Raw genomic sequence first — 104384 nt, 5'->3', positions numbered from 1 at the left:
GCCTACTGGAGCACCCGCTTCAATTTTATGTAGACCTTGTGCTACGCCTACTGGAGCACCCGCTTCAATTTTATGTAGACCTTGTGCTACGCCTACTGGAGCACCCGCTTCAATTTTATGTAGACCTTGTGCTACGCCTACTGGAGCACCCGCTTCGATTTTGTGTAGACCTTGTGCTACACCTACTGGAAAATCTTCCAAATCAATAGGACGATCAATAATTGCTGCTGCTGCTCCAATACCTTCATGATTCAAATCCTTACCAGCACACGCTGAAATCTCTCTTTTTAGTTCTTTAATTTCCTCAGCAGAAAATACATTTTTAATTAACAAATACCCATTTTTTTTGAATTCTTCAATATTTTTTTTATAACCAGTCATAATTTTGCCCCCCTTTTTTTATATTGGTAATTTTCTCACTATTAAATCTTTTTTTCAAGACAAAATTATACAAAATTCTATTTTTTTCTTAAATTAGAAATTTTTTAAATTATATCTTTCTATATAAAATGATATTGTTTTTATCAGGAAATTCCCTATCTCCAATGTACTTCTACAAGGGAAGAAATCAAAAAAACAAAGTAAAATACATGGATATCCATTATGAATCTTACATATATTTATTTTTTTAACTTATTATTGTAATTTAAAAAACACCTAAAAATCCATGTAAGGTAATTTTACGAATTAAAACACTTTATCAATTCTCAAACCCTAATAACACAAAAAGTTGGGTATATGATAAAATGAATCTTCTCAGGATATTTTATCGACCTTTTTTCTAAGCCAACAACACAACCAAAAATGTATTTGTTAATTACCCGTAAAGAAAACAAAAAAACAGGTAATTTCATATATTTATGGAATTACCTGTTTTTATAGCTTTTATCTACTATTCATTCTTTAAAATTTTATGGACTTCTTCCATACTTATTTCAGTAGCCTCTGCAACCTTTTCTATAGGTACACCTACTTTAATCAAGTTTTGAATTAGTTGTATTTTGGTTTCTTTTGCTGCTTTTTCTTCTGCCGTCTCTATTTCTGATATTCTATCTTTTATTGCCTTCTCTCTCGCTTCATATAAGCGTAAAAAGTCCTTATCACTACTTAAACGCTCCCAATCCTCTATTGCCTTTTTCAAAACTGGATCTTTTTCCATCGCGATTCCCTCCAGGATTGTAGTTAATTTCTCATCTTCATATGCAGGAAATAATAATAGCCAGCGTGCTAATATATCCTCCCATGGATCCATTCGATCTTCTTGCCATTCTCGAATTACTTTTGGAATCTCAAGAAAGTGCAATTGCATATTCTCTGAAATTATGTGCTCCGATTTTTTGTTCATGACTACACCGACATTATGAAAGTCTTCTTCTCCTGGAAACAGAATGAAATCCACTATATTAATGCAAATGGTTGGTCTTAATTCTGTATACTTCATCCCCTGAGTCATTTGGGAATAATACATGCCAGCCCAGTAGAACAAAGATCGCTCGATCATGTCTTTTTTGTCGCGAACCTGTATCTCTATATTTAATTTTATACCATTATTCAGAGTAGCTCGCAAATCTAAAATAGACAATTTATCATCCTTTTGCTCCCTTGGAAGATGCGGATCATCTAAATGCAAAGAAATGATTTCCTCATCTAAAGAGGATTGTAATACCGCATTAAGAAAACCAATGAGTATCTCCTCGTTTCCTTCTACTCCAAACAAACGCTTGAAAGCAAAATCAACTCGTAAATTTACTAGATTTTTTTTCATAGATGTATTCATATTCTCTTCTACCCTTCTTTTAGTTAATTGAATATAAGAAAAAGATAGAATTAAAAACTCTATCTTTTTCAATCTATCTATTTATAAAAATATCAACCTACTTTATAACTTTCACAGTCTCTGAAATACAGGTTTAAATCCCGCTTGCATTGTATCATCCAGCCCCTTACCTTGCGTTGGGTTCCATGCAGCTATGATTACGTTATAGCCCACTCGCTTTAACTCTGTCGCAAAGTCTATAAGAGCTTTCCTTACTTTTTGATTCTCTACTAAATCGGCATCAAACGCTAAATAGACATTTTCTATACCCATATCCTTTAATACAGGCATAGTAATTCGCCAAGCATTTACACCAGGAATCGCAAGAACCGTTGTTCCTATTTCAGAAATCTCCTCTTTATTAAATCTCTCTGGAATCAAATCAGCAATCAAATCGGCTTTCATAGGTCCTTCTGTGATTATTACTGATTTCGTTTGATGCAATGTACCAGAATTCCAGTGTTTTAAATGAGAACTTGGTACCGCTACATGTACAGGAAGTGGATTTTCACTACCACCTGCACCAGTCCCTTGATTTTTGTTTGCTGATGAGAGCCATAGATATTTTTGCCCTTTATGGATCTTTACAACAATTTGTCCCTCTTGAAATGGAATCTCTACCTTTTTGCTCACTTCTAGTTCGCCTTCAAAGATACAATCACCATCTTTAGTTACCTTTACAACATTAGGCTGCTCGATTAATTCCGCTTGAACTCCAGTAGGTGCCGATTTCACATGAACGGAGTTTTTCACTTCATCCACACGAACCTGCCATCCAACAATTTGATTGTACTGGTTTCGAAAAGGAATCAATATACCAGGAGAGCCTGACATTAAACGAAGAGACAGTTGACCTTTTTTCATCTCATAAAAACCCGGAATGCCCTGCCAGCAATGTTTATTCCCAATCTGTTTAAATAGCTTTTCCCAAACAGTTGTATACGTATTATCCTCCTCTAACACAATTTGTTGTTTTAAGAAAGAACGATATTGACGTACTTGTATTTGTTCTTCAGTCATTTTTCTATCTCGTAATAAATGTGTATGATGATGCTCCTGCAATGGTATGAAATCCATTAACTTCCGATTAAACACATCTAATTCTTCATTACTTTTCTTATCATGAATCTGAACTTCATCCGCCTCAGGCAATTGATACTTATCTTTTCCATTTATGTAATGAATGTAGCTTGGATTACCCGTGTTTTTCCCATAAATCCATTTACTTTCTACACGTGTACATGCTACCTTCTCTTGCGAAATATGCAGCATGCAATTACCTGTATCATGACAAATCGGACACGTAACACGGTAAAATTCCCACCAGCTACCTCTTGGATAAGCACTCGTTAAACGAAATTGACCTTTTTGAATGTTATAATTCATTATTCCCAACTCCTTGTATACTGTTTATTGTTTTCCGACAGAAGACTCCTTCCTCAAAAATGTGAAGGTGTAAAACATCAATTTTAGGTGGGAGATGAATGTCGGTTGGCATTAGCCAACATGTTTGCTACTATATACTTGTACAGATTGCTCTTTGAAAACTGAAGATATGAGGTTGGTTGCAGAAAAACGTTGCAACCGTAAAATCTTCAACGTTCTTTCGCCCCACGTTTGCTGAAGTTGCGAAAACCAAGCTAAAGTAGGAAGCGTGGTGAGTCAACGTACAAGATACTTATGTTTTCACCGTAGGGACTACGGGCAGAGCCTGCTAAGATAACTGTTGGATACATCGGTGTTCGCAGGAATCTCCCACTTCAAAAAGTCCGTAAGGACGTTAAGTGGTGAGTAGTTCAACTGCAATATAATCTTCTGTATCACGGAAAATGCTAGAATCACGCTCTCGAATTGGTTGAGTAACTTCATTCCACTGAAAGATTTTTATTATCTCCTCTAATGATAGTAATGGTTTATCTAGTGTAATTGCATGTTCGTATTTCATTATAAAGATCCCCTTCCAAAGCAAAAAAACACAAATCTTGTGTTTTTTCTCACAGTGTTTTTTATTTGTATACCTAAATCTAAATACCTTTTACAAGTGATTCCTAACTTGAAAACAACACAAAAAGGGCTCCTTCAAGTCGATTAAAAATGTGCATAGCAAAATAAGCTATATATACACTAATCGGCTCAAAGAAGCCCTTTCATAAATGAAACAAGACGCAACTTGCTTCTACAACTCAACCACAACACAATAAAGTGTGGGAATAAACGGAATCAATTAAACAATAACTACACTTCCATATTAATGAATTCATAGCAGAATTTCAACGATTTTATGTGCGATTGAAATAAACCTCAAAATCTAGATAGCAGGGCCAAAAAAACGAAATACTATCTAGAATATATACTTATTCTATAGATTGTCATACCCATGTATTTCAAATAGATTATTTAGTTTCTTTATTAAATAGTCCTTTGCAATATCTGTTATTTGGATATGTGACTTTTGATGATGTCTTTTCTTTATATTTTCAATTCTTAAATTTGGTTGATTGACTGTAGCAGGATAGACCTTATGGTTTAATTCCCTATATAATTCATTTAAAGAAATACCATACATAATGCTATCATTTAAAAACTTTCCATTTGTATATTCGATATAATATGGAAATCTTTTATTCCATTTGAGATACCTACTGTCAGTTTCATCAACTTTGTTGCTTTCGGTAAAACCTTGGGCTTCTGCATAGCCAATAATAATAGGAACTTCATTTTCATCCTTATCCTTGCTAACAACAGTTAAGAAAATTGTATCGCCTGACTTAATACCAGTAGGTTTTTTTGGAAAAAATGTTCTGTTAACATATTCATTAATTCTTCTTTTTCTTTTAAGATAAATTTCATCGTTACGAATTCTTTCTTTACTTGTTCCCTCAAACTTAAGCCATATCCCTGTTCTTCCATTATTAACAGTGACGATATCACTTATAGCATCTTCTAGAATGTCAATTTCTGTCCCATTTAGTGGTGTTGACTGAGAAACATCATTTATTACTGCCCCCCACTTAGCAATATTATATTCATTCATGTCCCTTTTGCCTTTTAAATTCTTAATAATTTTATTCACATACTGTCTTTCCTTTAGAATTCTATCAAGTGAAATTTCCCAATCTCCATTTGATTTCAGTTTATCAAGTATACCGTCAAAATAATCTTGACATTGCTTGGTAAACTCTTTTTCATTTTCCATATATAGACCAAACTCATGATTTTTATAGAACCCATTAAAAGTAAAATTTGCTGATCCCATAATTACTGACTGATTATCAAAAACATATAATTTTGTATGTAAATCCTGTAAAGCATAAAGTTTAGCACCTGCTCTTACAAGATATTCTAATCCCTCTATACTACTTGCACCTCTTATAAATTCCTCCCTGTTGAATCGGGTGATTATACAACACTTAATATTTTCTAAACCTTCTATCCATTCAGCCAAACCAAAAGCTGTTTTAAGCCCTATAAAAGGTGAAATTATATTGACTTGCATTTCAGTAGAATCTAGCAAGCTATAAAACTTTTCCCCGAAATCTTTATTTATAAGATTGATTGACATGTGGCCACCCCGATTTTATTGAGAATTTGTTATTTCTATAATATTTAATCTAATAGAATTTCCCCTCAAGGAACAAGGAGTTAATATATAAAGTCTTTAAAACAAAGAAGGAAAAGCTACATTTATTTCTCCATAAAGAGTAATTCGATATATAGCCTTTCCTCTCAATTATTTTTATTAAGATTTTAATAAATTATCTCTATTTTTTAATATCTACTTGGCAATTAATTATGTTGTATATGTAATTTACCTACCAAAAACTAGTACTATCAGGATGGAATTATGCCTTACAACTAAGTAATTCCTTCATACTCCTATAAAACGTTATAAGCAAAAAACACTGATTAATCTATCTCCATTTCTTTATTTTTTTCCTTTTAACAATCTATTACATAACTTTTTAAAGAAGCAAATTTTCTGTACATTGATTTGCTTGTGTGAATTAATATAGTCTTCAAAAAAACTTATAGTTCTTTCATTTGGGCTTAACTTTAAAATCTGTTCTATTACCTGATACATACTTTTAGAAAACACAATTTTGAAATCATTAAGTAACTTCGTATTTGGGCCACTTGAAAAATCGCTATTAAAATCTTTAAAAGTAGAAGTACCCCCATGAACAAATTCTGAACGTAATTTATACATTTTATCCACTATTTCTTTTACTTGATCACTTGAAAAATCTGTACCTTCATAAATTGAAGAAAATATAGCTTTTAGACTTTCCCTCTTTGCGTCATTATGGTTCAAAAACAGGGCCTCACTTGCTGTTGTTAATAATACTATTGTCATACTTATACCTGTAAATAAATCTTTCTCTTCATAAGAAAGAGCTGCTTTAAAAATTTTTAAGGAATTTAAAAATTTAATACTTAATTTATCTTGGTTGGGGTTTATATTAAGTAAATAACTGATCATTTCTATAAAATTAGTAAGATGTTCATCATTTTCAAAAAAACTTAAATCTAGTTGACAATCAGTTTCATGCCTAGCTAATTGATGATTAGGATTGCGCTGGGAGAATAAAATTATACGCTTAGTATCCACAAAATCTCTTAAAGGTAATCTGTACGTATTATCCAAATTATAACTCATTTTATTAGTATTATAGTCATAATTAGGGTATATATTAGCATAATAATATAAATGTAACATTGAGTTTAAATAAAATGAAAAGATATTATAGTATGTCTCTATGTATTCGTATTGACATTTAATTTTATAACCTATTAAAACATCTTTATAATCTGTTTTGAATCTTTTCTCAGTAACATAATTATAATACTCCTCTCCAATTAGGTTTTTCAAATATTGTTGAGCCTCTTCTTTGTTACCTGCTAATAAGAATAAATTCTCGCTCACAATACTATATTTAGATAGTAAAGCACCTGTTAAAGGAGCAATTAACCAATATTCTTCTAAATTAGCTTGTAAATAATTTTCTAATTCTTCTAAAAGACTTTCAACGTCACTTTTCTCTACCTTTTCTTTTGAAAACCCTAACATATAATCGCAAATAAAATGCTCAATTAACTCAAAAGAATACACTCCATGAAATCTTTCATCCCATTGAATTACTTCCAAAAAATTATCAGTTACTTTATGATTAATTAGTGGCTGAGGAAACTGATTTTCCTGTTTTAATTTCAAACAAAAATGCATCAAAGCTTTAGTTAAATCATTTAGACTCTGTTTTCTTTTTCTCACTTTACATCCCCCTATACATTTTATATTCATTATATTAAAAATCATTAATTTTTGTTTATATTCCAGCAACTATTGGTTTCCTGAATATTGTAAAAGATCTTATTTTTAGTACTTAATGTATTAACATTTTGTAAATTCATATAATACAAATTGACCTAAAATAACTAGTATGCCTTCAGGAGCAGTTTTCCATGTCCCCTCATTACCTGTATAAGATGTAAAATATGCCTCAATATAACCTAAAGTAAATTGCATAACACATAAACAAACAAATAAACATAAACAAACTCAAAGAATCTTCTTATTTCCATTCTTTTGAGAAACAAACGGCTTGATCCCTTATTCCATTCCAACTTAGCATTGCCATCTACATCTCTCCTAACTACTTGTTCAATATATATTTTCACTTCTATTTATGGAAACTATTGTATAATTGATTATATAGTAAATAGTACTAGAAAAACATTTACATGTTACTTCACCTTTCATCTAAATTATCACAAAATTAAATATTCCAGTTATCCATTAAATGAGGAGAAAAAAATATGATTAATATATCGTTAACAAAGGAAGATTTTTTAGAGACTAGTTGGCAAGAAATCATAAACTCAGAAGATATAAAAGAAAACCATGTCTATAGTCAAAGTTTTTATAAAGCAATGCAGGAAGCCAAAGATAGTGGAGACGAAAAAAAAGAATATATTTTTAAATTATTAGGGGATGTTACATCTTATTATTCAGATTTGGACTCAAAGGATAATCATTATACGCCCTTTTTGATAATGGATGGAAAAAGATCAGCAAGTATAGAAGACCTGAAGAAATCGGAACTTTCCTTTTTAGAAGAAATTATTGAGGAAATTAACAATCCAGAAATTAAGTCAAGAATAGCTGATGTTTTATGGATAAGACAAAGAAATTTTAAAAGAGCCATTCTTGCAATAGAAAGTTATGTTGAAGTATATGATAAAGCAGATTCTGTGAATTCTTGGTATATTGGCGGAGCCAAACTAGAAAGAGCTGTTCAATTAGCAGGTTTATTCAGAAAAAGTCAGGTTAGGGAATCATTAATTGAGAAACTAGAAGAAGAAATTGAGAAACATAAAACTGATAAAGAATCATTTATTGTTAAGTCCCTTATTGAGTTACTTTTAAAATTAAAAAGGTTCGATTTAGAAAAACACATTGAAATTTTGAAGGAACGAGCAGTATTTGAAGAAGATAGAGAAGATTGGAGTAAAGCAAGAGAATATTGGAATCTTTGTATTAAATGCTTAACATATGAAAAAAGGTTTAATGAACGTGAAGAAGCAAAGTTATCAAGTGCCAATACATACGTAATGGAAGCTGAAATGGCTTTAAGAGATAATCCTACTTACTTCATAGTCATTTCTCACTTACAAAGCGCTATTGAAGCATACAGAAGAATTGAGGGCACAACCGAGACAGTAAATAACCTTCACAGAAGAATGTTAGAATATCAGAAAAAATCAGTTTCGCAAATGCAAGAATTTGAAACCGAAGGGATTGACATTAGTGAATTGATAGAAATTTCAATCGATGAGGTTAAAGGGAAATCTTTTAATGATAAGCTTGTTACTTTAGCCTTAATGTATAAAAGTCTTAGGACTAACGAGCTAAGAGAAACAGCTAAAGCTGTAATAAGAAAGTCTCCTTTAAGAGATTTTATGACCTCAGCCAAAGTTAACTCAGAGGGGACGATAATTGGCAAATCTCCTTCTGTTTTATCAGACAGCACCGAAGATTATGAAGAAGAAATAAAAATTGAAATGTATAATAATGCGGGGTACCGTCGCCAAGCTATAGTAGAAGCTATTATAGAACCAGTACGTAAACAAATCTTGTTAGAACACTTTATAATGTTAAGACATCTTGCGCCATTAGTAATTAATAATCCTTTTATTCCAGAAGGACGAGAAGAAATTTTTGCAAAGGGCTTATATTATGGATTACATGGAGATTTTTTAATCAGCACTAATTTATTAATACCTCAAATTGAAAACTCTATTCGTTATATACTTAGCAAAGAAGGAGAAATAGTTTCAAATCTAGGCAACGATGGAATCCAAGAAGAAAAAAATTTAAATACCCTACTTTATTTACCAAAATTAAAAGAGCTATGGGGGGATGATTTAGTATTCGATCTTCAAAGCTTATTGGTAGAAAAACACGGAGATAACTTAAGAAATAATGCTTCCCATGGATTAATTGGCAATCATGAATTTTACTCCGTTTCAACAATTTATCTTTGGTGGTTAACTCTTAAGCTTTGTATCATGTATAAACTAGAGTAGATATTTTTGAGCTTGTGCACTAAATGCATAAGCTTTATTTAAGTTTGGGAGTTTTCTTTAATGTCAGAGACCTAACGTCTACTAGATAATAAAGTAGGTATAAGCTTTCATAAAAGAGAAATAATATCGGTGAGGCTATTAAAATTGAACTAAGAGGGTGAAAATGAATATGTCTGATAAGAAGCAAAATGATTCAAAAGAAGAATTAGCCCTTCCAGAAATCCCAAGTCTAGATGAGCCGAGCAATCGAGAGGAATTTGGCGAAGGTGTTACAGTTCACATAAGACCTTATCCAGGCATGGTCGCCGGAGATAAAGTCACACTTGAATGGCGTGGCACTCAATCGTCTGGAGAAGACGAAAAGAAAGATAAAGAATAAAAATAATTCGAAGGGTTATTCGTACAGAATAATCTTTTTTTATTTCAACGGAGCTTGAGCCAATTGGTATCCTGGGTGTGAGTGACACTTCCTCAGTTATTACATGGTTTATTAGCTTTTTTTCGCATCACTTTGGTTTTTGATTTCGCATCACTCTTGTATTACAAACTCTTTATCCTACTACAAAGACTAACCCATCTACATCACATCAATGCAACTACTTCGTCTACATCTTCAACTACATCATCAAAGGAACTTACGGATAAACCCATAACTTACAGAAGGTAGCTTCATCGAGCGTAACTGTAGATTAGTACGATCTAATACCGCTGTTCTCTTAACCTTAAAGTCTCTCTCTTGAATATTCTCTGCTAAGTCTTTAGCAATGATAAAAGCAGCTGCTTCTCTATACTGTGTTGAGTTTAGATACTCTCGTACTTGTATTAAGTAATATAGCTTGTTATGAACACTCATTAATTTTTCTCCTTTCTACCATTATGCTGTGCTACCGCAATCAGCCTAATATTAGCTTTATCTGTATTACTGTCTGTGAAAAAACAACATATTCACAAAATTCTTTTCATAAAGAAAAGAATTTCTCAAGAAATGCTTTTTTGAACACAATTTAATTAGTGATTATCCACACGAATGTGTTGTCGTAACTAGTCTAGCTTTTGTTGTACATTCTTTTCTAATTTATTGAAGTAATGTATAATTAAAGTGTCCTACATGAGATATTGAGTCATATCTCATCGTCATTTTAAAAAGAGAACTCCATTTTTATATGGAGTTCTCTTTTTAACGAAATGAAACTACTAATTTGACATAATAGAAAATGAGCTTGATCCCCCTCTATTAATATCCTCCCACCTTAATTAATAACATAGTCATAAACATACTAAACAATAGGCTTTTTAAATACTTATTTTCATCTTTTGCTACAAAAAGAGCTAAACAGCAGAATAATGCCCATCCTAACCAAAATAGCATTCCAAAAATCATAGGTAAATTAGTCAATTAAATCTACTCCTTCGAATGTTTTATCTATTACACTGTTTAATATATTCATTTTCCCTTCATATTTTAAGAACTAAATAAAAAAAGACAGAAGTTTTACATTCTGTCTTTTCTATTTACCTTAAAGTAATCCATTCATAGCTAGCCCACTCTTTTGGTTTTTTATCGTACTTAATACGACCAGTCGTACAGAATGAAGCAATCATCCATTGAATTAGGTTCATCTTGGCATATGGATCAACACAATCCTCTATTTTTTTTAATTGATAGCCTGTACTATTTTTCTGCCAAATTGTATATAAACGAAAATGCGTTGTCGTAACTAGTCTAGCTCTTGTTGTAACTTGCCATTTTGCAATTTTCGTTAAATCCTCTTTGACTTTTCTATCATACTCTTGTTTTATGATTTTATAACTCTTATCTTTATTAATTAATCCATTAGAAAATGAAAAAGGCATTTGATGCACTTCATATACAGTTCCTTCTTCATCTCCTAAAATGTTTGATTCTACTAGAAACATATTTTTTAGTTTTAACTGTTCCGTTAATTCTTTTCCACTCCGATAAAACGGTTTTTTTATCTTCTGAAGCAAGACGACCTGTACAATTAATCCGATAAGTAACGGATATGCTAGTATAAATACCATGTTAATAAACATATTTGTAATCAGTACTCCTACTAGTGCGAATATCGTAAAATAAATATACGTTTCTCTTTGATGAATGATTCTACTATTCAAGCTAATATACCTCCATTTTGATAAATAGTGAAAGTAATATACACAATTGCTCCTAATAAAATAGAACAAGCCCCTGGAAAGCTCTGTATCAGCTTTATTTCCTTCTTTGGTAGTTTTGCTCCAAATATAGAAACAGCATGCTCCAATTGGTCTTTAATCGCTCCTACAAACCCTAAAATTTTAATTAATCGATACACACTAGCAATCCAAAAGAATAGCAAATGGAAAGCTGTTAATGTAATGGCGGTAAGCATAGCCGATTCTTCTACTACATTGCTAATATATAAAGCTACCACCACAAGCATCTTGGTATCACCAGGTGAAGAGAATTTAAATGTCTCTAGCAATAAACCACACGCTAAGGCCATGACTAGTACAATTACAATCTCTTTTCCTGTTCTTATTCCTGCAAAATACGTCATTCCTATACCTACAATTAAGAATAGTAAATGCCATATATTTTTCGTTTTTCTATATTTCAAGTCAGTAAATACATTCAGGGTCATATATCCTAGTAGTATTCCTATTACATATATACTCATAATTTTTTCTCCTTATTTTTTCCTGTTTTGATGTATTATTACGGTCCACTCACTACAGACCAAGTGACCGTAGAAGTATAAGTGGCTTGCCTATCCTTCCCTACATAAGTTGTCCCTGGATCTAACTGCAGTTGTAATCCATTTTGTCCAAAATCGACTTGATATTCTCCAATTGCTACATCTTTCGAAGCCCGGATAATAGTGTGTGCTGCCTCATTATCAATAGGTGTATTTGGGATCTGTACAATAGGTTTCCCTGTCTCTGGACCTTTTACTTTTGTTACACTCACTTGATTTTTTAAGGATAGAGAACCCTTTGGCAATTGTTTTGCTATGTTCGACTCAGTAAATTGCGAAATGGTCATATTCAATCTCCATCCATCCGCTTGATTTCGACTATCATGTATCATGAGTTTCCCTAATGTGCCAAATGAATTTTGTTTTTCTCCATTTAATTGAATCGGGCTGAACTCTACACTTTTTGGCACAGTAAGCATGTCTATCCGTCCTTTTTGTGTGGTAGAAATATGCTTTGTTGCACTTTTATTTCCAGCTTTATCTATCGTTCGGATATGTACATATTGTGGTTTCGCATAATCAGTCGGAAACTGAATGCTAGTCTGATTTGTAAACTGAACACCACTTACTTTATCAATTGATGTGTCGGATTTATCATTCACTACATATTCATATCCTTTTACGCCACTTGTTACAGTTGCAGAAACTTCCTTAGAAAATTCCGAAACGCCATTCCTACCAACTCCACGGATTTTATAATGATAGGTACTCCCATCATCTTTTGCAGGGGCAAACGTTACTTTAGTTTCTTTCAGTTCTCTATTTTCAATTTGAAAGCTTTCTGGTGTTGTTGGTACTGCTTGATCTTTTGCTTCTTTATCTACATAGTCAGAGAGTCTGCCCTTATATATTTGCTGATTCCCTCTGTATACTTCTGCTTCAGATGCATACCCCACTTTTAACTCATCCACATAGGTAATTCCTGCTGAATACGCAAGCATATAAAAAGTTACGCCTCGTTGCTCAGTAATATAAAACGGATTATTAGCAACTTGAGTATTCATACTAAATGTAGACCATCCATTTACATCTTTGTTCGTATCATTCTTTGTGACTGTACGATTATTCGGTAATTGGATAGGCGCTGCCCATTTTCTTGTTTTCAGACGATCCCCTTGTTTTATTGGAGTCACAATAGGACTATTTAATATTAATTTGCCCTTTCCAGAACCATCCTGGTAAGGTATCACCTTATCTATCATGGGAGAATCTTGGTACACATCTTTGTTTATATCCGAAGTTATATGTCTTCTATCCCTTGGTATGTTGGTACCGAGTTCCCTCTCCGGAAACAAAGAGATATTACTAATTTCTAATTCTTTTGAACCGCTTGGAACATCCTTTAAAACAGTAGCGTTATAATAGTCAAATTCCCTCCCTGTTTCCCAGCTTCCATCACCATAGAAACTAATTCTCCCTAATCCTTGTGACTTCGCTTTAAATGTTGCTGAAATATAAGCATTATTAGGTACGTTTAATCGCTTAAAAACAGCAATGGAACTCTCTCTTACTGTATAAGGATATAAGACTCGATTCCCACCCAATTTTGTATCAAATACCTTGTATCCGCTAGTATCTGTACCACTTGGATAAAAGACTTCAGATTGTAAACTTTGATTCCCATTTCCGTAAAACTCTCCCCAACCACTCATCAAATTGACGTCTTTTGGGTTATTAAAATCAATTTTCCATAATACGTCCTGCTCTAAGATATCAATCGCCCATTCTAGCTTCACTTCATTTTCTTTTCCATTTGCAGTGAGTGTTGGAATACCATTTTGCTGTTTTACTATTTGATCAGCTAATATAGAATTATCTTTTGAATCAATAAATAAGCACGATACACCTAAAAGTATGATTGAAGTAAGAACCTTCCCCCATTTCACTGTTTCCTCCCCCATTCCATTCTTATGCTACCGAAGATGCCTTATTTTGCTCCTTCTGATTTGCATGTTTCTTTCTCCACCATACAAATACAAACATTGAAACAATTAATATGAAAACACCAGCCGCTATTATATATATTTGATTAGAATATCCAGGTAACACTTTTACTGCACCTGTTTGTTCCGCATACTCTGTCACATTCGAAGCAGTTATACGTATTTGTTCCGTATATATTTTTGGTATACCATTCTGCTTTATAGTGATTTTCAGTGTATACTTTCCATCTTTGTATTCTTTCGCTTTCCATGGGATCGCTAAACCTACCTTGGATTTTGGCGCTACATTGAATGCTGGAATATTACCATGAAATAGAACGTTATCCTGGGATAAAATTTCATAGTAAACTGCTACATCCCTTACAATATTTGCATTTGTATTTTGAATAAGTGCATGGACTTGTGGTTGTGTTGGATAAGATTCAACAGTTGTGCCATTTAGTTTAAGAGGCATTCCGTTGATTGAATTTTCAGTCTCCTTGTTATTCAATTGTATCGCTACCGCATATTCAATGCGATTTTGTACAGAAAAGTTCAATCCGTCTTTTTCAAGATTCTGCGCTTTTGTACCTTGCGCTAACTCAAATAATAATCCGCCCAAAAATACTCCCTCTTGACTTGGTGTGGTTAAATGTACCTCTATAGTTTTCGTTTGATTCCCCTCTAAGGTAACAGCGTCAGGAGCTTGTACATACTGATCCATATAGAAATCTGCATCTATTAATATGCTTTGTGAGACTTCACGATTTGGTACATACATAATGCCTCCGTTTGCAGAGGTGAGAGCGTTGGCAACTCTTACATTGACTTTGATTGGATTATTAGATTTATTGTGTACATCCATTTTTACTGTTTGATTCTGTTTCTTTTTTACCTGTAAATTAAAATAATTTTTTATATCACCTAGTTGATTATCCGGGACATGAATACTTACATCAAACGGTAAACTATCTTGTTTCTCTTCTGCATAAACAACTTTAAAAGGTTTTAGGCTTACACTTAAAATGAATATAATTGCGATCAAAATACTAATTAAAATTTTATATACATAGCTTTTCATTCTGCCCCTACTTTCTATGTACAGAAGAGAATCATACATACGTGATTCCCTTCTATATAATAAATTTCTTTTAAGGTCCTGTTACAATAGAATATGTCAGTTTTGACTCATATGAGGTAGCACCAGCCTTATTCTCAACATACGTACTATGCGGATTTAAAGTTAAAGCTAGGGACTTATCATTGAAACTAACATTATATTTACCCATACCCTCATCTTTTTTCGCACTTAAAATCGTAACTTGATTATCTGTATCTATAATATAGTTACTCGTTTTAAACTCCGGATTTGGTGAACTTGTCCCTCCTACTTTTGTAATAGCAGCACCACCACTATTCAAAACTAAGGAACCCTTCGGAAGTGTTCGATTTGTTTTAGCATCTCCACTTATTTTAAATTGATCTGCTTTTACATTGATTCTCCAACCATTCCCTGAACCAGTTGCATCTGTCACTGTTAGCACACCAGGATTTGCATGTGTCACTTGCGTTTCTCCACTTAACGTTACGGCGTTAAAGTTACTAATTGGTGTAACGGCAATATTATGTTCGCCACCTGTTATACTTTGATTTAGTTTTGTATCAGCTGTTGTTGCTGCACTTGTAGGTGTACCCATTAGTGATATACCGAGGGCTACTGTTGCTAATGAGGGAATCATTACTTTACTGAATCTCATCATAATACCTCCTTATGTTTTAAAAGGAGGGAGCTATATGAAACACTCCCCCTCTTATTTTCAATCCAAAACTTATTTTTTGTTCCAAGAATCTACATCTGCATTGCTTGATGCTTTTGTGAATCTTGCCAGGATCGTATCATAACCACCTTGAATTGCTTTCCATACGAACGGGCCAATTACTAATACGATGATCACCGCTAACGCGATTAACATACCGTTTTCTGATGATAATTGTGAGTCTTCATTTTTTAACCAACTTTTCATTTTTGCTAACATTTCATTTCGTCTCCTTTATATATCGATTTTAAGAATCTACTAAAATTAGAACTTATCTATTTAAATCTTTAATTACTTATTCCAAGAATTTACGTCTGCATTGCTTGATGCTTTTGTGAATCTTGCCAGGATCGTATCATAACCACCTTGGATTGCTTTCCATACAAACGGGCCAATCACTAATACGATAATCACCGCCAAGGCAATTAACATACCGTTTTCTGATGATAGTTGCGAATCCTCATTTTTTAACCAATTTTTCATTTTTGCTAACATGATTGAATCTCCCTTATCCATTTATTTGAGCTATACGTAATAAACATCATTCATCTAAATCTTCTATTACTTGTTCCAAGAATTCACATCTGCATTATTTGATGCTTTTGTGAATCTTGCCAGGATCGTATCATAGCCACCTTGGATTGCTTTCCATACAAACGGGCCAATCACTAATACGATAATGACCGCCAAGGCGATTAACATACCATTTTCTGATGATAATTGTGAGTCTTCATTTTTTAACCAATTCTTCATTTTCGTTAACATATATCTTGCTCCTTTACCTATTCCATTTTTGATAATGTCTTCTATAAGCTTGCAAATCCTTGCATTAAAGATTGAATAACAATCACCATTGGATAAATCACAATACATCCAATAACTGCGACGTTAAATTTATTCATTTCCATTGGTTTATTTTGAATGAGACGGTTATAGTTCTCATGTTTTAACTCACGCATCATTTTAATCTGTGCATCCATAATACGAAGACTCTGTACCTTGTCCGTTTTTTGCGCTTGTTGCAATGCAATCGTAAAGGTATTTACTTCTGGACTATTTAAGGCTGCTGCAAAGTTTCGAAATGGTTGATCCGATCCTGCATACATTTCTAATTCCGCAGTAAGTGTAGATACATACGGACGAAGATGTCTTCCAGCATATATTTGCGCCTTTTTTACTGCTTCTAATGTTGTATGTGTTTTTAACAACTGCAACATAGGAATTAGATACTCTGGTAATTCGAACTTCCTAGCTTCTATCGCCTGCTTGATTCTTCTCTTTAATAGATAATCAGGATAGAAATAAAGTAGCGGTGAAATCAACACACCCACTTTAAATAAGTAGTAATCATGGAACACCGTACATATCAAGAAAACAGAGGTGAAAATGATGGGATATGCTACCTTCATTTTTAAATATTCTTCTGGTTTCGTATCCAGGCCAGCTTCTTCTAATTTTTTCTGAACCTGCTCTTTCTTTTCTTCTGTCAGATACTTATGTGCTAACGACTGGAAGGGCGCGAGCATCATTTGATTTAAATTCTTCTTTTCAATTCGTTTTGCATTTTCTACATAATTCGTAAGTAAGCTACCGCTGTCTTTTTTACTTTGTAGAAAGGTAGAGAATACCCAGTACATGACAACGAATACCACTACAGCTAAAATCGTAGCCACCTTATTCCCCTCTTTCTGTTGGATTATAATTTGCAATCTTTTCTACACGGGTTGCTAAGAAAAAGACAATGAACATATTTACTACTAACGCGATTTTCCCCATCATAGAACCTGCTAAAAATCCATATGCTTCTTTTGACATCAACATAATAACAATTGGCATGGCGATAACGATTAAGCAGTTCTGTACAAAAGCACGTTGTGCTTGCGACAAACTAGAACGCAATCTTGCCAGGTATAGTTTTTGTTTTTCAAAATCTTCTGCAATATCTAGTAGGACTTGTACTGAATTTGTTCCACCTTCTCGACTGCACACTTCCAACATTTCATGGAAGAAAACCAATTCTCTAAAGTTAAACGTTTCATTGAATCCTCTAAATGCACGATGCATGGTGGTTCCACCTTCTAATAAAAGAGAAACTTTTTCTATTTCTTCTTGAATGCTTTCATGCATCATTGGCTTCACCTGAACTAACACCCGTTTTGCATTGTTACTAATTTGAAGTGCATTTGCTACTGCTTTCATATAGATAGAAAGACGGTCAATGACAACCAAGTAGTAACGTTTTTTTCTTCGATAAAGAAGAAACCTTGGAACTAAAAATCCAGATAAAACGGTAATCAGTGTAAAAGGATCTCTACCAAAAGAAAAATAGAATACTGCTGCAATACTCATCCCAGAAAGAATCGTATATACCCAGTACATACTTTTCGTCAATTTCCATTCGTACTTTTGGGCTTCTTGGATAACGGATTGTGGTAGATACATTCGTATCCCTTTAATATTCCTTAATTCCAAGCGCCTTTCTTCTTTTTCGTTTTCTTGTACAAATTGAGAGAGAGCAGAACCTTTAGATTTCGAAAAAAGTAAAACAAGCAATCCTACACTAATAAAGATTAAAAATATACATCCATAAGCCAATAAACTATGCATATTGCACCTCCTGTTTTGAAAGGAATGGTGCATAAAGAGCTGGATTTACAGTAGAAGAACGGAATTTCTTCTCCATTTCAGCTGACATCTTGGCTGTAATGATATGATCTCCATGAATCTTTCCTACTCTTTCATTCATTTCATCATATTCCTCACCCGAAGGGATAAATTGAGAAAGCTGATTGAACTGTATATCATCTTGATAATCCAATAACTCAATCATCTCTGTAATATAGCGATTTCCATCATCTTTCTTTTCTAAAAAGACAATCACATCAAATGTCTGTGAGATTAATTCATATAAATACTGAGCATCGATATTCGCACCACTTTGCAGACACATGAGCATTAAACGTCTAACTGCTTCTTTTGCACTTCTTGCATGGACAGAGGTGAAACCAGGATGTCCTGTTTGGAAGAAGTTAATCATTTTTAACGCTTCTTTCCCCCTCGATTCCCCTACAATTAATCGCTTTGGTCCTTGACGTAAAGCATTTGTTAACAATCTATCAAAGTCGATTGCATTTTCTTCTACTTCCGATGCCCTACATTGCATCGGAACAAAATGATGTTCCGGAAAAATGCGATGCAAATATAATTCAGGGTTATCTTCTACTACAAGAGTACGTTCTTTTTTCTTTCCTTTCGGAATGTGAGAAGCAAGATATTTCATAAACTCTGATTTCCCGGTACCTGTAGCTCCAGCAACTAGAATATTCATTTTGGCTTTCACGGCGGCAGCCAAAAAGTCCAACATCTCTTTTGACGCTTGATTGGTAGATAACATACGCTCTTCAGAAGCACGAAGGTGATCCGCATTCTTACGAATCGTTATTGTTGTTCCGAGCCCCCCAAGTTCATCTAAAGCAATATTGATGCGGATATATGGAAACACGCAGTCCACATACGGCTTTGCTGTATTTAATGACTCTGATGTACTGTTTACCATCTTATAAGCTAGAGCTTTTACTTCTTCTTCCGTCTCAAATCGGTAAGAAAATGTACATTCTCCCTCTCCAATTTTTTCGTAAATGATTTCTTTTGTGCCATTGATATAAATATCCGTTACATCCTTATCTTCTTTTAAAGGTTCTATAATTCCAAACCCCACAATTTCGTCACACACCATATTTAGTAATTGTTCAGAAGGTACCTCTGAAATGACGACCTGATTACTCAATAAAAAGCTTTTAATGATTTGTTCTACAGCTGCTCTCTTTTCTTTATTCATAAAGGATTCACTTAGGATATCACGATGATCTTTTACTAAAAATGCACGAATTTCATCTGTTATATCTTTAATTTGTTGAGCTGTAGTTGTTCCTAACTTTCGAGCTGATTTGGAACGAATCATATAACCAAAGTGATATAAATCAACTCGATTTCGCTTTAAGGCGATTTGTTTTTCCTGTAAATAGCCCCACATACTCCTTGTCCCCCTTTTAATTTCGTAAACCAAAGAGACCCTTTTTCATAGAGGATTGCTGGGATGGAATACCAAGACCAGCTGCTTCCATAATGTGATGGACCTTTGTATTAATTTGTGGGGAACCAAATTGCATCCCCCATTCGTAACTCGTACGATCTCTGTCATACGGAATTGTCACCGCAATTTTTTGAGAAGAAAGCTTTTCAATATCTTCTACATAATTCTCATCTGCCATATTTAGCACATGAATCATTCGAGGTAATGTTAGCTTTGCATTTTCTATTAGTTGTAATTCTCTCTTAATCGCTATTGCACCACGAGGGTTGCCATTTAGCACATGAACAACAAGGTCTGATTGATATAGGATCGGATAACTTAGCACCTCGGATAATTCAGTTGGTACCGATAGAATGATGTAGTCATATTCTGTATCTACAAGTGATTCGATAAATGTCGTTACAAACAATTCTTTGTTTTGAATCTCTGGGAATTGAGCCAAACTATAACCTGATGGAAATACCAGAAAATCCATCTTATCGTGCAATTTTTGCATCAATCTTGGATTCACTTTTTTCTCTAACAAATCTTGCTTGGTACAAATATACTGCGAAAGATTATATTCATTTTCTTTTCTTACAAGCTCTAGCATATTTTTACTCTCATGGCTAAGACCAGTTCCAACCGCAAAACTTGGTCTTACTTGGTCCGCTTCTACATAAAGCACCTTTTTCCCTAGATGAGCTAACTCATTTGCCATCGTAATACTTAACGTACTTTTTCCTACGTTCTCATTTGTGGCATAAAAAGCAATGATTTTTACTTGCCGATCCATCTAAAAAACTCCTTTCTTACTTAGATTCGTTCAGATACTGCGCTACATACTCTTTTACATTTTTAGAAATTGGATTGGTCGAATGCTTCTCTACATAGTCTAAAATGTTCTTTTGATCCGATATTTGCGAGAATCCTTCAGCTGGTTCTAGTTCTTTCCCTGTTTGTTCTACTTTTTGTCCGACTGCAACAGGAATTACATCTCCAAGCGTTTTTGCACGATTTAAATATTGAAGCTGTTCAGGTGAAACAGCCAGTGTATATAATCGTGTTACCTTTGGCTTTTGTTTTCCTTCTTGTTCCTCTTTTGATTCTTTCTTTTCTAGCACGAAGGCATCTTCTGTATTGCTATCCTTTGCAGCAGTCACACGTACACGTTGGAAAAGACCACCGAATACTACCTTTTCATTGTCTCCTTCTTTTACAACCTGTTTGAAATATAAGTCCACATACGTGTTCGGAATGATACTATTACCTGAACTTGTTTCCAAATCAACGAGTAACGGGAATGCAACTTCTCCATCTTTTAAATTTAAAATGGCAGAGTCAGGTAACTCTTCTTTCTTTACTACTTTGTTTTTAAAGAGATAGCTATTTTCTGTAATGGGCTGCCCATCATTTGTCCACTTACCTACTACTTCTTTTTTATTTGCACGTAATGCATTGGGGGGAATCGCATCACCAGGTAATGTTCGTTCCACTAGCATGTCTTCTTTAATCTCTGTATGCGCAGGTATATCCTTTGCGGCTACAACAATCTTTGTTGGTTTTACTGCATTTTCGACTGCGAAATGATTGTACCCATAGATACCTGCTACAGTTGCAGCAGCTAAACCTACCGCAGCAATCTGCTTCTTTTGAAACTTAGATGGCTTCAATGTTTGTATTCCTCCTTATGTAGCCTTTAAACGCAAAAAAAGGACACACCTATGGCATAATGCGCCTTAGGTGTGTCCTTTTAGCTAATCTAAAGTCTATATGAAAATGTTGGATTTGATTTCTTTAATATTACAATTTCAATATTATGATATATAGAGTTTCATGTCAATCATTTCTAAAAAAAATATTATTTTTACCATTTCAAATCTCTGATCCCAAAACTTAAAAAACCTTAAAAACGTTGTCATATCAAGGTTTTTAAGCTATTAACCCAACTATAAATATGGTATAATGAATATAATGTAACTGAATATTTCAGGGTGGTCGGTTGCTTTCCTTTCTCTTTTATTTTATGGAGAAAGGAGGTGACAATATGGACATTCTTTTCATGATAGCAATTGAACTTCTGAAAGTAATTGCTAGAGAAGTCGCTGTGTTTTTTGCAAAACATATAGGAAAATACCTATCAACGTTTTGGAAAAAAAGACAAAAAAAGCGACGAAAAACGAAAAGAACCACCCAACGCCGCAAACGTACTTGGTGGTTCAATAAAAAATAACTAAATTTTTAGTAACCAACCACCTTGCGGTAGCAGTTACATATGGCGAAGTGTTACCAGCACTTCGTCTTCTTTAGTTTATGCAAAAACTATTATTATAATACTTCTACACATATTATAACATCAACTATAGTACATGTCATGCAGATTTGTTCACGATAGTTGGTAAAAGAGACCAAATTATTATCAAAACGAAATCAATTTTGTTCCTGTTTCAAAATACTTTGCAGGAGCATAACTCTTCCCATTCCGATCCTGAAATTCGCTTCCAATGTATAGCGATACAATTATTGCGACACCCCCCATAATAATCACACGTCTAACACGTTGTTTTTTCTTTTTATCCACTCTAATTTCCCCTTTCTATGAAAAAAAGGCACATCCCATTAAGGGATGTGCCTTTGGTTTATCCATTCAGCTACTAGTTTATGATGGATATATTATTGTGTCGATTCAACCTATTATACAATACTACTTAACTATTTTCTATTCTTCATATAGTACCAGTTTGATAAATCAGTAATAATATGTTCCTTTCCAACCCAGTTCCATCCTGGTGTTTGCACAGGAAATGGAAGATCTGCAAGCACCCTTCTCTTTTTAAAGTCATCGTATGCGACTCCTTTAATTTCTACCTCACTTGTCAGGCACAAGCTCATTTCATTTACACCCGCTGGTTTTGTTTCAACATTGAATGCATATTTCCCATCTTTCGTTTTTAATGGAGCATACCATTTACGTTGGCCATCAATAATTTTTTCTTGACCATCCCAATATAGAGACTTAGTTGGTCTTTTGCTATCGAAAACATGTCCTGTTATTTCAGACATATACATATTTTTAGGTTGGAATCTTGATGCTAATCCAGTATTAGAAATTGCCTCTAAATCTTGTGTTGTTTTTAGCCCTTCATCTGCAAATGGATATTGTGCCGTTGCTGCTGTAAAAACACCAGGATAATTTTCATTCCACTGATTTTTATATGTTCCATTTACTTGATAGGAAAAACCATAGCCACTATGAAGCTTAGAAGGTGATAGATTATCAATACTTCCACTTAATGTTTCATAGAACATTTCTCCCGCTGTATCTTCTTCCGACACACGTCCGCTTACTGTTTCTACTACACCTTTTACACTCGTTACTCCACACATTGCCTTTTCTCTTGAAGGTTCATAAATTGCTGTTTTAATAGGATTATTTTTGTATGTGGTTTCTTCTATATCTAGACGATTACCAGCAGGGTTAATTTCCGCCTGAATGGTTCCCTTCCCTTTATGTTGCCAATCCAAGTTTAGTGTTTTCTTTTCTCCCTCAGTTAATCTTACCTTTTGTAAAGCTACTTGTTGTCCGTTATGTTTTAACACAACTACTGTTTCAGGATTCGTATATTTTTCTTCTAATACATCTAACTTTTTAATTTTATTCTTCTCTTTTTCTAACTTCTGTCTTGCATTATCTAGCTTACTTGCCGCATTATCTAGTTTATTTTCTTCCCAAGAGCAGTCTCTATCATAATAGTGATCCTTTCCCTCAGCATCTACTTCATGAATTGGATTACGGCGACAATAACTTAGGCTGGACTGTGCACTATCTCTATCAGATTCAGAACTATTTACTTCTTGCTGGGACTTATTAATATTGTTATTTACCTTTTCTCTATATTGGTCACGTTCTGGTTTAAAATTATCACGTGATACATCTATTCTTGTTTTTATATTCTTTCCTTCTCTTGCTGTTTCTCCTTCGATTCTGTCACTAGAAAAGTCAATTTTATATTTAAAGTCATCTTCGTCACCTGGATCTGGGTTAGGTGTTACTTCTGTACCGCAGTTGCCATCAACATTAAAGTTTACAGTCTTTTCATTTGAATCCCTTTGAACAGCATCTGTTACTTTAATTTTCGCAGTATATCGCCCACACAATTGCGGCTGCCAGGTTATATCTTCTTTTTTAAATTGCCCTGCATCTCCTTCATTTGGTTTTTGGTTATCTTTTTGTGGAGTTGAACGTAAGTAATTTTCTTGATGATGAACAGTTTCGCCATCTTTTATAATATCAAGAATCCACTTGACTCGATTACGTTCACCTGCAGCTCTTTGATAAGGATTTACTGTTGTTCCATTGGGATCTCGATCGTTATATCCTTTATTTTTACTTACATATTCAAAACCGTTAAATATAAATTTAACAGGTACATCTTTTTTGCTACTAGACACTTTAATCTCTTTTATTTCAGGCTTACTTGTACGTACAAACCACAAATTATATTTATTAGCGTTTCCTCCAGATCCAGCATACCCTCCGGATAAATAGGCAATATCACGAATCCAGTAAAAATCGCCATATACTTTACTTCCTTGATACTGCGAAAGTCTATACTTCAGTATTTCTGCTAAAACAAAATCAGGATTCCCCCAATACTTACTAGCTATTACGTCATCATTAATTCTTTGTACTTCGGTTACCATACGATCTCCTGCAGGAACTGAAGTGTTTAGGTATCCTTCATTAGCAATACGAACAAAAGGTTCTGAGAGTTCTTCATTTTGTACTTTGTTTTCATTTGAATTATCCCAACTAAAAGAACCATTATATACAGCTGGATAATGTAAGTCACTTAAATATAGTGATTCCTTTGCGGCATACCCACTTCCTGGACGATAAAACCTTCCTGGCATTTGCAGTTCTTTTGCTTTCATAAATTTTTCTTCATTCCCATCAAAGAAGGGTACATCACTATTCTTTGCATGTGCCAATGTAGGTAATAACAACAATGCAGACGTACAACTAATTAATAATTTCGTTTTTAATTTCATATCTTATCCCCCTATAAAACAAAAAAGGACACACCTGTACCTTTGGTAGGTACGTAAGGTGTGTCCTTTACGTAATTATCGTAAAATTATTTTATTGTTATATTACGTGTATAATGATATCAAATTTCTCTAATAATAACAACTTTATTTCTTTTCCACTTCAACATACATCATATGTTCCGCAGTTGAGTGTGCAATACGGATTTTAAAATTGTCTTTCTCAAATACTTTTGTTTTTTGTGTATCAATTGCTTCCTGTAACTCATTATCTAAGTTCAAACCACTTAATAATTTCGTCCACTCTTTAGTTAAAGATACTGTAGCTTTGTTGTTATCTAAAAATATAATTTTATAATTTCCTTCATTATCAGATTGCACAACAAATTGCGCTCCAATAGTACCTGCAGGAAGATACATATTTTTATCGAGTAATGATACATCGTTACTAATTTCACTATACTTTAAATTTGTACCGAATCTCCCATTAACCTCTTTTATTATTCTTTGTGCTTCATTCGAAACTTGTTGCTTTACAACTGGCATTTTTTCTACTGCTTCAGGGTAATATTCAATATTCTCTGTGACTAGATTAGAATCCATGCCTGCAGGCAATTGAACATCAGGTTTCGGGTCTGGCTTCACTTCTGGTTTTTCCTCTGGTTTTGTTTCAGGTTTTGGATCTGGCTTCACTTCTGGTTTTTCCTCTGGTTTTGTTTCAGGTTTTGGATCTGGTTTCACTTCTGGTTTTTCCTCTGGTTTTGTTTCAGGTTTCGGATCTGGCTTCACTTCTGGTTTTGTTTCTTTTTCAACTGCATTAATAGAGTTATATAAGAACTGACTATACGCTTCACGTGTTACAAACATTTTTGGGGAATACATATTATCTCCTGTACCAATTGTAACTCCATTTTCCTCTAATGCACTAATTGCACCATAAGACCAAGAATTTTTATCAACATCTGCAAATTTTGATGTTTTCGTTGCCTTAAATTTAAAGGCATTTGTAAGTACTTGTGCCATTTGTTCACGAGTTAAAATATCATCTGGACCGTACTTCCCATCACCAAATCCATTCACAAGTCCTGCTTTAGCAAGTGCCAAGATTTCTTTTTCAAACAAATGTCCTTTAATATCAGTAAAAGGATTTTTGAAGCTAGCATCTGCATCTGCCGGCTTTACGTACATATAAATCATACGAGCAACTTGCCCACGAGTTACATTGTCACCAAAGCCAAAGATATTATTTCCGTACCCTTGCACTACTTTACGATTTGTCAAATTATAAATTGCTTTTGTTGACCAGTGATTTGCTGGAACATCATTGAATTTTAATGAGTCTGTGTTATCAGCTGCTTTCGCTGTAAATGCTCCTGCTCCTAATAAAGATGTACCCATAATTGTTAGTGCTGTTGCTGTTTTTAAAAATTTGTTTGCCATTGTTTGTTCCTCCAAATATATTAGTTTTTTCATAGATTCCTTTATTGTACCGAATTTAAATATAAAATCCAGATAATTTAACATATAAATTTATGAATTAACGTTTTTTTATAACCACTGTTCTATATGGTAAATATTACCATATAGAAATAGGCTTGTAAAGTATTTTTATATATTTATTTTTAAATATATTTTTCTAGCAAAAAAACTACACTTTTCAGTATAGTTTTTTACCTCTTTTTAAACACATTGATATCTTCAACGGAAATAGATTTGTCCCATTCCATCTTTGTTAGCCCATATAGGTGCTTTCACACTATCTATCCCTATCATTTTAAAAATAAAGAAGTGATGTTCAGCTTTTATCTTAAAATTCAATGGCTGATTATGATCTACGCGCCCTTTTGTATATTCATATTTCCATCCATCCATATTCTGCTCTTTCATTTTCTTCTCTATATCAGGAATTAGATTTACGTTTTTCCCTTCATACGTGTACTGAAAACCACCTGTTTTTTCTGCTAATTCTACTGTACTAGAAGCAAAATCATGTGCCTTTATTAACTGCATTCCATACAGTACACCTTCTGGTATAAGAGTTATCAATAGTAAAGAAAGCGTTAGAAAAAGCGCTGTTGTTACTGTATTTTGCATTTCTTACACACCTACTTTTTCTTATTTATTTCACGTTTCCTCCAGCTTTCTTGTTGTCAGAATCTGCTTCATAAATAAATATATGTTTTGCGTTACTCTTAATGCTGCCTTGCTTTTCATCAAATTGTTTAGTATAACTAGCAGCTTCAGCTTCTCCTTCAACCGCAATCATTGCAGGTTGCTCTTGTACAGCATGTACAGAAAACTCTCGTTTTGATGCCGGATCCTTAAATGTTGCATTTTGGTTATAAGACTTTTCAAATTCTTTCTTTGCGATTTCTGGTTCAATAGCAATTTCTTCTTGTGCTCGTAAAACACCTACTTTTACGGATTTATCCATTGCCGTACTTCCAGCACGTTCAAGTGCAGACTTATTATCGGTATGTGTTGTATCTCCAATAATCATATCTGTCATTAAGAATAAACAGCCAACAAATAATAATAATGAGGCGGCACCTATAATAAATTTTTGCATTCCTCTTCATCCCCCTTAACTTTCAGACTTTCGAAATCGAAATCCACTTAAAATGGAACTTTTTTTTGGATTCAACAATTGATTTGGTAGCAGTAGCTCAACTATTTCCTTCAGTATTCCTTCTAGCTCTTTATAATAATTCCGACTAGATAGTAACGTACTGCTATTCAGTTGAGATTCAAACACATCCTCAACATCATATGGTGGTAAAGCAGTTAATAACTTATCTCCAAAACATTCCTCTACTACTTCATGCCTTAAAAGTGCAGGAGAAAACTTATTCCCAATGATCCTCACTTTCTCTAAAGCTAAGTAAGAAACGAGCTTTCTCTCTTTTGGTGTAAGAGGATGCGCTATCTTTAGCAATTGATGCAGATCTGGTTCCGCTACAAAGAATATGTAATCCGCCATTTCACATATCTCACGGTATAAATCTTTATCCCAATCGCTCCCTGCATCAATAATAGATATAGGTGCTTCTTGGTTGGCCAATAAAACCTTAATAAAATGATCAAAGTCTTGCTCTGTCTCGTTTTTCAGCTCTTGGTCCACTATAGGATTCTTTACGATATAATTTATTCTTCCTTGCTTCCATTTTGGAATTGATAATATATCAGATTCCTTCTGTAGCATCTCTTTATACCGCTGCAACATAAATTCACTTCGATAATTTTCTGGTGCTTCTGTATATCCCTTTAATAAAGGATACGTATATCCATCATCATATAGATTCTCTATATAATTCACATCAATCTGTAGTTCATTTAAGTAAGCTGCTAAAAGATGTGAAACAAAAGTTGCACCACTTCTCCTGTTCATGCTGGCCACAACAATTGTTCTTCTCGGAATAGCAATACCGATTTGTTTTTCATATACCGGCTCAAAAGCAAATTTATACTGTTTTTTTATAATAGGTGCTTTTGGCATCTCATCTGGAACAGACTTACGCTTTTGTTTGTTTTTAAATAGTTTGTTGGAATTAGAGGCAGGTTCACTGTTGCCGCCTTCCCCTAATTCACTTGATGCTTCCTCTTCTTCCTCATCAACAGGAACCTCAGGCAACTTTGTTTGTTGTGGTGCCTGACTTGCTCCTACAATTTCCGCTACATTTTTAATATCCGATTCCTGTAACAGCTGCGGGATTACTTTATTATCAATATCAATTTTACGAGAGTTAAAAATGTCATAAATACCTAAATAAATCAGTTTCGCCAAAAACTCATCATCATTTTCACGCTCTGTAAATACCACAATACGAATATCCCGATTAAAGCGAATATCCCTTAATTTCTGTAAGATAATCAATTCACGTTTCTCTTCATGTCCCGCATCAATATTTAATCGTTTGTCATTAATACATAGAATATTGGGCTGTTCCGTATCTAGAATTTCATCTAGATACTTGATGTGCATCACATCACTATCAGCTACTTCAAATCCCGCACCAATAAAATCCTCACGTAAATATGCCGTATATACAGTATCGCTAATAGCTAAAACGATTTTTTTTACCATAGTGAACCTCCTACAAACTCTAACGTTGGATTAAAATCATGTTTTCGATTGGAATTTGCGTCTGAAGATGAACCTTCCCAATAATCTCATTCAGAATATACTCCATTTCGACTTGTTCCATTGAACGTGGAGCCCCAAAATCAGAATTTAGTTTTAGTCGTATTTCTAATCGATCTTGTATCTCATGTAAAGGTGTATCAAGATAAAGAAAGCTGTGGTATAGAACACCATCTTCAATATTTTTTTGAATCATATCCTTTGTTTGATGAATAAATGTAACCTCAGCAACCTCAATAAAAGGATTATCAATGGTTACTTTGCTATTCCAATTTAAAGTCCAAATCTCACAATGCTCTTCCGCATGCACAACAACTCCGTTTACAGAAGGCGTAATTGAGAAGAAACGATCTACAGGAACTTTGGTTAATAAAGTGGTATCACCTTTCACTAATTCAAATCCTCTTTCTAATCGTTCATGTTCAAAAGCATATTCAGCACCACTATATGCAACTTCACAAAATACTTGTTCTAATAATGGACGAATTCCCTCATATGTTCGTATAGCAAACACACTAAATTCCTGTGTTTCATCTGTTCGAATGATTTCGTACAATTCATATTCGGATGCATTTGCTAGGGCAAAAGGAATGTCCTTTATAAAATTCGGATCAGTATATAAATTCTCAGGTATTTGTGTTTCAGGATGATGTATAAACTCTAGACATAATTGATACCCTTTTAAAAATGCATTCTTAACAGCTGCAGGGAATAGAGTTTCAAAACGCTTTACATTATTTTTAAACGTTTTTTCTTTAATTTCGTTATTAAATTCTCTTTCTTGTAATATATTTGCTTTATTTCCTAGTAATAAAAAGTAGTGATTAATAATGCAACTAATATTCTCCTCAAATGCTGCATTGCCCTCACAATACTTTGTAAATCTCTCTTTACTCATGTTTACAATTTCATTCATAGTTCAAATTCTCCCTTTTTTGATATTTATACAAAAAAAAGACACACCGATGGCAGGTTATGTGCCTTCGGTGTGTCCGTTTAGCTAGAAATTAAATCTATTAATTTGTATATTTCTCTTAGTTAATTGTTGTTCACGTATAAGAATACCTCTATGAATTTTAAAAGTCAATAGATTAATTACCCCCTTGGAAACTTATATTTATTCCTTCTTTCTATTTTTCTATGTATCTAATCTAAGAAAATACAAGTAATTAAATATAAATAATGACAAGTATTTTATATACAAACAACAAGAAATATATATAACTAAACTCAATTATTAATTATAAAGGGATTTAGCAAATACCTCTAAAGCCTTGTATTACATACGTTCCTTGCTATTAAGATAAATTCCCTATCGTAATATCCCCAATACAAACAAGCCTCCCATCATATAATTCACAAGTCTATAATAAAATAATTAAGATATTCACAAGTATTGAATTGAATTATAAACACACTGAATCGTATTTAAACGTAGCGTTAGCAGCTTATATACTTGCGTAAAAATGATCGTAGAAATATTTTCCTAAATAAAAAAGCATGTCTTCAAAATAAAGAACATGCCAAATAACCCTTGCTTTTAAGTGATTTTTTAACAAGGGCTGCTGTATTTATTTTTTTAAATTACATAAAGTCAGGATAAACACCATTTTGCTTATAATAATTTATCCTTGCATCGTGTCTTTCTTCTACAGATAAGCTTTTTTCTTTAAAATCCGTCCATGAATCTCTAAACTGTACACGCATAAATGCTGGAATGAACACTCCCCCACTTAGCAAAGCTTGAAGTGGGGGTTTCTAACGTTTCGACCTAACGGACGATTAACGTCAGGGGAGTTAACACATTAGCGAGCTGTTTCACGCCTAACCCCTCTATCCCATTTGTCCATGCATTTGGGATTACTTTTCGTAAAATGTTAGCCGCAGCATTTACATCTGCATTAATTAAAGTTTTATTTGCTGAACGATATATGCCGCGCTTTATTCGTTTTCCTGAAAAAGTTGTATTTTGGTCATTTTCTCCATACGTTGGAATGAAGTCGTTATCCAGAAAACTTGCTTTCGATGTATATGATTCTTCAGTTACAACAACGTGAATGCCTACAGCATTTGCTTTGTATGTAATCATTTGAATCAGTAAATTATGCGGGATATGACAAAACGATTGGTTATTTCTTTTTCCCATATTCGTTTCTTGTTTCCAACTTTTGTTTTGACCAATAACGATTTTACAAACGTCTTCTTCTTGAGCTAGTTTTACGATGTGGTGACTAACTTTATGGAAGACGTCTTTTATTTTCAAGTAACGTTTTTGATGAAGTTTTTCTATCCTTTTAGAAGTAAAAGGTCCTTCATTAGTTTGTTTTCCATTTCTAAGAATACTTGTAAAATGACTCCTCATTTTATTGTAATATTGATTTATGTTTTTGACATGTTTGCCCTTAACAAGGACAGGTTTCATACCTGTGTTTGTTACGATGGTTGCAAGGTTATCAATACCTAAATCAATACTCATATAACGAGCGTTCTCTTCAATCATTTGTTGTTCAGAAGGAACATCAATTACCAATTCCACTACATATTCATTGTATTTTGGAATCACACGAACTTGTTTCAGTTTACCTTCAGTGAAACCTAGTTTCCCAATATTTAATTGCAATTTCGTCTTTGGAAACTTTAAAAATCTACCGTTTTTAATGATGCAATCTTGGTTTGTATACAGAATCTCTTTTTCAAAAGAACGAATATACTTTGGAATCCTAGGCATTCCAGCATATTTGTTTGGATTCTTTTTATAGTCTTTTAAACTAGCAAAAAAAGATTTCCAATTTTGGAACAAACCTTTCATGATGGACTGGCTACATTGCGTAGGCAAAGCTCGATAATCATTTTGAATCATAGCCTTAAATAGTGCATCTAGAAGGTTGTAATCTACATAAGGTTTTTCAAAATTAGGTTCTGAAAACAAATTACATTTAATCTCTTTCTGTTCTTCTTTAGGCTTTAATTTCTCTTTTTCCAATTTCTTCTGATAGGCAAGACGTTGTGTGTCATTCATCTTACCAATATTTTTATGAATATTATCCAGAACTTCTTTTTGCAAAGGCTGCAACTCTTTTTCTTGTGTTAATCCAGTGTACACCTGGCGTATATAAAAGTTTGTGGTGTTGTACATATTCTTAGCGTTATGACAACATTCTTGAAAATAAGAATACATACGATGCCCTTTTTTAATCCAGATTTGAAGAGTTTTATAGTTTGATGGATTTTCCTTTGTCATTTTATTCACCTCCTTGTTAAGGATATTATAGCAAAAACGGAACGTACGTTTCTGTTTTTCTTGAAAATAAAATATTTCTTTCAATTCACCTCACCACCTTCACTTACGTTTAGAGGTGGGAGTCCTCTCGAAAGGCATGATAGATTGCGTGAAAAACAATTTCTTGTCTAAATGCAGTCATTATATTTTCTTTATCTTTTTTTCGTAACGCTTGTCCCATATGCTTTAAACGAGACACTGCTTCTTTTCTGCACTTTGCTATTGGTCTATGTAATTCTTTTTTATCATCCTCTATTACGCAGTTTGAAGAAAACACAACATTAAACTTCTCAATGATGATTTGTTTTACTTGTTTTCTTACACTTGTAATTCGTGATTCATTAGAATTTTTCTCTTTAGAGTCAATTGCAGTAAATTGCACAATAGGTTTTATAATTTCTATGTATTGTCGTACTTTTTTTGCATTACGCTTTAATCTTTCTTTTAAGAAAGCCATTCTTCTTGTGATCTGGAACTCATCAATATTATGTTTATAATGTTCCATACCCACTTTTCTTGAAAAAGTGTTGATTAAATTTAGAAGGAACATAATTCCCCTATTATCACGAGCCTTTACTAGACTACTCAGTATCATTGTTTGGATAAGGTGAAATGGAATACGGAAATACGAAAGAGTTATACCTGACATGTTTGAAGTTTCCGAAGCAGTATGGTTATACAATGCATAATCTACAATTTCATATACAGTACGATTTCCAACAGGTGCTTCTTTTACAAGCTCACGCTCCAAACAAACCTGAAAACCTGTATAAATTGTTGTGTAGGGAATCCCGCTTTTCTTAGCAAGATCCATTATTTGAAATTCACGTGGAATCATTCCTATATCATTGCATTCAAAGTGAAGCAAGATGTAAGTAGCTAAAGCTGAAGATGGTAACTCTTTTCTTTCATTTTCTAGTTTTATGGTGTTTAATAGTCCATCAAAAAACTTACCCCCATGAACTTTAAAGTTCTGTTGGGAAAAAGCCATTTGCGTATGCATAATGTTGCTAACTCCTTTCAAAAGAGCGGAAAAAGGCACTGTCATACCACGGATACAAAATATTACTAATAAAAAAAGTAATATATGTATTATCACGGTAAACAATGCCTAAAAATACGCAAGAAATCCCCTTTTTAATTTGCACAAATACATAAGATACAGTAAAATTATCTTATAATTTCATGCAAAATAAAAAGGTTTATTGGCTTTGTTTACCGCTGTCGATCGGAAATTTCTTTTGGGATTTTTGTGCGGTGTACCACAATGAAGTAGTTGGCGCTACTTCATTGGGCTGATGAACCTTTTTTTGCTTTATTATATTTTATTTTTTTATTATATAAATATTTTATCGTTAATAAATCTGTATCTAAAAAAATACAAAATTATTAAAGTAACTACATCATATATAGTTTTTTCATCGTTGCAAGGTGATTTTCTAAAAGTATGACCTTTGTTAAATAAATATAAATGAAAACTACCACTCAAACACCCCATTGAGCGACGCTCAATCAAAAGTCAATCCAACACAAGTAAGAACAACCTAAATATCCATCGATCAGCTTCCTGATTAACGCTCAATCAACTAAATATTGCTGCAAAAGTGCATACATGGTGCTTTTATAATCACCCCTATAAACAATCGCCCGATTAATCACCAGTCACTTACGCCAGAAAACCAATATTATTTCCAGTAAATCGAGTGGTGATTGAGCGGTTGATTTTATTTTATTAAATGGAGTCTCAATCAGTCAATTAATCACCAGTCAATCGGTTCATCATTTCAAGGTGGCTGATCAGCGAATGATTGAGTGGTTGTTTGTATATGAAAGTTTTAGAGGAAACGAAGTATGCATTTCTAATAAAGCTGATTGATTGGTAAACTATTTTTTAAGGATTAATGTAAAAAGTTCGCATAATAATAGTTTGATTCTACTAATTAAATAGAATGAAACTATTATTAAATAGGAGGATATAAATGGAGAAAATTAATTCGATACCAAAACCTTTTTTCGAAACTTTGGGAGAGCATGGTACAACTTATTTGGTATATGGGTACAGAGTTGCGCAACCTAAGTTATATTTAGGTGAGTTTAATTCATTAAAAGAAGCTAGACGATTCATCTATAAATATGCTTATAATAATCCTCAATGGCTAAATGCAGACGGAGACATTAATGAATATAATAATAAACCATCTAGACCTGAAAGTGATAATAAAAGGTATAAGGGCGTAATTGAAAAAGAATATAAAAAGTATGCCGATTTTAAAGGTTGGAAGAAATAAAATTAGCAAACTCTTTATATTGTAAAATAACAAAGTAAACTATACTTGAGTGCCATGATTATTACAGTTTAAAACAATAGTTGTGAATGAATCATACTTTTTATCGTTTTCCGACAGAAGACTCCTTCCTCAAAAATGTGAAGGTGTGAAACACCAATTTGAGGTGGGCGATGAATGTCAGTTGGCATAAGCCAACATATTTGCTATCATTTACTTGTACAGATTGATCTTCGAAAGCTGAAGAGATGAGGTTGGTTGCAGAAAAACGTTACAACCGTAAAATCTTCAGCGTTCTATCGTCCCATGCTTGCCGAAGTTGCGAAAACCAAGCTAAAGTAGGTAGTGTGGTGCGCCAACGTACAAGATACTTATGTTCTCACCGTAGGGACTACGGGTAGAGCCTGCTAAGATAACTAGTGGATACATTGGTGTTCGCAGGAATCTCCCACTTCAAACAGCCCGTAAGGACGTTAAGTGGTGAGTAGTTCAAAAATGATATTAAATATAATCAAAATAAAAAGACTATCAAAAGATAGTCTTTTTATTTTTTTCCAAAAAGCTTTGAGAAAAACCCGCCTTTTTGTTCAGTATTTTCTTGTCTCTGAGCATTAGCGCTTTTTTGTTCTTGAATTAATCGTATAGTACTCATTAACTTTTCGTCACGTTCCTCTAAACGCTTATTGATTCTATCGAAATTATCCTGACTTTGTTTAGCCACCGCAGCGAAGAATTCCATATTTTGTTTTGTTAATTCTTCAGTTACTTTAGCTGTAACTTCCTCAGTAATTTTTTCAGTCAAAGCTTCTATAAAGTCTAGATTGACCTGCTGTGCTTTAACTAATGAAGTTTCTTTTGGTTCACCATCACCGTCAACATCTTCAGCATAAACATTTCGAATAACCGTCGGATCCATATCTAAAAGCCCAACAATTTCGTGCTTTTTCTTTGACTCAGAATAATAATGTTTAATCTTTTTTACTGTATCAATACTATCCTCATGAACATATTTAAGTTGGCGTTCTTTTTTTATGTTCAAGTACTCATCAAAATCGTTCAACCATCTACGAAGAGTACTTTCAGGAATATCAAGCATGGTTGCTACTTCAGATACGCGATAATAACCATCGCTTAACTGTTCATCAATCATTTGCTCACCACCTAACTATATGATGCTTGTCCTATATACATTATATAAAAATTCTGTAGAAACTAAAAGAACACCTTTGTAGATTGCACAAAATATCATGGTTTTTAACGCTTGATCACTCGATCATTCATTGCTCATTCATTGGATTTTATATCTAAATTCCTATGTTATTGAGCAGTGATTAGTTGAGCGAGCGTGTTTTATTGCTCAATATTTACAAAATCAGCACATCATAGAAGCAATTAATCTACTCTTATGCCAATTAATTTTGCATATTTCTAATTACAAATAAGAGTTATTAGGTAAAAACAAAGGGATATATTATCGTAATTATTACGTTAATTTAACCCGTTATTATTCAGGGTGATATTACGGTTAATATTTCGGAAGTATTTAAAGTATTGATACCAAAAGGTTCTTGATAAAAACGTAGAGATATATTATAGTTAATACATACGATACTTCGGAAGTATATTCCGAAGTATCTACGGTGATTATATCGGGACTAAATCCCTTAATATTTTTATTGCTTTTTGTGTCTATACATAAATTTTGCTTTTTATTAAAGGTGGTGTGAAATTAGTGTCTAATATATCAATGAGCAGCAATGAAATTATTGATGTACTCTGTGAGAATTTAAATGACGGTATTTGGGCTCTACGTGTCCTATATGCTGAGGGAGCAATGCACAAGGAAAAACTTTGGGATTGTATCAATCAGTATCATAAAGAATATCAAATTGAAAATGAGAAAGATTATGAGGGTAAAAAAATACTTCCATCGCGATATGCTTTGGATATTATGACTGCACGACTTGAAGGGGCAGGGTTGATATCTTTTAAACCATTTGGACGCGTTCGAGTTTACGAAGTGACAGATCTAGGTAATGTTTTGATCAAAGAACTAGAAAAAAGAAAAAAGAGTTGAGAAAAACAACTAAAATATATACTTGAGGGAGGATATACATATGGCAGGCAATTTTTCAGAGATCGAAAGCCAAGGAAATATTAGTTTAAAATTTGGATTCTTAGGACTAGGTATGGGTGGATGCGCAATCGCAGCGGAGTGTGCAAATAAAGAAACTCAAATTAAAAATAACAAATACCCATATCGTGCGATTCTTGTTAATACAAATAGTCAAGATTTTAACAAAATTGAGATTAAAAATGGGGGAAATGTACGTAAAATACAGTTAGAAGGATATGAGCAGGGTGCAGCTCGTAATCCACAAGTTGGTGAGGAAGCATTTGTAAAGCATGAATCAAAGATTTTCGAAGCAGTTAAGCAGGAATTTGAAGATCGTGATTTCATTTGGATTACTTGTGGCCTTGGTGGAGGAACAGGAACTGGAGCTCTATTAAAGGCAATTGAAATGCTATATGAACATGATTACAATTTTGGATTATTACTAACTTTACCACGTGATGCAGAGGCTTTAAAAGTATTAGAAAATGCAACTTCACGCATTCGTAGTATTGCAATGAACCAAGAAGCTTTTGGCTCAATTGTATTAATAGATAACGCTAAACTATATAGAAAATTTGAAGAGGAAAATCCAAGTGCTTTAGCAAACGAATATACTAGTTATAGTAACAAATATATTGCTGATGCATTACATGAGATTAATCTAGTTACTTCATCATTTACACCGTTTTCAGATACACACTTTGATGCGAGTGAATTTGCTCAAGTAATTAATACACCAGGCGTTTTATCATTAGCAAAACTAGAACTAAAATCAAATCAATTAGACACTGAAAACCCGCTAGGTTATTTGACTCAATTAGGGAACGCACTAGAAAAAGGTGTTTTATACGATACAGAAAGAGAAGAGCTAGAAAGCGCTAAAAAGAGTGCACTATCTATCGTTACATCACCGCTACGAGCAGGTCGATTATATAACTTCTCTTTCCTTAACCAAATGGAAAACTTCTTAAAAGATAGAACTCCATATGTAGACGAACGTCCTATAGCTCCATATGTTAATAAACATACAACGAAAAAAGAAGAGGATATAGTAAAATTCTATTCAGTTGTTGCAGGACTACCATTGCCAAAACGTGTGAGTGATATTATTGATGAGATTACGAGAATTAAAGAAGAACGTGAGCAAGCTAATTCTAAGAAATCAAATGCTGTTTTAAATAAACTTTTTGCATTTGATGATTCAGTACAAGAAGAAAAGCCTAAAAAGAAAAAATTGAATTTTGGTGCTGAACCTGAAGTAGAAGTTGCTGACGATTCACAACCAGTAAAAAAGAAATTATCATTCTAAACAAAAGACCGACAAATATAATTTTTGTCGGTCTTTTTCTATTTCAATAGCAATAAAAAAATACAATTAACAAATAAGATATCTATTATATTTTCTGCATGTTTAACACAGCTTTATATAATGAGATAGTTTAAATAAATTGTTAGGCCGTCCTAACAATTGTATTCGTATACTTTATCCTTTAATAAATTGTTCGGTTAAAACATGTCTTCCGTCCGAACAATTTTAAAAGAACTCTAAGACTATATAAATCAATGTTTCTAGCAGATTTTCCGGAAGAGAAGTAATCCAAACTTCAGCGTACGAGTTTTAGTATCTAGATTAGCGCAAATTCAGTTTAAACTTTTAATAATTTACAACTAAATTTTGCTGTAATAAGATATATAGAAATGGTGGTTATTTATTGAAAATAAATTCGAATTATGGAGTTGCATATAATGAAAAGTAAAACGTATAAATATACAAGTAAAGGCACACAGAAATCTTTTCGTTTAAAAGAGGCTGATATATTTGTATTCACATTTTTATATTACAAAAGGCATCTTACTACACGACAAATTACTCAGCTTTATAGTGCATTTGAAGGTAGGGATTTTTCTGAGGATAGTGTGTTTACAAAGCTTAATCGTTTTTCAAAATACGGTGCTATCTTAACTAAAAAAATTGATAAAAGAGATGATAGTATAACCAGACGTGCGACATTCTCCTTAAAAGATAGAATGGTCGATTACCTTCAAGAAATAGGACGGATTCCTACAGGATCTTCAAAACGTAGATATTCTTCTTCAATCTCGTTACATACACTCTGCTCACGAGAAACATTAGTACGTACACTTTTAGAAGTGTCGAAAAAAACCAATACAAATAAGTTATTATGTGAGCTAGATATTCGCTCATATCATCAAAAACAAAAGAAAACAGAAATTGAAGATGCAGGTTTACTCTTAATTCCCGATGAACACATTTCATATCAAGACAAAAATATTTACATTGAAATGGATATGTGCAAAGAAACGAATGCTACCTTAATTGAAAAGGTGGGAAAGTATATTGAATATGCTCAAAAAAACAATGAGAATATAACTGTTGTTTTTGTTATGTATGACAAATCGATGTTCCTTGTGGAAGATGCTGACCCACCATACGTACGTATGAAAAATCTCTTATTTTCTATGCGAGAGTATCATGAACTTTTAATGAATCTACCAAATCTAAATATACACATCTGCTCTTTGAAAGAAGCTGGAGATGTTATTTCAGATATCATTCTAGGAATAGATGATAATCAAAACTTTGAACAAGATATTCTTCAGCCTTTATCTCAACGTACAGTAGGAGATGCTGACTGGCGCTACGCATATGTTGAAAAAGTCCAAACATTTAAGGAAACAATAGATGGCGGTCTTAGACGAACGTATAGAAGAGATAAAGATGCTATGCAAGATTTCTTCTTTATTTTTGGGAATGAAAATGATTACCGAATGATTGCTAGATTAGACGACGTTGTGTTTTCAAGAAGAGAAGGCGATGAAGGGGTGCCACTTGTTGTGATTTATCCAAAGCGAAACAAGGCTAGAGATATACTTTTAATGGACACTTATGACAACGTATTACTGCTATCCCTCCAAAATGAAGGTGTTACTATCGACGCAGATGAACAGATCATGGCACGTACTGCAAATAACATACATCCGAAAAGACGCAAGCTTGTTGAATTATATTAATCATTAATTTTTTATATACTTTTATACAATTTTATTGATTTTTATTATTTAAGATGATAGAATTACGTTTGAACTAAACACAAAAAACTACAATCAAATCAGAACATATGAAATTAAGGCAAGCGACACACGCTGTTTTTACAGTGGGTGTCGCTTGCCTTTTTTTATATGGAGAAAGGTGGAAAATTAAAATGGATTTACAATATGCAACTACTACAACTGAGGGAGTGCTCTCTGCTAGAGAAGCGTTTAAAAACCCTGAACTAGTCCTCAAACATATGACAGAAGAGGGCGCAACGTTTAGCGTTTCTCTACAAGATATCCAAATCCCAGGAAAACCGAATTACTATTGGTATGATGTAATTATTGAAACGGCATCGAATAAAAAAATAGAAGTAAATATTGCAGTACTTTCCCAAGAAGAATATAACCAACTCTGTGACAGAGATAGTATTGATTTATATTTAAAGCAAACTGAAGACGCTGCAAAATTCTTTTTTGAAAAATCAAAGGGATTATTCAAAAAAGAATTCAATAAGCGATTCAAGTTTAAACATAAAGCTCAATTATATCTGTAAGAGGTAGGTGAGCCTATATGCAGACATTTAAACAACGATTACCGTTATTTACTACAATCGGCTTAATTAGCGGATTTATTCTTTCATTTGTGTTCGGTTTAGTAAACTACATCAAGTTACTCTACTATGCATTTGAATCACCGTCTTATCCTATAGAAATTACATATGTACCGCTTATTTTAATGTTCTTTTCTTTGATATTAGGAGAATTCAGCTTTAGGTTTTATAGCCGTATTCCTGCTTTGCATGTAAAAAATGGGAAATTAATAATTTTGATTGCTTCTCATGTTGCAGTTGATATTCAATTTTTATGGTTTGCAACTGCTCCAATCCATGCAAAGGTTATCCCTTATCTTACGGATAAATCAAAACATGTTAACTTTGGTGAGTATGAAGCCATAGGTCATGTCTTAACAGGGAATTTCCACACACTCACTATGATTTTTGTCTTTTTACCTACAGTCTTTATGATCTTGTTTACACTTTGGTATAGTGGCCATATTGTTCGTTACAGAGAAGAAATATTAAAGTGGGTACAAAAATACGAATATAAAAATCACAAGTTACAAAAATGGTTTAATAGCCAAGAAGAGCAAATCTATCCTGATGTAGAAATTGGACCTCATATTGAGCATAAAGAGATGGTTCGTATTAAGGGGAAGGATAGAACGCTAAATGGAATTATTATTGGTCCAATCGGTTCTGGTAAAACATCAAGTTTAATTATTCCCATGATTAATCAAGACTTGCACTGGATGGTACGTTTTATAAATAAGTTTGAAACAGCGTATAAAAAGAATGATTATGATACAGAAGAAGTAAAAGGAACCTTTTTAAATGGTGTGACTGTTATTGAACCGAGTAATGATTTATGTCAAAAAGTATTTAAATTGGTACAAGCACATAAGATCCCAGCAAGCTCGGTTTACTACATTGATCCAACCAATCCCGATACCAAAAATATAAATATTCTTCGTGGACCGGTTGATAAAGTAGCAGAAGTTTTTGCAATGGTTATTCAAGGTTTGTCTGAATCTAACAATGCATTCTTTGAACAAGCGCAACGTAACCACCTTAAGCAACATATCTACTTATTAAAACTGCATAATCCACAAAAAGATGTCACCTTTGATGATTTAATAAGCATGTATGACGATGTAGAGCGTGTCCACCGTATGCACAAACTATTAAAAATACAGGTAGAAAAGTTATATGATTTTGTTCAAAGTGGAGCAGCTTCACGTGACCAAAAAAACGAATATCAAATTATAAAAGGTATTGATGAATGGTTTAATAATACAATCTGTGAAAAAACAGATTTCCAAGGAGAACCGGCCGTTTATAAATCAGGAAAATATCGCGGACAACCGATGCATTATGATAGAGAAGAAGAATATGTAAAGGGCTTGCGTAATATCTTAAAAGATTTAGCTTCAAACGTTTTAATACGACGTGTTTTATTTGGGAAATCCGATTTTGATTTCGATATCCATTTAGAGCAGGGTGGTATTCTACTAGTTAATACTGCGAAAGGGGAGTTAGCAGACCTTTCAAACGTATTAGGAAAATTTGTATTGCTGAGTATGCAGAATGCGGTATTCCGTAGGGAACCAAACGTCTCACCTTACCATCACATTATTGTGGATGAATTCCCGGATTATGTTGTTCGGCCGTTTAAAGAATTCCCTGCACAATCTCGTAAATATAAAGTAATTCTAACAATCGCTAGCCAAACACTATCTCAATTAGCTCTCGACTTTACGGAGCAATATATGTTTACCTTACTAGGCTCATTCCGTAACAAAATGATATTTGGAGATGTAACGCCATATGATGCAAAAATTTTCTCTGACATGTTCGGTGAGAAGGAGGAATTTAAAGAAGCAGAATCCGAACAAGGTATTTCACCTATGCAAGACAACCCTGTTAGTCGATTAGGATCAACTTATCAGAAAGCAAAAGAAGTTGTTATGTCACCAGGAGATATTATGGGACAAGGTGCATTCATCTGTGCTGCTCGTATAGTACAAGATAATCATGTGCAACCTGTACAACAAATTACAAGTAACTTTGTACCAAAAGAAGAATTCGCCCAAGCAATCATTCAAGTAGATATAGAAACAGGGCAATATTGGGAAAATGAACGTCTTCGTCTTATTAATGAATCTATTGCAAAAGCAAATCCTATGAAGCATGTAGACGCAGAGAACATGAAAAAAATACAACCTTTGCCGCCTATACAAGAGGATGAGATGAAACAAAATAGCTCTGTAGAAACAACCGAAGAGCAACAGCACATTGTATCATTGGAAGATTATAAGGTACACAAGTCTCATAATGAAACCTTATCTAATGAACCTGCAACTATGGATCAGCAGGGAGATGTTGATGATGAAGCTGAAAATAAGTTGTATGAAGATATTAAGGAATTCATTGTTGAATCCCAGCAAGTCTCGCCATCTATTCTGCAAAGAAAATTCAAGATCGGCTATATGAAAGCTATGCAATGTATTGAGAAGTTAGAACAAAATCTAGTTGTAAGTTCTTACACAGGGGATGGTCCTCGTAAAGTATTAATTTCAAATAGTAGTAGTATGCCAGAAGCAACAAGTGTTAATACTACTCATTCATCTGATAATACTATTTCACAGGAAGTAGCGATTCGAAGCGAAGACCAAGAAACTGTACAAGAGGAGACTAGCGTCTTTAAGGATATTCTATACGACGATGTTTTAAGTTTTGTGAAAGAAGCGGGAAGTGCCTCTATACCGGTACTACAAGACACGTTTGAAATTAGTTATACACGTACATCAAGATTAATAGAAGCCCTACAAAGAAATGGTGAACTGCCTGTTATAACAGAAGAAACACATCTAGAAAGTATAAGCACTGAAATAAAAGAACCAGTCGTGAAAAAAGATAATGAAGAAACCATAGATATAGAATTACCTCCTATGGACGAATGCTATGAAATAAATATGGAGGTAGCAGAACTAAACAAAGAATTATCTATTACTATGTTAAAGCAAGATTGGAATAAAGATTCCATTATTCATTCCGTGATTCCTGATGAGACCGAAACACTGTTTGAAGAATTCCCATCTGATGGACCTCCCGTTACAATAACAGAGCCAGAAGAAAAACATGTAGAAATCAACACGGTTTCAATTGGAGAAACGCTTAATCCTACCGAAGAAAACAAGCTAGATGAAGATGTAGCAAAAGTTTACGAATCTATTAGTATTACGGTTCAAGAAAACTTAGAAAAAAATAGAGAAGATCATTCGAAAAATGATGAGAAGAAACAAGAATATAAACCTATGAGTTACAAAGAACGCCAAGAGCACTTAAAAACTCAGCAAAAAAATACGAAAAACACTTCGCAGTCTCTGCTTAATAAAATTGAGAAACCAAAGCAAAAAACATCGAACGTTATGAGTAAAGAGTTGAATAATTTCTTTGATTAATAGAATGTAAACCTCAAATTAAATCTAGTAGGAATATCGCCAGTATTTCGAAAAAAATCACGCTAAGCCAAAAATACAATAAGCTGCCCATATTGGCAGCTTATTTATATAATTATCGTTGTAGGAAGTAAAAATAAAGCGGAAATTGCATGATAAAACATTTTTACTCCTTAAAATTACGTTATTATAAAGAAGTTTGGTAGTTTTTAATTAACCTTTAATTTAATCTCAAATTTAAGGGAGATGTATAAATGAACATTGGTAAACAGATACATTATTTTCGTAAACGGGATAATATGTCCCAAGAGGAGTTAGCAGCAAAAATTCATGTTTCCAGACAATCTATTTCTAACTGGGAAAATGAAAGGAACTATCCAGATATTCATAATTTACTAATGATGAGTATTCTCTTTAATGTCTCCCTGGATAATTTAGTTAAAGGAGATGTAAAGATCATGAAAGAAGAACTTCAAAAATCAACTTTCTTTAAGTGGAGTTACATCATGTTAGCATCAATGATTATACTTCCTATTTCTATTGCACCTGTATTTTACTTTTTTGGTTATTATGGTCTTATAATACCTTTGGTACTTACGATTTTGCTTATGTTTTCATTACAGCAAGTTGAAAACATAAAAAAAGAGCACAATTTAAAAACGTATCGTCAAATAGTTGATTTTATAGAGGGAAAACCTGTAAGTGAAGTAAAGCCTAATATAAAAGATAAATTATTAAAAATAGGTTTGATGCTTGTAAGTGGTTTAATTAGTTATAGTTTGATTTATTTAGGATTGAGTGTATTTGGAAGATAACTTAGAAAACTATTAAAAGTTCTCCAGATTGTTTAACTGGAGGACTTTTGTGTTTACATAATTATCGTTATCTGTTTAAAAGAAGTGAAAAAACTAGCAAGTTAGCTAGTTTTTTTGTCGAGAAATTTAAAATTGGTTTAACTTTTAGATTCGAGTTTAGAAAGACGTGCTTCAAGATTAGCTAAACTTATATGTAGTTGAGCATTTTCAATCTTAAGTTCTTCATTTTTTTTGTTTAAACCTTGAATAGCAGCCAAAGATATACCATGTAAATCTGTGCTCGAGATGTATTTTTCATCATCTGCATTTAATCCGAAGGCGGATTGGAAATCTTGAGCAGTCGGGCCAATGTGACGCTTACTGGATGTGTCATCTATATAGCTCCAAGACTGAATAGGCAAGCTTGATAATTTCTCCAGCATCTCAAAAGGGTCGACGTTGGAGAAATTCTTCTTAGCCTTCTTATCACTAGTTAGCTTAACTCCTCGTGCCCAGACGTCACCCGATGCTGCGATATTTCCACTTGCTTCGATGTCACTTCTTGAGACGATATAACCTTTTGTTTCAATTGAACCATCAGAATGTACAGAGAATGGGGCGACGTTACCTGCTTGATTCAGGCTAGAGATAAGAAGCCCTGATGAATTATTCTTGAGAAATAAAACTGGCCATCCACCACCTCCTTCAGCGACAAGAGGGATCTGTTTGTTGGACATTGCCCGTATACCAATACCACCATTGGTATTATTACCTAAAACTGCAGCAACATTTGGGTCATCAGATTGAGCAGTTATTGGCGGTTGTCTATACATTTACACCACTCCCCGTGGAAAAATTTCCTACCTAAATTTGGAATTATAATTACAAATATACTGTTAAAATGGTTTTTTAAGAACTGAATTCAAATGTATACCAATAAATAGGAAAAAACATAAACTACCAATTTATTTTAGATGTCAATATATATATATGTTTTTCATTTTATAGGTGTTAAAAAAATTAACACCTCATGTCTTATGAACCCTTGCTATTACTGACTTTTTATATTTTCTTTATCACATTCTTATATAATAGGGCTAAAAGTTCCGTAAGGAACGGGTCGTATTTTTGAGAAAACCTTTCAAAAATCTTCATCCTCATCTAAAGGCTACTGCCTTTTCTTTTTGATGTTGTCCTTGCAAAACTTTTTTTCGGTTCGTGTGTTTTTCTCGCCAAGCCGACAGACAAAAAGCAAGCAGCGTATCAAAATCAAATTGAAAAAGTTATCAAGGAATAAAAAAGATATACCATTGAAATTTGTATGAGTATGGAAATCACCCAATTATGTATAGACAATCATCCAAAAAGTATACAGTTAAATAAAATAATAGGGGAAAATTAGTTGCAATAGAAAAGATTTAATTTATAAAAAATTAATTGAAAAACTTTAATAATACTATTTAATCTAATATTACGTTTTATGGAACATATTTCGAAACAATAACGAAAAGGGAGAGTGAAAATTATGCCATTTAAATTTAGGAACGAGACCAATTTAACCGTGTGGTTAGCAGCCGCCTTTTATGATCCAACATGTAGTAGTAAATGGAGAAAACAAGGGTGGTTTCGTATGGCCCCTGGACAGATAATAACGTTATGGCCTGGACCGGCCACGTATAGTGATGTTTACTTCTTTGCTAGGGATACAAATGAAACTAGGAAGTGGGAAGGAAATGAATATAATGTTGTCCTCCCTTTAGGATATATGGGATTTTCTAATGGATTAGAATATTATTTCGATCGATGTTGGGGCGATCCGAATACTGAGCCAAATAAGATACGTCGTGGGTTGATTGGAATTAGGGCTACAGCTGATGATTTCACATATCCCATTCGTTAGACGTGATGAAAGATAAAATGCTATCCGTTTATTATTATTCGGTCTATTGTATCAAAGTAAACGTCAAATAACTTATATATATGTAAGTTAATATAATGTCCTGTTATTGGTATGAAAAAAGGATCTTTGATTGGAAGATCCTTTTTGTTGTTTATTAAACTCAATTTTCTTTAAGTTGAATTAAAATGTCTATAGTTTTTAAGTAGACATTTTCAAAATAAATTCTACAATTAACCACAAATATTAGTAGCTCTACTAATTAAGCTCCAAATTCTTGGAATAATTTTGTTTGTTATCTTATCATAGTCTGGACCAGCAACAACTACAATTTCGTAAAATCGATATTGATCAATTTTCAAATGCATAATAACCACTGTATGATCATCATTGGTTGTGCAGACAACTGCGCCGCTTTGATTACTTACATTTGAATAGTAATACCTCAACTCATTTGCTATACACTCCTTGTGACGTTCAATGTCTGAATAATTGTTTATCAATGCTCTATAATTGATCGATGGATGAGCCAATAATTTTCCTCCTCAAAAATATTTTTTAAATTACTAAGATTGTATTGAATTGTTTATGTTCGTGTATATTGTCTATACATATAAAAAATGAATTTACAGAGTGCTTATGATAGGATTACATAATTTGTAAAAGTATGTGTTTTAAAAAAATTAATAAAATAAATATCTTAATTAGCTCTTCTTATTAGGAGAAAGCATGTATAATTTATGAAAATGACTGGTCAAAAGAAGGTTTATTTAAGTAATGTTTGGGGGAACTATTATTAGTGAAGTTAATAATATCTAGGTTGATATAATGGAAGGGCTCTTCTAAATGTTGCATATTGATGGTCCGGGTATTGATTTATGGGTTCAGTATAGAGATGAAAATCTCGGTGACGAATGTAACGATTGGGGTAATTAGACGAACGAAATGAATACTGATTTGGGTCTATAAGTCCAGGTTCTAAGATGAAGGTAGAGTCTGCGCGTACTTTTGGTTCCGCTTCTGGATCCAAGGCAGGTCCGTAATAACTAAAATGGATACGAAAGTTATCTTCAGGTAAGTGTCGTAAAACAATTAATGGGTTGATCATTAAACGAATCTGTCCACTTTCTCCATATCTCCAAGCACCTGTCCATTCAAATGAGGCATACATTTGGTCACTTTCGGTTTGAATCGTAGTAAGTTCTCCTAAACCAGTTACTTCACGAATATACATGTTTGGATAGTTATTAGAATATAAAGAAAGATAAGCCATATTTCCACTCCTTAATATAATGAAGTTTTATCAAGGTACCTTTCCTTTTTTTATTTTAAGAAATTAGAGTTAAAAAGTTTAGTTTATATACTTAAAATTTGTTGGAAATATACATTATTATTATATGGATGAGATATATATTAAGAACTAATAATTTAATGTATATTGTATACATATAAGGTTAACATAACGTCTCATTATAGGTAGAGAGGAAAAAGAAGGAATCCTACTTTCACAAGGAAATCTCCTTTTTCCGTTCTATGGAGCAATGCATTTTTTTATACAATCCTATTATGTCGCGTTTTTAGGTTTCTCGTTTGTTACTGGATTACCCGAAAAATTGTATAAAATTATGCATACTCTTAGCGTGTTATCTTTCTGAAATGTTGGCAGTAGAGCCCTAGTAAGACTGTGTTCTAGATTTTGATTCAACCTATAGCAAACTTATGATTTTAAAATTATTCTTGCATTTGAGTAAAAATACCATTATATTTGTATTAACAACTATATAAATAAAACATAATTTACGTGAAGGACACACCTTACGTACCATCCCAACGGTACAGGTGTGTCCTTTTTGCGTTCTAGGAGGAAAATGTAATGGCAGAAGACAAAACAAACACTCAAACTGTAGAAGAACTTGGAATGGTTTTTGAATCAGAGAATTCACAAGGTGACACATTGTCAGCAACAAACTTTAATCAATTCGAGCGAGTACGTGAACATGAATTAGAAGAATTAGCACGTATGAAACGTGAACGCACTGTAGGGAAAGGTTTAATTACAGTCGTATCTGAAAAACTATTCCCGACTAAAAACGGAAAGTCTGAGCGTATACAAGTACTTACAATGCAAATTGGTTCTCATACAACAGCATATTGTCCAATTACAGAGGCAGGTATAAACATTCCTAAAAATCCTCAATGGTTAGTGGGTAGAACAAAGCCTGTTATTATTGAACACTTCCAGAAAACAGAAGAAGGGAACTTTGCTGTTGTATCTATCACTGCAGGGGAAATAGCACTTCAAAAAAGACTATATGAAGAAGTAGAAACACAAGACGGAAATAAGGTATATACAGGAAACGTTTCTGGACATATTCCATCTGCACAAACTGTATTGGTTGAAGTTCATGGTGTGACAGTAGGAGTAAGATACTCGCAATGGTCCCATTCATTCGTTCGCTCAGAGGATATTATTATTGGTGATGTTGTAGAGCTTATCATTGATAAAGTAGTAGAAAAGAATGGGCGCTATGAGTTTAGGGGAAATAAAAAAATATTAGAAACAGATCCAATGGAGAAACTATTAGAATTAAACAAACGCCGTGACCGCTTTGTAGGTAAAATTGTAGGTGTTGATGCTATTGCTGGGATTTTCGTTGAGGTTGCACCAGGTATTCAATTTAAAGGACTAAAGAGCCGTAACCTTGCTAATCCAACTCCAGAAGATGCAATTAACCAAACAATCGTTACATGTGAGCTGCTTAATATTGATGCTAAAAATAGAAGAGGAACCGTACGTATCCTAAATTATCCGCAAGGCCAGAGTAAAAAATCTAATTCGTCAATTTACCAATTTTAATGAATGATTATGCGTACAATAGAGAAACAAATGTCTACTTATATCCCTTCTATTCCTCATTTATCAAGTGAGGATGTACAAGGACTTCAAATATATCGGATACATGATTTGGATAAAACCTATGTATTCCACTCTTATGAAGAATTAGTTAAGTTTAAGCAGCGTTTAACAGAAGAACAATATGCATTACTCACTTTCATTGGTTTGCATATGTCCGTTAGATTCAATCATTTATTATATTTATTCAAAAGTAAATATTCACGTAAGAAAATAAATGATGCACTTCAAGGATTACTTTATTATCGTCTAATTGAGAAATGGCAAGTAGATATTTTTGATATGGAGATCTTTGAAGAAACATATACGTTATCCGATAATGGCTATAAACTCTTAAAATACTGGCAAGGAAATATGTTCTTCTTTGCTCCAGAACGAATTGATAATCATGGTAAATATGTTCACCTACGTTATTGGCATGATATAGACCTACTTTGCCACCTGCGTTATGCTTCATCCTTTTTAGGACATATTATGCATCCATCCATTAATAAAGGGGTTTTTACCCCTCCTTTAAGTTTTATAGTAAACGGCGGGGAAGAACGTAAATTAAATTTCGTTGTATACTCTACCTTGTTATCTGATAAAAAAGACCGATTAAAACGAATAATTGCTAGATGGAAAACTTTTGTAGAATCAGGAAAAGATATTATTATGCGGGGTTTTGGAAATAATCCTACTATCTTAGTTATTTATGTTTCTACTGAAAAACAAGCAAAGCAAATTAATAATGAACTATTACTCGACCTGCTCCCTGGTAAAGTATTGTTGTGTATAGGAGAAACCTTACATATGCAAGGATTACAACATGCATTTTACCAGCCCCTTGCAGAAGGGGAGATTAAACAATTAAATACAAAGCTATTCGCAACACACTAGGCCACCCTTACAAGCTATTAATTTCTTTTAAGGGTGGCTTGTTTACTGCTTTGTATTCGCTGTTTAAACTCCTTTGGTAAACAGTTATTCTCTTTTTTAAACAACTTATAAAACTGTGACATGTTTGCAATTCCAACTTCACATCCGACATTTGAAATACTAAGGTCACTTGTTATTAATAAACTTTCTGCTTGTTTGATGCGCTTATAATTCACATAATCCAAAAAGGAAATACCCATAATTCTTTTAAAGTATTTTATGAAATAATGATAGCTTAAATTTATTAATGCACATGCTTTGGTTACGGTTATCTTTTCTCCTATATGATCTTCTACATAATCAAGTACGGGTTTTAAACGAGCCAAGTCGTCTTGTTCACTATAATTTAAAATGTTATGTGTATCATTTCTTACTAGTATTAAAAGTAATTTCTTAATGGCAGCACTAATTGCGATTTCATATCCGTTTATTTTCTTTTTTGATTCTGTAAAGATTTCTATAATAAGAGCATAAGCCTCATGTTTTACCACTTTATTTTGTTCAAAAATATAGTTTAACTCATTTAGAGATTTTGTTTGTTCTGAAAAGCAATGTAAATATTGTATAATGCTTCGGTCAAAGTGTTGTTTTAAATTTACTTGAAACACAATGTAGTGTAACGAATCTGCAGAAGCTTTATGTGACCGATGCAACTCAGATTTCCCCAAAATAAAAACATCTCCAGGACCAAGAACAATATATTTATCTTTATTTTGTATACCTAAATATCCTTCTATAATTGCTAAAAACTCAATCTCTTCATGATAATGCCAAGGGGCACTCTCAATTTGATCATAATAAGAAGTTTCCATAACAATGTCCCATACCTTTAAAAATAGTAATGGATTTTGATAAGTGACCTTTTCTTCAATTGCTTCAGTAAGTTTATTATAAATCCCTTCTGTCATAGACGTTTACACCTCCTTGTTAGCAATATAACACCTTTATCAAAATACGATAAGTAAGTTGCCTTATTTCTAATAGAAAAAGGCAACTTATGATATAAACATAACGATATATGGCATATTTTTTAATTGAATAAATTTCTATAATAATTTCAAATCGAGCAAAAGGGGGATATGATAGTGAATATTTTAAAAGTAGGTGTTATTGGCTGCGGAAGCATCGCGCAGTATCGTCATTTACCAGAATACCAAGCAAACCCATATGTGCAGATTGTAGCTGTTTGTGACAGTAATAAACAACGCGCAAAAGAAATTGCCAATAAATATGGTGTAAATATGTACACTGACTTTAACGAGCTTATCAATTGTGAAGAGTTAGATGCAGTGAGTGTCTGTACACCAAATGATTTACATGCATCAATCTCTATCGCTGCTTTACAATCAGGCATTCATGTACTATGTGAAAAGCCAATGGCGACGTCAAAAAAAGACGCCCAAAAGATGATTGATGCTGCTGAAAAAAACGGTAAAAAGTTAATGATTGGTCATAACCAGCGCTTTGTCGCTTCTCACCAAAAGGCAAAACAGTTGATTGAAAATGGAGAAATCGGAAAAATATATAGCTTCCGTACAGCATTTGGTCATAGTGGTCCTGAAAATTGGAGTGTAGACGGAAAAGAGAGCTGGTTCTTTAAAAAAGATGAAGCGTTTCTTGGTGCAATGGGTGATTTAGGTGTACATAAAGCCGATTTAATTCGGTATGTCCTGAATGAAGAAATTACAGAAGTTGGCGCCCTTGTTGAGACGAGCGCAAAAACATTTTCGAATGTAGATGATTGTGCAGTATGTGTGTTGAAAAGCGAAAGTGGTATTATCGGATCACTTGCAGCAAGTTGGTCTTACGTTAGCAAAGAAGATAATTCAACAATTATTTATGGTGAAAAGGCCACTCTTCGCCTGGAAGATGATCCAACTTACTCACTCATTCTTCAATATAAAAATGGTGAAGTTGTAAAATATGAGCTTGATAAAATTCAATCGAATGCTGCAGTTAGTCAAAGTAATTCACATGTGATTGAGCGGTTTGTAGAGTCCATTCTTTCTGATAAAGAGCCGTTAATTAATGGCGTAGAAGGAATGAAATCGTTAGAAGTCATTTTAGCAGCCATACAATCAAGTGAAACAAAACAAATTGTTACAATTCCATTATGAGAAAAGGTGAAGACATGAAGAAACTACGCATTGGAATAATAGGGACCGGAGGAATTGCAAAAGGTCGCCATATCCCTGCATTTGTAAAGTTACATGAATATTGTACGATTACGGCTATACATGATAGAAACATAGAACGCGCAAAACAAACCGCTGAAACATATAACATTCCTTATGTATTTGAAACATATGAAGAAGTCTTTAAAGAAGTTGACGCTGTTTGTATTTGTACACCAAATAAGTTTCATTCTGAGATTTCTATCGCAGCATTACAAGCAGGGAAACATGTATTATGTGAAAAACCGATGGCTTTAACAGCGACAGAATGTGAACAAATGATAGAATCTGCAAAAAACAGCGGTAAAAAACTTGCTATCGCTTATCATTATCGCTACATGAAGGAGTCACAAGTTGCAAAAAAAATGATGATAGATGAGATTGGAACGCCTCTTGTTGTTCGTGTAAAGGCACTCCGTCGCCGAAAAGTGCCAGGATGGGGCGTTTTCACAAATAAAGAATTACAAGGTGGAGGAAGTTTAATAGATTACGGCTGTCATCTTCTTGATTTAGCACTATGGTTAATTGGAAATCCAAAACAAACAGAAGTCATTGGTAGTGTCTATAATGCAGTTAGTAAGCTACCAAATCAAATAAACATGTGGGGGAAATATGATTATAGAACATTTGAAGTTGATGATCATGTTACCGCATACATAAAGTTTGAAAATGGAGCATCATTAATATTTGAAACTTCTTGGGCAGCAAATATTAAAAATGATGAAGAACAAGTAAGTATCTCCGGAGTAAACGGTGGAATGAATGTTTTTCCAATTGAATTATATACAACAAAACATAATATGCTATTAAATAGTGAACCTATTTGGATAGGATCTAACAGTGATCCTGGAATTTTGCAAGCTGAAAACTTTATAAAAGCTTGCTTATACGACGAGGAATTAATTGTAAAACCTGAGGAATCGCTGCAAGTATCACAAATTATTGATGCAATTTACGAGAGTAGTAACACACATGTAGAAAGGACGGGAAGATAAATGAAATTAGGAGTATTTACAACACTTTTTTCTCATATGGAGTTTGAAGAAATGCTAGATTATGTACAAGCAGCCGGTTTGCATGCTGTAGAAATTGGTACAGGATGTTATCCTGGAGGATCGCACTGTAACTTAGATTTATTATTAGAAAGCGAACAAGCCAGAAGCACATATATAGAACATGTACAAAAAAGAGATTTAATCATTAGCGCTTTTAGTTGTCACGGAAATCCTTTATCCCCGGATACTGCTTTTGCAAAAGAATCCCATGAAACATTGTTAAAAACCATTCAACTCGCTTCACTACTAGACGTACCTGTTGTGAATTGTTTTTCAGGCGTAGCAGGTGACCATGAAAACGCAAAATACCCGAATTGGCCTGTTGCACCATGGCCAAATGAATACAACGATATTTTAAAATGGCAATGGGAAGAAAAACTCATTCCTTATTGGAAACAAGTTGGTGAATTTGCAAAAGAACATGGTATGAAAATTGGTTTAGAACTTCACGGTGGTTTCTTAGTACATACGCCATATACATTACTAAAACTACGTGAAGAGACATGCAATGCAATAGGTGCTAACTTAGACCCTAGCCATTTATGGTGGCAAGGAATTGACCCTATCGCTGCTATTAGGTTATTAATGAAAGAAAATGCAATTTATCACTTTCATGCAAAAGACACTTACATTGATCAAGAAAATGTGAATATGTATGGTTTAACAGACATGCAGCCTTACGGTAAAGTGAAAACAAGAGCTTGGACGTTCCGTTCTGTTGGTTGTGGCCATAGCTTAGATGAATGGTCGCAAATGATGAGTGCACTTCGTACATATGGATATGATTATGTTGTAAGTATTGAACACGAAGATCCACTCATGTCTATTCAAGAAGGATTTAAACGTGCCACAAAGAATCTTCAATCTATTTTAATTGAGGAAAATCCTTCACAGATATGGTGGGTGTAACTTTGTTTAAAAAGAAAGGAGTAACATTTTTTCGGAGAAGCCATTCGTAAAAGAATATGAGCTTCTCTTTTTTTAAGAAATGTTTAAAAAAGGACGCAATATTCCAAAAAAAAAATAAGAAAACTAATAATCCTGTATCTACCTCTATACAAAGTACGGATTTTACGAAATAATATTCTTTGACACCTTTATACAGAAAAAAACAATATATACAAATATATTTATTTCATGTGAAGGAATATATAAGAAAGGGGTAACACATTGCTACGTATACAAAGAGGCTACATGTACGATCCAGATGATAATGAGGTCATTGTGAACGAAATTTTCTACAACACTGCATCCGAACAAAAGCTAGGAAGTAAAATGAGTGTGTTTGCTGCAGACAAGCTACCTACTTCCATTTTTGAAAAGATCCAAGAAAACGAAAGTATGTCTTATATGGAAAGTATGGAAGTAGAAGAAGAAACTATTCAAGAAATACTTTATTATTTAGACCAAAATCAAAAACCAGAAAAGCTATATTTCGAACTGCAGTACATGAAGTAACACCAAGAATTGAAAATAAGAAGGGATTTTTAGTAGGGGAAATAGGGGCACTATTCTTCAATACATATAACAGCTGCATAGAAAGTCCCTTCTTATCTTCGTTTCATTAAAAACGTTTGAATATGACATAAAATTAGTTTAATATAAACGTATATTTATTGTTTAATTGATTCCGTTTATTCCCACACCTTATTGTGTTGTGGTTGAGTTGTAGAAGCAAGTTTTGTGTCTTGTTTCAATTGTGAAAGGGCTTCTTTGGGCCGATTAGTGTATATATAGCTTATTTTGCTATGCACGTTTTTAATCGACTTAAAGAAGCCCTTTTTGTGTTGTCTTTAAGTTAGGAATCACTTGTACGTAGACCTTCGGGGCTAATAATATGCGAAATAAAAAGTACACCTATTGTGTTTTTTGTTTCAGTTAGAGGAGAGATTATATGGAATTTTACAAAGTATGGCATAAGAAAAAGAATATGAAAGTCATTAATACTCATAATAACCATGAAACAATGGGCCTTTATTTAACAGAAACATATCCTATCTTCGATTGTATAAGGTACCGAAATGTTTAAAAGTTAAGCACACAGGTAATAACCATTAAAAAATAATGTGAATAACAGCACTAGGTTTACAGCGTTTCTTATTATTGTTAAAGATTTTTGAATTTGACATAAAAGAAAGAGAATAATTTCTAATTCATAGTAAACTAGATAAAGATTGGAATATAAAAATTAAAAACTAGAGAATATATATAGAAGTAGGGTACTTGTTGCAATGCTAAAAACACTAGAGATTAGGATTTGTAAACCAGAGAGGAGTCATATAATATGATTACAGTTAACCGAGGGTATATGTACGATCCAGATGATAATGAAGTTCTAATTACTGAGATTTATTATGAAGCTGCTACAGAAACTAAATTAGGGAGTAAGATGAATAGCTTATCTTATTCAGTTCTTCCTAATAACATTAAAGAAAAAATAGAAGCAGTTACTTCATTATCCTATATGGAGAGCATTGAAATGTCACAGCAATTAGCTGCTATATATCAGAATGAAATTAATAAGTATGGAGAACCGGAAAAATTGTACTTCGAGTACACAAATATGTAAGAAGAGAGAAGGCATTGAACGACCTAGTTCAATGTCTTTTTTTGAATAAATTCACAGAGATAGGAAAAATAGAAATACGGTAAGTAACTTTTACTGTATTCATCTTAAGTTCATATTTGCAGGTGAGTATTCAATAACAGGGGTTTGCTTAGATTTCTAAAATAAATATACAAGGGGGCGTAAAGGAGGCATATTTTTTTGTCTCCTTCTTTTATTATGAGGACATTTAAAACTATCCAATTCGCAATGTTTACAAATATTAAACATTATATGTTTCTGCTTATAAAGATTGAGCCAATATTAGAGGAACCACATCATGACTATAAGCTATTTCAATTTATGTGCAAGCTAGAGATAAATCAAATATATGAAGCACTTGAAGGCCAGAGGAAGGGTACTTATATAGATTCAAATGCCCATCCAGTATATATACATACACTTATTAAGCAGGCGAATTTACTTCAATATGTTATTTCCATTGTGCAGGAGGAAGGAGTTATTCATGCTGCATCGATACTATTGATGCACTCATTTGACTTGTACACCGTACATAGGATTACAAATTTATCAATTTCATATCTAAGAAACTTACGGAATACACTTTCAAAATAAATTTCGGGGGATATCTATAATGAGCATTATTATCAATATTGCAAAAGGAAAAAAGCTTGTACCATATATTGTTTTAATAAGTAAAAGAGGGAATAGTAGTGCAGACGGTAGCCCCTTATAAGAATTCAAGCAGGGATACGAATGTTATCAAGCATTGCAAAACGTTGGAAAACAAGAAAACAAGAAAACAATAAAAAAAATATATAATAGCAGGGAGAAGAGAAACGCATGTATAATATACTTAAACGTCAATTTAATTACATTATCCGAGGGGTGATTCGGATTAACGAAGAGGTACAAAGGGAATTGGACCTATTGGTGCAAAAGATTCGTGAAACTGTATCTTCTGTCCAAAAAATCATCCTTTTTGGCTCTCATGCATATGGCACACCAAATGAAGACAGTGATTTTGATCTCTGTATTGTTGTGGAAGGTGTAGGAGAAAGAAAAAGGGAAGTCATTAATCGTATCAATTGGGGGATTTACGATGTAATGGAAACGCCAGTTGATATTTTAGTGTATGGACCAGAAGAGTTTCAAGAACGTGCTAGCCGTACTGTAACTATGGAACATAAGATTGCTCTAGAAGGGACGATCTTATATGAGAAATATTGAGGATCTAAAAGAGTGGGTATTCATTGCAAAATCCGATTTAGATTCTGCTAGCTACTTATCTCATATGAAACCTTTCCCCACTGCAATTATTTGTTATCATAGTCAACAATGTGTGGAGAAACTCCTAAAAGGATTTCTTGCACTAAACGGTAGGCCAGTCCCTAAAACTCATAACCTTTTAATGCTGCATAAATTTTGTTGTAGATTAGATGAGGAGTTCTCATTGATTTTAGAACAATGCGTGCAGCTAAATGGTTATGCTACTGACATTCGTTATCCGTATTTTGAAGCCCTTACCGTTCAAGATGGGTTACTTGCTATACAGCATGCTCAAAAAGTAATGCGTTTTTATAAAAAGATCTTAAACAAGCTAAATATAAATGAAATCGAAATCGATTAAAAATAGAGGAAATATATAAAAGGGAGTGCCTATGATAAGGGACTCTCTTTTTCTATTTAAAAAAAGAGGAGGAATGCCCCATACATAACAAAATAAAATCTTATTTTGCTAGGGGCTAACAATATAATTATGGACATTTACACACAAATTAAAGAGAAAATGAAAAAAGTCTATTTATCTCGCGATTGTTGTTTTGTAGGTTATAGCGGGGGGAAAGATAGTTCTGCTATGTTGACATTGCTATGGGATGCGATTTCCGAGCTGTCGCTAGAAGCTCGTACAAAACCTATTCATATATTAACTTCCGAGGTTGGGATAGAAACACCTGTTATGACTGCGTATATCTCACGTACATTAAAGAAAATCCAAAAGAGTGCGGATAAGTATAATCTTCCGTTTATAGTACATAGTGTGAGACCATTAATGAAAGATTCATATTGGTACAAACTACTAGGTAGAGGTGTTCTTCCACCAACAGGAAATAGTAGACTACGATGGTGTACTGATTCCCTTAAAGTTAAACCCATGCAACGTAAGATGAAGGAAATACTAATAGATTCCCAAACTAAAAAAGTAGTAGACTGCTTTGAAGAGTATGATGGCGTCCTTGCGTTGGCCGTTCGTAACGAAGAAAGCGCACGTAGAAGACATAGTATTCAAAAATATGCAGTAAGTAATGAATCTTTATTTTCACGTCACAATGACATGAAAAATATACTCTGCTTTAATCCAGTCAAATTCTTAACCGGTGATGAAGTATGGATGTTGCTTTTAGATAGAGGGATACTGCCTTTTGGTGTGGACGTTGAAGAAATGAGTATACAATACGGACAAGCTATGTTTGAATGCGGCATAAAAACAGGCGGAAAACAACAAGGAAATGCTTGTGGAGCTGCAAATTCGCGTAGTGGCTGTTGGACTTGCCTTATGATGAATGGTGAGGATAAAATGCTAACCCAACTAATAAGCGAAGGATATACAGATTATGCTTATCTACAATCATGGAAAAGCTTCTTACGCTCCATTAGAAACGATATTCGTTATCGGAATGTAATGAATAGGCGAAGTCTGCAAACACTCCTTAAAAACGAAAATAAAGGGGATTCGGACTTGTTTTCAATTCAAAATCATGCTGAATATGATTATATTATGTTTGATCGCACAGAAAAAGGAGACTATGCACCAGGAGGGCTTACGGTAGAAGGTAGAAGAATGCTTTTAGAGTATCTACTTTTTACACAACAAATGATGAATACGAGTCTTATTTCTGAAGAAGAAATTGAAGCAGTACTGCAAGCCTGGTATGAAACGGATGGAATTAGAGTATACCGAGATGAATTGGAGCCTATACACCACGCATATCTAGGTGAATTAGTGTTCAAACCCGATTGTACTATAAATGAGGAAAAAACAACGTCTCCATTTCCCGTATTTTTTGTAGAAATAGATATTCATCTAGGGAAGCAGGAACTATTTCGTTGGATTAAAGAGCGGCAAAGAATTACACAACAAAGCTTTTTCTTTTTTCCATCAAATTATTCCAATGAAGTTGCAAAATTAACATGGAACAAGCTAACCTTTGTTGTATCTAGAGTAGATGTAACAGAAGCAAGAGACGCTGAACGAATTGTTCGTCATTGGTTAGGAATGGATATGTACCATGGAAAGAAGAACGAACAACATAAACAAATGCTAATTCAGCTATTAATTCAATCCATGAAGAATGAACAATTATTTAAAGAAGATGAAAAAGCTAGTACGAAGCTTTTGTATGCTGCAGAGTTTACAAATAGACTGTCTAGATTAATAGAAACAGAGGAAATACTATCCGAAGAGACAAACCATCTCTTTGCAAAAGTACTTAAGGAATTAGGAAACGAGGCATTTCTAATAGCTTAATAAATATAAGAAAAATACATTAATAAAAGACGTGTTCTATAAATAGAATACGTCTTTTTATTTTAGTGTGATTAATACATTTAAGGTAAGATCATTTTTGATATATTATGTGTTATGTATTGTATTAGGAATCTTTTTCTTCATTCTCATTTTCAATATTTTTTAATGCTACATGTTTGGATTTATTTTTGAAATCTAAATAACCAATATAAGAGAGTAGTTCCTCTTCGAATGTTAGAATATCTTCGCATTTTCCGTACAATTTATGAGCCAACTGTGTAACAACTGCTTTTTCATGTTCCACGTTATCTAAAACCTGATGATTAAACAAGTAATCTGTACTAACCAAAAAATAGATTGCAATTTTTTTTACCATATCAAAGTTTGGTTCTTTATTTCCTAGCTCCCAGGAAGATATCGCACTTCCTGTTACTCCTAACTCGATACCTAATTTGTGTAGACTAATTCCTTTTAATGTTCTTAAATTCCTAAGGTTCTGCCCAAAAATATTTCCTTTCAATCAAATCAACCTTTCAATTTTTTAATTAACAAATAGTATAGAGTTGAAATAAAGTTACTATATTTTAAAAAAAGTATTCATCAAAATTTATTCTAAGTCTACTTACAGGTCACTGTAAATATTGATAATATCTTTTTAAAGATATTTTAGTTTTGAACCCCATCCTACTTACCAAATCTTTTTCAGTTACTCCTTGCTTAATAAGACGGAGAATAAAAGTGTTTCTCATCTGCTGCGCAGAAATACGCCTTTTTAGTCCCGCTCGTTTCACTTCAAGTCGTATCATCTTTTGTATAGCAACTTCAGACAAAGCTTTTGGCATATCCTTTTCGTATACCCAACGATACGTACCTCGATTAAAATCAAATGCCACAAATAGAGGATTATCTGTGTGTTGTCTAGGTCTTACGGGTTCTGGAATAGTCGTGTAATATTTATAAAGCTGCTGCATATCTTCCATAGTTAAAAAGACAGACCTAGTTGCTCCATTTTCCCCAGGTATCATTAATATATTTCTAGCAAACTGTATATGGGTCATATTAAGCGATACAAGCTCTTGTAAAGACAAACCATAGTTTACTATTAAATTAATTATACAAGCGTTTCTATCCATGATTAAAGGCCGATATTGGGCTTGTCTTTCCGTTAATCCCTTTATTGATAGAACAGTTTGCTTTAAAAGCTTTTCTTCCATTTCGGTAATAAAATCATTATCATTTAGTGATTGATCCGGAATTAAAGAGAGATTAATACCATCCAACGGACTAACTATACCTAAAAACATGTGTAACTTCTTTAAAACAACCCATATTCTGTGTCTTGTTTTCTGAGAATATTTACGTTTGTCTTCTAACTCAGAGAAATACATCTGATAGTCTGCTTCAGAAAGTTCATTCCATGATTTGATATGAAAAATTATTTCATTTACTTCTAACCACTTAAAAAAATCCTTAATATCGTATGCATAACGTTGAATTGTAGAATGTTTTCGTCCTTTTTCATTTAAATACGTTGAAAAATCCTCTAATGTTTTCTCTAAGCAAATTGTTTCGTTCATAATAATCACCTAATTTCTTAGGATATATTATAACAGAAAATAAGTGAAAGACCTGCTACCGCCCTTTGCTACGCACGGTTGCTGGCATATCAAAAAAGCAAACGGACAAACAACCCTTTGCTTTTTTGATATGTTGATTATTATTTACAAAGCCAAATGAATGTGGCTATCATAATACTCCAAAAGGGAACTACAAAGATTAGTCCCCAAAATATCCCTTTGAAAAATCTAATCTCGTTATAGGTATACATTTCTATGTAAGTCGTATCTTTAAGTACAGTCATGTTTAATCCTCCAAATATGAATTGTTTACTAAAATGAAAAAAGGACAAACCTCGCCCTGGTAGGGATACGTAGGTTTGTCCTTTTGTATGTGGGTAATGATATGTTTATTTACCATTATTATAACGTAATTTACAAATATTTTCAATTAGGTTGGACATCTTATTAACAATCAGACTAGCTGTATTAAAAATCTATTATAAATATATATCTTATATATTAAAAAAAAATAAAGATAAAACTATTATAGGTTATCAAAAATAGGGGAAAGATCTACTCCCACAAGGGAAAATTTGATGTTAGAACGTAAAAAATCATAAATAGTAGAAAATGTATACGGAAATTCAATGATTATTAGACTATCAATTCTACAAAAAAGCATAAAGAGAATTATATATTTCTACATGAAATCGGAAAGAAATTGATACAAATCACTTTATATTTATCCAACTATGGAAATAGGCTTTATTTTCTTTATTTTGTTAAATACAGCAGTATCTAGCGTTCAATTATCCACATTTTGTTCAGAAAATGTAGTTATTTGTTAACATTACACAGTATTTGCACATAACTCACATTATTATTGATGATTTTTATTAGATAAATACAACAACATTAGTAATTACAATGATTATAGAAAGATTATATTCACATTGAACCATATTTGTCCGCATATCCACTATTTTTATAATTTTCCTTTTGATTTTTTGTAGGTATTATAAGATAGGTTTTAATAGATTAGAAGAATAATCCCTGGTGTTATGTGGAGAGTTATATATTGCTAGAATTGAATTTGTATAGAATTGCATAAAAAAAGACTCCATTTTATATGAAGTCCTGTCGATTTGGTATTTATAAGTAGAGTAGTAGAAAAGGGGTGTTAATGAAACAAACACGAATAGCCCTCCACTTTCGATTTTTTCAAAAATAGAGAGCTCATTACTATTATTTTATTTCCATTTCGTGTAGCACCTGATCTGGAGCTGTTATTGTTACTCCAGCACGTACTAAACGTTCGAAGGTACGCATAAACTCTAGTAAATTAAACTGCTTTGGTAGTTCAATAACACGAAGTTTTTCTTGTGGCAGCTTATCAATTGCCTCGATAAACCATTCACGTACATCACTTGGAATCGTGCGTTCTTTATGACCACGAACTTTTAGTTTTTCACGCATTTCAATTTCTAAAGCGATATATGCATGGAGATTAACACCCTGATCATATGCATATTTTCTAAATAACGTTTCTTCCTGGTATTTTAGATAATTACGGTGATAAGACTCTTCCGTCACTGGTACCGCAAACTTCTGCTTCAGTAGTGCATGCACATTCTTAAACATCTTCTTAATGTTGTGAAGAGAGTACATAGAATAATGTAAACCGAAATTAAAGACAGCTTGCTCACGGTCACTATTTCTCTCTTTTGGTATATGCTGCGCAATAAGAGGGTAGATACCTTCTTTTGCTGCTGTATCGAGAATTTGATATTGAGATGTTTGATGCAATAATTTCTTCAATGTATATACAATTTTCGTTGGATATCCTTCTTTTCGATCAACCATGTCACGTAGTCCGCGGATTACACTGCGAATTTGACGATGACAAGTATGCTTTAATACATGAATGAATTTATTCATGTCTGCAGACAATTCACCGATATTCATCTCTTGTAGGACTGCTTCGATAAATTTCGCTTTTCGAGCATAGGTAGCTCTTGGTGTAAATGGATCCCTATGTTGTTCTTCTCCAGCTTCTTTCGAACATAAGAAGTCTGAATGGATAGACAGATATAACGTCGTATATCGTTTTGTATGCTTTACACCTTTTTGCATTTTACAAATTTTGAATAGGGGATTCCCCGTACATGGTAATGCAGTTGTTAATTCCTCGATAACCGCACGGATCTGATGCGGATATTTTTTATGTAAGAAACGATACATCCCACCGAAGTGAGTTTTGTTTCCTCTTTCGTCCTGCTTGTCTAAAGAACGCTTTAATGTTGTTTCCGTATGTTGTTGCATCGCAATGTCTAAGAATAGTTTCTTAGCTGCTACAGATAGCTTAAAGAAAGCCTTTGTAAATACAACAGGACTAATATATACGTATGGATTTGCTTTTTCTGTTTCCTCATTCATAAAATGAGTGAGTTTAATTGTATAACGGCCATCTAGTCCGTTTTCAATGGAGATAATGTTATGTAAGTTTAATTTCTTTAATGCAATATAGAATTGAGAGTGTTGGATATAAGCAAATTCTTCTTTATATTGCTTGTAATCTTCCCACATCATATGTATTGTTACATTTGGAATGACACCATTAGTAAAACATTTCTTATGTAGATATAAGAACACTTCGAGATCAGCATTTGTAATGCCGTATAATTTATGCTTTCTTCCCGCTTTTTCTGCAAGTGCAGACATCGTGCGACGTGAAAAAGATGGCTTGGCTTTTTCGACAAAGCCTTCTACGTCAGCAATACGTTCTTCGTATGTCATGTGCTGCAGAATATCTTCTAAATATGTATCTTTATAGCTATAGTATTTCTCTTCAAATGTTTCCACAAATTTTTGCCAAGATTTTATTGTTACTAACACAGCATTGGTTGTTTCCCCATTTAAGCTACGTTGATTTCGTATTACAAATGATTTCCCCATCTTTTTCACCTCCGTTCTACAAATTCAGAAATATATGCCAAAATACTATAAAATATACCAATTTTGATTATAGCAAATCGAAAAAAGTAAAAATGTCCCCCTTTAAGACGAAATATGAAAAGATGAAAAGTCCCATGAAGCTTAGAGCCATAAGGGATTTCATGAATATGCTAAAAAAAATAAAGGACATGATACCGCTGTGAATTTTCATCTTTCTAGAAATTGAAAGAATAGGAATGAAAACCTTTGTAAAGCTTGATTTAATAATGATTTTAGTAAATTTAGATTATCTCGAAACGGACATGATACCGCTGTAGATTTTCATCTTATTATGTTCGATGGATTTTAGGGGGATAGCTTTAAATCATTGATGTAATAGGCGTCATATCAAATTTTAGAGTTTTCAAAAGGGACACCATATAGCTATTTTGTATTTCATGTTTTTGAAATAAGAGGACATGATACCGCTATAAGTTTTCATGTAGGGAAAGAGCTTTTAAAATGAAAATTAGTAGTATAAACATTGATATATAGGCAGTTTTAAGCCTTTTAAGATAAATTCAAAAGGGACATGATATAGCTATATGTTTTCACGTTGAATATTAAGAGGATTGGACAAATCCTTTTATATCAGGGATATAGGGGGGTAAGAAAAAAATTTTTCATTTATTATTTTTAATAAAGATTTTGATACGATTTTCATCTTTATCTCGAAACGGACATGATACCGCTATAGATTTTCATGTTTATATGAAGATAATCTTATTTTATGGTGTTAATGTTATTAGAAATTAGGTTTTACACTAGCTATGTTTTACAAATTGTTGTCGTTCTATATAATAAATAAAAGAAGTAACTTGAATGATATGTGATGAAACGTCATTAATATTGAAGTTTATTTGATAGAAATTTCTGATAATTTTTCATGTTTTTATATAAGGGAATTCATATAGCTATATTATTTCAACTTGAAATAACAATAGTTAAAAATTTAACGAAGAAGGAGGGGGCGTATGGATAATGTTATTCAATTGTTTCGTGATGCATTATTAATATCGAAACCACTTTATAAAGATAACGAGGCATTGTGGCATAAATGGAATGCTTATTATAAGGATGTGAAAGAAGATAACAGCAAGATAGTAACTTCTTCATATCTTTCTCCTTCCTTTTCAATGCTCGTACAATGGCTTGAAAAGCAGCAAAAAAAAGGGATTTCTTCATTACAAATATTCACAGAGATCGATCAATATAAAGAAGAAATACAAGAAGCAATAGATTTATTTATTCATCAGGAGTTTTTAAAGCCTATAAAGACTAATAATGAAATGGAATCTATTCCGTTAGAGAATAACAATCAGGTAAAACCAAATGATTATTATGAGGTTAATAACTCTGCTGTTTATTATAAATTAAGGGATGGAATTGCGAAGAATCAATTTGAAGAGGATGAAGATACGAAAATAAAGTCATACCCCATTGAAACAAAGGATAGTAATGGACTAGCTCAACTTTCTTCTCATAAAGATGAGGATTTAAGGTTAACAAATATAGAGGAAGCAGCTCGATGGAATACACTTGTGGATGGTGTTATGAGTAATATGGATGACTTAACAGCAGATTGTCTTGATTCTATCACTATTCAATGGTTGAATGAAGCCAAATCACCAGATGAGTTCATAGATTTTTCATATGAACAAGTTTTAGAAATGTGTAGTATTCCAAAGGCAAAAGCTAATGGAGTTGAATATTATCGAGCTGAAGATAAGATTAAAGTTGCTAAAAGAATTGCTGCTTTAGCAAGTATTTTTATATACCTTAATGATGAAAATGAGGTTGTAGTATTAAATGATCGTGCAGAGCCCGGTAAACATTACGAAGTAAAACGTGAAATCATAAAAAGACTTTTTGTACTAGATTCAGTAGTTCTCTGGAGAGATAAAAATACAAATGAATATATGGGAATAGAGTCATGCCGAATTAAACCAGGTAGTTTCTTGTCAAGTTACTTATACGGTTCGAGTAGTACAACTGCATTACTTTCCAAAAAGGCACTTGAATACAATAGTTATCGACATAAGTACCATAAAAGATTAATTCGATATTTGACATGGCAGTGGAGAATTCGACAAATGTTTTCTAGTTTAAGCAGACCTTATTCTATAGGTGGAGATAAAGGACTTTTAGCAGTAATGGATATTAAACAGAATCAAAAACCTAATAGAATTAGAGACCAATTAGAAAATGTCTTAATGGATTTAGAACGTGAAAAGGTTATTTCTCATTGGGAGTATGAAAATGGCTTAGATGAAGAGCAATTAACAAAGAAGAATTGGTTTAAAAATTATTACTCGCAGTTAGGTATTAGGATATTACCACCTAAAGAGTTAATGAATTCAATGGAGAGTTTGGTCAAAAAGAAAAATACTAATGTAATACAAGCAGAAACAATTATTGCCAAGAAAGAAAGTAAACCTATAAGTGTGGATGAAAGTGAACATTTGATTCGTGAAAAGATTGTATTTTTGCATACGAAGAAGAGTATTACAATGAGGGAGCTTTCAGAAGAGATAGGCATATCCCAACCTACTCTTTCAAGATTCTACAATCAAAAGACTAAGCGTCTTTCAGGTGTTGCTAAGGAGAAGCTGAACCGGTGGTATAAAAGGCAGGTTATAATTGATAAGATGTGATAAATAGTCTGTATAAATGTGTCTTATATATTAATGTGGTTAATGACCGTCCCAATTTTGGACGGTTATTTTTTGTATGAGAAATAAAATGTTGAACAGAGTAAGTCTTATTTTCTATCACATTTTTCTTGAGCTAAGGAATAATTTAAGAACAATCATGGATGTTAATTGATGTCTAAGAATGGTTTCTTAGCTGTTACATGTATTATAAAGAAATACAATAGGGTTAATATACGCTTGAATTAGTAGCTGACTTTGTTAGTAGGATAGGTATACGACTCGGGAAAGGCGTTGCAAATTTAATTTTTATTTTAGTATAAAAGAAAGTCTCTATTTGTTTTTATGGTGGAGATAAGGGGTATGGAATAACAGGGAATAAGTTGATTATTTAGAAAGTTAAGGCATAACCAATGTGAGTTTTGTATAATGGTGGTAAGTTAAATGCATAATTTATATACTTTTTTAGAATATTGGAGGTATCTTATGATTCAATTTGTAATGGTAAAGCCGAAGAAAGAATTGCCGATGAATTATCTAAAAAATAAAAATAGAAGTATTTCTGAGGTTCCGTTAGTGAAAAATTATTATATTTATGAAGAGGCTGAGAGAGCAGCGAAGATAAAGATAGAGACAGAGACTAAAAATAGTACTGCTCTGTATTTTACGGAAATGACGTTGGAAACATATAAAGGGATTCAACATTTGTTCATAAAAATAGAACCACAAAAAATACATGCAAACGATTTTGACTATAACTTGCATGAATTGAAACTTCATATCAAAAATCAGTTAAGGAAAGATTGGGCGGAATGCGTATGGTTAGAAGATGAACAATCTACAAGTATTTCAGAAGAACTGTATGGAAAAATTTATCGTGTTGAAAACAAGTTAAGGCAATTTATTAATATGAAAATGATTAGGAGGAAAGGAGTGGACTGGTGGGAAAATTATAGTCCATCATATTTAAAAGAAAAATATAAAAAAAGACAAAACGATTATAAGATGGCTGCAGAGTCATTTAAAAATGTAAATGATATATTATTGTCAATTGATACAGATGATTTACTAAAAATAATGAGATATCAAGTCAAAAAACTTAAGATACAAGATTTCACTAAATTAGAAGTAATGCTTGAAGGTATAAAGGAGAATGGAGAAGCAGTAAATCTCGTTCAAAATTATAAAGCAATAGTTAATGAAATGAAAAAAAATATGGATGTAAAGGAAGATTTATGGGAGGGAATTTTCAAAGAATATTTCCCTGAGAACTTTATTGAGGAGTGGGAACGCTTTTGTAAAAATCGAAATCATGTTGCACACAATAAATTATTAGATCTCAACGCATTTAATAAAATTAAAGAAAATATTAGTAATGTTGAAGAATATTTGGATGTAGCTAAAAAAGAATTTGATAAGGAATTATCTGAAGAGGAAGAAACTGAAGTATTAGAATATATTGAGGAAGAAGAGTATAAAAAAGAATTGCATGAATTGTATATCATGGAGCAAGAAGCAGGAGTTTCAATCTTAGATGCAAATATGATATTTGATAAATTCGAAGAAGTAATTAATCTATTTATAGAAAACATTGATGATACATACTATTTTAGAAATGATATAGAAATTGAAAAGAATAAAATGTCAATTGAAGAGTCAGAACAAGACCTCCTAATTATATCTAGTAAAATTAATGATGATATTTTAGAAGTTAAGAGTAAATTATATATCGAAGAAGTACAACAAGGTGAAAGTGAAGTATTACTGAAATTAGTTATAAATGAGAAAGTGATGAAAGAATGTAGCTTAAAATATAAAAATGGGGGAGCCGAATTTCAGAAGGAACTTGGATATTATCTCCCTACATCATATAATGAGTTTTCTCAAAATGGATTTGATGAATTTGTAGAACAAATTAATGAATTCATAGAAGACTGTTTTCCCGATTTAAAAGATAAAATGGAGAGTGAAATGTATACTACTGCAAAAAATGGGGGGAATAGCCCGGTTGCCGATTTTCCCTGTGAAGAATGTGGAGAAGAATATGTATGTACTAATGACGATATATGGGAAACAGGAACATGTGTAAATTGTGGAGCGAAGCATGAAGTTTCTACGTGTGAAAGATGTGAAGTAACATATAACCAAAATATTGATGGTGAAGAATATCTCTGTGAAAATTGCATGGAACATTATTTAGGGGAATAGGGAATTTGATGTTAAGTTCAAAAAAACGCTCTAAAAATTAATATATGTATATAATTTACAAAAAGTGTTGTATTCTATAAAAATACCAATATTTCATAATTATGAATCGAATAGTAATAGATTAACCAAAAGTTATTTTAATTTTTTAGGTGCGAATGTAAAGTAAACATGAAATTCCTAGTACATTCGCACCTGGAATTCTCATAATTTATTATTGGAATTTATGATTTTTATACAAATTACTTTATTAAATAAAAATATTTGTATACTCTTGAATAGAATTAAAGTATTTGTGATTGATTTTGAACACAAATCGGTGTCGCACCTCATATAGGTGCGTGGATTGAAATCTCCTGGTCCAGTTTCATCTTTTACGGCTCAACCGTCGCACCTCATATAGGTGCGTGGATTGAAATAAAAATTCCCCTGTTTGATAATCTGTAAATCTTAGTCGCACCTCATATAGGTGCGTGGATTGAAATTGGTATACAAGGAGTAATAAGCGGAACTCATGCAGTCGCACCTCATATAGGTGTGTGGATTGAAATATGCCAATCGGTGTACAAGCTGACTTTATTAACATTGCACCTTGTATAGGTGCGTGGATTGAAATCACGTATGCCTGGAGATAAAATTATGCTAACTAAGTCGCACCTCATATAGGTGCGTAGATTGAAATTTGTAGATAACGAGGTTTGGTTAACGGAACAAAAGTCGCACCTCATATAGGTGCGTGGATTGAAATAAATCAACAAAGGGGTTATTTATCAACATGGAAGTCGCACCTTAAGTAGGTGCATGGATTGAATTATTTGTAAAATGGCACCACCGGTTAGACCAAAATAGTCGCACCTTAAATAGGTGTGTGGATTGAAATATGCCAATTGGTGTACAAGCGGACTTTATTAATGTGGCACCTCATTTAGGTGCGTGGATTGAAACCATTGGTTTATCAGGAGTCATTGGCTTGTCATGGTCGCACCACATATAGGTGAGTGGATTGAAATTACCTAGGGTTTATATTTATCTGGAATGCTCATAGTCGCACCTTATATAGGTGCGTGGATTGAAATCACAAACAGGTGGTCAAGAAGACAACGCAATGAAGTTGCACCTTATGTAGGTGCGTGGATTGAAGTATTAATAACATATATCTTTTTTCAGGTTCTTCATGTCGCACCTCAAAAGGTGCCTGGATTGAAATTAGCAATGCTCTGGTTTTAAAACACTCTGCAGTTTAGTAGATACTCAACTGGAAGTATATACATCTGCAGTATCTAACAAACATGTAAAAAATATAAAATGGAGGGAGATTGAATGACCTATATTGCTCATATACGCGAGAGTGACAGTCAAGTACAAACAGTCGAAGAGCATTTATTAGGAGTAAAAGAACTAGCTGAAACCTATGGAGAAAAAATTGGTATAAAATATTTAGCTGGTTTAGCCGGTATGCTCCATGATATGGGGAAATACACCAATGAGTTTAAAGAATATATATTGGAAGCAGTAAATAATCCTAATTCTCCACCTAAAAAGGGGAGTGTTGACCATTCAACTGCAGGGGGGAAATTGTTATATCAATTATTCCATACAGAAAATATAATTCCTTACAAAGGGATAATATCTGAGATAGTGGGAAATGCCATTATTTCTCACCACGGATACCTTCAAGATTTTTTAAATCCAGATTTAGAATCGCCCTATTTAAATAGAGTGCGAGATAAGCAATTAAGAGAATTTGATGTTACACAACAATTCTTTTTTAAACATGTCATGAAAGAGAAAGATTTTCATGAGTATGTTAACAAAGCTACTGTAGAACTAGAAAGTTTCCTACTTAAAGAATCCCCAGAAAATGCTGAAAAACAATTAATGTTTTTAACTAAATTCATCTTTAGTACATTAATTGATGCCGATAGAACAAACACTCGATTATTTGAAGAAGAAAAAAGTGTAGAATCTGTAGAATCCGTAATTAATTCTGATGTGTTATTTGAGAAATACTACGAGAGACTCATGTTAAAAATTAATGCTTTCAAAAAACAGCAGAATGCAAATACCCCTATTAACATGTTGAGAGCAGACATGTCAGATCAGTGTGATCAGTTCGCTGAGAGGCCATCAGGAATATATACGTTATCTATTCCCACTGGTGGTGGTAAAACATTAGCAAGCTTAAGATATGCACTAAAACATGCAAAAACCTATAATAAAAAACGAATTATTTATGTTGTACCTTTTACAACAATTATCGAGCAAAATGCGGAAGAGGTTCGAAGAATATTAGAGGATGAAGAAAATATTTTAGAACATCATTCAAATATAGTTGAAGAAGTGAATGAGCATGATGAAAATGAAGACGGTATGGTTAGCATACAACAAAAATTAAAATTAGCTAAAGATAATTGGGATTCTCCTATTATTTTTACAACCATGGTTCAGTTTCTAAATGTGTTTTACGCAAAGGGAAATAGAAATACTAGAAGACTCCATAATTTAAGTGAGGCAATTATTATTTTTGATGAAGTACAAAAAGTTCCTGTTTCATGTGTTTCATTATTTAATCAAGCATTGAATTTTTTAAAAATATATACTCGTTCCAGTATAGTCCTCTGCACTGCTACTCAACCTGCTTTGGACTTTGTAGAACAAAAATTAGACATAAATACGGATGCTGAAATGATTAATAACCTTGATCATGTAATTGAAGCATTTAAAAGGGTAAAAATCATTGATCAAGCAACTAATGAAATCTTTAATAAAGATAAACTCAAAACATTTATACATACAAAAATAGAGGAAGTACAAAGTATCCTCATTGTTCTAAATACAAAATCAGTTGTGAGAGATTTATATACACAATTACAGAGTCAAGGATTAAATGTCCCTATTTATCATTTAAGTACAACAATGTGTGCAGCACATCGACATAAAATTTTAGAAGAAGTTAGAGAATGTCTCAAGGAAGGAAGAAAAATCATTTGCATCAGCACACAGTTAATTGAAGCAGGTGTAGATGTAAGTTTTGAGTGTGTTGTTCGTTCTTTATCAGGGTTAGATTCTATAGCACAAGCTGCAGGAAGATGTAATCGCCACGGTGAAAAGGGCATACAGAATGTCTATGTGATTGATTATGAAGAGGAAAGCTTAAGTCATTTAAAGGAAATTAAAATTGGAAAGAAAATAACTAAGAAAATCCTTATGGATTTAAAACATAACGATAAAATATATGGAGGACATATTTTATCAAGAGAGGCAATGAAGAGGTATTTTAAAGAATATTATAGAGAATTTGAATCCGATCTAGATTATTTTATTCCAAAACTAAAAAAGAACATGACTGAGTTATTATCCGTACCAAGAATAGAAAATAGCTATCGTCGAGCATATATTCATAAACATGATAAAAAAGATATTCCATTATTTATTATAAATAGCTACCAGACAGCAGCCAAACATTTTAACGTCATTGATGATCTAACCACTTCAGTTATTGTCCCATATGAAGAAGGAAAGGATATTATCGCAGAATTAAATAGCAATAACTCCATTGAGGATTTGAGTCGATTATTACGAAAGGCACAGCAGTATACAGTTAACTTATTCAACTATGAAAAAGAAAAATTGATAATAAATGATGGACTCGTATACTATCTTGATGGGAAAATTCTAGCCTTGAAGGAAAGTGCTTATAATGATGAATATGGTCTGAATGTGCTTAATGAGAGTGATTTTAAGACAGCTATATTTTAAACCCTATCTTTGTTTGAGATAGGGTTTTTAATCCATGTTTTTATACCATATCAAAAGAATTCTTAAATTTCATATAATATATAATCGTTAAATATTGATATAGTTACATAGGAGGAGTATCATTAATTTACTAGAAAAATATAGAAAATGAAAAAGGAGGAAGAATCTTTGCGGAATGCTATTGAATTTGAGGTTTTTGGTGATTACGCACTTTTCACAGATCCTTTGATGAAAATGGGAGGAGAAAAGTTAACTTACCAAGTACCAACTTATCAAGCTATCAAAGGGATTGTCGAATCAATTTACTGGAAGCCAACTCTTCTTATGATCGTAGATAAAATAAGAATTATGAATGCAATCAAAATGGAATCAAAAGGTATTCGTCCAATTGAATATGGTGGTGGAAATACACTCGCAAATTACACATATTTAAAGAATGTAAGATACCAAGTTCAAGCACATTTTATCTTTAATCCTCATCGACCTGATTTAGCTTTTGATCGTAATGAATATAAGCATCATAACATCCTAAAACGTTCACTTAAAGTTGGAGGACGGCGAGACATTTTTTTAGGAACGAGAGAATGCCAAGGATATGTGGAGCCTTGTGTTTTTGGTGAAGGAGAAGGCTTTTACGATAATTATGGTGGAGATATTCATTTAGGCACAATGGTTCATGGGCTTAATTATCCTGATGAAACAGGTAGGAATGAATTAGAGGTTCGATTATGGAATCCGGTAATGAGAGATGGAATTATTCAATTCATCCGACCAGAAGAATGTACAAAAATCCGTAAAATATCCAAGATGGAGCCAAAGATTTTTGACAGTTCAAACGTTGAATCAGTTGATGAGCTTATAAAACAATTAGAAGAAGGAGGTGAATAAATGAGTTGGCTATTGAATTTGTATGAGACCTATCAATCAAATTTAGATCGAGTCGGTACAATTGAAAAAAAATATAATGGCCAAGAATATACATTGCTACCTATTTCACACACTACTCAGTCAGCAAATATTGAAGTTTTAATTACAGAAGAAGGGGAGTTCCATTCAGCAACAGTCATAGATAAGAGCGACGCCAATACATTGATCCCTTGTACAGAAGACTCTGCAAGTAGGTCTGGTACCGGAGCGTATAAAGTTCCCCATCCATTACATGATAAATTAACTTACGTTGCAGGTGATTTTGGTGAATACGGCGGCAGTAGAAAAGAAGAGGAGTCATTTGGCTTTTATATCGAACAGCTAAGGAATTGGGTGGAATCCCCATATACTACAGATAAATTAAAAAGCATTTACAAATACTTAAGAAAAAAACAATTAGTGAAAGACTTGGTAGAAACAAAAATATTATGGCTTGATGAAAACCAAAAACTGATTGGGAAATGGGATAAAAAAGTTGAAGTTTTTCTTGGGAACAAGCCCGAAATCTTTACAGTGCTTCCAGCTGGCCAAGAAGCTGCGTTTATTAGATTTACCGTGTATTCGCCAAATAAGATGCTATCAAAGGTATGGCAAGACAAAGAAATACATAACTCCTTTATTAATTTTTATGATGGCCTCCTAGATAATGAAGATTACTGCTATGTTACAGGGGAAATAAAACCGAGTACTGATAAACATGCGAAAAAGATTAGAAATGCCAGTGATCAAGCAAAGTTAATCTCTTCAAATGATTCAAGAGGTTTCACATTTAGAGGAAGATTTACTACGTCAAATGAAGTAGCGAATATTAGCTATGATGTGTCCCAAAAAGCACATAATGCATTGAAATGGCTTATTAACAAGCAAGGAAAAATTATCGATCAACGTGTATTTCTTGTATGGGGCAATGATGCAGAAGATGTTCCAGATATTGTAGAGGACAGTTACAATATATTTTCAATGGATATAAGAGGAACTAAAAAGCGAGAAATAAAATCCTATACACATGAACAATTTGCCAATGAAGTTGCTAAGGCAATTGGTGGTTATAATAATAATTTATCTTCCAGTGAAAATGTAAATATTTTCTTGCTTGATTCAGCGACAACAGGCAGATTAGCAGTTCTTTACTATCGTAATATGGATAAAAACCTTTATTTAAATAAGTTAAAGAACTGGCATTCTACATGTGTCTGGGAGCATGGTTACCGTAAAAATGCAGAGAATGAATTTGTTAAATTTTATGGGGCACCGTCAACCAGAGATATTGCATTTGCTGCTTATGGGCCAAAAGCAAACGAAAAAGTAGTCAAGAGTTTGATGGAGCGTATGCTTCCTTGCATCATAGACGAGAGAAAAATCCCTTTCGACATTGTTAGAAGTGCCTTTCAGCGTGCATCAAACCCTCTATCAATGGAAAAATGGGAATGGGAAAAAACATTAAGTATTACATGTGCATTAATTAATACAATGGAGGGATATCAATTGGTATTAGATAAGGAAAATAATAATAGAGATTATCTCTTCGGACGCCTTCTAGCGGTTGCGGATGTTTTGGAAAGAAAGGCATTAAATAATGGTGACCAACGTGCTACAAATGCTAGGAGATATATGAATTCCTTTTCTCAACATCCGGAAAGAACATGGAGGACCATTCAAGGGGCCCTACAACCGTATCAAGCACGTTTAGGGGAGAAAGTTTGGTATTATAACAAATTAATTGATGAGATTGGCTCAATGATAAAAATTGAAGATTTTAATAATAAACCACTGTCTGGAAAATACTTGTTAGGCTTTTATAGTCAACGGCATGAATTGTATCAAAAAAAAGAAAAAAATGTTTCACTAAATGATGTAGTAAATATTGGAGAGGAGAATTAAAAATGAAACCTTTAGATCATAAAATCGATTTTGCAGTTGTTTTATCAGTTACAAAGGCTAATCCAAATGGAGATCCTTTGAATGGAAATCGCCCAAGACAAAATTATGATGGACATGGTGAAATCTCTGATGTAGCCATTAAACGAAAGATTAGAAATCGTCTGCAAGACATGGAAGAATCTATTTTTGTTCAATCAAATGACAGGAAGGTAGACCAATTTAATAGTTTAAGGGAACGAGCAGAAACCAATGTAGATTTAGTCAAAGCGTTAAAATCGAAGGATAATCCACATGAACAATTTGCTGCAATTGCATGTAAAGAGTGGATTGATGTAAGAAGCTTTGGACAAGTTTTTGCCTTTAAAGGGGGAGCTGGAAAAGGTGTCTCTGTTGGAGTAAGAGGACCTGTTTCAATTCATACGGCAACGAGTGTTGATCCGATTGATATTACTAGTATGCAGATTACGAAAAGTGTAAATTCTGAGCCCGGGAAAGATAAAGGTTCAGATACGATGGGGATGAAGCATCGTGTTGATTTTGGAGTCTATGTTTTTTATGGAAGTATTAATACGCAATTAGCAGAAAAGACAGGTTTTACTAACGAAGATGCGGAGAAGATTAAAAATGCACTGGTTACATTGTTTGAAAATGATGCATCAGCAGCACGCCCTGAAGGAAGTATAGAAGTACATAAAGTTTGTTGGTGGGATCATAATTCAAAACTTGGTCAATACTCCTCTGCAAAAGTACATCGTTTATTAGAGGTTAAACGGAATATTGACGAGCCAAAAACAATCGATGATTATACTGTATTGGTACATGAATTAGATGATTTAAAAGTTGAGATTATTAATGGAATGTAATAAAAAGCGTTAGAATAGTTGAAAGAAAGTATTCTTATAAAGATATACTCTATCAATTTATTAAATGAAAGTCGCATCTCTTGCAGGTGCGTGGATTGAAATGACACTATGAGAAACATCGATTCAAACGGTATCGTCGCACCTCATGTAGGTGCGTGGATTGAAATAGGATATTGAAGGAAAGCGTATTTATTAAAAAGTTAATCAACCATTTATTAAAGAAAAGTCGTACCTCTAGTAGGTACGTGGATTGAAATCATTGGCGGTAGTTCATAAGTAACAACAAATGGATGTCGCACCTCTAGTAGGTGCGTGGATTGAAATACCCCCTTGTGCAACGCAAAAAAGTCGCTATAAGTCGCACCTCATATAGGTGTGTGGATTGAAATTTACAAGCGGTACTTATGACCCTCAGGGTTTATGTCCCACCTCTTGTAAGTGTGTGGAGTAAGACTGATAAGATAATTGATAGTAATTTAGTTTCTCTGTTGGAATAAGAGGACCTGCTTCAATTCATACGGCAACGAGTGTTGATCCGATTGACATTACTAGTATGCATATTACGAAAAGTGTAAATTCTGAGTCTGGCAAGGATAAGGGTTCAGATACGATGGGGATGAAGCAGCGTGCTGATTTTGGAGTCTATCTTTTTTATGGAAGTATTAATACACAGTTAGCAGAAAAGACAGGCTTTACTAACGAAGATGCGGAGAAGATTAAAAATGCACTGGTTACATTGTTTGAAAATGATGCATCAGCAGCACGCCCTGAAGGAAGTATAGAAGTACATAAAGTTTGTTGGTGGGATCATAATTCAAAACTTGGTCAATACTCCTCTGCAAAAGTACATCGTTTATTAGAGGTTAAACGGAATATTGACGAACCAAAAACAATCGATGATTATACTGTATTGGTACATGAATTAGATGATTTAAAAGTTGAGATTATTAATGGAATGTAATAAAAAGCGTCAGAATAGTTGAAAGAAAGTATCCTTATAAGGATATACTCTATCAATTTATTAAAGGAAAGTCGCATCTCTTGCAGGTGCGAGGATTGAAATTTTATGGTAACTGGTGGTTTAACATATCACATTTGTCGCACCTTATATAGGTGTGTGGATTGAAATGGCGATATGCCAGGCATTTGGCAAAGTGTTATTGTCGCACCTTAATAGGTGCGTGGATTGAACTCTGTTAATTTCTTAACGAGGACTAGGAGCGTAAAATCACATCTCTTGTATGATTGTGATTAAACAAATTGAATTAAGAATACCTTGTGCAAACTTTTAGAATGCTAATAAAATTTTAGAAGTGAATTTTCAGTTTATCAAAGGAGGTCAATAATGAACAATAATTTCATGATAAAAATTAAAAACTTAATATTAAGTAAATCCGAAGGAGAATTTTGGGATTTTAAACAAGAGTGGCATAGAGACAATGAGAGATTATTACACGATATTCTTTGTTTTGCAAATACAGTGCATGAAAAAGACTGCTATATAATAATTGGAGTATCTGATAATGGAGATATAGTTGGGATAAATGATGAAAATAGAAGGGAACAGTCAAGTATACTTGACTTACTTGCTAATACTGTTTTTGCAGGTGATAATACCCCAAGAATTCAAATAGATACAATAAACATAGAACATAAAAAGGTTGATATTCTTACAATATTTAATTCTAATAATGTTCCTTATTACTTAAAAAGCAAAAGTAAAAAATACAATAGTATAAAAGAGGGATACATATACACAAGGGTTGGAGATAGAAATACCCCTATAAATCAAAATGCAACTATTCAACAAATAGAAATGTTATGGAAAAAAAGGCTGGGATTAACTCTTCCACCATTACTACAAATAGAAAGTAGATTACAAGATAAAACAGAATGGGTAGATAGTAATAACTGTTCTTACAATATTTATAAGCCTGAATTCAAGTTAGTGAAAAAATATATTGATGATGAGTATGACAATAGGGAAAGCGAATTTTATGTATACACACAAACGAATTCCAAATTTAGTTATAAAACATTAGACATAATGTGTAATGAAACCGTTTTAGATACCTTTCAATTAGTAGTATTAGACAGTGGAAGGTATAAGACACCTATTCCCGAATGGGGACATGTAGGATTCGATAAGTGGAACGTAAAACATAAATATACATATAAATATTATTTGAAGGATAGTATAACTTATAAGTTACAGCAATTTTTCTTTAATGCTGAAAATCAAGAAGAAGTTTTCGCTAAAAGAAGATTAGATGAAGTAGTACTTTATTTCGAAAATCAAGAAGAACTGGAATCATTTGAGGACTACATAGAATCAAATCAAAGTATAGTAGAACAGTATATAGCCAAAGTTAAAAAGAATCGTTTTTTTTGTGGATATAGGAAATGAATTGGAAGTACAAGTTGATAATTATAGATTATCAGTTGGATTGGCTTTAAATAAGGCATTACAAGAATTTAGAATACGTAAATAATCAAATTTATATGTCTAAATTAAAATACCATTGTAATAACTTACAAGCTGGTATTTCTATATTAGTTATTAACTTGAATAAGAAAATGGTATAGATTGTACCTTATATTTCGCTATTCTCAGAGAAGAATTAACTTTATATATACCATACTCCATAGATGCTATTGAAAGAGAAATAGATAATTGGCCAAATAAACAAAACATACACCGAAAACAACAAGGAACGGGTCCTTATCGATATAAAGGCCTTGATTATTCTCAATAAGTAGTACTCCTTTGGCGGAAAGTTTCAAAATATGTCAAAGTTATGGTCAACGAGTCCAAAACTCAGTGTTTGAATGTGTTGTTGATGCAGCTCAACTTGCTACTTTAAAAATGGAATTAATTAAAATTATTGACGAAGATAAGGATAGTCTCAGATTTTATCAGTTAGGTAATAACTATAAAAATAAGGTTGAACATATTGGTGTAAAAGAATCAATAGATTTAGAAGGTCCTTTAATTTTTTAGGTGCGAACGTATAGCACACATGAAATTCCTCGTACATTCGCACCTGAATTTTCATAATTTATGAGTAAAGTTTATGATTTTCTATGCAAGTTTCTTTATCTAATAAAAAAACTTGCATATTTTTGAACAGAATTAACGTATTTGTGTAGGATTTTGAACACAAATCGGAGTCGCACCTCTTATAGGTGCGTGAATTAAGACACAACTTAGAATCAATTGTATCTTTTGGCTATACGTCGCACCTCTTATAGGTGCGTGAATTAAGACTGGTAAGATACTTGATAATAATTTAGTGTCTCTGTTGGAGTAAGAGGACCTGCTTCAATTCAAACGGCAACAAGTGTTGATCCGATTGACATTACTAGCATGCAGATTACGAAAAGTATAAATTCTGAGCCTGGGAAGGATAAAGGTTCAGATACGATGGGGATGAAGCATCGTGTTGATTTTGGAGTCTATGTTTTTTATGGAAGTATTAATACACAATTAGCAGAAAAGACAGGTTTTACTAACGAAGATGCGGAAAAGATTAAAAATGCACTGGTTACATTGTTTGAAAATGATGCGTCAGCAGCACGTCCTGAAGGGAGTATAGAAGTACATAAAGTTTGTTGGTGGGAGCATAATTCAAAACTTGGCCAGTACTCTTCCGCAAAAGTACACCGTTTACTGGATATTAAGCGGAACATTGACGAGCCAAAAACAATTGATGACTATAACATTTTGATACATGAATTAGATAGCTTAAAAGTTGTGATTATTGATGGACTGTAATGAAGAAAACGTTAGAATGATTGAAGGAAAGCGTATTTATTAAAAAGCTAATCAACCATTTATTAAAGAAAAGTCGTACCTCTTGAAGGTACGTGGATTGAAATAAAAGATGTGTTATATTTTATGTAAGACTTGCAGGTCGCATCTCTCGTAGGTGCGTGGATTGAAATCAGGCTGTCGCTTAACGGTGTGGCCGGAGCGTTTTGTCGCACCTCTTGTAGGTGCGAGGATTGAAATTATCATGAATACATTACATAAAGAAAACTCTTTAGTCGCACCTCTTATAGGTGCGCGGATTGAAGTATTGGACGTAAGCGTGCTGCAACGAAAAATGACAGTCGCACCTCTTATAGGTGCGCGGATTGAAGTATTGGACGTAAGCGTGCTGCAACGAAAAATGACAGTCGCACCTATTTATAGGTGCGTGGATTGAAATCGCCAAGTGCTGGAATCTGAACAGCATGGTATTGGTCGCACCTCATGTAGGTGCGCGGATTGAAACTGGTAAGACACTTGATAGTATTTTATTAACCCTTAACGCATTACCCAAATACCTTTTGACTATCGCCCTTCACAAGCTCGAGGAAGAATGATTATTTTAGGTAATGCGTTAACTGTATTTAAAACTTCTTGAAATATATAATGATATTATATAATATATAGGTATATTGTTAGTTTATTTGATTCCGTTTATTCCCACACCTTATGTGTTGTGGTTGAGTTGTAGAAGCAAGTTGCGTCTTGTTTCAATTTTGAAAGGGCTTCTTTGAGCCGATTAGTGTATATATAGCTTATTTTGCTATGCACATTATTAATCGACTTGAAGAAGCCCTTTTTGTGTTGTTTTCAAGTTCGCAGGCTGGGTTATGAATCATAACAAATTACAAATTAGAGGAGATATGAAAATGAAAAAAGATTGTAGACACTTAAGATTAGTACCAACAGCAGAGGAACATAAAGCACGAATGGAAAATAACCAGAAGTCATATGCTGCACCAGCAATGTCATCTGAATCCAGAGCAAGAGTAAATCAAATGAGAAGGTGTTTTGAAGCAGAAATTATATTACCAGACGGTAAATTTCAATATTTCAAGCCACATGCTCTTAATGAAAAAGAAGCCACTCAAGAAATCGATTTATTTATTGAAGGCATACAGGAAGCAAAAGAAGGCAACGTAATCTTATGGCGCTTTGTCGGGCAACAGAGTTTTTACCATGATACAAAGATCGTAGCTGAACCGAAGTTTCGTACATTTCTACGTAAGGTGAAAGATTATCTTTTTGATTACGAGGAACTTGTTTATGAAACAGAAAAATAAGAAGGATAGAGGAAAAGAGATGAAAAAAGATAATATTTGGAACGTATTAGATGATCCAAAAGAGCAGGAAACTAGAGAGCCATCCCAAGAGCCGGATGATATTTTTGTTGGTATGGATGATCTACCGGAGATTACAGATGAAGAACTACCATTCTAATTATGTCGAGGTAGTATATAGAGGGTAAAAGGAAGAACTAAGTGATGTTTATACTTGGATCTTCCTTTTTTTATTGCAAAAAAAGAACTTGGAGGGAATTTTATGAGAATAGGAAATGATTTAGCGGCAGGATTTTATCCAACACCACTAACAGAAGGGAAATATTTAATACAGTTATTACAAATGGAATCAGAGCGAGCTTATGCTTGCTTTGATCCATGTTGTGGAGAAGGGAAAATTTTACGAAGTTTTGCAGATGAAATGAAGCAGGCGGGAGTCCAGTTTCATACGTATGGCGTAGAGCTGGATGCAAAGCGATATGGCAAAGCAAAAGAGCAATTAGATGAAGTGGTACGCTCAAGCTTTGAAAGCATGATGATTAGCCATGACTATTTTCCGCTTGTTTTTTTAAATCCTCCTTATAATACGGAGCTTCGTACAGAGAATGTAAAATCAGAGAGAATGGAATTCAACTTCCTGAAGCGTGCTCACCATTATTTAGCAGAAGGTGGGATTATGGTATATGTCATTCCATATGACAGATTTGCTAGAGACGATATCAGTTATTTCTTGGCTAAGAATTATGAGGAAATAGGCTTAATGCGTTTTGGTGATGAAAATAAGGAGTTCGATGCATTTAAACAGTGTGTCTTCATCGGTCGTAAGCGTGAATCTATGAAAAATGATACATACTTTAACGATCGGTTCGCTAATTTTTGTGAAAATATGTCTGATCTTATTTTCGTCAAAAAAAATGTGAATACATTAGCGCAAATGGTGAATCGTAAAAGTTGGATTATACCTGAATTGCATCATCAGAAAAAAAGCATTTTTACATCAAGAGTGGATTATAAAAGTGCTTATGAAGGAGTAGGGAAATCGGAAGGTATCTCGTCGCTCAAAAAGCGTTTAAATAGAGGGAATGGTTACTCACTACAAGGCGAGAAAACAGCTGCAGAGAGAGCGAAGATGCCAATTGCTTCTGGACAATTAGGACTATTGCTGATAACAGGTGTGGCAGATGGTTTGCTTGGTGAAGGGGATACACTCCATGCTGTTCGCGGATCTGAAAATGTGTTTTTTGAAACTTCATTCGAGAAACTGGAAACAACAACGAAAGAAGTTGTATTACAAAAACGCCGCGCGAAATTTATCACCGCTACACCAACTGGTGTTGTCAAAGAACTTGTCTAGGAAAGGAAGAGAGATATGTCTGTACTGTTAGGGATAGGAGCGCTATACATTGTATGGGAGTTTAGCAATCGTATATTTCGTATTGCTATTGTACTTACAGTCATTTGTTTATGTGCTTCTCAATTAGGTGCAGGTGATATGCTACATGCGGCTGAACAATCATTACCAGAGTGGAAACAGTTTATAGATTTTTAACCAATAAATTGAATGAGTAGGACATGAAACGTATCGATTATGATGCGTTTTTTATTTTAGGAGGGAAACTTATGCTACAAGAAATAATTAAAAAAGATACATTTGATCAGGAACAAACACCAGCGATGCTGCAATTGGAGACAGGAACTGCTTCACATTCAGCTTTTTGCTTTGCTATGGCAATAAATCATCATCGTGAAATACAATTTGCAGTACTAGGGGCGAATGATAGTACATTAAAGTCATTTAGGGCTGCCATATCGATGGGAACTAGCCGTTTGTATTTTGGAGAAGGAAAAAGGGAAGAATCACATTACACATTAGATAAAAAAGTGAATGTGATCTCAAGAGGACAATTTGAATTTATTAATACGCAAACTATAAATAAAAAGAAAGCAATTATTGCGTTTTCCAAACAATTAGAGACGAAATACATTGTTGCAATTGACGAAGCACCAGAAATGCTAGTGAGAGACTTCTTAATGGCCCCTCCGTACGGCTTGCCAATTTTAGAAGAATGGGCGAAGCCAATTTATGAGGAGATGCTAACAAGAAATCTATTACAACCGTTAGAGGTGTATTTTGATAAGAATGAGTTTTCTTCTCTAACGATTGCGCAAGTCTTACTAAAAGAAACGGATTGTAAAGAGTTTTTATCAGAAATGATACGCTCTGGGAAATGTAAATTTCCGCAAGAAGGTACAGGTGAAAAAATCAATGAAATTAATGATTTAAATGAATACCTATTGGAATATTCACCTGTCATGCTTGATAAGGTTACAAAATTGGATGAGCCCTTACATCAACCGATGAAAGATCAGGCATTATCTCATTTTGATACATATCAAAGACCATTATTCCCTGTACAAGCACATGTAGCAACAGGTGTAGCAAAAGCTTTACAAGTACAAAAGGGAATCATCTTGCAGGGGGAAATGTCGTCCGGCAAAAGTGCAATTATGACAGCGACAGTAGATGGATATTTCCATTTAACCGGGAAAAAAGGGTATCGTACCTGCGTATTTGTACCACCGACTCTTACTGAGAAGTGGGCAAAAGAAGAAATACGACACTTAATACCAGACGCAGACGTACATCTGATTAAACGTACAGAGGATTTAATTCGCATTCATCAATCTTGGATTCAGGCAGGAAGACCAAAACCAGAAAAACCAACCTTTTTTGTCATTAGTTTTACAACGATGCGAGGGGATTCTATCAAACAAATGCCATTGCCTTATAAGAAAATTGCACTTCCCAAGAAGTCGGAGGAAGAGGTGCAAAGATATTATAAGAATGGATATTACTGTCCAGATTGTGGTGCTAAGTTACGTAAAAAAACATCTTCTATCATGGTTCACCAAGCTAATGGCGAACAGAAAGAAGTCTGTCAGTATAAAGATTTTACAGGAAGTGACTTAGATTCGAAAACAAATAAAAACAGTGTATGTGCTGATTGTAATTCAAATATTTGGAGTCCAAAAGTAAAAACAAAATATGCAAGTTTTAAAGATTGGACCAAATATGAAAATAAATTATTGCAAGCAATAAAAGAGGGAAATAAACCGCTGCAAAAACAACTAGAGTTAGAGAATCGTGTGAAGCCATATGATGCGAAGCAATCAGGAAGAGCATATCGAAAGGTAGCTACTGTTGAGTATATTCGTAGAAAAATGAAACACTTTTTTGATGCTTTGATTTGTGACGAAGTCCACGAATTAAAAAGTGAAACAGCACAAGGAACTGCCTTAGGAAGTTTAGCAAAGGTTTGTAAGAAAGTTGTAGCTGGAACAGGTACATTATTTGGTGGCCGCGCAAGCGATGTATTCTATACGTTATGGCGTTTATTCCCTCAAAAAATGGTGAAAAGTGGTTTTGAATACAGTTCTTTCATGGAATGGAATGAAACCTACGGAAACATCGAGAGAACATATTACCATGATGGTGAGGTTACATCTAATATAGCTTCACGCGGAGCACAAGGTATATTAGATAAAACTAAGGTTGTACCTGGTATTTCACCTTATGTGTTTACCCAATTTTTAATGGATACAACCATTAATGTACGCTTAAAAGATGTGTGGCCAAATCCTGTGGAGTTAATTAATGTACCTACGATTCTTGTCGATATGTCGGAAGAACAAAAGCAAGCCTATGAGCATATGAAAGAGTCGTTTGAAAAAGCAATTGAAGCAGCGAAAGGTACACCAGACGCCGGAAAACTGTGGCTTTCTTATATTCGTACAGGTAATGCATATCCAGACAATATGATCCATTATCCGAACTATTACTTAGATGATGCAGAAAAAGAACTGGTTTGGTCTAATGATAAATTCAAATTTGATGAGGATTGTATACAGCCTAAAGAGAAGGAGTTGCAAGATATATTGCGTACAGAAATTTCTGAGGGCCGTCCAACAATCGTATACGTATGTGATACAGGATCTACAGTAAAAGAACGAGACGTTCAACCCCGTTTACAGAAGGTTGTAGAGCAAATACCTGGTGCGAAAGTAGCTATTCTCCGTACCAATACAGTTACTCCGCCAAAACGTAGTGAATGGCTAAAAGATCAAGTGAATAGCGGTGTGAATGTAATTATATGCTCGCTAGAATTAGTGAAGGTGGGTCTTGATTTACTGGCAACACCTACATTGATATTTTATCAATTACCATTTAGCTTATTCGCGTTGAATCAGGCAGCTAGAAGACACTGTCGTATTGGACAAACTAAACAATGTAGGACCTTCTATCTTGGATACCGAGAAACGTTCCAGCAGCAGATGGCGCAATTAATTGCCCAAAAGAATAAAGCTGCTGAAGCAATGAACGGTGAGGCTACAAGCGATGGGCTGAATGCAATGCTTGGTGATACTGGAGATCTACAGACTCTATTAATTCAAAACATTAAGAGTGGAAATCAATTAAAGGGTTCAACAGAGGAATGGACAAAAGCAGCATCTGATGAATCGAAGCAGGTTCTTGCAAACATAGGTAATGTCATTGCGCCTGTATTTGAATCAATTGAAATTCAATTTACGAATTGGGTGGAGAAATTACCAGGAACGATGGACGTAGCATTTATGAAAGAGGCTCAATTTGTACAAAGGGCCGTTGAATGTATTAAAAAAGAGCAAGTACCTGGAGTTCGAGTGAAGCAGAATGTACTTCAAATAGATAAAGAAATAGAAGATGTCATTCGAGCTTTAACAACACTGAATACTGATAAGCGTATGCTTGTGCAAAAACAGGATATCACATTCTGGGATTCAGTTATTGTAGAAGTGGATTCTTCTAAAAAGAAAGGGAAACGAAAAAACAAAGTAATCGATGGACAGTTTGAGTTCGATTTATTTGGATGATCGAGAGGGGAATATTATGTTTACAAAAATATTTATTGGTCTATTTTGTTATGTGTTTTTGGTAGTTCGTAATTCAAAGAAAAAATTTCTAATGGAAAAAGCCAAGAAAAAAGAAATGGAAAATAAGCCGGTGGAACGCCCCGTTTATTGGTGCCCAAGAGAAAATAAACCTATTGGAAGGGAACAAGAGCGTGTTACTGTTCCAACAAAAGAGATCACCTTAGAAAAAGATGTAGCAAGTATATATGATTTAGTTGCTACATCTGTTCATAAGAATCTGGGTGAGGAAGAGAGTGACAGGTTAAAACATGAGGATATAGAAGAAGTGGAGTATGCTGAAGATTTTCATCATACTCCCACTCCTGAGGCTGTTTATGATATTCCTTTTCCAAGTGATGAGGATATACCAGTGGAATTATTAGAATATGAGGACATGTATCCACAACAAGAATATGTTTCAATTCCACCGGAAACAGAACACGTTTTTCCTGTTCAACAAGGAGTAGCTGATGTTGAAGATATGGATTTTGTGAGGTGGACTGCAAAAGTAATAGAACAAGAAAAAGAACAAGGACTGACACGCGTCATAAATATGTCTAATAAGAAGCGTTATTGGATTCATACAGAGGGAGAGATATTACCAAAAAATCAATTACTGTATATGGAATTAGAGGTCAATTCACCTTATTCTTATACACTAGTTGAATGGAGTAATAGACAACTAGGGAATATATAAATCTATTTCCTAGTTGTATTTTCTTAGTTAAATAGCATGAAATACAGCATTTTTCCACTCATTTGTACAAGAGTAAAATATTTTTTTATTTTTGTACAAATGAGTGGGACAGAATGATTCACCATATAAAGATATTCGACTATAATGAGACATTGTACGTCATTGTAATATTGAAATGTTTTGAGATTCAAGTGATTAACAGTCTTAAAACAGGGGAATTGAGAACTCTTCGTAATATTACAATGCTTAAAATAGATTAAATCCAAACATGAGGATTATATGAAGTAAAAAATATTTTTGAGTTAAAAAAATAACAATTTTGAAAGGTGAATGTAAATGAATATTAATTCCATAAGTAACAATGTAGTAGAAAAATTAGAACAAACGGTGCGCTATGAAAAGAAACAAGTCCAGGTATTACGTGTAAGTAAAAGTAGTTCTAATATACACGCTTACATGATTTTTCCGGAATTCTCAGAGGTTAAAATTTCAAATACCGAACTGGATGAATATATAGAAAACCTGTCAACAAGCGTGAAGTATGTCATTGATCGCAAGTTGAGTCAACAAGAAATTGAAAAACAAAATCATTCTTTCATTATGACGTGTGAAGTCGAGGAAGATGGTGTGATAGATGATGAAACGATTCATTTTAATACGACGTATGTAAAACCACCAACAATTGCAAATAAAGTATTTAAGTTGGTATGTGGATTAGGGAATCGCTTAGATAGCTTAAAAGAATTACATATTACAGTATTAAATAATAATATTAACCGAATTGAAATTGAGTTTTACAATGAAAATGAAACATATGTGGCAGTAGAAAAAGAAGAAATTGCAAATGCAATTATGGGGGCATATACAAAAGCAAATATCTATTATGCAGCAGATCTTTATTATGCTGCAGAAGGAAATGAAATCAAATTAAAGAGCATCAAACCAAAATTAGCGGGTGATGTGTGATGAAACGAGAAAAAGGAATGATAGGAGTCTTATGCACGCTTGTTTTGATGATTTTATTACTTGTACCCTTACAAGCAGCTCAAGCTTCTGTAAAAGTAGATTTTAATGAGTTAAAAGGAAATGATGTTTCGTCATCATTTAAAGATGGACTAAACAATCGAACGAAAACAACAGAGAAAGATGATTCATTTGGATCATCAATCATTCAAAAGATTGAAGGATTGTATGCGCCGGCTTTTAAAGTAGGAGTCAATATCTTTTCTATTTCATTCGTATTAGGCGTTATTGTCATGGTTATGGCATTAATTACAAAGAATGGTCAATGGATGAAGTGGGCAACCGGAAGTATGATTTTCTCATTTATCAGCATGATGTCGATGAGACTAAGTGTATACTTCTTATTTAGTTCCGATGTATTTTCGTTTATGAACATCTTTACGGATTTTTTAGACCTGTTTAAAGCAACAGCACTTATTTTCACACCCTTTATGTTAATCGCAGGTATTCGTTTAAGAAGAATTCATGAGAGTACGAAACAGCCGGAATATTACCGTTGGGCAAATCGTGTCATAACGGGATCTTGTTTGCTGTGTATGTTAGCCGTACTCGCTCCATGGCTATTTGCTAATATGTAAAGAACTATATATAAAGATAGAAAAGGTACTGAATCTACATTCAGTACCTTTTATCTACCCATTAGGTTCTTTCTTTCATATTCTTCAAATACTTCTTCTGAAATTGGCGATAGTATGCCGCTCAAATACACAGCGGTATATAAAAAGTATTGCCCATCTTTTGTTTTGATTGTATGAGTACCGTGTTCTTCATTATTTGGAATGATTCGTTCGATTTGTAGTTGTTTTTTATCACAAATGATCTCTTTTATCCTATATAAATTATGTGTCGGTAAACGATAAATATACAAACAAATGCGCTCTAATAGATATAGAATAATAGTCATTTGTAGAATGAAAGCGATCTTTAATAGAGTTGGTATGGATGCAAATAATACTAGAAATATAGAGACCAAGAAAATATTTAACTTTGAAATCCACTTTTCGTGTTGATTTAAAGAAATAATACTTTTCTTATTCTGAAACACCTGGAACCTTGTTATAAGAAAAATAATTGCAAAGATTCCTTCATAACTAAACCAGGTTTTCCACTCCGTATCAGTAAGTTCTAGCAATATATATATGATACCGGTAGATACGATCAGTGGTACCAGCTGTACCAAACTAAATAGTATGGTATGTTCTAACATTCTTTTCTTGTAGATACGATTAGTAATTGAATCCAAGTTTCTTAACTCCTTCTGCAATTTTCATGATGACACCGCCAATAAGTATATGGTATTCGCCTATTCCTTTTTCGTTTACATACCAGCACATATAGTGCCTAATACCTTCTTTTGCCCCATGGTCATGTAAAGGAAAAGGAGATGCGTATTTTTTAGATGACATATTATTATCACCGAAAGGAACCTGTTCTGCAAGTGCAAAACGTTTCTTTGAATCATTTATAATCCAACAACCATAGTTTACTGATCCATACCATATAGCGTCTTTGTGAATTGGATCAATAGAAGGTTGTGCTGGATAACTTTCAGCTAGTATTTGCGCTTTTTCTTCACGAAGTTGCTGATGTATGTGTGAATTTAATGGATCTTCCGCTCCGATTTCATAGGTTTCCTCAAAATTCCCACACTCATAAGGGACAAGAGGATTATTTGAATCAGCTGCTAATTGTAGACTGCAAGAATCTGATTTTGAAAGATAGTATACACAGTCTTTGCAAGTGAAAAAGTTTGAAAAAGCTGAATCTGTTTCTTGTTCTGTTTCGGTATTATCTACTACAAGTTTTAACATGTCTATCACAATCCTTTTTAGGCTAGTTCAAAAATTAATATAGACGTATCATATCATGCTTATAATTAAATGTAAATATTTTCCATATAAAAACAACCTTATTAATTTTGAAAGGACTGTTTGTATTGAATAGAAATCGAGAATATATTGTTTTGCGAAATTCCATTTTAATAGGTTGGCTGCTCACAATTACTGTTATTGGCTTATCTATCTATTTTTCTTCTGTTGTTTATTTATTAATCGGATGTTTCATTCTATCGTTAAAATACGGATTAATGGGTACCGTGAAAAATGTAGAAAAACGTTTACCTACCTGGGCCAACTTTGGCGTCATTGAAAAACCAGTAAATCGAAGAGTGACAAGACCATTTCAGTTTAGGGGAGGACTCCTTGTTTCATTAGCATTAGGATTCGTAGAGATGGTGATAAAAGGCTTATGTATCTCATATTTTATTTTAGGATTAGAAACGCATGTATATCGTTTAATGCGCAGAAACGCAAGGGTGTAAAAAGGAGGACTCTATTATGAAAGTATTGATATTCGAATTGATTCTTATTGCGGTTCTAATACCGTTGAATAGTGTTGTGAAAAAACATGTACCAAAATGGAAAGGAAAAGCGGGAGAGAAACTGGTAAAACGTATACTAAGTAAATTAGATCCAAAAAGTTACTTTGTGTTACATAATGTGACGGTTTATACGGAGTTCGGTGATACAACGCAAATTGACCATATTGTTATCGCTGAAACAGGTGTATTTGTTGTAGAGACGAAGAACTATGAGGGCTGGATCTATGGAAGTGAGAAAGCGGCAAGGTGGACACAGGGTATTTTTAGAAAGAAATCCTCTTTTCAAAATCCATTTAGACAAAACTATAAGCATATAAAAGCAATTGAATGGGCGATGGAACAACAGCTGCCGTGCATCTCTATTGCAGCGTTTCATCCAAAATGCAGTTTAAAAAGAGTAGATGTTCATTCTAAAGGAAAACACGCCCTATATTATAACGACTTAAAAAGTTGTATTGAATCATATACTGAGGTGCAACTAACAAATGATGAGGTCCAACATATTTATCAAACTATGTTGCGAGCAAATATTGACGATAAGGATATAAAGAAGAAACATGTGAAGTATTTACAGTATAAGTTTGCTAAACAATAAGAAATGGAGAAAGTCCAATGATATATGTAGTAGGGTTTATCGTAATCTCTGTAATAGCTATTCATCTTAACATGAAGTATTACAAGTTAAAAGGAGATTCAAAAAATCTTGTGAAAAGAATAAATAAGTAGTTGAGAATAGTAAAATTAGTAAACTATATGAATATAAAATCCACCCGGATAATTTCAGAGAACAGAATTATATAAGTAAAGCGCAATTGAAAATGGACTAGGAGTTTTTCTTTAAAAACGGAAACTACTTATTATAAATAAGTAGTTTCCGTTTTTTATGGAATTAATACTTGATATACTAATTCATTATCAGTCATAGTTGGGCATGATTGCCAAGAAGGAACAAATCTATGCCAATATTGCTGTGTCCAACCATTTTTATAAATACATAATTTCCAACGATAATGTGAGTGATGTGAATAATCATCACGTTCATAATCATAACCTGAAAATTCAGGTTGAATGTATAAATTTGTCACCATAATCCCCCTATAAAATTTAAGTATTTAAAGCATTTTATTAGGTATAGATGTCCAAAGTTATAATATAAATGACTAAATTTTAAAAAAACTTTATAAACAATTCAATAATTAACTTAAATTGAATGGAATTTTATAAATCACATAAGTATGACTTTGACAAGTAACGCTAGGAATAAAGGTATAAATATTGGTGTAAGTTCTTATGTCTGTTGTAATAAGGACTTATTTGCATGGTTACCACTCTTTTATGTACAATAAAAGAAAAACATCTTCTGAGATGGGGAGAGGAAAACCCATGTCCAACCAACAATTAGTGAATTTACGCATTGATTTTGCTTTTAAACAATTATTTGGCACAAGTGGAAATGAAGATATTCTAATTGCTTTTTTAAATGCGATGTTGCAGGATTCTTTAGAATCACCTATTGTTTCCTTACAATTAGAAGACCCACACTTGCATAGAGAACATGAAGAGGATAAACTTTCGATTTTAGATATTTCCGCAACATTAGATACTAGAACAAAGGTAAATATAGAAATTCAGCTAAATAATAATCATGACATGATTAAGAGAAGTTTATATTATTGGGGAAGGTTATACACATCCCAACTAAAAAAGGGAATGCCATATAGTTCTCTTCATAAAACAATTACCATTAATTTATTAAACTTTGTGATGTTTCAAGAATATGAAGCATTCCATACAACAGGAGTCTTATGGAATCAACAACAACAGAAGGTATTAAGTAGTGATATCGAAGTTCACATCGTAGAGATTCCAAAACTCATGCAACAGTGGCGAAATGAACAAGTAAATCCCTGGGAAGATTCATTTGTTCGTTGGTTGTTATTACTTCCAGCGAATGAGGATGAACAATTAACCCAAACATTGGAGGATATTGCGATGAACCAAGACCCAATTTTACAAAAAGCGATGAATAAATGGGAACGTATGAGTCAAGATTCTTCTTTCCGACAAGCTTATGAAGCAAGGGAGAAAGCATTGATGGATGAAGCCGCAAAGTTTGCCCATGCTCGTAATGAAGGGATTCAAGAAGGGAAAATACAAATGATTAAAGGTATGCATGAACTTGGCGTACCAATTGAAACAATTGCAAAAGCAAGTAAATTAAGTATTGAAGAAGTTGAGCTTATTTTGAAAGGAAATTCATAATAAAACAATTAAGATAGTAAAAGAGCCACAATCCCCAATGACTGGAATTGTGGCTCTTTCTTTTACGATGCAAGAAGAAGACACAAGAGAAAAGATCAGTAACAAGATATGATACATAGAAGAGACTTGTCACTGTTACGTTCTCTGTAAGAGTATAGCATAAAATGATTTTGATGACGGATAGCAAAGCGCAAACTTGTTGCATGATTTAGAAAGTATTGAGTAATGATATTGAAATTCACATCGTGGAGATTCCAAAACTCATGTAACAGTGGCGAAATGAACAAGTAAATTCCTGGGAAGATTCATTTGTTCGTTGGTTGTTATTACTTCCAGCGAATGAGGATGAAAGATTAACCCAAACATTGGAGGATATTCCGATGAACCAAGACCTGATTTTACAAAAAGCAATGAATAAATAGGAACGTATAAGTCAAGATTCTTCTTTCCGACAAGCTTATGAAGCAAGGGAGAAAGCGTTGATGGATGAAGCCGCAAAGTTTGCTCATGCTCGTAATGAAGGAAAGAAAGGATTCAAAAAGGAAAAGAGGAAGGGAAGCTGCAATTAATTCGTGGAATGCATAAAAATGGGATGAAAATAGAAGATATTGCGAAATTCACCAAATTATCTATAGAAGAAATACGTGAAATTATCCAACTATAAATAAAAAATAACATCTACAAAGGCTGTAGGTGTTATTTTTTAATGACAACTCCTGTCCCAATCAGAGGTACCCTGTTACTGATTCTAATAAAGAAAAAAGAGGTGTATTATTTAATGAAGTTTTTTGGTCATGCGACGCAAGGACAAACCATACAATACATTGGTGTTGAAGTCGATGAAATTCGTAAAACAATGGAGGATTTCACGCTATAAGAACTAAAGGGGGTGAAAAAATGAAGTTACACGTCGTATTCGTGAAAAACATAATATGCCCATTATTTTTTTAAGTGCTATTACGTCTGATTATGATAAAGTGCAGGTACTCCAAGAAATTATTAGAAAAGAATATGACGGACACAATAAAAGGATTTATATCGAAAAAAAACAGGGAAATCATTCGATGCAAAATTAACATATGACTCCACACAGAAGAGTCTCACGTTTATAAAATGAGAAGAAGAAATAATATCTTAAAATCTTAAATTTTATATATAAAATTAATAAGAACTATGATATGATGAAAGTAACAAAATACTTCTAAAACTATCTTGCAAAAGGACACACCTACGCATACATATGCCATAGGTGTGTCCTTTTTTATGTATTTTTACGATTTCAAGACTCAAAAGGGGGATATATATTGTGTACCAGTAATATAGCATCTGCTAATGTATCTTTTGAAAAATTGAAAAGTCAGGAAGAGAATGAAGAAAGTATGGTGTCAATATGCCCGCAGTGTAAGGAACGGTCATATACAGCACTTTATAATGATCATCCAAAATGGATAAAGTTTTGCCTATGTTGTAATTATCAAGAAGTAAATACATTGGAAAGTCCGTTTGTTTATTAGATGCAGCTATTTACGTATTTTAAGTAGGAGGAAGAAATTTCGATATGAAAATATGGATTAAAGCCATTTGTATAACATCATTCGCAATTCAAATGTCAGCATGCAGCAGTTCTACGCAAACAAAAAATGATTCGAGACCTGCCCAAGCAGTACAAAACGGAATACAACAGCACACAGTAGGGAAAGCTATTGTAGGTATTCCAGAAGCTTATAATGAGAAATTAAAAGGCTTAGAGACTGTTAAAGGGAAGGTAATACATATTAAAGACGGAGATACGATAGACGTAAACGTAAAGGGGCAGAAACAGACGGTAAGGTTACTGTTATTAGATACCCCTGAGTCTGTATCTCAGAAAATTCCACCACAAAAGATGGGAAAAGAAGCTTCTTCCTTTTTAAAGAAGCAGCTAGATGGGAAAAGTGTAACCTTGGTTTATGATCAAGGACCAAAAGAAGACAAGTACGGTAGGAAATTGGCTTATGTATTTTGTAATGGTATACACATCAATGAATTAATGGCCAAGTCGGGTTATGGGATTATAGCCTATATTTCTAAACCTAATACTACATTACTACCCGAAATGCTAGAGGCAGAAAAAGAAGCAAAAGAATCAATGGCTGGAGTGTGGAGCATTAAAGGGTTTGTAGATGAAAAGAAACGGCATTATAACCGTAATGATGCAGCTTAGCACCCTAATCCATTGCAATACAAATATTTGTGCAAATGGAGGTTTTTTTGAATGAATGAAAACAAAAGAAATATGCTCTTATCCTTTATCATTTCAATTTTATTTATTTTCGCGAGTCTATTGCCATTTAGTAATAATGAATATGTTTATGTTATCTCCAAAATTGGTGCTGCAGCTGGTGTAATAAATATTGTGATGATGAGCGTTTTCTTGTATTTTCAAAGCAAAAAAACGGGACATTTATTAAATTAGTGAATTAAAACTTAGTAGTTTTCCTTACTTATATCTTTTTAAGCTTGGTAAGGAAAACCGTAAAGGAGTGTGAAAGGTGAGTCAAGTACCTGGATTTTTGAAGTTTGTTTTAGCGAAAGAAAGACGGTATGTATATTTAGTTGTAGCAGAAAAGAAAAACAAAAAAGTACATACACACATGGTATATGGATTTGGTCCGCTTGAAAAAGCATTAGAAACCATGTACGAAATGCGTGATGATTTTGAAAACCTTTTTCCTCTAGAATTAAAAGATAGGGGATACGACTGGGAAGATATTAATGATTGGATACTTTCTATTGAAACAGGGTACTCGAAACACGGAAATAAACTAGTCATATATTAGCAAAGGTTTTGCATTAAAAAAACAGGTGAGGCGAAAATAAGATGTCGATCATTCAAAAGTATCACATTGCAATTGCTTGGACGATAGCTACTAGTGCAATGCTAATAAGTTTGATTTTTAGTGAGTGGATGAAGCTGCCTCCATGTGATTTGTGCTGGTATCAAAGGATGGCCATGTATCCATTAGTGTTAATATTGGGAATTGGAATGTATAGAAAAGATTCTAATGTAAGTGTGTATGCATTTCCATTTGCATGTATTGGATTAATGATAGCTGTCTATCAAATTACGATTCAGGCTTTTCCGACAAGTGACCTGAAGATATGTTCAGTGGGTGTTTCTTGTACAGAAGATCATTTAAATTTGTTTGGTTTCATCTCGATTCCTATGCTATCTTTTGTTGGATTTTTAGCCATTATAATACTTTTATATATTAAACCTGATAAAGAGACAAAAGAACAAATAACACAGCGATTATGATCGATATACTCATACAAACACAAAATACTTATAACTTAAAAATAAAAAAAGAAACTAAAAAGGAGAAATTAAAATGACAACTATTCAAGTAAGTAATGAAATGTACAAAATCCCAGAGGCGGATGTAGAATTATTAAAGATTATGGCCCATCCAGTTAGGTTACAAATTGTGAAGGAGCTAGAACATCGCAAAGTTTGTAATGTAACAGAGTTAACAGACCTATTAAAAGTACCGCAATCAACCGTATCTCAACATTTATCCAAGATGCGTGGTAAGATTCTCCGCGCGGAGAGAAGAGGGTTAGAGATGTACTATCATGTTGCAAATTCCAAAGCATGCGAGATTGTTAGTGTACTAGGTTTATAATTAGTTCAAACTAAATAGCAGATTATAAGATTAAAAATAAAATAAGGGCAGCCATATTAGGCTGCCCTTATTTTATTTGTGATTTTGCATATATTTTTGCACATTTAGTATAACAAACATTTTTCTTTCCTATCAAACTTCAATCTTATTTTTTCTCAATATGTTTCGTTTAATTTTATATTATAATAAACTTAGTTCTTTTTATTTATGCATATTTCCTGGGGGGGAATCCTTTTGCTGAGGATTCCTTTTTTATTTTTAAATAATTCATAAATAAACATAATTCAAATTGAATTTTAAACCGCTATTCATAAAGAAACTGTTGAAATAGCATGTTTATAAATGAATTGTTGCTTTCCGTGACTGGAAACTAGCACTGAAAATTTATCAACAGCGATAATGATTCCAGGTACTCTTACTCCGTTTAGTAGAAATATCGTTACTACTCTTTGTTTCTCTATTAATTTTTTATAAAAACTTTCTTGTGTATGCATTAATAGTTTCTTCCTCTCTTTAAATGTTCTAATCTTTTTAGATTCTTCTTATGGATGCAAAAAGAACGGTATAATTATAACGTTTTTGATATATCAAAATTTTAGGATTTTAATATATTGTTATTCTTACACAGAGATCCCATATAAAAATAAAAGCCCTCACAATGAAGTGAAGACCTTTGTTTTTTTATCATCCACCAGTATGGCCGTGAGCATATTGTACGATTTTATCCTCGCTAAGAGCTTTTTGTGTATCAGTTACATTGCTAGCGTTAAACATAAACGTGAATACGGCTGTTAATCCAATTAAGCTAGACATTACTTTTTTCATTTTAAAGCCTCCATTTCAAAGTTTTGTTCTTCTGCTTGATGGCTAAGATAAAAATAATCGCTTGCTTTTGAACGGTTATTTTCTTGGTGGAATAAAACTGCTAATTTTTTAGCGTATTCCTGTACGTACTCATGTAGGTTTTCTCTTTCAAAATAAGAAATTCCTGTTTTAATTGTCTTCTCTAATTCGTCAGCAGAGACCTTTTGATTTAATTTTTCTAAAATTAAAAAGTGATGTTTGTATTCCTCATTCTTTAGCTCTTTACAAATCTCTAAGCCTTTCACTATAAAATTAGAAGTTTCTTTGGACTCACCAATTTTCATATGCTCTCTAGCTTTAATAAAGATTGCTTTATAATCTTTAGGGAGTTCTTGTATTACTTCAGAGAGGTATCGTATTGCTAATTCAGATAAGTTTTGTCCTGAATACATTAAACCTAGGTTATGGCGTACAAACGTGATATTCTTTTCTTCACCAGATTTTTTGAATGTATTAATAGCTGTAATGAAATGTTCTTCAGCTTCCTCAAATTGTTTTAAATGAGTACAAGCTAATCCAATTAAATTATCACATAACCCAATATTAGTTTCATATCCTGCATGCTTTTTAAAGATATCCTTTGCTTTGGTAGCTTCTTTAATTGCAGCAAGCGGTTTATAAATATGATAATGGAAAGTTGATAATTTAAAATAGAATTCAGCATGCTCAATTTCATCGGGAATGTGTTTTAAGAGTAATTCAGCTTGATTATAATGTTCTTTTGCACATGTGAAATCACCTGTAATATTTGAATGAATAGCTTTAAAGAAGTGGTAGTAGTATTGTAGAAACTGATCTGCAGGTACACCCAATGAATCTACTTTATCAAAACTATCTTTTCCAATACTTAAACTATCAAGCATATATTGATGACGAAAGTCTAAAAGAGCATAGTATAAAAGTAGGTTTTGATCTTCTTCGATGTTATGTATTTTTTGATCAATCTCAAGTTTTAAATTATGTGCCTTTCCTACATGTCTAGCGCGTATCTCTATATACCAGTCATTTAACATTTTGGTAACTTGCTCGTTCCCCTTTACTGAAGCAATCATTATATATTCCCCCATCCTATAGAAGTATGATAATGTTATATATTACCATTGTAGCAAAATCCCCTTTGTATTTAACTATTTTATATTAATTTTTCAACAAAATTCAGAAAAATAAGTTAATTAGTACATCCTACTTATATTTTAAAGGAAGATATCTATTATTATATATCTGAGAATAGTACAATTGAGGTAATTGACCATGAATATCTAAATGTAGAAATGTTAGAAGAAGTCCATCAGGGAAAGGATCATAATTTGCTTGCGGTAAAAGGGGATGAAAAAGACATGCTGCAGTAGTTAGAGATGGACGGATTTAATTTTGAAGATGTTGATTGGGGAGAGCTTAATCTATTGGATAACGAAATTATGAGTAGTACGGATGCAATAGAAGAGTGGGGAATTGAATCATTGACATTATGTAAAAGAATAAATGATTTCCCGAAAGGCTCAATCCGTAAAATTGGCACGACATAAGCTGTGACTCAATTTGGAATGCGCTGTGTTTTCGGTTCGAATAAAAAGTAAGTAAAAATAAAATAGAGGAGGTAGCGTTCAATGAAGAATCACACAAGGAATTCTAAGGGGCAATTACTACAAACTAATAAGAAATGGTCTCACCTAAAGCAAAAACAGCGTGAAACCATTTCAAATTGGCTGAGAGAGGCTTATATAGAGAAGATTAAGGTTCATAATCGGAGATTGAAACTGAGAGAACATGAGGATGTTTTAGAAAGTGTAATGAGTAAGATCTATGATCGTGAAATTTGGATTCCAGATTACGAAGTTGAAAAGTATTACAAAGAGAAAATAAATAAGTGGTATAACAAACACATTGCATTGGAAGAAAAAAATGATAATGAGGAGAAGATATGAAACATAGTATTGGAAATGTCAGTAATTCATATATAATTCGTCTAATTTTAAATGATTTAGACACATTTATCACAACAGGAAAAAGGGAACTTAATTTCTGCTCAGAATCCGGAACATCCCCTGTAGAGGAGCTAGTCGCGGATTGGTTGGAGTGGTTTAATGCTTATCCGCAAGGTATATTACCAGATGAATTAAAAGAAATTGAAAGAGAGATAGGTGAATTGATGGGGAGTATGTTTATATGGTCTCATCATATTGAAGAAAGAGAAGGGTTTATAAAGCAATTTAGCGATTATTTCGGAGAATATATAGGTTTCTTTAAATTAGTTAGGGATGTATATCTTGAAGAGTTGAAAGATGAGTTGTCATATTAAAATCATTTATTCTTAATATTTTTATAAAAGGAAATATAAATTAATGTTCATTAGATGATGAAAAAGTTAAAGAAGAAAAGAAAATGAAATTAGAGATGGTACTAAATTTTCATTATGACCAGCAGAAATTTTCAAGGTGGATACTAAAAATTTTTTCAATAATGCTAGAAGTCTAAAAATCAATACATCATGTTTTAAATCAAATTTAGATTTTATATATGTTAATAGCAATTTAAAAGGTAGGAAACCTAATTTCCTAAATTGATTTCAACCGGCCTATTATAATTTGGTTCAGGTATGTTTCTAGTTTTCCTTATAAAAACTACTTTTTACAAAAGTAGTTTTTATTGTTATTTTGCAGAAAAATTTAGTTTATTATATTAGCGATGATAGATTTGAAGTCCGTTTTAGCCAAACAAATTATAAGAGAATATATTATTTTCAAATATGTATATCATGTTTAAATGCATGTTAGGTTTTATAGTTTATTAACGGAATTTATTTAGAATAAGGAGGGAACTAATACAAAGTAACAAAGATAGCCATTGTTAAATTAATCATGAAAACAATAAAATATAACATTTTAACTATAACAGGAACGCAATGTAAAGATACTAGATCTAGAAAGTGACTTGCTCGTGAATTAGAAATACAACTGATCAATCAAATTTTAAATTAACACATCTGTCATTAAGAAATGGAATTATGTAAGCAGTTGTAACTGGAATAATAACTGGTAAAATTAATAATCTTTTGTCGTACATCAAACTATTACATATTTAAAATCAAATTTCAGGAGGAAAATATGCAATTTAGGATTAATCAGAGATATGTTTCAATAATTTTAATCGTTTTTGTGTTGTTATCTTTTATTTTAAATGTATGGATTCCAGTTGTTCAAGCAGCAGCGATGGAAAATCCAGTGGACGAGATTAATATTTCCCGTAATGATGGTACAACATCTGAACCATATCAAGCTTCAGGTGGCATGAAAGTAGAAGTGAAGTGGTCAGCTAAAGAAAAAATAAAAAGTGGAGATCATTTCACAATCGATATGCCAAAAGAATTTCGAAAAGATATTATGAATATAAGTTTTCCTTTAAGAGATGTTGAAGGAAAACTAGTTGGTATATGTGAGATGAAAAAGGGCCTATTGACGTGTACTATGGGTGATTACGTAGAAGGAAAGAATAATGTTAAAGGTTCTTTATTCGTAGAATTCTACTTTGGTCTAGAAGCATATGATGGTATTAAAAAAGTCCCATTAGAATTTAATGTTGATGGTCAAATCGTAAATAAAGAAGTAAGTGTAAACAATACGACAGAGAGACCGAAGCCACAGCCTAATACAGATAATCTATTGAAATGGGGTTCTTATAATTCAGGAGATCCATCTATTGCTGATTGGCTTGTATATGTAAATGCAACTGAAATGGAAATGCAAGATCTTAAATTAACAGATACATTAGGACCTGGACATGAGTTAATTACAGATAGTTTAGTATTAGAAGAGGCTGTATTTGAAGATGGCTATGCAGCAACAAATATTAAGCCAGCAGATTTATCTATAGTTAAAATCAATGTAATGAAAACTGAATTTACAATTGAATTTCCAGACAGTTCAAAAGGATATATTTTAAGGTATAAAACAAAGATTACAAATCCTGCTGCAAAGCCTCATAAAAATACAGTGAAATTAGAAGGGAACAATATTGTAACTGAAGAAAAGGTAGGAAAAGTATTTGTAAGTGGTGGGGGAGGAACCGGTTTCGGTGACAGCAATCCACCTAGTATTAAAAAAAAGATAGTTGATGAGAATGGTAAGTTTGTAGAGAATCAGCAGTTAATACAAATGAATCAAGCTATTCAATACCAAGTTGGTACACATATACCAAACGATCCTCCTAAATACAAATCTATGGTAATTAGTGATGATTTAGAAGATGTTTTAGAAGTATTAGAGGTAAAAGTGTATGATCAAAATGGCCAAGATATTATTTCTAAAGGAACGTTAAATATAGATAAACAAAGAAGTGAAGTAACATTTACATTTGGTGAGAAATTTGACTATAAGTCATATGAAGACCAGATAATTAACCTCAGTATCAAGGCGAAAATTAAAAATAATGCAGACTTATTTTCTTACGTAGATAAGAAGATTCCTAATAAAGCGGAATTACATTTTGATGATAAAACATTAACATCAAAAGAAGTAACTATTACGCCGCCTGAAGCTCCAAAAGACGTTACAGTATCGATTCATAAAATAGATTCTGAGAATCTGAACAAAGGGTTAAAAGGTGCCGAATTTGAAGTTCGAAATAGTGCAAATGAAGTTGTTGCAAAACTGAAAACGGACGAAAAAGGTTTTTCAGTACCTCAAACTTTAGCTCCTGGGACGTATAAAGTTTATGAAACAGTAGCGCCAGAAGGATATCAAAAATTAACAAGTCCAGTAGAGGTTACACTTCAAGCTGGAGAAACAAAAACAATTGAAATTAAAAATACTATGCAAAAGGGTCAAATTGAAGTAAAGAAAATTGATTCGGAAAATGGTGAAAAACCATTAGCAAATGCAGAGTTTGATATAGTAAAAGACGGTGTAGTAGTCGAACATATTGTTACAGATAAAGACGGTAAGGCAATTTCTAAACCGTTAGCACCAGGAAAATATATTTTAAAAGAAACGAAAGCGCCTGAAGGATACCAATTAAAAGAAACAGAGTTCGAAGTAAATGTAACAGGGCACGGCATATTCCCAATACAAGTAGAAAATGCAATGGTAGACAAAGGTAATATAGAAATCACAAAAGTGGACAAAGAAAACGGGGCAGTATTAGCCGGTGTCGAATTTGAAGTCCAAGATGAGAAAGATGGAGTAGTAAGAAAAGTAACGACAGATAAAGAAGGAAAAGCGAATGTTTCAGATCTATCAATAGGAAAATACAAATTAGTAGAGACGAAAAGCTTACCAGGTTACAAAAAGCTAAAAGAACCAGTATCATTTGAGATTATAAAAGGTATGACGAAAGTTCTATCATTGAAAGTAGAGAATGAGCAGTTAGACAAAGGCTCAGTAGAAATTACAAAAGTAGATAAAGACAGTCAAAAAGCATTAGAAGGCGTAGTCTTCGAAGTGCAAGATAAAAAAGGAAAAATAGTAACGAAAGTAACGACAGATAAAGAAGGAAAAGCGAATGTTTCAGATCTATCAATAGGAAAATACAAATTAGTAGAGACGAAAAGCTTACCAGGTTACAAAAAGCTAAAAGAACCAGTATCATTTGAGATTATAAAAGGTATGACGAAAGTTCTATCATTGAAAGTAGAGAATGAGCAGTTAGACAAAGGCTCAGTAGAAATTACAAAAGTAGATAAAGACAGTCAAAAAGCATTAGAAGGCGTAGTCTTCGAAGTGCAAGATAAAAAAGGAAAAATAGTAACGAAAGTAACGACAGACAAAGAAGGAAAAGCAAATGTTTCAGATTTATCCATAGGAAAATATAAGCTAGTAGAAAAAGAAAGTTTACCAGGTTATAAAAAGTTAGAAAAGTCAATATCATTTGAAATCAACAAGGGTATGACAGAAGTTTTATCATTGAAAGTAGAGAATGAACAGTTAGACAAAGGATCATTAAAAATTACAAAAATAGCTGCTGAAAGTAAGAATGTATTATCAGGAGCTGTGTTTGAAGTTCATGACGAAAAAGGAAAAGTAATAACGAAAGTATCAACAGATAAAGATGGAAAAGAAAAAGTCTCAGATTTATCTATAGGTAACTACACACTTGTAGAAGTAGAAGCACCAAAAGGTTATGAAAGATTAACTAATCCAATTCCATTAAAAATTACAAAAGGAATGATAAACTCTGTTCAATTAGAAGTATTAAACAAACTGATTTCTTTAGAAACACCAGAACCATCAGAACCAGAAACACCAGAACTAGTAGAACTGGAAACACCAGAACTAGTAGAACTAGAAACACCAGAACTAGTAGAACTGGAAACACCAGAACTAGTAGAACTAGAAACACCAGAACTAGTAGAACTAGAAACACCAGAACCATCAGAACCAGAAACACCAGAACTAGTAGAACCAGAAACACCAGAACTAGTAGAACCAGAAACACCAGAACTAGTAGAACTGGAAACACCAGAACTAGTAGAACCAGAAACACCAGAACTAGTAGAACTGGAAACACCAGAACTAGTAGAACCAGAAACACCAGAACCATCAGAACCAGAAACACCAGAACTAGTAGAACTGGAAACACCAGAACTAGTAGAACTAGAAACACCAGAACTAGTAGAACTGGAAACACCAGAACTAGTAGAACTAGAAACACCAGAACTAGTAGAACTGGAAACACCAGAACCATCAGAACCAGAAACACCAGAACTAGTAGAACTGGAAACACCAGAACTAGTAGAACCAGAAACATCAGAACCAGAAACACCAGAACTAGTAGAACTGGAAACACCAGAACTAGTAGAACCAGAAACACCAGAACCATCAGAACCAGAAACACCAGAACTAGTAGAACTGGAAACACC

Annotated in this window: 91 protein-coding genes and 11 pseudogenes; 56 read left to right on the top strand and 46 right to left on the bottom strand. The window is 33.3% G+C overall.

Features of this window, described 5'->3' with window-relative positions:
• The 7 genes and pseudogenes from ACTFRH_RS27000 to ACTFRH_RS26970 all read right to left on the bottom strand — a co-directional run.
• Positions 1-381, bottom strand: a pseudogene (locus tag ACTFRH_RS27000) (hypothetical protein); the annotation flags it as partial.
• A 511-nt stretch (positions 382-892) separates the two neighbouring features.
• Complete coding sequence (locus ACTFRH_RS26995; RefSeq protein ID WP_440048836.1) at positions 893-1777, bottom strand: Rpn family recombination-promoting nuclease/putative transposase; 885 nt, start codon at positions 1775-1777, stop codon at positions 893-895.
• A 111-nt stretch (positions 1778-1888) separates the two neighbouring features.
• Positions 1889-3202, bottom strand: coding sequence for a DUF3854 domain-containing protein (locus ACTFRH_RS26990; RefSeq protein ID WP_440048837.1), 1314 nt, complete (start codon positions 3200-3202; stop codon positions 1889-1891).
• 394 nt (positions 3203-3596) lie between these two features.
• Complete coding sequence (locus tag ACTFRH_RS26985; protein ID WP_440048856.1) at positions 3597-3761, bottom strand: hypothetical protein; 165 nt, start codon at positions 3759-3761, stop codon at positions 3597-3599.
• A 414-nt stretch (positions 3762-4175) separates the two neighbouring features.
• Complete coding sequence (locus ACTFRH_RS26980) at positions 4176-5378, bottom strand: phospholipase D family protein (protein ID WP_098587388.1); 1203 nt, start codon at positions 5376-5378, stop codon at positions 4176-4178.
• A gap of 363 nt (positions 5379-5741) precedes the next feature.
• Positions 5742-7085 (bottom strand): hypothetical protein, encoded by a 1344-nt coding sequence (locus tag ACTFRH_RS26975; RefSeq protein WP_440048838.1) that lies wholly within the window; start codon positions 7083-7085, stop codon positions 5742-5744.
• Positions 7086-7205: 120 nt separating this feature from the next.
• Positions 7206-7355: pseudogene (locus tag ACTFRH_RS26970) on the bottom strand (DUF3937 family protein); the annotation flags it as partial.
• Between the two features lie 275 nt (positions 7356-7630).
• Between ACTFRH_RS26970 and ACTFRH_RS26965 the strand changes: the two are divergent.
• Positions 7631-9400 (top strand): DUF4209 domain-containing protein, encoded by a 1770-nt coding sequence (locus ACTFRH_RS26965; RefSeq protein WP_440048839.1) that lies wholly within the window; start codon positions 7631-7633, stop codon positions 9398-9400.
• Positions 9401-9569: 169 nt separating this feature from the next.
• The gene (locus ACTFRH_RS26960) at positions 9570-9779 is read left to right on the top strand and encodes a hypothetical protein (RefSeq protein ID WP_257201687.1); all 210 of its coding nucleotides are present in this window, start codon (positions 9570-9572) and stop codon (positions 9777-9779) included.
• A gap of 246 nt (positions 9780-10025) precedes the next feature.
• On the opposite strand, the gene ACTFRH_RS26955 is transcribed toward ACTFRH_RS26960, so the two are convergent.
• The 15 genes from ACTFRH_RS26955 to cpaB form a co-directional block, all read right to left on the bottom strand.
• The gene (locus ACTFRH_RS26955; protein ID WP_440043674.1) at positions 10026-10253 is read right to left on the bottom strand and encodes a hypothetical protein; all 228 of its coding nucleotides are present in this window, start codon (positions 10251-10253) and stop codon (positions 10026-10028) included.
• Between the two features lie 381 nt (positions 10254-10634).
• The gene (locus ACTFRH_RS26950) at positions 10635-10796 is read right to left on the bottom strand and encodes a hypothetical protein (RefSeq protein WP_176522195.1); all 162 of its coding nucleotides are present in this window, start codon (positions 10794-10796) and stop codon (positions 10635-10637) included.
• A 116-nt stretch (positions 10797-10912) separates the two neighbouring features.
• Positions 10913-11536 carry a hypothetical protein gene (locus tag ACTFRH_RS26945; protein ID WP_098287060.1) on the bottom strand — a complete coding sequence of 208 codons (624 nt, stop codon included), beginning with the start codon at positions 11534-11536 and terminating at the stop codon, positions 10913-10915.
• Positions 11533-12078, bottom strand: coding sequence for a hypothetical protein (locus ACTFRH_RS26940; RefSeq protein WP_440048840.1), 546 nt, complete (start codon positions 12076-12078; stop codon positions 11533-11535). Before ACTFRH_RS26940 ends, ACTFRH_RS26945 begins: the two co-directional genes overlap by 4 nt.
• A 38-nt stretch (positions 12079-12116) precedes the next feature.
• Positions 12117-14042 carry a WxL domain-containing protein gene (locus ACTFRH_RS26935; protein ID WP_440048841.1) on the bottom strand — a complete coding sequence of 642 codons (1926 nt, stop codon included), beginning with the start codon at positions 14040-14042 and terminating at the stop codon, positions 12117-12119.
• A 22-nt stretch (positions 14043-14064) separates the two neighbouring features.
• The gene (locus tag ACTFRH_RS26930) at positions 14065-15159 is read right to left on the bottom strand and encodes a WxL protein peptidoglycan domain-containing protein (RefSeq protein WP_440048842.1); all 1095 of its coding nucleotides are present in this window, start codon (positions 15157-15159) and stop codon (positions 14065-14067) included.
• Positions 15160-15229: 70 nt separating this feature from the next.
• Entirely contained in the window at positions 15230-15835 is a 606-nt protein-coding gene (locus tag ACTFRH_RS26925; RefSeq protein WP_097862069.1) for a WxL domain-containing protein, read from the bottom strand.
• A 72-nt stretch (positions 15836-15907) separates the two neighbouring features.
• On the bottom strand, positions 15908-16114 hold the full coding sequence (locus ACTFRH_RS26920) for a hypothetical protein (RefSeq protein WP_000879960.1): 207 nt from the start codon (positions 16112-16114) through the stop codon (positions 15908-15910).
• 72 nt (positions 16115-16186) lie between these two features.
• Positions 16187-16390: a hypothetical protein gene (locus ACTFRH_RS26915; protein ID WP_000879955.1), complete on the bottom strand. Its 204-nt coding sequence runs from the start codon at positions 16388-16390 to the stop codon at positions 16187-16189.
• A 66-nt stretch (positions 16391-16456) separates the two neighbouring features.
• Complete coding sequence (locus ACTFRH_RS26910) at positions 16457-16660, bottom strand: hypothetical protein (RefSeq protein ID WP_000956352.1); 204 nt, start codon at positions 16658-16660, stop codon at positions 16457-16459.
• Between the two features lie 41 nt (positions 16661-16701).
• On the bottom strand, positions 16702-17568 hold the full coding sequence (locus ACTFRH_RS26905) for a hypothetical protein (RefSeq protein WP_065230087.1): 867 nt from the start codon (positions 17566-17568) through the stop codon (positions 16702-16704).
• A gap of 1 nt (position 17569) precedes the next feature.
• Positions 17570-18502, bottom strand: a complete 933-nt coding sequence (locus tag ACTFRH_RS26900; RefSeq protein ID WP_095022135.1) for a type II secretion system F family protein — start codon at positions 18500-18502, stop codon at positions 17570-17572.
• The gene (locus ACTFRH_RS26895) at positions 18495-19928 is read right to left on the bottom strand and encodes a CpaF family protein (protein WP_216475505.1); all 1434 of its coding nucleotides are present in this window, start codon (positions 19926-19928) and stop codon (positions 18495-18497) included. Before ACTFRH_RS26895 ends, ACTFRH_RS26900 begins: the two co-directional genes overlap by 8 nt.
• Before the next feature lie 16 nt (positions 19929-19944).
• The gene (locus ACTFRH_RS26890) at positions 19945-20763 is read right to left on the bottom strand and encodes an AAA family ATPase (protein WP_000375868.1); all 819 of its coding nucleotides are present in this window, start codon (positions 20761-20763) and stop codon (positions 19945-19947) included.
• A gap of 16 nt (positions 20764-20779) precedes the next feature.
• Positions 20780-21640, bottom strand: a complete 861-nt coding sequence (gene cpaB, locus ACTFRH_RS26885; protein WP_000804774.1) for a Flp pilus assembly protein CpaB — start codon at positions 21638-21640, stop codon at positions 20780-20782.
• A gap of 374 nt (positions 21641-22014) precedes the next feature.
• Between cpaB and ACTFRH_RS26880 the strand changes: the two genes are divergently transcribed.
• Positions 22015-22200, top strand: coding sequence for a hypothetical protein (locus tag ACTFRH_RS26880; protein ID WP_000353171.1), 186 nt, complete (start codon positions 22015-22017; stop codon positions 22198-22200).
• A 186-nt stretch (positions 22201-22386) separates the two neighbouring features.
• Here the strand turns inward: ACTFRH_RS26880 and ACTFRH_RS26875 are convergent, their stop codons facing one another.
• The 10 genes and pseudogenes from ACTFRH_RS26875 to ACTFRH_RS26830 all read right to left on the bottom strand — a co-directional run.
• Positions 22387-22548, bottom strand: a complete 162-nt coding sequence (locus ACTFRH_RS26875; protein ID WP_000358428.1) for a hypothetical protein — start codon at positions 22546-22548, stop codon at positions 22387-22389.
• Between the two features lie 131 nt (positions 22549-22679).
• Positions 22680-25019 carry a hypothetical protein gene (locus ACTFRH_RS26870; RefSeq protein ID WP_000769806.1) on the bottom strand — a complete coding sequence of 780 codons (2340 nt, stop codon included), beginning with the start codon at positions 25017-25019 and terminating at the stop codon, positions 22680-22682.
• Between the two features lie 144 nt (positions 25020-25163).
• Positions 25164-26489 carry an S-layer homology domain-containing protein gene (locus tag ACTFRH_RS26865; protein WP_003304298.1) on the bottom strand — a complete coding sequence of 442 codons (1326 nt, stop codon included), beginning with the start codon at positions 26487-26489 and terminating at the stop codon, positions 25164-25166.
• A gap of 225 nt (positions 26490-26714) precedes the next feature.
• Positions 26715-27110 (bottom strand): DUF4320 family protein, encoded by a 396-nt coding sequence (locus ACTFRH_RS26860; RefSeq protein ID WP_001181739.1) that lies wholly within the window; start codon positions 27108-27110, stop codon positions 26715-26717.
• Between the two features lie 25 nt (positions 27111-27135).
• A complete protein-coding gene (locus ACTFRH_RS26855; protein ID WP_001168872.1) occupies positions 27136-27585 on the bottom strand; it encodes a hypothetical protein in 450 nt (149 codons plus the stop codon).
• 15 nt (positions 27586-27600) lie between these two features.
• On the bottom strand, positions 27601-29100 hold the full coding sequence (locus ACTFRH_RS26850) for a hypothetical protein (RefSeq protein ID WP_000239327.1): 1500 nt from the start codon (positions 29098-29100) through the stop codon (positions 27601-27603).
• A gap of 19 nt (positions 29101-29119) precedes the next feature.
• On the bottom strand, positions 29120-30073 hold the full coding sequence (locus tag ACTFRH_RS26845) for a hypothetical protein (RefSeq protein WP_440048843.1): 954 nt from the start codon (positions 30071-30073) through the stop codon (positions 29120-29122).
• Positions 30074-30741: 668 nt separating this feature from the next.
• The gene (locus tag ACTFRH_RS26840) at positions 30742-30864 is read right to left on the bottom strand and encodes a hypothetical protein (RefSeq protein ID WP_277997819.1); all 123 of its coding nucleotides are present in this window, start codon (positions 30862-30864) and stop codon (positions 30742-30744) included.
• Between the two features lie 64 nt (positions 30865-30928).
• Positions 30929-32398, bottom strand: a complete 1470-nt coding sequence (locus ACTFRH_RS26835; protein ID WP_440048844.1) for an RNA-guided endonuclease InsQ/TnpB family protein — start codon at positions 32396-32398, stop codon at positions 30929-30931.
• Between the two features lie 139 nt (positions 32399-32537).
• Positions 32538-33440, bottom strand: a pseudogene (locus ACTFRH_RS26830) (hypothetical protein); the annotation flags it as partial.
• 976 nt (positions 33441-34416) lie between these two features.
• Between ACTFRH_RS26830 and ACTFRH_RS26825 the strand changes: the two are divergent.
• Positions 34417-34725: a hypothetical protein gene (locus ACTFRH_RS26825; protein WP_000411523.1), complete on the top strand. Its 309-nt coding sequence runs from the start codon at positions 34417-34419 to the stop codon at positions 34723-34725.
• Positions 34726-35266: 541 nt separating this feature from the next.
• Here the strand turns inward: ACTFRH_RS26825 and ACTFRH_RS26820 are convergent.
• On the bottom strand, positions 35267-35872 hold the full coding sequence (locus ACTFRH_RS26820; RefSeq protein ID WP_000564664.1) for a DUF3967 domain-containing protein: 606 nt from the start codon (positions 35870-35872) through the stop codon (positions 35267-35269).
• Positions 35873-36469: 597 nt separating this feature from the next.
• Between ACTFRH_RS26820 and ACTFRH_RS26815 the strand changes: the two genes are divergently transcribed.
• The 6 genes from ACTFRH_RS26815 to ACTFRH_RS26790 all read left to right on the top strand — a co-directional run bounded on the left by ACTFRH_RS26815 (position 36470) and on the right by ACTFRH_RS26790 (position 44728).
• Positions 36470-36799 carry a hypothetical protein gene (locus ACTFRH_RS26815; RefSeq protein WP_033690429.1) on the top strand — a complete coding sequence of 110 codons (330 nt, stop codon included), beginning with the start codon at positions 36470-36472 and terminating at the stop codon, positions 36797-36799.
• 40 nt (positions 36800-36839) lie between these two features.
• Entirely contained in the window at positions 36840-38147 is a 1308-nt protein-coding gene (repX, locus tag ACTFRH_RS26810) for a plasmid replication protein RepX (RefSeq protein WP_000918305.1), read from the top strand.
• A gap of 437 nt (positions 38148-38584) precedes the next feature.
• Positions 38585-39871, top strand: coding sequence for a replication-relaxation family protein (locus ACTFRH_RS26805; RefSeq protein WP_000837865.1), 1287 nt, complete (start codon positions 38585-38587; stop codon positions 39869-39871).
• A 191-nt stretch (positions 39872-40062) separates the two neighbouring features.
• On the top strand, positions 40063-40449 hold the full coding sequence (locus tag ACTFRH_RS26800; protein ID WP_000365740.1) for a hypothetical protein: 387 nt from the start codon (positions 40063-40065) through the stop codon (positions 40447-40449).
• 17 nt (positions 40450-40466) lie between these two features.
• Entirely contained in the window at positions 40467-43916 is a 3450-nt protein-coding gene (locus tag ACTFRH_RS26795) for a DNA translocase FtsK (RefSeq protein ID WP_001192889.1), read from the top strand.
• A gap of 251 nt (positions 43917-44167) precedes the next feature.
• Positions 44168-44728: a helix-turn-helix domain-containing protein gene (locus tag ACTFRH_RS26790; RefSeq protein WP_001020599.1), complete on the top strand. Its 561-nt coding sequence runs from the start codon at positions 44168-44170 to the stop codon at positions 44726-44728.
• A 137-nt stretch (positions 44729-44865) separates the two neighbouring features.
• Here the strand turns inward: ACTFRH_RS26790 and ACTFRH_RS26785 are convergent, their stop codons facing one another.
• Positions 44866-45540, bottom strand: coding sequence for a tail fiber domain-containing protein (locus ACTFRH_RS26785; protein ID WP_000286232.1), 675 nt, complete (start codon positions 45538-45540; stop codon positions 44866-44868).
• 692 nt (positions 45541-46232) lie between these two features.
• Between ACTFRH_RS26785 and ACTFRH_RS26780 the strand changes: the two genes are divergently transcribed.
• The gene (locus tag ACTFRH_RS26780) at positions 46233-46607 is read left to right on the top strand and encodes a DUF1036 domain-containing protein (protein WP_001115951.1); all 375 of its coding nucleotides are present in this window, start codon (positions 46233-46235) and stop codon (positions 46605-46607) included.
• A gap of 230 nt (positions 46608-46837) precedes the next feature.
• On the opposite strand, the gene ACTFRH_RS26775 is transcribed toward ACTFRH_RS26780, so the two are convergent.
• Together ACTFRH_RS26775 and ACTFRH_RS26770 are read right to left on the bottom strand one after the other, a co-directional pair.
• Positions 46838-47137 (bottom strand): hypothetical protein, encoded by a 300-nt coding sequence (locus ACTFRH_RS26775; RefSeq protein ID WP_000941097.1) that lies wholly within the window; start codon positions 47135-47137, stop codon positions 46838-46840.
• Positions 47138-47409: 272 nt separating this feature from the next.
• Positions 47410-47877 (bottom strand): AbfB domain-containing protein, encoded by a 468-nt coding sequence (locus ACTFRH_RS26770; protein WP_000323831.1) that lies wholly within the window; start codon positions 47875-47877, stop codon positions 47410-47412.
• Positions 47878-48477: 600 nt separating this feature from the next.
• Between ACTFRH_RS26770 and ACTFRH_RS26765 the strand changes: the two genes are divergently transcribed.
• Complete coding sequence (locus tag ACTFRH_RS26765) at positions 48478-49461, top strand: hypothetical protein (RefSeq protein WP_000796706.1); 984 nt, start codon at positions 48478-48480, stop codon at positions 49459-49461.
• Positions 49462-49470: 9 nt separating this feature from the next.
• Entirely contained in the window at positions 49471-50397 is a 927-nt protein-coding gene (locus ACTFRH_RS26760; protein WP_033703389.1) for a hypothetical protein, read from the top strand.
• 17 nt (positions 50398-50414) lie between these two features.
• On the opposite strand, the gene ACTFRH_RS26755 is transcribed toward ACTFRH_RS26760, so the two are convergent.
• Entirely contained in the window at positions 50415-51344 is a 930-nt protein-coding gene (locus ACTFRH_RS26755; RefSeq protein WP_000134678.1) for an AraC family transcriptional regulator, read from the bottom strand.
• 177 nt (positions 51345-51521) lie between these two features.
• Here ACTFRH_RS26755 and ACTFRH_RS26750 point away from each other — a divergent pair, with 177 nt between their 5' ends.
• The 9 genes from ACTFRH_RS26750 (at position 51522) to ACTFRH_RS26710 (ending at position 59760) form a co-directional block, all read left to right on the top strand.
• Positions 51522-52553, top strand: coding sequence for a Gfo/Idh/MocA family protein (locus ACTFRH_RS26750; protein WP_001023514.1), 1032 nt, complete (start codon positions 51522-51524; stop codon positions 52551-52553).
• Between the two features lie 14 nt (positions 52554-52567).
• On the top strand, positions 52568-53605 hold the full coding sequence (locus ACTFRH_RS26745) for a Gfo/Idh/MocA family protein (RefSeq protein ID WP_003304095.1): 1038 nt from the start codon (positions 52568-52570) through the stop codon (positions 53603-53605).
• On the top strand, positions 53606-54574 hold the full coding sequence (locus tag ACTFRH_RS26740) for a sugar phosphate isomerase/epimerase family protein (RefSeq protein WP_000766050.1): 969 nt from the start codon (positions 53606-53608) through the stop codon (positions 54572-54574).
• Between the two features lie 285 nt (positions 54575-54859).
• On the top strand, positions 54860-55123 hold the full coding sequence (locus ACTFRH_RS26735; protein WP_000272219.1) for a hypothetical protein: 264 nt from the start codon (positions 54860-54862) through the stop codon (positions 55121-55123).
• An 826-nt stretch (positions 55124-55949) separates the two neighbouring features.
• The gene (locus ACTFRH_RS26730) at positions 55950-56234 is read left to right on the top strand and encodes a hypothetical protein (RefSeq protein ID WP_000633820.1); all 285 of its coding nucleotides are present in this window, start codon (positions 55950-55952) and stop codon (positions 56232-56234) included.
• A gap of 216 nt (positions 56235-56450) precedes the next feature.
• Positions 56451-56846 carry a hypothetical protein gene (locus tag ACTFRH_RS26725; protein WP_033703634.1) on the top strand — a complete coding sequence of 132 codons (396 nt, stop codon included), beginning with the start codon at positions 56451-56453 and terminating at the stop codon, positions 56844-56846.
• A gap of 228 nt (positions 56847-57074) precedes the next feature.
• Positions 57075-57461, top strand: coding sequence for a nucleotidyltransferase domain-containing protein (locus ACTFRH_RS26720; protein WP_000282360.1), 387 nt, complete (start codon positions 57075-57077; stop codon positions 57459-57461).
• Complete coding sequence (locus ACTFRH_RS26715) at positions 57448-57861, top strand: HEPN domain-containing protein (protein ID WP_001244157.1); 414 nt, start codon at positions 57448-57450, stop codon at positions 57859-57861. The genes ACTFRH_RS26720 and ACTFRH_RS26715 overlap by 14 nt, the downstream gene beginning before the upstream one ends.
• Before the next feature lie 126 nt (positions 57862-57987).
• Positions 57988-59760, top strand: coding sequence for a phosphoadenosine phosphosulfate reductase domain-containing protein (locus ACTFRH_RS26710; RefSeq protein ID WP_033703635.1), 1773 nt, complete (start codon positions 57988-57990; stop codon positions 59758-59760).
• Positions 59761-59884: 124 nt separating this feature from the next.
• Here the strand turns inward: ACTFRH_RS26710 and ACTFRH_RS26705 are convergent, their stop codons facing one another.
• From ACTFRH_RS26705 to ACTFRH_RS26695, 3 genes are all read right to left on the bottom strand, one after another.
• Complete coding sequence (locus tag ACTFRH_RS26705) at positions 59885-60280, bottom strand: helix-turn-helix domain-containing protein (protein WP_000677977.1); 396 nt, start codon at positions 60278-60280, stop codon at positions 59885-59887.
• A gap of 109 nt (positions 60281-60389) precedes the next feature.
• Entirely contained in the window at positions 60390-61337 is a 948-nt protein-coding gene (locus ACTFRH_RS26700) for a tyrosine-type recombinase/integrase (RefSeq protein ID WP_001006006.1), read from the bottom strand.
• A 1227-nt stretch (positions 61338-62564) separates the two neighbouring features.
• Positions 62565-64274: a hypothetical protein gene (locus ACTFRH_RS26695; protein WP_440048845.1), complete on the bottom strand. Its 1710-nt coding sequence runs from the start codon at positions 64272-64274 to the stop codon at positions 62565-62567.
• Positions 64275-65287: 1013 nt separating this feature from the next.
• Here ACTFRH_RS26695 and ACTFRH_RS26690 point away from each other — a divergent pair.
• The 20 genes and pseudogenes from ACTFRH_RS26690 to ACTFRH_RS26595 form a co-directional block, all read left to right on the top strand.
• Positions 65288-66704: pseudogene (locus ACTFRH_RS26690) on the top strand (XRE family transcriptional regulator); the annotation flags it as partial.
• 65 nt (positions 66705-66769) lie between these two features.
• Positions 66770-66967, top strand: a pseudogene (locus ACTFRH_RS26685) (helix-turn-helix domain-containing protein); the annotation flags it as partial.
• Between the two features lie 483 nt (positions 66968-67450).
• Positions 67451-69172, top strand: coding sequence for a hypothetical protein (locus ACTFRH_RS26680; protein WP_440048846.1), 1722 nt, complete (start codon positions 67451-67453; stop codon positions 69170-69172).
• Positions 69173-70204: 1032 nt separating this feature from the next.
• The gene (locus ACTFRH_RS26675) at positions 70205-70396 is read left to right on the top strand and encodes a hypothetical protein (protein ID WP_440049332.1); all 192 of its coding nucleotides are present in this window, start codon (positions 70205-70207) and stop codon (positions 70394-70396) included.
• Positions 70397-70489: 93 nt separating this feature from the next.
• Positions 70490-72928 carry a CRISPR-associated helicase Cas3' gene (cas3, locus tag ACTFRH_RS26670; protein ID WP_440048847.1) on the top strand — a complete coding sequence of 813 codons (2439 nt, stop codon included), beginning with the start codon at positions 70490-70492 and terminating at the stop codon, positions 72926-72928.
• A 168-nt stretch (positions 72929-73096) separates the two neighbouring features.
• The gene (cas5c, locus tag ACTFRH_RS26665; RefSeq protein ID WP_088060708.1) at positions 73097-73816 is read left to right on the top strand and encodes a type I-C CRISPR-associated protein Cas5c; all 720 of its coding nucleotides are present in this window, start codon (positions 73097-73099) and stop codon (positions 73814-73816) included.
• Positions 73817-75736, top strand: a complete 1920-nt coding sequence (cas8c, locus tag ACTFRH_RS26660) for a type I-C CRISPR-associated protein Cas8c/Csd1 (protein ID WP_440048848.1) — start codon at positions 73817-73819, stop codon at positions 75734-75736.
• A gap of 2 nt (positions 75737-75738) precedes the next feature.
• Positions 75739-76599, top strand: coding sequence for a type I-C CRISPR-associated protein Cas7/Csd2 (gene cas7c / locus ACTFRH_RS26655; protein WP_098286583.1), 861 nt, complete (start codon positions 75739-75741; stop codon positions 76597-76599).
• A 484-nt stretch (positions 76600-77083) separates the two neighbouring features.
• Positions 77084-77560: pseudogene (gene cas7c, locus ACTFRH_RS26650) on the top strand (type I-C CRISPR-associated protein Cas7/Csd2); the annotation flags it as partial.
• A gap of 384 nt (positions 77561-77944) precedes the next feature.
• A complete protein-coding gene (locus ACTFRH_RS26645) occupies positions 77945-79006 on the top strand; it encodes an AlbA family DNA-binding domain-containing protein (RefSeq protein WP_440048849.1) in 1062 nt (353 codons plus the stop codon).
• 375 nt (positions 79007-79381) lie between these two features.
• Positions 79382-79600 (top strand): annotated as a pseudogene (cas2, locus tag ACTFRH_RS26640) (CRISPR-associated endonuclease Cas2); the annotation flags it as partial.
• 294 nt (positions 79601-79894) lie between these two features.
• A pseudogene (cas7c, locus tag ACTFRH_RS26635) lies at positions 79895-80374 on the top strand (type I-C CRISPR-associated protein Cas7/Csd2); the annotation flags it as partial.
• A 905-nt stretch (positions 80375-81279) separates the two neighbouring features.
• Positions 81280-81693 (top strand): DUF6018 family natural product bioysynthesis protein, encoded by a 414-nt coding sequence (locus tag ACTFRH_RS26630; RefSeq protein WP_440048850.1) that lies wholly within the window; start codon positions 81280-81282, stop codon positions 81691-81693.
• The gene (locus ACTFRH_RS26625; protein WP_154071892.1) at positions 81677-81850 is read left to right on the top strand and encodes a hypothetical protein; all 174 of its coding nucleotides are present in this window, start codon (positions 81677-81679) and stop codon (positions 81848-81850) included. The genes ACTFRH_RS26630 and ACTFRH_RS26625 overlap by 17 nt, the downstream gene beginning before the upstream one ends.
• A 102-nt stretch (positions 81851-81952) precedes the next feature.
• The gene (locus ACTFRH_RS26620; RefSeq protein WP_095022055.1) at positions 81953-83044 is read left to right on the top strand and encodes a DUF6094 domain-containing protein; all 1092 of its coding nucleotides are present in this window, start codon (positions 81953-81955) and stop codon (positions 83042-83044) included.
• A gap of 15 nt (positions 83045-83059) precedes the next feature.
• Positions 83060-83239 carry a hypothetical protein gene (locus ACTFRH_RS26615; protein WP_098620407.1) on the top strand — a complete coding sequence of 60 codons (180 nt, stop codon included), beginning with the start codon at positions 83060-83062 and terminating at the stop codon, positions 83237-83239.
• Between the two features lie 71 nt (positions 83240-83310).
• Positions 83311-86601, top strand: coding sequence for a hypothetical protein (locus ACTFRH_RS26610; RefSeq protein WP_440048851.1), 3291 nt, complete (start codon positions 83311-83313; stop codon positions 86599-86601).
• Positions 86602-86617: 16 nt separating this feature from the next.
• Positions 86618-87337 carry a transposase gene (locus tag ACTFRH_RS26605; RefSeq protein ID WP_103653163.1) on the top strand — a complete coding sequence of 240 codons (720 nt, stop codon included), beginning with the start codon at positions 86618-86620 and terminating at the stop codon, positions 87335-87337.
• 336 nt (positions 87338-87673) lie between these two features.
• Positions 87674-88303, top strand: coding sequence for a hypothetical protein (locus tag ACTFRH_RS26600; RefSeq protein ID WP_001024816.1), 630 nt, complete (start codon positions 87674-87676; stop codon positions 88301-88303).
• A complete protein-coding gene (locus tag ACTFRH_RS26595) occupies positions 88303-88938 on the top strand; it encodes a hypothetical protein (RefSeq protein ID WP_000817909.1) in 636 nt (211 codons plus the stop codon). Before ACTFRH_RS26600 ends, ACTFRH_RS26595 begins: the two co-directional genes overlap by 1 nt.
• Before the next feature lie 50 nt (positions 88939-88988).
• Here the strand turns inward: ACTFRH_RS26595 and ACTFRH_RS26590 are convergent, their stop codons facing one another.
• Positions 88989-89567, bottom strand: coding sequence for a hypothetical protein (locus ACTFRH_RS26590; RefSeq protein WP_440048855.1), 579 nt, complete (start codon positions 89565-89567; stop codon positions 88989-88991).
• Positions 89568-89586: 19 nt separating this feature from the next.
• Positions 89587-90171 (bottom strand): hypothetical protein, encoded by a 585-nt coding sequence (locus ACTFRH_RS26585; protein WP_440048852.1) that lies wholly within the window; start codon positions 90169-90171, stop codon positions 89587-89589.
• A 125-nt stretch (positions 90172-90296) separates the two neighbouring features.
• Here ACTFRH_RS26585 and ACTFRH_RS26580 point away from each other — a divergent pair, with 125 nt between their 5' ends.
• On the top strand, positions 90297-90680 hold the full coding sequence (locus tag ACTFRH_RS26580) for a hypothetical protein (protein WP_001081419.1): 384 nt from the start codon (positions 90297-90299) through the stop codon (positions 90678-90680).
• A 16-nt stretch (positions 90681-90696) separates the two neighbouring features.
• Complete coding sequence (locus ACTFRH_RS26575; RefSeq protein WP_440048853.1) at positions 90697-91335, top strand: nuclease-related domain-containing protein; 639 nt, start codon at positions 90697-90699, stop codon at positions 91333-91335.
• Positions 91336-91621: 286 nt separating this feature from the next.
• Here ACTFRH_RS26575 and ACTFRH_RS26570 read toward each other — a convergent pair whose 3' ends face one another.
• The gene (locus tag ACTFRH_RS26570) at positions 91622-91828 is read right to left on the bottom strand and encodes a hypothetical protein (protein ID WP_216475522.1); all 207 of its coding nucleotides are present in this window, start codon (positions 91826-91828) and stop codon (positions 91622-91624) included.
• 295 nt (positions 91829-92123) lie between these two features.
• Between ACTFRH_RS26570 and ACTFRH_RS26565 the strand changes: the two genes are divergently transcribed.
• The 8 genes and pseudogenes from ACTFRH_RS26565 to ACTFRH_RS26530 all read left to right on the top strand — a co-directional run bounded on the left by ACTFRH_RS26565 (position 92124) and on the right by ACTFRH_RS26530 (position 96667).
• Positions 92124-93002, top strand: coding sequence for an Rpn family recombination-promoting nuclease/putative transposase (locus ACTFRH_RS26565; RefSeq protein ID WP_000070882.1), 879 nt, complete (start codon positions 92124-92126; stop codon positions 93000-93002).
• Positions 93003-93214: 212 nt separating this feature from the next.
• A pseudogene (locus tag ACTFRH_RS26560) lies at positions 93215-93666 on the top strand (Rpn family recombination-promoting nuclease/putative transposase); the annotation flags it as partial.
• Positions 93667-93992: 326 nt separating this feature from the next.
• A pseudogene (locus ACTFRH_RS26555) lies at positions 93993-94119 on the top strand (topoisomerase C-terminal repeat-containing protein); the annotation flags it as partial.
• 441 nt (positions 94120-94560) lie between these two features.
• Positions 94561-95205, top strand: a complete 645-nt coding sequence (locus ACTFRH_RS26550) for a thermonuclease family protein (protein ID WP_000708125.1) — start codon at positions 94561-94563, stop codon at positions 95203-95205.
• Between the two features lie 51 nt (positions 95206-95256).
• On the top strand, positions 95257-95457 hold the full coding sequence (locus tag ACTFRH_RS26545) for a hypothetical protein (RefSeq protein WP_001004893.1): 201 nt from the start codon (positions 95257-95259) through the stop codon (positions 95455-95457).
• 76 nt (positions 95458-95533) lie between these two features.
• A complete protein-coding gene (locus ACTFRH_RS26540) occupies positions 95534-95821 on the top strand; it encodes a hypothetical protein (RefSeq protein ID WP_216475523.1) in 288 nt (95 codons plus the stop codon).
• Positions 95822-95862: 41 nt separating this feature from the next.
• Positions 95863-96300: a disulfide oxidoreductase gene (locus tag ACTFRH_RS26535; protein ID WP_000022644.1), complete on the top strand. Its 438-nt coding sequence runs from the start codon at positions 95863-95865 to the stop codon at positions 96298-96300.
• Between the two features lie 73 nt (positions 96301-96373).
• The gene (locus ACTFRH_RS26530) at positions 96374-96667 is read left to right on the top strand and encodes an ArsR/SmtB family transcription factor (RefSeq protein WP_017762461.1); all 294 of its coding nucleotides are present in this window, start codon (positions 96374-96376) and stop codon (positions 96665-96667) included.
• Between the two features lie 308 nt (positions 96668-96975).
• Here ACTFRH_RS26530 and hfq read toward each other — a convergent pair whose 3' ends face one another.
• From hfq to ACTFRH_RS26515, 3 genes are all read right to left on the bottom strand, one after another.
• Positions 96976-97161 carry an RNA chaperone Hfq gene (hfq, locus tag ACTFRH_RS26525; RefSeq protein ID WP_086406639.1) on the bottom strand — a complete coding sequence of 62 codons (186 nt, stop codon included), beginning with the start codon at positions 97159-97161 and terminating at the stop codon, positions 96976-96978.
• A 190-nt stretch (positions 97162-97351) separates the two neighbouring features.
• Positions 97352-97492: a hypothetical protein gene (locus tag ACTFRH_RS26520; protein ID WP_000757474.1), complete on the bottom strand. Its 141-nt coding sequence runs from the start codon at positions 97490-97492 to the stop codon at positions 97352-97354.
• On the bottom strand, positions 97489-98583 hold the full coding sequence (locus tag ACTFRH_RS26515; protein ID WP_216475524.1) for a Rap family tetratricopeptide repeat protein: 1095 nt from the start codon (positions 98581-98583) through the stop codon (positions 97489-97491). The genes ACTFRH_RS26520 and ACTFRH_RS26515 overlap by 4 nt, the downstream gene beginning before the upstream one ends.
• A 141-nt stretch (positions 98584-98724) precedes the next feature.
• On the opposite strand from ACTFRH_RS26515, the pseudogene ACTFRH_RS26510 reads away from it, so the two are divergent.
• The 4 genes and pseudogenes from ACTFRH_RS26510 to ACTFRH_RS26495 all read left to right on the top strand — a co-directional run.
• A pseudogene (locus ACTFRH_RS26510) lies at positions 98725-99057 on the top strand (helix-turn-helix domain-containing protein); the annotation flags it as partial.
• A gap of 81 nt (positions 99058-99138) precedes the next feature.
• Entirely contained in the window at positions 99139-99456 is a 318-nt protein-coding gene (locus ACTFRH_RS26505; RefSeq protein ID WP_216475525.1) for a transposase, read from the top strand.
• A complete protein-coding gene (locus ACTFRH_RS26500; RefSeq protein ID WP_216475526.1) occupies positions 99453-99830 on the top strand; it encodes a hypothetical protein in 378 nt (125 codons plus the stop codon). The genes ACTFRH_RS26505 and ACTFRH_RS26500 overlap by 4 nt, the downstream gene beginning before the upstream one ends.
• Before the next feature lie 805 nt (positions 99831-100635).
• A partial coding sequence (locus ACTFRH_RS26495; RefSeq protein ID WP_440049331.1) for a SpaA isopeptide-forming pilin-related protein occupies positions 100636-104384 on the top strand: 3749 nt, incomplete at its 3' end.

It is taken from the genome of Bacillus cereus group sp. MYBK216-1 (assembly GCF_051916495.1).
Classification (GTDB): Bacteria; Bacillota; Bacilli; order Bacillales; family Bacillaceae_G; genus Bacillus_A; species Bacillus_A thuringiensis_K.
Note: the sequence above shows the minus strand (reverse complement) of the source record. Positions and strands in the feature narration are given on the sequence as shown.

What these genes read in the sequence shown, in the direction of transcription:
- ACTFRH_RS26900 (WP_095022135.1), bottom strand. Translation starts at nt 18,502, where the DNA reads ATGCATAGTTTATTGGCTTATGGATGTATATTTTTAATCTTTATTAGT.
- ACTFRH_RS26605 (WP_103653163.1), top strand. Translation starts at nt 86,618, where the DNA reads ATGTTTACAAAAATATTTATTGGTCTATTTTGTTATGTGTTTTTGGTA.
- ACTFRH_RS26850 (WP_000239327.1), bottom strand. Translation starts at nt 29,100, where the DNA reads ATGGTAAAAAAAATCGTTTTAGCTATTAGCGATACTGTATATACGGCA.
- ACTFRH_RS26990 (WP_440048837.1), bottom strand. Translation starts at nt 3,202, where the DNA reads ATGAATTATAACATTCAAAAAGGTCAATTTCGTTTAACGAGTGCTTAT.
- ACTFRH_RS26940 (WP_440048840.1), bottom strand. Translation starts at nt 12,078, where the DNA reads ATGAGTATATATGTAATAGGAATACTACTAGGATATATGACCCTGAAT.
- ACTFRH_RS26925 (WP_097862069.1), bottom strand. Translation starts at nt 15,835, where the DNA reads ATGAGATTCAGTAAAGTAATGATTCCCTCATTAGCAACAGTAGCCCTC.
- ACTFRH_RS26630 (WP_440048850.1), top strand. Translation starts at nt 81,280, where the DNA reads ATGAAAAAAGATTGTAGACACTTAAGATTAGTACCAACAGCAGAGGAA.
- ACTFRH_RS26675 (WP_440049332.1), top strand. Translation starts at nt 70,205, where the DNA reads ATGCTCATAGTCGCACCTTATATAGGTGCGTGGATTGAAATCACAAAC.
- hfq (WP_086406639.1), bottom strand. Translation starts at nt 97,161, where the DNA reads ATGCATACACAAGAAAGTTTTTATAAAAAATTAATAGAGAAACAAAGA.
- ACTFRH_RS26695 (WP_440048845.1), bottom strand. Translation starts at nt 64,274, where the DNA reads ATGGGGAAATCATTTGTAATACGAAATCAACGTAGCTTAAATGGGGAA.
- ACTFRH_RS26910 (WP_000956352.1), bottom strand. Translation starts at nt 16,660, where the DNA reads ATGTTAACGAAAATGAAGAATTGGTTAAAAAATGAAGACTCACAATTA.
- ACTFRH_RS26960 (WP_257201687.1), top strand. Translation starts at nt 9,570, where the DNA reads ATGTCTGATAAGAAGCAAAATGATTCAAAAGAAGAATTAGCCCTTCCA.
- ACTFRH_RS26590 (WP_440048855.1), bottom strand. Translation starts at nt 89,567, where the DNA reads ATGTTAGAACATACCATACTATTTAGTTTGGTACAGCTGGTACCACTG.
- cas8c (WP_440048848.1), top strand. Translation starts at nt 73,817, where the DNA reads ATGAGTTGGCTATTGAATTTGTATGAGACCTATCAATCAAATTTAGAT.
- ACTFRH_RS26615 (WP_098620407.1), top strand. Translation starts at nt 83,060, where the DNA reads ATGTCTGTACTGTTAGGGATAGGAGCGCTATACATTGTATGGGAGTTT.
- ACTFRH_RS26530 (WP_017762461.1), top strand. Translation starts at nt 96,374, where the DNA reads ATGACAACTATTCAAGTAAGTAATGAAATGTACAAAATCCCAGAGGCG.
- ACTFRH_RS26845 (WP_440048843.1), bottom strand. Translation starts at nt 30,073, where the DNA reads ATGAATGAAATTGTAAACATGAGTAAAGAGAGATTTACAAAGTATTGT.
- ACTFRH_RS26985 (WP_440048856.1), bottom strand. Translation starts at nt 3,761, where the DNA reads ATGAAATACGAACATGCAATTACACTAGATAAACCATTACTATCATTA.
- ACTFRH_RS26745 (WP_003304095.1), top strand. Translation starts at nt 52,568, where the DNA reads ATGAAGAAACTACGCATTGGAATAATAGGGACCGGAGGAATTGCAAAA.
- ACTFRH_RS26995 (WP_440048836.1), bottom strand. Translation starts at nt 1,777, where the DNA reads ATGAATACATCTATGAAAAAAAATCTAGTAAATTTACGAGTTGATTTT.
- ACTFRH_RS26800 (WP_000365740.1), top strand. Translation starts at nt 40,063, where the DNA reads ATGGATTTACAATATGCAACTACTACAACTGAGGGAGTGCTCTCTGCT.
- ACTFRH_RS26515 (WP_216475524.1), bottom strand. Translation starts at nt 98,583, where the DNA reads ATGATTGCTTCAGTAAAGGGGAACGAGCAAGTTACCAAAATGTTAAAT.
- ACTFRH_RS26625 (WP_154071892.1), top strand. Translation starts at nt 81,677, where the DNA reads ATGAAACAGAAAAATAAGAAGGATAGAGGAAAAGAGATGAAAAAAGAT.
- ACTFRH_RS26740 (WP_000766050.1), top strand. Translation starts at nt 53,606, where the DNA reads ATGAAATTAGGAGTATTTACAACACTTTTTTCTCATATGGAGTTTGAA.
- ACTFRH_RS26840 (WP_277997819.1), bottom strand. Translation starts at nt 30,864, where the DNA reads ATGCGTGTACAGTTTAGAGATTCATGGACGGATTTTAAAGAAAAAAGC.
- ACTFRH_RS26755 (WP_000134678.1), bottom strand. Translation starts at nt 51,344, where the DNA reads ATGACAGAAGGGATTTATAATAAACTTACTGAAGCAATTGAAGAAAAG.
- ACTFRH_RS26930 (WP_440048842.1), bottom strand. Translation starts at nt 15,159, where the DNA reads ATGAAAAGCTATGTATATAAAATTTTAATTAGTATTTTGATCGCAATT.
- ACTFRH_RS26575 (WP_440048853.1), top strand. Translation starts at nt 90,697, where the DNA reads ATGAAAGTATTGATATTCGAATTGATTCTTATTGCGGTTCTAATACCG.
- ACTFRH_RS26760 (WP_033703389.1), top strand. Translation starts at nt 49,471, where the DNA reads ATGCGTACAATAGAGAAACAAATGTCTACTTATATCCCTTCTATTCCT.
- ACTFRH_RS26825 (WP_000411523.1), top strand. Translation starts at nt 34,417, where the DNA reads ATGGAGAAAATTAATTCGATACCAAAACCTTTTTTCGAAACTTTGGGA.
- ACTFRH_RS26820 (WP_000564664.1), bottom strand. Translation starts at nt 35,872, where the DNA reads ATGATTGATGAACAGTTAAGCGATGGTTATTATCGCGTATCTGAAGTA.
- ACTFRH_RS26535 (WP_000022644.1), top strand. Translation starts at nt 95,863, where the DNA reads ATGTCGATCATTCAAAAGTATCACATTGCAATTGCTTGGACGATAGCT.
- ACTFRH_RS26915 (WP_000879955.1), bottom strand. Translation starts at nt 16,390, where the DNA reads ATGTTAGCAAAAATGAAAAATTGGTTAAAAAATGAGGATTCGCAACTA.
- ACTFRH_RS26645 (WP_440048849.1), top strand. Translation starts at nt 77,945, where the DNA reads ATGAACAATAATTTCATGATAAAAATTAAAAACTTAATATTAAGTAAA.
- ACTFRH_RS26680 (WP_440048846.1), top strand. Translation starts at nt 67,451, where the DNA reads ATGATTCAATTTGTAATGGTAAAGCCGAAGAAAGAATTGCCGATGAAT.
- ACTFRH_RS26595 (WP_000817909.1), top strand. Translation starts at nt 88,303, where the DNA reads ATGAAACGAGAAAAAGGAATGATAGGAGTCTTATGCACGCTTGTTTTG.
- ACTFRH_RS26550 (WP_000708125.1), top strand. Translation starts at nt 94,561, where the DNA reads ATGAAAATATGGATTAAAGCCATTTGTATAACATCATTCGCAATTCAA.
- ACTFRH_RS26865 (WP_003304298.1), bottom strand. Translation starts at nt 26,489, where the DNA reads ATGAAAAAACTAATATATTTGGAGGAACAAACAATGGCAAACAAATTT.
- ACTFRH_RS26585 (WP_440048852.1), bottom strand. Translation starts at nt 90,171, where the DNA reads ATGTTAAAACTTGTAGTAGATAATACCGAAACAGAACAAGAAACAGAT.
- ACTFRH_RS26545 (WP_001004893.1), top strand. Translation starts at nt 95,257, where the DNA reads ATGAATGAAAACAAAAGAAATATGCTCTTATCCTTTATCATTTCAATT.
- ACTFRH_RS26795 (WP_001192889.1), top strand. Translation starts at nt 40,467, where the DNA reads ATGCAGACATTTAAACAACGATTACCGTTATTTACTACAATCGGCTTA.
- ACTFRH_RS26620 (WP_095022055.1), top strand. Translation starts at nt 81,953, where the DNA reads ATGAGAATAGGAAATGATTTAGCGGCAGGATTTTATCCAACACCACTA.
- ACTFRH_RS26815 (WP_033690429.1), top strand. Translation starts at nt 36,470, where the DNA reads ATGAGCAGCAATGAAATTATTGATGTACTCTGTGAGAATTTAAATGAC.
- ACTFRH_RS26860 (WP_001181739.1), bottom strand. Translation starts at nt 27,110, where the DNA reads ATGCAAAATACAGTAACAACAGCGCTTTTTCTAACGCTTTCTTTACTA.
- ACTFRH_RS26520 (WP_000757474.1), bottom strand. Translation starts at nt 97,492, where the DNA reads ATGAAAAAAGTAATGTCTAGCTTAATTGGATTAACAGCCGTATTCACG.
- cas7c (WP_098286583.1), top strand. Translation starts at nt 75,739, where the DNA reads ATGAAACCTTTAGATCATAAAATCGATTTTGCAGTTGTTTTATCAGTT.
- ACTFRH_RS26965 (WP_440048839.1), top strand. Translation starts at nt 7,631, where the DNA reads ATGATTAATATATCGTTAACAAAGGAAGATTTTTTAGAGACTAGTTGG.
- ACTFRH_RS26730 (WP_000633820.1), top strand. Translation starts at nt 55,950, where the DNA reads ATGATTACAGTTAACCGAGGGTATATGTACGATCCAGATGATAATGAA.
- ACTFRH_RS26920 (WP_000879960.1), bottom strand. Translation starts at nt 16,114, where the DNA reads ATGTTAGCAAAAATGAAAAGTTGGTTAAAAAATGAAGACTCACAATTA.
- ACTFRH_RS26735 (WP_000272219.1), top strand. Translation starts at nt 54,860, where the DNA reads ATGTACGATCCAGATGATAATGAGGTCATTGTGAACGAAATTTTCTAC.
- ACTFRH_RS26790 (WP_001020599.1), top strand. Translation starts at nt 44,168, where the DNA reads ATGAACATTGGTAAACAGATACATTATTTTCGTAAACGGGATAATATG.
- ACTFRH_RS26610 (WP_440048851.1), top strand. Translation starts at nt 83,311, where the DNA reads ATGCTACAAGAAATAATTAAAAAAGATACATTTGATCAGGAACAAACA.
- ACTFRH_RS26770 (WP_000323831.1), bottom strand. Translation starts at nt 47,877, where the DNA reads ATGGCTTATCTTTCTTTATATTCTAATAACTATCCAAACATGTATATT.
- ACTFRH_RS26600 (WP_001024816.1), top strand. Translation starts at nt 87,674, where the DNA reads ATGAATATTAATTCCATAAGTAACAATGTAGTAGAAAAATTAGAACAA.
- cas3 (WP_440048847.1), top strand. Translation starts at nt 70,490, where the DNA reads ATGACCTATATTGCTCATATACGCGAGAGTGACAGTCAAGTACAAACA.
- ACTFRH_RS26870 (WP_000769806.1), bottom strand. Translation starts at nt 25,019, where the DNA reads ATGAAATTAAAAACGAAATTATTAATTAGTTGTACGTCTGCATTGTTG.
- ACTFRH_RS26835 (WP_440048844.1), bottom strand. Translation starts at nt 32,398, where the DNA reads ATGACAAAGGAAAATCCATCAAACTATAAAACTCTTCAAATCTGGATT.
- ACTFRH_RS26890 (WP_000375868.1), bottom strand. Translation starts at nt 20,763, where the DNA reads ATGGATCGGCAAGTAAAAATCATTGCTTTTTATGCCACAAATGAGAAC.
- ACTFRH_RS26700 (WP_001006006.1), bottom strand. Translation starts at nt 61,337, where the DNA reads ATGAACGAAACAATTTGCTTAGAGAAAACATTAGAGGATTTTTCAACG.
- ACTFRH_RS26570 (WP_216475522.1), bottom strand. Translation starts at nt 91,828, where the DNA reads ATGGTGACAAATTTATACATTCAACCTGAATTTTCAGGTTATGATTAT.
- ACTFRH_RS26505 (WP_216475525.1), top strand. Translation starts at nt 99,139, where the DNA reads ATGAAGAATCACACAAGGAATTCTAAGGGGCAATTACTACAAACTAAT.
- ACTFRH_RS26805 (WP_000837865.1), top strand. Translation starts at nt 38,585, where the DNA reads ATGAAAAGTAAAACGTATAAATATACAAGTAAAGGCACACAGAAATCT.
- ACTFRH_RS26765 (WP_000796706.1), top strand. Translation starts at nt 48,478, where the DNA reads ATGGCAGAAGACAAAACAAACACTCAAACTGTAGAAGAACTTGGAATG.
- ACTFRH_RS26565 (WP_000070882.1), top strand. Translation starts at nt 92,124, where the DNA reads ATGTCCAACCAACAATTAGTGAATTTACGCATTGATTTTGCTTTTAAA.
- ACTFRH_RS26895 (WP_216475505.1), bottom strand. Translation starts at nt 19,928, where the DNA reads ATGTGGGGCTATTTACAGGAAAAACAAATCGCCTTAAAGCGAAATCGA.
- ACTFRH_RS26715 (WP_001244157.1), top strand. Translation starts at nt 57,448, where the DNA reads ATGAGAAATATTGAGGATCTAAAAGAGTGGGTATTCATTGCAAAATCC.
- ACTFRH_RS26785 (WP_000286232.1), bottom strand. Translation starts at nt 45,540, where the DNA reads ATGTATAGACAACCGCCAATAACTGCTCAATCTGATGACCCAAATGTT.
- ACTFRH_RS26980 (WP_098587388.1), bottom strand. Translation starts at nt 5,378, where the DNA reads ATGTCAATCAATCTTATAAATAAAGATTTCGGGGAAAAGTTTTATAGC.
- ACTFRH_RS26725 (WP_033703634.1), top strand. Translation starts at nt 56,451, where the DNA reads ATGAGGACATTTAAAACTATCCAATTCGCAATGTTTACAAATATTAAA.
- ACTFRH_RS26880 (WP_000353171.1), top strand. Translation starts at nt 22,015, where the DNA reads ATGGACATTCTTTTCATGATAGCAATTGAACTTCTGAAAGTAATTGCT.
- ACTFRH_RS26720 (WP_000282360.1), top strand. Translation starts at nt 57,075, where the DNA reads ATGTATAATATACTTAAACGTCAATTTAATTACATTATCCGAGGGGTG.
- ACTFRH_RS26855 (WP_001168872.1), bottom strand. Translation starts at nt 27,585, where the DNA reads ATGCAAAAATTTATTATAGGTGCCGCCTCATTATTATTATTTGTTGGC.
- ACTFRH_RS26955 (WP_440043674.1), bottom strand. Translation starts at nt 10,253, where the DNA reads ATGAGTGTTCATAACAAGCTATATTACTTAATACAAGTACGAGAGTAT.
- repX (WP_000918305.1), top strand. Translation starts at nt 36,840, where the DNA reads ATGGCAGGCAATTTTTCAGAGATCGAAAGCCAAGGAAATATTAGTTTA.
- ACTFRH_RS26500 (WP_216475526.1), top strand. Translation starts at nt 99,453, where the DNA reads ATGAAACATAGTATTGGAAATGTCAGTAATTCATATATAATTCGTCTA.
- ACTFRH_RS26780 (WP_001115951.1), top strand. Translation starts at nt 46,233, where the DNA reads ATGCCATTTAAATTTAGGAACGAGACCAATTTAACCGTGTGGTTAGCA.